The 113,161-nt window shown below is 73.0% G+C and carries 98 protein-coding genes, 1 tRNA gene and 1 pseudogene (1 of these 100 only partly in view); 34 read left to right on the forward strand and 66 right to left on the reverse strand.

Features of this window, described 5'->3' with window-relative positions; all coding sequences use genetic code 11:
- Positions 1-301: 301 nt before the first annotated feature.
- The 5 genes from ACZ45Q_RS08000 to ACZ45Q_RS08020 are packed head-to-tail and all read right to left on the reverse strand — an operon-like array spanning position 302 to position 5,754.
- Positions 302-1,099, reverse strand: a complete 798-nt coding sequence (locus tag ACZ45Q_RS08000; RefSeq protein ID WP_468256604.1) for a type III pantothenate kinase — start codon at positions 1,097-1,099, stop codon at positions 302-304.
- Between the two features lie 11 nt (positions 1,100-1,110).
- Positions 1,111-2,082, reverse strand: a complete 972-nt coding sequence (gene nadC / locus ACZ45Q_RS08005; protein WP_468257510.1) for a carboxylating nicotinate-nucleotide diphosphorylase — start codon at positions 2,080-2,082, stop codon at positions 1,111-1,113.
- 5 nt (positions 2,083-2,087) lie between these two features.
- Positions 2,088-3,812: an L-aspartate oxidase gene (locus ACZ45Q_RS08010; protein ID WP_468256606.1), complete on the reverse strand. Its 1,725-nt coding sequence runs from the start codon at positions 3,810-3,812 to the stop codon at positions 2,088-2,090.
- Positions 3,809-4,801, reverse strand: coding sequence for a pantoate--beta-alanine ligase (panC, locus tag ACZ45Q_RS08015; RefSeq protein WP_468256608.1), 993 nt, complete (start codon positions 4,799-4,801; stop codon positions 3,809-3,811). The genes ACZ45Q_RS08010 and panC overlap by 4 nt, the downstream gene beginning before the upstream one ends.
- Positions 4,798-5,754: a Rossmann-like and DUF2520 domain-containing protein gene (locus ACZ45Q_RS08020; RefSeq protein WP_468256610.1), complete on the reverse strand. Its 957-nt coding sequence runs from the start codon at positions 5,752-5,754 to the stop codon at positions 4,798-4,800. The genes panC and ACZ45Q_RS08020 overlap by 4 nt, the downstream gene beginning before the upstream one ends.
- Before the next feature lie 278 nt (positions 5,755-6,032).
- Between ACZ45Q_RS08020 and ACZ45Q_RS08025 the strand changes: the two genes are divergently transcribed.
- Positions 6,033-7,229, forward strand: a complete 1,197-nt coding sequence (locus ACZ45Q_RS08025) for a threonine aldolase family protein (RefSeq protein ID WP_468256613.1) — start codon at positions 6,033-6,035, stop codon at positions 7,227-7,229.
- Here ACZ45Q_RS08025 and ACZ45Q_RS08030 read toward each other — a convergent pair.
- Complete coding sequence (locus tag ACZ45Q_RS08030; protein WP_468256616.1) at positions 7,219-7,452, reverse strand: hypothetical protein; 234 nt, start codon at positions 7,450-7,452, stop codon at positions 7,219-7,221. The two genes, ACZ45Q_RS08025 and ACZ45Q_RS08030, sit on opposite strands and share 11 nt — an antisense overlap.
- A 265-nt stretch (positions 7,453-7,717) precedes the next feature.
- Between ACZ45Q_RS08030 and ACZ45Q_RS08035 the strand changes: the two genes are divergently transcribed.
- The gene (locus ACZ45Q_RS08035) at positions 7,718-8,824 is read left to right on the forward strand and encodes a DUF5937 family protein (protein ID WP_468256618.1); all 1,107 of its coding nucleotides are present in this window, start codon (positions 7,718-7,720) and stop codon (positions 8,822-8,824) included.
- 55 nt (positions 8,825-8,879) lie between these two features.
- On the opposite strand, the gene ACZ45Q_RS08040 is transcribed toward ACZ45Q_RS08035, so the two are convergent.
- From ACZ45Q_RS08040 to ACZ45Q_RS08050, 3 genes are all read right to left on the reverse strand, one after another.
- Complete coding sequence (locus ACZ45Q_RS08040) at positions 8,880-9,512, reverse strand: AAA family ATPase (RefSeq protein ID WP_468256621.1); 633 nt, start codon at positions 9,510-9,512, stop codon at positions 8,880-8,882.
- Between the two features lie 97 nt (positions 9,513-9,609).
- Complete coding sequence (locus tag ACZ45Q_RS08045; protein ID WP_468256624.1) at positions 9,610-10,281, reverse strand: response regulator transcription factor; 672 nt, start codon at positions 10,279-10,281, stop codon at positions 9,610-9,612.
- 77 nt (positions 10,282-10,358) lie between these two features.
- Positions 10,359-11,561 carry a sensor histidine kinase gene (locus ACZ45Q_RS08050; RefSeq protein ID WP_468256627.1) on the reverse strand — a complete coding sequence of 401 codons (1,203 nt, stop codon included), beginning with the start codon at positions 11,559-11,561 and terminating at the stop codon, positions 10,359-10,361.
- 253 nt (positions 11,562-11,814) lie between these two features.
- Between ACZ45Q_RS08050 and ACZ45Q_RS08055 the strand changes: the two genes are divergently transcribed.
- Positions 11,815-13,065 (forward strand): SAM-dependent methyltransferase, encoded by a 1,251-nt coding sequence (locus ACZ45Q_RS08055; protein WP_468256630.1) that lies wholly within the window; start codon positions 11,815-11,817, stop codon positions 13,063-13,065.
- Here the strand turns inward: ACZ45Q_RS08055 and ACZ45Q_RS08060 are convergent.
- Positions 13,030-14,181 carry an NADH-quinone oxidoreductase subunit D gene (locus tag ACZ45Q_RS08060; RefSeq protein WP_468256632.1) on the reverse strand — a complete coding sequence of 384 codons (1,152 nt, stop codon included), beginning with the start codon at positions 14,179-14,181 and terminating at the stop codon, positions 13,030-13,032. The genes ACZ45Q_RS08055 and ACZ45Q_RS08060 overlap by 36 nt on opposite strands.
- Before the next feature lie 31 nt (positions 14,182-14,212).
- Here ACZ45Q_RS08060 and ACZ45Q_RS08065 point away from each other — a divergent pair, with 31 nt between their 5' ends.
- Positions 14,213-14,833 (forward strand): PH domain-containing protein, encoded by a 621-nt coding sequence (locus tag ACZ45Q_RS08065; RefSeq protein WP_468256635.1) that lies wholly within the window; start codon positions 14,213-14,215, stop codon positions 14,831-14,833.
- A 2-nt stretch (positions 14,834-14,835) separates the two neighbouring features.
- A complete protein-coding gene (locus ACZ45Q_RS08070; RefSeq protein ID WP_468256638.1) occupies positions 14,836-16,170 on the forward strand; it encodes a PH domain-containing protein in 1,335 nt (444 codons plus the stop codon).
- A 154-nt stretch (positions 16,171-16,324) separates the two neighbouring features.
- Here ACZ45Q_RS08070 and ACZ45Q_RS08075 read toward each other — a convergent pair whose 3' ends face one another.
- Positions 16,325-17,884 carry a hypothetical protein gene (locus tag ACZ45Q_RS08075; protein WP_468256641.1) on the reverse strand — a complete coding sequence of 520 codons (1,560 nt, stop codon included), beginning with the start codon at positions 17,882-17,884 and terminating at the stop codon, positions 16,325-16,327.
- Positions 17,885-18,105: 221 nt separating this feature from the next.
- On the reverse strand, positions 18,106-19,242 hold the full coding sequence (locus ACZ45Q_RS08080) for an alpha/beta hydrolase (protein WP_468256644.1): 1,137 nt from the start codon (positions 19,240-19,242) through the stop codon (positions 18,106-18,108).
- A gap of 186 nt (positions 19,243-19,428) precedes the next feature.
- Here ACZ45Q_RS08080 and ACZ45Q_RS08085 point away from each other — a divergent pair, with 186 nt between their 5' ends.
- The 6 genes from ACZ45Q_RS08085 (at position 19,429) to ACZ45Q_RS08110 (ending at position 24,482) form a co-directional block, all read left to right on the forward strand.
- Positions 19,429-21,282, forward strand: a complete 1,854-nt coding sequence (locus tag ACZ45Q_RS08085) for a phosphatidylglycerol lysyltransferase domain-containing protein (RefSeq protein WP_468256646.1) — start codon at positions 19,429-19,431, stop codon at positions 21,280-21,282.
- Positions 21,283-21,333: 51 nt separating this feature from the next.
- Complete coding sequence (gene folP, locus ACZ45Q_RS08090; protein WP_468256649.1) at positions 21,334-22,224, forward strand: dihydropteroate synthase; 891 nt, start codon at positions 21,334-21,336, stop codon at positions 22,222-22,224.
- Positions 22,221-22,724 carry a nuclear transport factor 2 family protein gene (locus ACZ45Q_RS08095; RefSeq protein ID WP_468256652.1) on the forward strand — a complete coding sequence of 168 codons (504 nt, stop codon included), beginning with the start codon at positions 22,221-22,223 and terminating at the stop codon, positions 22,722-22,724. Before folP ends, ACZ45Q_RS08095 begins: the two co-directional genes overlap by 4 nt.
- Positions 22,725-22,982: 258 nt before the next feature.
- Positions 22,983-23,342 carry a dihydroneopterin aldolase gene (folB, locus tag ACZ45Q_RS08100; RefSeq protein WP_468256655.1) on the forward strand — a complete coding sequence of 120 codons (360 nt, stop codon included), beginning with the start codon at positions 22,983-22,985 and terminating at the stop codon, positions 23,340-23,342.
- Positions 23,339-23,947, forward strand: a complete 609-nt coding sequence (gene folK, locus ACZ45Q_RS08105) for a 2-amino-4-hydroxy-6-hydroxymethyldihydropteridine diphosphokinase (RefSeq protein WP_468256657.1) — start codon at positions 23,339-23,341, stop codon at positions 23,945-23,947. Before folB ends, folK begins: the two co-directional genes overlap by 4 nt.
- A 46-nt stretch (positions 23,948-23,993) precedes the next feature.
- On the forward strand, positions 23,994-24,482 hold the full coding sequence (locus ACZ45Q_RS08110) for a DUF3180 domain-containing protein (protein ID WP_468256660.1): 489 nt from the start codon (positions 23,994-23,996) through the stop codon (positions 24,480-24,482).
- A gap of 12 nt (positions 24,483-24,494) precedes the next feature.
- On the opposite strand, the gene folE is transcribed toward ACZ45Q_RS08110, so the two are convergent.
- The 6 genes from folE to dacB all read right to left on the reverse strand — a co-directional run bounded on the left by folE (position 24,495) and on the right by dacB (position 32,411).
- Positions 24,495-25,100 carry a GTP cyclohydrolase I FolE gene (folE, locus tag ACZ45Q_RS08115; RefSeq protein ID WP_468256662.1) on the reverse strand — a complete coding sequence of 202 codons (606 nt, stop codon included), beginning with the start codon at positions 25,098-25,100 and terminating at the stop codon, positions 24,495-24,497.
- Positions 25,101-25,230: 130 nt separating this feature from the next.
- Positions 25,231-27,270 carry an ATP-dependent zinc metalloprotease FtsH gene (gene ftsH, locus ACZ45Q_RS08120; RefSeq protein ID WP_468257513.1) on the reverse strand — a complete coding sequence of 680 codons (2,040 nt, stop codon included), beginning with the start codon at positions 27,268-27,270 and terminating at the stop codon, positions 25,231-25,233.
- A 184-nt stretch (positions 27,271-27,454) separates the two neighbouring features.
- On the reverse strand, positions 27,455-28,015 hold the full coding sequence (hpt, locus tag ACZ45Q_RS08125) for a hypoxanthine phosphoribosyltransferase (protein ID WP_332884572.1): 561 nt from the start codon (positions 28,013-28,015) through the stop codon (positions 27,455-27,457).
- Between the two features lie 78 nt (positions 28,016-28,093).
- On the reverse strand, positions 28,094-29,146 hold the full coding sequence (gene tilS / locus ACZ45Q_RS08130) for a tRNA lysidine(34) synthetase TilS (protein WP_468256665.1): 1,053 nt from the start codon (positions 29,144-29,146) through the stop codon (positions 28,094-28,096).
- Positions 29,147-29,340: 194 nt separating this feature from the next.
- A complete protein-coding gene (locus tag ACZ45Q_RS08135) occupies positions 29,341-30,474 on the reverse strand; it encodes a zinc-dependent metalloprotease (RefSeq protein ID WP_468256667.1) in 1,134 nt (377 codons plus the stop codon).
- A gap of 377 nt (positions 30,475-30,851) precedes the next feature.
- Positions 30,852-32,411, reverse strand: coding sequence for a D-alanyl-D-alanine carboxypeptidase/D-alanyl-D-alanine endopeptidase (dacB, locus tag ACZ45Q_RS08140; RefSeq protein WP_468256668.1), 1,560 nt, complete (start codon positions 32,409-32,411; stop codon positions 30,852-30,854).
- Between the two features lie 79 nt (positions 32,412-32,490).
- Here dacB and ACZ45Q_RS08145 point away from each other — a divergent pair, with 79 nt between their 5' ends.
- Entirely contained in the window at positions 32,491-32,982 is a 492-nt protein-coding gene (locus tag ACZ45Q_RS08145) for an inorganic diphosphatase (RefSeq protein ID WP_468257517.1), read from the forward strand.
- A gap of 120 nt (positions 32,983-33,102) precedes the next feature.
- Positions 33,103-34,812: a threonine/serine exporter family protein gene (locus tag ACZ45Q_RS08150; protein WP_468256670.1), complete on the forward strand. Its 1,710-nt coding sequence runs from the start codon at positions 33,103-33,105 to the stop codon at positions 34,810-34,812.
- Positions 34,813-34,844: 32 nt separating this feature from the next.
- Here ACZ45Q_RS08150 and ACZ45Q_RS08155 read toward each other — a convergent pair whose 3' ends face one another.
- Positions 34,845-35,708: a DedA family protein gene (locus ACZ45Q_RS08155; RefSeq protein WP_468256672.1), complete on the reverse strand. Its 864-nt coding sequence runs from the start codon at positions 35,706-35,708 to the stop codon at positions 34,845-34,847.
- A 134-nt stretch (positions 35,709-35,842) separates the two neighbouring features.
- Between ACZ45Q_RS08155 and ACZ45Q_RS08160 the strand changes: the two genes are divergently transcribed.
- Positions 35,843-36,208 (forward strand): YbjQ family protein, encoded by a 366-nt coding sequence (locus ACZ45Q_RS08160; protein ID WP_468256674.1) that lies wholly within the window; start codon positions 35,843-35,845, stop codon positions 36,206-36,208.
- 16 nt (positions 36,209-36,224) lie between these two features.
- On the opposite strand, the gene ACZ45Q_RS08165 is transcribed toward ACZ45Q_RS08160, so the two are convergent.
- From ACZ45Q_RS08165 to ACZ45Q_RS08195, 7 genes are all read right to left on the reverse strand, one after another.
- On the reverse strand, positions 36,225-36,986 hold the full coding sequence (locus tag ACZ45Q_RS08165; protein WP_468256676.1) for a MerR family transcriptional regulator: 762 nt from the start codon (positions 36,984-36,986) through the stop codon (positions 36,225-36,227).
- Between the two features lie 137 nt (positions 36,987-37,123).
- A complete protein-coding gene (locus ACZ45Q_RS08170; RefSeq protein ID WP_468256678.1) occupies positions 37,124-37,555 on the reverse strand; it encodes a PPOX class F420-dependent oxidoreductase in 432 nt (143 codons plus the stop codon).
- 113 nt (positions 37,556-37,668) lie between these two features.
- Complete coding sequence (locus ACZ45Q_RS08175; RefSeq protein ID WP_468256681.1) at positions 37,669-38,436, reverse strand: ABC transporter permease; 768 nt, start codon at positions 38,434-38,436, stop codon at positions 37,669-37,671.
- Positions 38,433-39,392, reverse strand: a complete 960-nt coding sequence (locus ACZ45Q_RS08180; RefSeq protein WP_468256684.1) for an ATP-binding cassette domain-containing protein — start codon at positions 39,390-39,392, stop codon at positions 38,433-38,435. The genes ACZ45Q_RS08175 and ACZ45Q_RS08180 overlap by 4 nt, the downstream gene beginning before the upstream one ends.
- Positions 39,393-39,527: 135 nt before the next feature.
- Positions 39,528-40,169 (reverse strand): PadR family transcriptional regulator, encoded by a 642-nt coding sequence (locus ACZ45Q_RS08185; protein ID WP_468256688.1) that lies wholly within the window; start codon positions 40,167-40,169, stop codon positions 39,528-39,530.
- A gap of 231 nt (positions 40,170-40,400) precedes the next feature.
- Positions 40,401-41,861 carry an aldehyde dehydrogenase family protein gene (locus tag ACZ45Q_RS08190; RefSeq protein WP_468256691.1) on the reverse strand — a complete coding sequence of 487 codons (1,461 nt, stop codon included), beginning with the start codon at positions 41,859-41,861 and terminating at the stop codon, positions 40,401-40,403.
- Positions 41,862-41,949: 88 nt separating this feature from the next.
- Positions 41,950-42,774 (reverse strand): helix-turn-helix domain-containing protein, encoded by an 825-nt coding sequence (locus tag ACZ45Q_RS08195; RefSeq protein WP_468257520.1) that lies wholly within the window; start codon positions 42,772-42,774, stop codon positions 41,950-41,952.
- Positions 42,775-43,151: 377 nt separating this feature from the next.
- On the opposite strand from ACZ45Q_RS08195, the gene ACZ45Q_RS08200 reads away from it, so the two are divergent.
- Entirely contained in the window at positions 43,152-43,631 is a 480-nt protein-coding gene (locus tag ACZ45Q_RS08200; RefSeq protein WP_468256694.1) for an ATP-binding protein, read from the forward strand.
- A gap of 121 nt (positions 43,632-43,752) precedes the next feature.
- Here the strand turns inward: ACZ45Q_RS08200 and ACZ45Q_RS08205 are convergent, their stop codons facing one another.
- The 5 genes from ACZ45Q_RS08205 to rpmG form a co-directional block, all read right to left on the reverse strand.
- On the reverse strand, positions 43,753-44,022 hold the full coding sequence (locus ACZ45Q_RS08205; RefSeq protein WP_468256697.1) for a DUF397 domain-containing protein: 270 nt from the start codon (positions 44,020-44,022) through the stop codon (positions 43,753-43,755).
- 295 nt (positions 44,023-44,317) lie between these two features.
- A complete protein-coding gene (gene rpsR, locus ACZ45Q_RS08210) occupies positions 44,318-44,551 on the reverse strand; it encodes a 30S ribosomal protein S18 (protein WP_468256700.1) in 234 nt (77 codons plus the stop codon).
- 3 nt (positions 44,552-44,554) lie between these two features.
- On the reverse strand, positions 44,555-45,682 hold the full coding sequence (locus ACZ45Q_RS08215; RefSeq protein ID WP_468256703.1) for a CobW family GTP-binding protein: 1,128 nt from the start codon (positions 45,680-45,682) through the stop codon (positions 44,555-44,557).
- Entirely contained in the window at positions 45,679-45,933 is a 255-nt protein-coding gene (locus tag ACZ45Q_RS08220) for a type B 50S ribosomal protein L31 (protein WP_468256706.1), read from the reverse strand. Before ACZ45Q_RS08220 ends, ACZ45Q_RS08215 begins: the two co-directional genes overlap by 4 nt.
- Positions 45,934-45,941: 8 nt before the next feature.
- The gene (rpmG, locus tag ACZ45Q_RS08225; RefSeq protein WP_033321692.1) at positions 45,942-46,106 is read right to left on the reverse strand and encodes a 50S ribosomal protein L33; all 165 of its coding nucleotides are present in this window, start codon (positions 46,104-46,106) and stop codon (positions 45,942-45,944) included.
- A 61-nt stretch (positions 46,107-46,167) separates the two neighbouring features.
- Here rpmG and rpmB point away from each other — a divergent pair, with 61 nt between their 5' ends.
- The 3 genes from rpmB (at position 46,168) to ACZ45Q_RS08240 (ending at position 47,622) form a co-directional block, all read left to right on the forward strand.
- Positions 46,168-46,404: a 50S ribosomal protein L28 gene (rpmB, locus tag ACZ45Q_RS08230; RefSeq protein WP_468256710.1), complete on the forward strand. Its 237-nt coding sequence runs from the start codon at positions 46,168-46,170 to the stop codon at positions 46,402-46,404.
- A gap of 28 nt (positions 46,405-46,432) precedes the next feature.
- Positions 46,433-46,738, forward strand: a complete 306-nt coding sequence (gene rpsN, locus ACZ45Q_RS08235; protein ID WP_468256713.1) for a 30S ribosomal protein S14 — start codon at positions 46,433-46,435, stop codon at positions 46,736-46,738.
- Between the two features lie 314 nt (positions 46,739-47,052).
- Positions 47,053-47,622: a hypothetical protein gene (locus ACZ45Q_RS08240; protein ID WP_468256716.1), complete on the forward strand. Its 570-nt coding sequence runs from the start codon at positions 47,053-47,055 to the stop codon at positions 47,620-47,622.
- Positions 47,623-47,945: 323 nt separating this feature from the next.
- Here ACZ45Q_RS08240 and ACZ45Q_RS08245 read toward each other — a convergent pair whose 3' ends face one another.
- Positions 47,946-49,058, reverse strand: coding sequence for a DUF2786 domain-containing protein (locus ACZ45Q_RS08245; protein ID WP_468256718.1), 1,113 nt, complete (start codon positions 49,056-49,058; stop codon positions 47,946-47,948).
- 98 nt (positions 49,059-49,156) lie between these two features.
- Between ACZ45Q_RS08245 and ACZ45Q_RS08250 the strand changes: the two genes are divergently transcribed.
- Entirely contained in the window at positions 49,157-49,921 is a 765-nt protein-coding gene (locus ACZ45Q_RS08250) for a Clp protease N-terminal domain-containing protein (RefSeq protein ID WP_468256720.1), read from the forward strand.
- Positions 49,922-50,058: 137 nt separating this feature from the next.
- A complete protein-coding gene (locus ACZ45Q_RS08255) occupies positions 50,059-51,813 on the forward strand; it encodes a bifunctional 3'-5' exonuclease/DNA polymerase (RefSeq protein ID WP_468256722.1) in 1,755 nt (584 codons plus the stop codon).
- Positions 51,814-52,004: 191 nt separating this feature from the next.
- Here the strand turns inward: ACZ45Q_RS08255 and ACZ45Q_RS08260 are convergent, their stop codons facing one another.
- The 4 genes from ACZ45Q_RS08260 to ACZ45Q_RS08275 all read right to left on the reverse strand — a co-directional run bounded on the left by ACZ45Q_RS08260 (position 52,005) and on the right by ACZ45Q_RS08275 (position 58,003).
- Positions 52,005-55,379, reverse strand: a complete 3,375-nt coding sequence (locus tag ACZ45Q_RS08260; RefSeq protein ID WP_468256725.1) for an AfsR/SARP family transcriptional regulator — start codon at positions 55,377-55,379, stop codon at positions 52,005-52,007.
- Between the two features lie 391 nt (positions 55,380-55,770).
- Positions 55,771-56,349 (reverse strand): TetR/AcrR family transcriptional regulator, encoded by a 579-nt coding sequence (locus ACZ45Q_RS08265; protein WP_468256728.1) that lies wholly within the window; start codon positions 56,347-56,349, stop codon positions 55,771-55,773.
- A gap of 9 nt (positions 56,350-56,358) precedes the next feature.
- A complete protein-coding gene (locus ACZ45Q_RS08270) occupies positions 56,359-57,759 on the reverse strand; it encodes an amidase (RefSeq protein WP_468256730.1) in 1,401 nt (466 codons plus the stop codon).
- The gene (locus ACZ45Q_RS08275; protein WP_468256733.1) at positions 57,746-58,003 is read right to left on the reverse strand and encodes a hypothetical protein; all 258 of its coding nucleotides are present in this window, start codon (positions 58,001-58,003) and stop codon (positions 57,746-57,748) included. The genes ACZ45Q_RS08270 and ACZ45Q_RS08275 overlap by 14 nt, the downstream gene beginning before the upstream one ends.
- A 210-nt stretch (positions 58,004-58,213) precedes the next feature.
- On the opposite strand from ACZ45Q_RS08275, the gene ACZ45Q_RS08280 reads away from it, so the two are divergent.
- Entirely contained in the window at positions 58,214-59,137 is a 924-nt protein-coding gene (locus ACZ45Q_RS08280; RefSeq protein ID WP_468256736.1) for an MBL fold metallo-hydrolase, read from the forward strand.
- A 99-nt stretch (positions 59,138-59,236) separates the two neighbouring features.
- Here ACZ45Q_RS08280 and ACZ45Q_RS08285 read toward each other — a convergent pair.
- The 11 genes from ACZ45Q_RS08285 to bldG form a co-directional block, all read right to left on the reverse strand.
- Positions 59,237-59,313: transfer RNA gene (locus ACZ45Q_RS08285), tRNA-Thr, on the reverse strand.
- Positions 59,314-59,432: 119 nt separating this feature from the next.
- Positions 59,433-61,031 carry an alpha/beta hydrolase gene (locus ACZ45Q_RS08290; protein ID WP_468256739.1) on the reverse strand — a complete coding sequence of 533 codons (1,599 nt, stop codon included), beginning with the start codon at positions 61,029-61,031 and terminating at the stop codon, positions 59,433-59,435.
- 129 nt (positions 61,032-61,160) lie between these two features.
- Complete coding sequence (locus ACZ45Q_RS08295; RefSeq protein ID WP_468256742.1) at positions 61,161-62,366, reverse strand: DNA polymerase III subunit delta'; 1,206 nt, start codon at positions 62,364-62,366, stop codon at positions 61,161-61,163.
- 226 nt (positions 62,367-62,592) lie between these two features.
- A complete protein-coding gene (tmk, locus tag ACZ45Q_RS08300; RefSeq protein ID WP_468256745.1) occupies positions 62,593-65,946 on the reverse strand; it encodes a dTMP kinase in 3,354 nt (1,117 codons plus the stop codon).
- Between the two features lie 406 nt (positions 65,947-66,352).
- On the reverse strand, positions 66,353-69,202 hold the full coding sequence (gene topA, locus ACZ45Q_RS08305) for a type I DNA topoisomerase (protein ID WP_468256748.1): 2,850 nt from the start codon (positions 69,200-69,202) through the stop codon (positions 66,353-66,355).
- A 272-nt stretch (positions 69,203-69,474) separates the two neighbouring features.
- A complete protein-coding gene (locus ACZ45Q_RS08310; RefSeq protein ID WP_468256750.1) occupies positions 69,475-69,672 on the reverse strand; it encodes a hypothetical protein in 198 nt (65 codons plus the stop codon).
- 415 nt (positions 69,673-70,087) lie between these two features.
- Positions 70,088-71,608, reverse strand: coding sequence for a DUF7059 domain-containing protein (locus ACZ45Q_RS08315; protein WP_468256753.1), 1,521 nt, complete (start codon positions 71,606-71,608; stop codon positions 70,088-70,090).
- 51 nt (positions 71,609-71,659) lie between these two features.
- Positions 71,660-72,250 carry a small secreted protein gene (locus ACZ45Q_RS08320; RefSeq protein ID WP_468256755.1) on the reverse strand — a complete coding sequence of 197 codons (591 nt, stop codon included), beginning with the start codon at positions 72,248-72,250 and terminating at the stop codon, positions 71,660-71,662.
- 215 nt (positions 72,251-72,465) lie between these two features.
- Entirely contained in the window at positions 72,466-74,883 is a 2,418-nt protein-coding gene (locus ACZ45Q_RS08325; protein WP_468256757.1) for a sodium-translocating pyrophosphatase, read from the reverse strand.
- A gap of 330 nt (positions 74,884-75,213) precedes the next feature.
- Complete coding sequence (locus tag ACZ45Q_RS08330; RefSeq protein WP_468256759.1) at positions 75,214-75,642, reverse strand: ATP-binding protein; 429 nt, start codon at positions 75,640-75,642, stop codon at positions 75,214-75,216.
- Positions 75,643-75,756: 114 nt separating this feature from the next.
- Positions 75,757-76,098: an anti-sigma factor antagonist BldG gene (gene bldG / locus ACZ45Q_RS08335; protein ID WP_003975386.1), complete on the reverse strand. Its 342-nt coding sequence runs from the start codon at positions 76,096-76,098 to the stop codon at positions 75,757-75,759.
- 81 nt (positions 76,099-76,179) lie between these two features.
- On the opposite strand from bldG, the gene ACZ45Q_RS08340 reads away from it, so the two are divergent.
- A complete protein-coding gene (locus ACZ45Q_RS08340; RefSeq protein WP_468256762.1) occupies positions 76,180-78,780 on the forward strand; it encodes a DEAD/DEAH box helicase in 2,601 nt (866 codons plus the stop codon).
- Here the strand turns inward: ACZ45Q_RS08340 and ACZ45Q_RS08345 are convergent.
- From ACZ45Q_RS08345 to ssd, 7 genes and pseudogenes are all read right to left on the reverse strand, one after another.
- A complete protein-coding gene (locus ACZ45Q_RS08345) occupies positions 78,725-79,081 on the reverse strand; it encodes an Rv3654c family TadE-like protein (protein WP_468256765.1) in 357 nt (118 codons plus the stop codon). The two genes, ACZ45Q_RS08340 and ACZ45Q_RS08345, sit on opposite strands and share 56 nt — an antisense overlap.
- 305 nt (positions 79,082-79,386) lie before the next feature.
- A pseudogene (locus tag ACZ45Q_RS08350) lies at positions 79,387-79,746 on the reverse strand (TadE family type IV pilus minor pilin); the annotation flags it as partial.
- Positions 79,733-79,921, reverse strand: a complete 189-nt coding sequence (locus ACZ45Q_RS08355; RefSeq protein ID WP_468256767.1) for a DUF4244 domain-containing protein — start codon at positions 79,919-79,921, stop codon at positions 79,733-79,735. The pseudogene ACZ45Q_RS08350 and the gene ACZ45Q_RS08355, both read right to left, overlap by 14 nt.
- Positions 79,922-80,029: 108 nt before the next feature.
- Positions 80,030-80,839 carry a type II secretion system F family protein gene (locus ACZ45Q_RS08360; protein ID WP_468256769.1) on the reverse strand — a complete coding sequence of 270 codons (810 nt, stop codon included), beginning with the start codon at positions 80,837-80,839 and terminating at the stop codon, positions 80,030-80,032.
- Complete coding sequence (locus ACZ45Q_RS08365) at positions 80,836-81,711, reverse strand: type II secretion system F family protein (protein WP_468256772.1); 876 nt, start codon at positions 81,709-81,711, stop codon at positions 80,836-80,838. The genes ACZ45Q_RS08360 and ACZ45Q_RS08365 overlap by 4 nt, the downstream gene beginning before the upstream one ends.
- A gap of 103 nt (positions 81,712-81,814) precedes the next feature.
- Positions 81,815-82,984 carry a TadA family conjugal transfer-associated ATPase gene (locus ACZ45Q_RS08370; protein WP_468257523.1) on the reverse strand — a complete coding sequence of 390 codons (1,170 nt, stop codon included), beginning with the start codon at positions 82,982-82,984 and terminating at the stop codon, positions 81,815-81,817.
- Positions 82,985-83,142: 158 nt separating this feature from the next.
- On the reverse strand, positions 83,143-84,279 hold the full coding sequence (gene ssd, locus ACZ45Q_RS08375; RefSeq protein WP_468256774.1) for a septum site-determining protein Ssd: 1,137 nt from the start codon (positions 84,277-84,279) through the stop codon (positions 83,143-83,145).
- Positions 84,280-84,882: 603 nt separating this feature from the next.
- Here ssd and ACZ45Q_RS08380 point away from each other — a divergent pair.
- On the forward strand, positions 84,883-85,728 hold the full coding sequence (locus tag ACZ45Q_RS08380) for an HAD family hydrolase (RefSeq protein WP_468256777.1): 846 nt from the start codon (positions 84,883-84,885) through the stop codon (positions 85,726-85,728).
- A 404-nt stretch (positions 85,729-86,132) separates the two neighbouring features.
- Here the strand turns inward: ACZ45Q_RS08380 and ACZ45Q_RS08385 are convergent, their stop codons facing one another.
- The gene (locus tag ACZ45Q_RS08385) at positions 86,133-86,957 is read right to left on the reverse strand and encodes a Fic family protein (protein ID WP_468256780.1); all 825 of its coding nucleotides are present in this window, start codon (positions 86,955-86,957) and stop codon (positions 86,133-86,135) included.
- A gap of 101 nt (positions 86,958-87,058) precedes the next feature.
- Here ACZ45Q_RS08385 and ACZ45Q_RS08390 point away from each other — a divergent pair, with 101 nt between their 5' ends.
- Positions 87,059-88,045 (forward strand): ATP-binding protein, encoded by a 987-nt coding sequence (locus ACZ45Q_RS08390; RefSeq protein WP_468256783.1) that lies wholly within the window; start codon positions 87,059-87,061, stop codon positions 88,043-88,045.
- Position 88,046: 1 nt separating this feature from the next.
- On the opposite strand, the gene ACZ45Q_RS08395 is transcribed toward ACZ45Q_RS08390, so the two are convergent.
- On the reverse strand, positions 88,047-89,315 hold the full coding sequence (locus tag ACZ45Q_RS08395; RefSeq protein WP_468256786.1) for a polysaccharide deacetylase family protein: 1,269 nt from the start codon (positions 89,313-89,315) through the stop codon (positions 88,047-88,049).
- 371 nt (positions 89,316-89,686) lie between these two features.
- Here ACZ45Q_RS08395 and ACZ45Q_RS08400 point away from each other — a divergent pair, with 371 nt between their 5' ends.
- The 6 genes from ACZ45Q_RS08400 (at position 89,687) to ACZ45Q_RS08425 (ending at position 97,800) form a co-directional block, all read left to right on the forward strand.
- The gene (locus ACZ45Q_RS08400; RefSeq protein WP_468256789.1) at positions 89,687-92,098 is read left to right on the forward strand and encodes a SulP family inorganic anion transporter; all 2,412 of its coding nucleotides are present in this window, start codon (positions 89,687-89,689) and stop codon (positions 92,096-92,098) included.
- A gap of 183 nt (positions 92,099-92,281) precedes the next feature.
- Entirely contained in the window at positions 92,282-94,237 is a 1,956-nt protein-coding gene (acs, locus tag ACZ45Q_RS08405; RefSeq protein ID WP_468256792.1) for an acetate--CoA ligase, read from the forward strand.
- A 257-nt stretch (positions 94,238-94,494) separates the two neighbouring features.
- Positions 94,495-95,928 carry a Na+/H+ antiporter NhaA gene (nhaA, locus tag ACZ45Q_RS08410; protein ID WP_468256795.1) on the forward strand — a complete coding sequence of 478 codons (1,434 nt, stop codon included), beginning with the start codon at positions 94,495-94,497 and terminating at the stop codon, positions 95,926-95,928.
- A 101-nt stretch (positions 95,929-96,029) separates the two neighbouring features.
- Positions 96,030-96,527, forward strand: a complete 498-nt coding sequence (locus ACZ45Q_RS08415) for a phage holin family protein (protein WP_468256798.1) — start codon at positions 96,030-96,032, stop codon at positions 96,525-96,527.
- Positions 96,524-97,474: an alpha/beta fold hydrolase gene (locus ACZ45Q_RS08420; protein WP_468256800.1), complete on the forward strand. Its 951-nt coding sequence runs from the start codon at positions 96,524-96,526 to the stop codon at positions 97,472-97,474. The genes ACZ45Q_RS08415 and ACZ45Q_RS08420 overlap by 4 nt, the downstream gene beginning before the upstream one ends.
- 143 nt (positions 97,475-97,617) lie before the next feature.
- Positions 97,618-97,800 carry a hypothetical protein gene (locus ACZ45Q_RS08425; protein WP_468256803.1) on the forward strand — a complete coding sequence of 61 codons (183 nt, stop codon included), beginning with the start codon at positions 97,618-97,620 and terminating at the stop codon, positions 97,798-97,800.
- 66 nt (positions 97,801-97,866) lie between these two features.
- Here ACZ45Q_RS08425 and ACZ45Q_RS08430 read toward each other — a convergent pair whose 3' ends face one another.
- From ACZ45Q_RS08430 to nth, 3 genes are all read right to left on the reverse strand, one after another.
- Positions 97,867-99,066, reverse strand: a complete 1,200-nt coding sequence (locus ACZ45Q_RS08430) for a MarP family serine protease (protein ID WP_468256805.1) — start codon at positions 99,064-99,066, stop codon at positions 97,867-97,869.
- Between the two features lie 93 nt (positions 99,067-99,159).
- Positions 99,160-99,849, reverse strand: a complete 690-nt coding sequence (locus ACZ45Q_RS08435) for an NUDIX hydrolase (protein ID WP_468256808.1) — start codon at positions 99,847-99,849, stop codon at positions 99,160-99,162.
- A gap of 52 nt (positions 99,850-99,901) precedes the next feature.
- A complete protein-coding gene (gene nth / locus ACZ45Q_RS08440) occupies positions 99,902-100,927 on the reverse strand; it encodes an endonuclease III (protein ID WP_468256810.1) in 1,026 nt (341 codons plus the stop codon).
- A gap of 368 nt (positions 100,928-101,295) precedes the next feature.
- Between nth and ACZ45Q_RS08445 the strand changes: the two genes are divergently transcribed.
- Entirely contained in the window at positions 101,296-101,970 is a 675-nt protein-coding gene (locus tag ACZ45Q_RS08445) for a Crp/Fnr family transcriptional regulator (RefSeq protein WP_004985207.1), read from the forward strand.
- A gap of 60 nt (positions 101,971-102,030) precedes the next feature.
- Here the strand turns inward: ACZ45Q_RS08445 and ACZ45Q_RS08450 are convergent, their stop codons facing one another.
- The 6 genes from ACZ45Q_RS08450 to ACZ45Q_RS08475 form a co-directional block, all read right to left on the reverse strand.
- Positions 102,031-102,861, reverse strand: coding sequence for an MBL fold metallo-hydrolase (locus ACZ45Q_RS08450; protein WP_468256813.1), 831 nt, complete (start codon positions 102,859-102,861; stop codon positions 102,031-102,033).
- The gene (locus ACZ45Q_RS08455; RefSeq protein WP_468256815.1) at positions 102,858-103,817 is read right to left on the reverse strand and encodes an NUDIX hydrolase; all 960 of its coding nucleotides are present in this window, start codon (positions 103,815-103,817) and stop codon (positions 102,858-102,860) included. Before ACZ45Q_RS08455 ends, ACZ45Q_RS08450 begins: the two co-directional genes overlap by 4 nt.
- Positions 103,818-103,889: 72 nt before the next feature.
- The gene (locus tag ACZ45Q_RS08460; RefSeq protein ID WP_468256817.1) at positions 103,890-105,884 is read right to left on the reverse strand and encodes a glycosyltransferase family 2 protein; all 1,995 of its coding nucleotides are present in this window, start codon (positions 105,882-105,884) and stop codon (positions 103,890-103,892) included.
- 239 nt (positions 105,885-106,123) lie between these two features.
- Positions 106,124-107,119 (reverse strand): alpha/beta fold hydrolase, encoded by a 996-nt coding sequence (locus ACZ45Q_RS08465; protein WP_468256819.1) that lies wholly within the window; start codon positions 107,117-107,119, stop codon positions 106,124-106,126.
- A 516-nt stretch (positions 107,120-107,635) separates the two neighbouring features.
- The gene (locus ACZ45Q_RS08470; protein WP_468256821.1) at positions 107,636-108,103 is read right to left on the reverse strand and encodes a RidA family protein; all 468 of its coding nucleotides are present in this window, start codon (positions 108,101-108,103) and stop codon (positions 107,636-107,638) included.
- Positions 108,100-108,261 (reverse strand): DUF4177 domain-containing protein, encoded by a 162-nt coding sequence (locus ACZ45Q_RS08475; protein WP_003975360.1) that lies wholly within the window; start codon positions 108,259-108,261, stop codon positions 108,100-108,102. Before ACZ45Q_RS08475 ends, ACZ45Q_RS08470 begins: the two co-directional genes overlap by 4 nt.
- A 72-nt stretch (positions 108,262-108,333) precedes the next feature.
- Between ACZ45Q_RS08475 and bagA the strand changes: the two genes are divergently transcribed.
- Both bagA and bagB read left to right on the forward strand, forming a co-directional pair.
- Positions 108,334-109,311 carry an ATPase BagA gene (gene bagA, locus ACZ45Q_RS08480; protein ID WP_468256823.1) on the forward strand — a complete coding sequence of 326 codons (978 nt, stop codon included), beginning with the start codon at positions 108,334-108,336 and terminating at the stop codon, positions 109,309-109,311.
- Positions 109,308-110,717 carry an ATPase BagB gene (bagB, locus tag ACZ45Q_RS08485; protein ID WP_468256826.1) on the forward strand — a complete coding sequence of 470 codons (1,410 nt, stop codon included), beginning with the start codon at positions 109,308-109,310 and terminating at the stop codon, positions 110,715-110,717. The genes bagA and bagB overlap by 4 nt, the downstream gene beginning before the upstream one ends.
- Positions 110,718-110,893: 176 nt before the next feature.
- Here the strand turns inward: bagB and wblA are convergent, their stop codons facing one another.
- A complete protein-coding gene (wblA, locus tag ACZ45Q_RS08490; RefSeq protein ID WP_468256828.1) occupies positions 110,894-111,232 on the reverse strand; it encodes a transcriptional regulator WblA in 339 nt (112 codons plus the stop codon).
- A 460-nt stretch (positions 111,233-111,692) separates the two neighbouring features.
- Here wblA and ACZ45Q_RS08495 point away from each other — a divergent pair, with 460 nt between their 5' ends.
- A protein-coding gene (locus ACZ45Q_RS08495) for a transglycosylase domain-containing protein (RefSeq protein ID WP_468256830.1) crosses the window boundary here: on the forward strand, positions 111,693-113,161 show its 5' portion. The gene runs 880 nt beyond the window's last position; only the first 1,469 of its 2,349 coding nucleotides appear in the window; it begins with the start codon at positions 111,693-111,695; the stop codon falls past the right edge of the window.

A 113,161-nucleotide genomic window follows, 5' to 3' on the forward strand; every position in this document is an offset into this window, starting at 1 on the left:
GTGGGAAAGTGGGCCGATGGGAAGTTCCCTTGTTTGACGGAAAAACCCTTGCGGGGGGGCCCCCCCCCCCCCCCCCCCCCCCCCCCGACACAACCCCTCCCCGCCGTGCGCGTCTGCGGGTAGCGCTCCGGCCCGTGCCTGGTTGCGCACCGCGGCCGGCTGCCGCAATCCGCGGGCAGTCGTGCCGCTGGGGCGGCACGGGTGGGCGCTGGGGGTGCCCCCTCTGGGGGAGGCACCCCGCTCCGCCGGGCCGCGCAACACCCCCACGCCAGCCACAACGCGGGGGTCAGGGAAGCGCCGGTCAGAGGCGGGACGCGTTGCGTTCGTAGACCAGGCGGAGGCCGATCAGCGTCAGCCACGGTTCGTGTTCGTCGATGACCGAGGACTCGCCCAGCACCATCGGCGCCAGCCCGCCCGTCGCGATGACCGTCACGTCGTCCGGGTCGTCCGCCAGCTCGCGGGCCATGCGGCTCACCACGCCGTCGACCTGGCCGGCGAAACCGTAGACGATGCCCGACTGCATCGCCTCCACCGTGTTCTTGCCGATCACGCTGCGCGGGCGGGCGACCTCGATCTTGCGCAGCTGCGCCGCCTTGACGCCCAGGGCCTCGACCGAGATCTCGATACCGGGGGCGATGACCCCGCCGACGTACTCCCCGCGCGCGCTCACCGCGTCGAACGTCGTCGCCGTGCCGAAGTCGACGACGATCGCCGGGCCGCCGTAGAGCTCGTTCGCCGCCAACGCGTTGATGATGCGGTCGGCGCCGACCTCCTTGGGGTTGTCGAACTGGATCGGGACGCCCGTCTTGACGCCCGGTTCGACGAGGACGGCCGGGACGTCGCCGTAGTAGCGGCGGGTGACCTCGCGCAGCTCGTGCAGGACCGAGGGGACCGTCGCGCAGATGGCGATGCCGTCGATGCCGTCGCCCAGTTCGTCGCCGAGCAGCGGATGCATGCCCATCAGGCCCTGGAGGAGGACGGCCAGCTCGTCGGCCGTGCGGCGCGCGTCCGTGGAGATGCGCCAGTGCTCGACGATGTCGTCGCCGTCGAACAGGCCGAGGACGGTGTGGGTGTTGCCTACGTCGATCGTCAGCAGCATGGGTCGCTTCCCTACTCCGCCGCTCGCAGGTCCAGCCCGATGTCCAGAATGGGCGAGGAATGGGTCAGGGCGCCCACGGCCAGGTAGTCGACGCCCGTCGCGGCGTAGGCCTTGGCGTTGCCGAGGGTGAGGCGGCCGGAGGCCTCCAGGGCCGCGCGGCCGTCGACGAGGGCCACCGCCTCCTCGCACTCGCCCGGTGTGAAGTTGTCCAGCAGGATCAGATCGGCGCCCGCGTCCAGGACCTCGCGGAGCTGGTGCAGGGTGTCGACCTCGACCTCGATGGGCACGTCCGGGAAGCGGTCGCGGACCGCCTGGAAGGCCGCCGCGACACCGCCCGCGGCGACCACGTGGTTGTCCTTGACCAGGGCCGCGTCCGAGAGGGACATGCGGTGGTTGACGCCGCCGCCGCAGCGGACCGCGTACTTCTCCAGGCTGCGCAGGCCGGGCGTGGTCTTGCGGGTGTCGCGGACGCGGGCCCTGGTGCCCTCCAGGGCGTCCGCCCACGCGCGCGTGGCCGTGGCGATGCCCGACAGGCGGCACAGGATGTTCAGGGCGCTGCGCTCGGCGGTGAGGAGGTCGCGGGTGCGGGAGGTCACGGAGAGGAGCCTCTGGCCGGGTTCCACGCGGTCGCCGTCCTCGACGTGGCGTTCGACCTCGAACTCGTCCGTGCAGACCACCGACAGGACCGCCTCGGCGACCCGCAGCCCCGCGACCACGCCGGCCTCGCGGGCCGTGAAGTCGGCCGTGGCCACCGCGTCCTCGGGGATCGTCGCGACCGTCGTCACGTCCACGCCGCCCGCCAGGTCCTCCTGGACGGCGACGTTGGCGAGGTCCTCGACCTCCACGGGGTCGAGGCCGGCCTCCGCCAGGAGCTGGGCGAGCGCGGGGTCGAGGCCGCACTCCAGGTATTCCTCGCCGGCCTCGCAGGCGCAGCCGTCGCCGCAGCCTCCGTCGGAGGCGAGGGGAAGGTCGGGGGTGGTCACGTCGGTCACTGCTCCTGGGGGCTTGGCGTCGGCTGTGCGGTCGGGGGAAATTCTGCGGTTTCCGTGGTGTGCACGGCGAGGGTGCGGTCGGGGTTCAGGCGTACGACGATATGGCGGCGCCAGGCCGTGTCGTCACGGTCCGGGCGGTCCTCGCGCCAGTGGCAGCCGCGGGTCTCGTCGCGGAGCGCGGCGGCGGCGACGAGGACGCGGGCCACGCACAGCAGGTTGGTGGCCTCCCAGGTGTCGACGCCCGGCTCGGCCGTCTTGCCGTTCTCGTCGAGGGCCTCGCGGGCCTGGCTGTGCAGCCGCTGGAGCTGTTCGGCGGCCCGGGCGAGGGAGTCCGCGGAACGGAGGACGCCGGCGCCCTCCGTCATGATCCGCTGGACGGCGAAGCGGGTCTCGGCGGGCAGCAGCGGGTGCCCCGGGGTCTCCGGGTGCGGGGCGGTGTCCGGCACGCGCGCGTGGAGGGTGCCGTCGGCCTTGCCCGCCGCGATGTCGGCGGCGATGCGCTCGGCGTAGACCAGGCCCTCGAGGAGGGAGTTGGAAGCCAGGCGGTTGGCGCCGTGCACGCCCGTGCAGGCGACCTCGCCGCACGCGTACAGGCCGGGCACCGTGGTGCGGCCGCGGGAGTCCGTGCGGACGCCGCCGGAGGCGTAGTGCGCGGCCGGGGCGATCGGGACGGGCTCGGTGACCGGGTCGATGCCGTTGGCCCGGCAGGCGGCGAGGATCGTCGGGAAGCGGTGCTCCCACATGTCGGCGCCGAAGTGCCGGGCGTCGAGGTACATGTGCTCGGCGTCCCGCTCCTGCATGCGCCGCATGATGCCCTTGGCGACGATGTCCCGGGGGGCGAGCTCGGCCAGTTCGTGCCGCCCCTGCATGAAGCGCACGCCGTCGGCGTCCACCAGGTGGGCGCCCTCCCCGCGCACCGCCTCCGAGACCAGGGGCTGCTGGCCCTCCGCGTCGGTGCCGAGGAACAGCACCGTGGGGTGGAACTGGACGAACTCCAGGTCGCTCACCTCGGCACCCGCGCGCAGGGCGAGGGCGACGCCGTCGCCGGTGGAGACGGACGGGTTCGTCGTCGCCGAGAAGACCTGGCCCATGCCGCCGGTCGCCAGGACCACGGCGGGTGCGTGCACGGCCCCCACGCCGTCGTGCTGACCCTCGCCCATGACGTGCAGGCTGACCCCGGCGGTACGGCCCTCGGCGTCGGCGAGCAGATCGAGGACCAGGGCGTTCTCGATGGTCCTGATGCCACGCGCGCGTACCGCCTCGACCAGCGCCCGGGAGATCTCCGCGCCCGTGGCGTCGCCGCCCGCGTGGGCGATGCGGCGGCGGTGGTGGCCGCCCTCGCGGGTCAGTTCGAGGCCGCCCTCGGCCGACTCGTCGAAGTGGGCGCCCGTGGCGATCAGGCGGCGTACGGCGTCGGGGCCCTCGGTGACGAGGATGCGGACCGCGTCCTCGTCGCACAGGCCGGCGCCGGCGACCAGCGTGTCGTCCAGGTGCTGCTCGGGGGTGTCGCCCTCGCCGAGGGCGGCGGCGATGCCGCCCTGAGCCCAGCGGGTGGAGCCGTCGTCCAGGCGGGCCTTGGTGACGACGACGGTGTGCAGCCCGGCGGCCTGGCAGCGCAGGGCGGCGGTGAGGCCGGCGACGCCGGAGCCGACGACGACCACGTCCGCGTCGATGGCCCAGCCGGGCGCGGGGGCGTGCAGTCGTATGCCTGTGCTGGTCACGAGGCGGCTCCGAAGGTGAGGGGGATGTTGTCGATCAGCCGGGTCGAGCCGACGCGGGCCGCGACGGCGAGGACGGCGTCGCCGGTGAAGTCGTCCCCGATCTCGGTGAAGTCGGCGGGGTCCACCAGGGCCAGGTAGTCCAGCTCCAGGGGCGGGCTGAGGCGGGCGGCCTCGTCCAGGACCAGACGGGCGGCGGCGCGGACGGCCGCCGGGCCGCCGGGGACCGCCTTGCTGACGGCGTGCGCGTCGGCCGCGGCGCGGGACTCGCCGAGCGCGCTGAGCGCCTCGGCACGCGCGCGCGTGGCGGGCACTTCGCGGGCCCGGGCCCGCAGCGCCTCCTGTGCGGCGTGCCGGTCGAGGCCCGCGAACAGCGCCTGGGACAGGGCGAGCGCGGTGCGCCGCTCCTCGGGGGAGAGGTACCGGTTGCGGCTGGAGAGGGCCAGGCCGTCGTCCTCGCGGACGGTGGGGACGCCGACGATCTCCACGCCGAAGTTCAGATCGCGCACCATGCGGCGGATGAGCGCGAGCTGCTGGGCGTCCTTCTGGCCGTACAGGGCGACGTCGGGGCGGGTGAGGTGCAGCAGCTTGGCGACGACCGTGAGCATGCCGTCGAAGTGGCCGGGGCGGGATGCGCCCTCCAGGCGCTCCCCCATGGGGCCCGCGGTGATGCGGACCTGGGGTTCGCCGCCCGGGTAGACCTCCTCCACGGAGGGCGCGAAGACGGCGTCCGCGCCGGACTCGGCGGCGATCTTGACGTCGGCGTCCAGGGTGCGCGGGTAGCGGTCGAGGTCCTCGCCCGCGCCGAACTGGAGCGGGTTGACGAAGACGGTGACGACGACCTCGCCGTCGGGGCCGGCGATCGAGCGGGCCGTGCGGACCAGCGTCGCGTGGCCCTCGTGCAGGGCGCCCATCGTCATCACGACGGCCCTGCGGCCGTGCCGCACGCGCGCGTGCAGCTCGTCGGCGGTGCGGAGCAGGGCGATGGTCATCGGACGTCTCCCTCGGTGCCGTCCGTCCCTTCCGGTCCGGCGCTGCCGTCCGTCCCGTCGGCGAGTACCCCGAGCAGGTCCTCGGCGAGTTCCGGCTTGAGCAGGCCGCCGGCGAGCGCCCGGTCGGCGGTCGCGCGGGCCATCGCCAGGTAGCCGGCGACGGTCTGCGGGGCGTGCGCGCGCAGTTCCTCGATGTGCGCGGCGACCGTGCCGGCGTCCCCGCGCGCGACGGGGCCGGTCAGCGCCGCGTCGCCGGAGCGCAGCGCGTTGTCCAGGGCGGCGCCCAGCAGCGGGCCGAGCATCCGGTCGGGGGCCGTCACCCCGGCCGTGCGCAGCAGCTCCATGGACTGGGCGACCAGGGTGACCAGGTGGTTGGCGCCGAGGGCGAGGGCCGCGTGGTACAGCGGGCGCCGGTCCTCGGCGACCCACTCCGGCTCGCCGCCCATCTCGATGACCAGGGCCTCGGCGGCCAGCCGCAGCTCCTCGGGGGCGGTGACGCCGAAGGAGCAGCCGGCCAGCCGCTGCACGTCGACGGGCGTGCCCGTGAACGTCATCGCCGGGTGCAGGGCCAGCGGCAGCGCGCCCGCGCGCAGGGCCGGGTCGAGGACCTTCGCGCCGTACCGCCCGGAGGTGTGCACGAGCAGCTGGCCCGGGCGGACCGCGCCGGTCTCGGCGAGCCCGGCGACCAGGCCCGGCAGGACGTCGTCGGGGACGGTCAGCAGCACCAGCTCGGCGCGCTGGAGGACCTCGGCGGGCGCCACCAGCGGCACGTCGGGGAGCAGCTCCGCGGCCCGGCGCCGGGAGACGTCGGAGACCCCGGAGGCGGCCACCGGGCGGTGCCCGGCGAGCTGGAGAGAGGCGGCCAGCGCCGGCCCGACGCGGCCGGTGCCGACGACACCGACGGTGAGCCGCGCGGGGCGGTCCTGGGGATCCGGCTGTGGGGTTGTGTTCACGCGAGGGCGGCCTTCCCGTTCCAGTCCGCTCGGGGTACCGGACGATTTCTCGTCATGTTAACGCGATTGGTCCGGAGGGCGTCCGGTCGTCCACAGGCTGTGGGCTACCGCACGCGCGCGCACGGAGAAGGTGACGCGCGCGTACGGAGACGGTGACTCGCGCGTCTCGCGCGCACGGAGACGGGCACGTGCGTGTACGGAGACGGCACTGCGCGCGTGCGGGACGGTACGGGGAAAAGCGGGTGTTCTCGCGCGGCGGCGCCCGGCATGATCGTCGCATGACTGACACGGCGGAGCGGGACGGCGTACCGAAGGAGCGAGAGACACAGGCGGAACGGTGGGCACGGCTGCGCGAGCGGCGCGTCGCCGCGGTCCGCGGCGCGCGGCGGGTGCTCAGCCGGTCCGGGGCCCGCGCCACGCTCCGGGAGCGCCTGGCCGTGCTCGACGACGCGGCGGGGCTGTACGACCTGGACGAGGCCGTCGACCTGTACGGCAACGGCGTCGTCGAGGCCCTGGAGGACCGGGTCGCCGCGCTGCTCGGCACCGAGGCCGCCGCCTTCTTCCCGACCGGCACCATGGCCCAGCAGGTCGCCCTGCGCTGCTGGGCGGGCCGCACCGGCAACCCGGTCGTCGCCCTGCACGCCCTGAGCCACCCCGAGGTGCACGAGCGGAACGCGTTCCGCGAGGTCAGCGGCCTGCGACCGGTGCGGGTGACCGATGCGCCACGTCTGCCGACCGCCGCGGAGGTCCGCGACTTCGACGAGCCCTTCGGTGCGCTGATGCTGGAACTGCCGCTCAGGGACGCCGGTTACGTGCTGCCCACCTGGGAGGAGCTCACCGAGGTGGTGGCGGCGGCGCGGGAGCGCGACGCGGTGGTGCACTTCGACGGGGCCCGGCTGTGGGAGACGACCCCGCACTTCGGCCGGCCGCTCGCGGAGATCGCGGGCCTGGCGGACAGCGTCTACGTGTCGTTCTACAAGTCGCTCGACGCGTTCGGCGGCGCCGCACTCGCCGGGCCGCGGACGCTGGTGGAGGAGGCGCGGGCCTGGCGGCACCGCTACGGCGGCCAGGTCTACCAGCAGTTCCCGACGGTCCTGTCCGCGCTGGCGGGGCTGGAGCGGGAGCTGCCCCGGCTGCCCGAGTACGTCGCCCACGCGCGCGTGGTCGCCCGGGCGCTGTCCGAGGGCCTCACGGCGGCCGGGGTGCCGTGGGCGGGAGTGCGGCCGGAGGTCCCGCACACCCACGAGTTCCAGGTCTGGCTGCCGTACGACGAGGACACGCTGACCGAGGTCGCGCTCACGCAGGCCGAGGAGACGGGGACGCTGTTGTTCGCCCGCGCGTGGGACCCCGTCGGCCCCGGGCTCGCGGCCACCGAGGTGACCGTGAGCGCCGCGGGCCTGGAGTGGACGGCCGACGACGTTCGGACGGCGGCCGCCGACTTCGCCTCCCGGCTGGCCGGGGAGGTCAGCAGGTAGGGCGCCGCCGTGCCGGCGGGGGCGCCGACGAGGCCAGCAGGCGGGCGAGCGCCGGGCGCAGCCGTCCGCGGGCCGGGCGGCCGGCGAGGACGGCACGGAAGCGGCGCCGGTCCCGCCACTCGCGCACGACCTGCCGGTCGTGCGTGCCGGGGGCCGGGGGGACGGGCTCGCCGAGCAGGCGGGCGCGGTGGACGGCGAGGATGTACTCCTGGGTGAGGCTCATGGCGGGTCGCCTTTCTCGGGACGTCGAGGGTGGAGGTGGACTCGGCGGCGCGGGGCGAGCGGGCGGGGACGGTTTCGGCGGGCTCGGCCTCCGTCGGGACCGGGTGCTCCTCGTTGCTTCCTCGCTGTTCTCCGTTGCTCGCCGTTGCGCTCCGTTGCGCTCCGTTGCTCCCAGGCTGCGTCGCCGGTCCCGGCCGCGTCGTGCCGATTGACCGCGGTCGTCAATCGACGGCGGCGTTGTCAGTGGCGGGGTGCACCATGAGGGCATGAGCGTGACCATCGACATCGCGGGGCTGCGGCCGGAGAGGGTCGCCTTCGTGCCCTCCCCCCTGGCCGAGCTCGGCATGGCGCTGCACGCGCTGTCCGAACCGGGGCACCATCCTGGACTGCAAGGCTGGGCGACGGGCGTGACGGCCCGGCTCGACTCGCATCTGGCCGACCGGATGTGCGAGGCCGACTTCCTGTGGCGGACGACGTTCTCGGACCTGTTTTTGCCGTTCGCCGGGGTCCCGGGCGGCGGCACCCTGCCGGGCGCCACCCTGGCCGAGGACCTGGACCTGCTCGACAAGCTCTCCGACGAGCAGTTCGTGGACGCCGCCCTGGAGTTCACCTGCGCCCTGCCGTACAGCACCGGCGGGCACTCCGCGCTCACGGACGCCGAGGCGCGCCGGCGCGCCCTGGAGCTGGCCGCGGCGCGCGGACCGCAGCAACTGCGCTTCAGCGAGCGGCTGCTGGCCGATCCGCCGCGTATCCGGGACTGGCTCAGGCAGTTCGCGCAGGACTGCGACGAGGCGTTCTTCGCGGAGGCCTGGTCCCGGCTGCGGCACCAGCTCGCGGCGGACGCCCGGCACAAGACGGAACTGCTGCGCCGCAAAGGCCTGGCGGAGGCGCTGGCCGCGGTGTCCCCGGCGGTGACCCTGGACGCGGACGCCGGGCGGATCACCGTCGACAAGCTGGGCGACGGCCGCTCGGCCACGGGCGACGGCGGCCTGCTGCTGGTGCCGACCAGCCTGGGCTGGCCGCACCTGATGGTCCTGCACCGGTACGGCTGGCAGCCGGTGCTGCACTACCCGGCCGGCTCCCCGGAGCTGTCCTCCCCCGCGTCCGTCGAGCAGCTCGGCCTGCGGATGACCGCGCTGTCCCATCCGGTGCGGATGCGGATCTGCCGTCATCTGGCGCGCAGCGCCTACACCACGAGCGAGCTGGCGCAGGCCCACGGCATGACGGCCCCGGAGATATCGAGGCACCTGGGCGTGCTGAAGAAGGCGGGCCTGATCACCACCCGCCGCCGCGGACGCTACGTCCTGCACCAGCTGGACGTGTCCGTGGTGGCCCGGCTGGGCAGCGACTTCCTGGAGGGCATACTCCGCTAGGCCGCCAGCCCGCAGGCCCGCAGGCCGGTTGCCCGGTAGGCGGTAGGCCGTTGCGTCAGTCGAGGCGGATGTGCTTCAGCCCCACCCGCGCCTGGCGCAGCCGGGTCCGCAGCGCGCCCTCCGTGTTGGGGCGCAGGGTGAGCCCGGCCAGGACGGCGATGCGGTCGGCGGTCTTGGGGACGGTGGTGCGGTCCGTCCACAGGTGCTCGGCGAACTCCGGCTCGCGCAGCCGCTCCAGGCAGTGGTCGAGCTGCCGGACGGCCCACGTGTCCCGGCGTGGACCGGCGTCCCTCCCGGTGACGTACCGCAGCAGCTGTCCGACGCTCCGCTCCCGCAGCCGCCGCAGCACGGTCTCCCGCTCGGCGAGGAGGGTGAAGTGGCGTACGTCGTGGCCCAGTTCGCGCAGCCGCCCGACCGTCTCGGCGAAGCAGCCGGAGTCGGTGACCGTCATGGGGGCGATGACCGGGCCGTCGTGCTTGGTCAGGGCCAGGTCGAGGACCTCCACGACACCCTGCCGCCAGGACACCAGATCCTGGAAGTCGCCGCGCAGGTCGGGGGGCAGCATGCGGCGCAGGCCGAAGCCCGCGTGCTCGGGATCGCAGATGACGCTGCCGGGCAGCCGGCGCTGTATCTCGTGTGCGGTCTGTGTCTTGCCGCCCCCGAAGGGGCCGTTGATCCACAGGAGCATGCGCCGCACCCTACCGACGGCGCGCCGCCCGCGGGGGCCGGTCGAACGAGCCGGTCCGCCCTCGCCCGGCCGAGCGGCGGCCCGGCCGAGCGGCGGCTCAGCCGTGGCCGCCGGCCCGCACCAGCCCCGTCTCGTAGGCCAGCACCACCACCTGCACCCGGTCCCTGAGCCCCAGCTTGGTCAGGATGCGGCCCACGTGCGTCTTCACCGTCGCCTCCGACAGCACCAGCCGCGCCGCGATCTCACCGTTGGACAGTCCCTGCGCGACCAGCACCATCACCTCCCGTTCCCGCTCGGTCAGCCGCTTCAGCTCCTGGTGCTGGGGCTCCTTGCCGCCGCCCGGCAGCATCGGCGCGAAGCGGTCGAGCAGGCGGCGGGTGGTGGAGGGGGCGACCACCGCGTCGCCGCTGTGCACCGAGCGGATGGCGGCGAGCAGCTCAGCGGGCGGCACGTCCTTGAGCATGAAGCCCGAGGCGCCCGCCTTCAGCGCGGAGAAGGCGTACTCGTCCAGGTCGAAGGTGGTCAGGATCAGCACCTTCGGCGCCTGGGGGTCCACGCAGATCCGGCGCGTGGCCTCCACCCCGTCCAGCTTGGGCATGCGCACGTCCATCAGGACCACGTCCACCTTGGTGGTCTCCAGCACCTGGAGCGCCTCGACACCGTCGCCCGCCTCCGCGACGACCTCCATGTCCGGCTGCGCGGCGAGCACCATCCGGAACCCGGTGCGCAGCAGCACCTGGTCGTCGACGAGCATCACGCGGATCGTCATGGGGGTCTCTTCCTTGTCGTTGTCGTAGAGGCGGGGTCGTCAGGGCGTTACAGGTGTCACCGGAGCGCGTACGGGAGTCAGTGCGCGGGTTTGAGCGGCAGCAGCGCGCTGATGCGGAATCCTCCGCCGGGGCGCGGGCCCGCGTCCAGGGTGCCGCCGACCATGCCGACCCGCTCCCGCATACCGATCAGGCCGTGTCCCCGGCCGTCGAGACCGCCCTCCTCGTACAGCTCGTGCGGCGCGCCCTTGCCGTCGTCCTCCACCAGCAGCCCGAGCCCGTCGTCGAAGTAGACCAGCCGCACGCTGGCGCCCGCGTTGGGCCCGCCGTGCTTGCGGGTGTTGGTCAGCGCCTCCTGCACGATGCGGTAGGCGGTCAGCTCCACGCCGCTGGGCAGCGGGCGCGGCGTGCCCTCGACCTTGAAGTCGACCGGCAGCCCGGAGCCCCGGCACTGCTCGACCAGGTCCTCGATCTGCTGGACGTCGGGCTGCGGGACGTACTCCCCGGACTCCTGGTGCTCGCCGGTGCGCAGCACGCCGAGCAGGCGGCGCATCTCGGCGAGGGCCTGGCGGCCGGTGGAGGAGATGGTCTCCAGGGCCTTCTTCGCCTGGTCGGGCGCGGTGTCCAGGACGAACGCGGCGCCGTCGGCCTGCACGACCATCACGGACACGTTGTGCGCGACGACGTCGTGCAGCTCACGCGCGATCCGGGCGCGCTCGGCGGCCACCGCCACCTTGGCCTGGGCCTCGCGTTCCTTCTCCAGCCGGGCGGCGCGCTCCTCCAGCTGCGCGAAGTAGGCGCGGCGGGTGCGGATGGAGTCGCCGAGCACCCAGGCCAGCGCGAACGGCACCGCCTGGAAGATCGTTATGGCGATGTTGCCGCCGACGCCCGTGTTCTCGTTGGGCCAGCGCAGCTGGGCGACGGGGGCCGCGCACAGGCCCATGGTCAGGGCGAGGCGGGAGGACCAGCGTGCGCCGGTCGCGGCCACGGTGTAGACGATCACCAGCAGGGCGAAGTCGGCGGGCATCGTCTGGACGTCCAGCACCAGCTGCCCCAGCCCCAGGGCGATGGCCAGCAGCAGCATCTTCTCCGGCATGCGCCGGCGCAGCGCGATGACCAGGCACAGCAGGACGGTGAACGGGATGAGCAGCGCCGGCGCGTCCGTCCCGGAGGCCTCCTGGGCGGGGCCCACGGAGAGCAGGGAGATCGCGAGCAGGACAAGCGCCCAGAAGGCGTCCACCCCGGTCGGGTGCCTGCGGAGGAAGTCGTAGAGGCGCTGCACGTAACCCAGAGTAGGGAAGCGGGATAGGTGCAGGGGTCAACCGGAGGGCCGATCCCGACCGGCCGCGCGTACTCCGCAAGGTGGAGGCTGCGTTCTTCTGTGCGCTTAGCCTGAGGTGATGCCGCCGAGGAAAGCGATGCCGGAGGGGCTGCCGGGGAAGCCGGGGAGACCGGAGAGTCCGGGGAAGCCGAGCGAACCGGAACGGCCGGGCCGCCCGGCGGAGCCGACGCAGCCGACGGAAGAAACGGGACCGATGGGATCGACGGAGCCGACGCAGCCGGCGGAACCGACGGCCGCGGGCGGTGGCGACGCCGGATGGCGGGGCTGGCGGGCGGCCGCGCAGGACGCCCTGTACGGGCCCGAGGGCTTCTACCGCGGCCCCGAGGGCCCGGCCGGGCACTTCCGTACGTCCGTCCACGCGTCGGCGCTGTTCGCCCGCGCGGTGGCGCGGCTGCTGTGCCGGGTCGACGCGGCCCTCGGGCGGCCCGCCCGGCTGGACTTCGTGGACATGGCGGCCGGACGGGGCGAGCTGGTCACGGGCGTCCTGGACGCGCTGCCCGCCGATGTCGCCGCACGCACCCGCGGCCACGCCGTGGAGGTCGCCGCCCGCCCCGTCGGCCTCGATCACCGGATCGAGTGGCTCGCCGAGCCGCCCCGGGGTGTCACGGGGCTGCTGTTCGCCAACGAGTGGCTGGACAACGTGCCGGTGGAGGTCGCCGAGGTGGACGCCGAGGGCGTCGCGCGGCGGGTGCTGGTGCGGGCGGACGGGACGGAGCGGCTCGGGGAGCCGGTCGGCGGCGCGGAGGCGGACTGGCTGGCGCGGTGGTGGCCGCTGCCGGCCGAGGAGGGGCTGCGCGCCGAGATCGGGCTGCCCCGGGACACCGCCTGGGCGTCCGCCGTGTCGGCGTTGGAGCGGGGGCTCGCCGTGGCCGTCGACTACGCGCATTCCCTGGACACCCGCCCGCTCTTCGGCACGCTGACCGGCTTCCGGGAGGGCAGGGAGACGGCTCCCGTGCCGGACGGTTCCCGGGACATCACCGCCCACGTGGCCCTCGACGCGTGCGCGGAGGCGGGAAGGGCAGCAGGAAGGGCATCGGAAAGGGCGGCAGGCAGGACAGCGGGCAGGACCACCACCGGAGGTTCCGTCGGAGGCCCAGCCGGACGACCCGCCGAAGACCCCACCGAGCGACCCACCGGACGCCCAGCCGACGGAACCACCGACAGGCCCGCGGCAGCGGATGCGCCCGCGTACGAGCCGTCCCGCGCGCTCCTGCTCCCCCAGCGCGACGCACTCCGTGCCCTGGGTCTCTCCGGCGCACGCCCCCCGCTGGCGCTGGCCTCCAGTGACCCCGCCGGATATGTGCGCGCCCTCGCGAGCGCCGGGGAGGCCGCCGAGCTGACCGCGCCCGGCGGACTCGGCGACTTCACCTGGCTGCTCCAGCCCGTCGGGCTGGACACCGGTGCCGGGCTACTTGTCGATGTCTCCGACCACGAAGAACATTGACCCGAGGATCGCCACCATGTCGGCGACCAGCGTCCCGGGCAGCAGCTCGGTCAGCGCCTGGATGTTGTTGTACGACGCCGAGCGCAGCTTCAGCCGGTACGGCGTCTTCTCCCCCTTGCTGACCAGGTAGTAGCCGTTGATGCCGAGGGGGTTCTCGGTCCAGGCGTAGGTGTGGCCCTCGGGCGCCTTGAGGACCTTCGGCAGGCGCTGGTTGATCGGCCCCGGCGGCAGCTCGGCGATACGGTCCAGGCAGGCGTCCGCCAGGTCGAGGGCGACGTGCGTCTGCTCCAGGAGGCACTCGAACCGGGCCAGGCAGTCGCCCTCGGACCGGGTGACGACCCTCAGGGTGTCCTGGAGCTCGGGGTACGCCAGGTAGGGCTCGTCCCGGCGCAGGTCGAAGTCGACGCCCGAGCCGCGGGCGATCGGGCCGCTGACGCCGTACGCGTGCATGGCCTGCGGCGTGAGGGTCCCCACGCCACGGGTGCGTCCCCGGAAGATCTCGTTGCCGAGCACCAGGTCGTCGAAGACGTCCATGCGCGAACGCACGGCCGAGACGGCCTCACGCGCGCGTGCCGTCCAGCCGGCCGGCAGGTCCTCCTTGAGGCCGCCGACGCGGTTGAACATGTAGTGCATACGTCCGCCGGAGACCTCCTCCATGACGTTCTGGAGCACCTCGCGCTCCCGGAACGCGTAGAAGACCGGCGTGATGCCGCCCAGCTCCAGCGGGTACGACCCCAGGAACATCAGGTGGTTGAGCACCCGGTTCAGCTCCGCCAGCAGCGTCCTCGTCCACACCGCGCGGGCGGGCACCTCCATGCCGAGCATGCGCTCGACGGCGAGGACCACACCCAGCTCGTTGGAGAACGCCGACAGCCAGTCGTGGCGGTTGGCCAGCACGATGATCTGGCGGTAGTCGCGCGCCTCGAAGAGTTTCTCCGCGCCCCGGTGCATATAACCGATCACGGGCTCCGCGCGCGTGATGCGCTCGCCGTCCAGGAGCAGCTTGAGCCGCAGCACGCCGTGCGTCGACGGGTGCTGGGGCCCGATGTTGAGCACCATGTCGGTGCTCTCCGCCGCGCCGCCGATACCGACCATGGTCTCCGTCGTAGGAGTCATGGACCCAGTCTCCCCTACGTACGCTGGCGTCATGGAGACGGGGAGCCCGGACGACCCGGGGACACGGACGGGGACGAACCCGGGGACGCCCGAGGGGACGCCCGAGGGGACGCACGCCGACGCGACAGCCACGACGGCCGCACCGGATGCGGCGGATGCAACGTATACGCCGGACGCGGCGAACGCGGGCGAGCCCGTGTGGACGGGACTGCCGCCAGGGCTGCTGCGGATGCGGCGGCTGTTGCTCGTGGTGTGGCTGGGGCTGCTCACGCTCGCCGTCGGACTGCCGCTCGGGCTGCTGGCCGGCCCCGCCTGGGCGGCGTTCGCCGTGCTGCCGCTCGCCCTGCTGGTCTGGGGCTGGGCGATGCTGGAGCGCAACTGGCGTTCCTGGCGGTACGCCGAGCGCTCCGACGACCTGCTGATCAGCCGCGGTGTGCTGTGGCGGCAGGAGACGGTGGTGCCGTACGGGCGCATGCAGCTGGTCGAGGTGACGTCGGGACCGGTCGAGCGGCACTTCGGGCTGGCCAGCGTGCAGCTGCACACGGCCGCCGCCGCGACCGACGCGACCATCCCCGGCCTGGACCCGGCCGAGGCGGAACGGCTGCGGGACCGGCTCACCGCGCTGGGCGAGGCCCGATCGGCGGGGCTGTGACCATGCCCGACGCCACGCCCCGCACCCCGCGGACGGACGCCGGGGTGACCGAGCGGCGGCTGCACCCGGTCACCCCCTTCCGCAGGGCGTGGGCGCCGATCGCCGTGGTGGTCGGCTGGGCCGTGCACGACCCCGACCAGGCGCACCGCCAGCTGACCAACCTGACCACCACCACCCTGCTGATCGGGCTGGCCGTGATCGTTCCGGCCGCCGCCCTGTACGGCTTCCTGACCTGGTGGTTCACCCACTTCGCGGTGACCGAGTCGGAGCTGCGCATCCGCACCGGCCTGCTGTTCCGGCGCACCGCGCACATCCGGCTCGAACGCCTCCAGGCCATCGACGTCACCCAGCCGCTGCTGGCGCGGGTGGCGGGGGTGGCCAAGCTGAGGCTCGACGTCATAGGCACCGACAAGAAGGACGAACTGGCCTTCCTCGGTGCCGACGAGGCACGGGCGCTGCGCGCGGAGCTGCTGGCGCGGGCGGCCGGTTTCGCGCCGGAGACCGCCCACGAGGTGGGCGAGGCGCCGGCCACGCGGCTGCTGCGGGTGCCGCCGGGGGTCCTCGCCGTCTCGCTGCTGCTGACCGGCGCGACCTGGGGCACGCTGGCCGGCGCCGTCGTCGTACCCACCGTGCTGTGGCTGGTCACCCACAACCTGTGGACGGTGCTCGCCACCGCCGTACCCCTGCTGGGCGCGGCGGGCGCCAGCAGCGTGGGACGGTTCGTCGGCGAGTACGACTGGACCGTGGCCGAGTCCGCGGACGGGCTGCGCGTCGACCACGGGCTGCTGGACCGGGCGCACGAGACCGTACCGCCTGGGCGGGTGCAGACCGTGCGGATCGTGGAGCCGCTGCTGTGGCGCCGGCGCGGCTGGGTCCGGGTCGAGCTGGACGTGGCCGGCTCGTCGAACTCCGTGCTGCTGCCCGTCGCACCGCGCGAGATGGCCGAGTCCGTCGTCGCGCGCGTGCTGCCCGGGGTGACCGTGCCGCCGCGCTCCGCGCTGTCCCTGCCGCCGCGCCGGGCCGCCCGGTGCACGCCGCTGTGGTGGCGCGGCTACGGGTTCGCGGTCACCGACGCGGTGTTCGCCGCCGGGTACGGGCTGCTCAAGCGGCGCCTGGCACTGGTGCCGCACGCCAAGGTGCAGAGCGTCCGGCTGGCCCAGGGGCCGTGGCAGCGGGCCAACCGGGTCGCCGACGTGCATGTGGACACGGGCGCCAACAAGACCGTGACGGCACGGCAGCGGGACCTCGGCGAGGCCACCCGGCTGCTGCGCGACCAGGCGGAACGGTCCCGCACGGGCCGCCGCGACGCCCGCCCGGACCGGTGGATGACGTCCTGACGGGCGGAGCCGGGCCCGGACGACGAAGCCGCAGGAACGGACCCGAGGGGCCCCGGACGACGAAGCCGCAGGAACGGGCCACAGGGGCCCCGGACGACGAAGCCGCGGGCACGGGTACGTCCGTGTCCGCGGCTCGGTGCCTGCGCCGGCCCCCTCAGGAAGCCGCGCTGCGCAGCCCCTCGACGTCGATCTGCTCCGTCTCGTCGTGGGCGGTCAGGTCGATCACCTGGCCCACCGCCCGGGACTCCTCGGAGGCCGGCTTGAACCCGGCCTCCGTCTCGGCCTTGTGCAGGGCGAGGGCCTCCTGGCCGACCACGTCGGCGAGGTCCTCGTTCTGGACGGCCTCCAGCGCGCTGCCGGACGCCCCGGGCTCGGCGGCGGGCGCCGGCTTGCTGTTGCCGAAGAAGTCGAAGCCCCCCTCGGTCACCGGCCGCCGGGGCGGCGCCGTGGGCGGTACGACGGCCACCGCCGTCGGCACGGTGAAGTGCCCGGAGGTCTGGCGGGTGGGCTCGGCGGGCCGCGGCGCGGTGGAGGCGGCGGCCGGCTGCCCGTGACCGTCGGCCGCCCGGTCCTGCCCCTGCGCCTCGTCCTCCCGCGCCGGCTCGGCCGCCGCCTCGGCGTCCTCACGGCGACCGCCGCCACCGCCGTCACCGTCGTCCCCGCCGTCACCGTCACCGCGCACCTCGGAACCGGCGTCCGAGTCACCGTGGACCTCGGCTCCGGCGTCCGAGTCGCCGCGGACCTCCGAACCGGCGCCGGCGTCACCACGGGCCTCGGCACGAGCCTCCGCCTCGCGGGCCTCGGCACCCACGCCACGGGCCTCGGCACCTGCCTCGCCGCCGACGCGTGCCTCGGAACCGCCCTCACCGTCACCGGCGGCCTCCGCACCGGCGTCCGCGTCCCCGGGCACCGCCCGGTCCAGGTCGAGCCGCGCGAGGGCCGTGCCGGCGCGCAGGAACAGCCGCGAGCCCTCGGGCGAGAACACCGCGGGCACCTCCGGCCGCTCCTCGGCGCCGTCCACGCCGTCGGTGCCGTCCACGTCGTCCACGTCGTCGGCGGCTTCCGCCCTCCCGGTGTCCGCCGCGCTCTTCTCGTCCGCCGCGGCCTTCGCCGCCCCGACGCCCTGCGGGCCCACGACGTCCCCGGCCGCCACGGCACCCGCTGGGGCCTGCGCGGCACCCGACGCGACCCGCGACGCATCCGCCGCCGTCTCCTCCACCGGCGCCGGCCGGCCCGAAGGCAGGGCCGGTGCCGGGGCCGTGGCCTCTATCTCCAGCAACCGGCGGCCCTCCAGGGCGCTCGCCCGTTCCGCCTCCGCCGTGGCGTACCGGCGCAGCAGGGCCGCGTGTTCGTTGCGCAGGCCCGCCAGTTCCGCCCGCTTGGCGCGCAGCCGCTGCTCCAGCTTCTTGCGCAGCTCGCGCGACTCCTCCAGGTCGGACTCCAGTTCGGCGACCCGCTCCTCGTACCGCCACTCGTCGCTCGCACGCGCGCGCGTGAGGTCGGCGACGCGCTTGCCCGCCTGGATGTCCCAGCGGCGCATGACGACCGCGCCGGCGACCGCGGTCACCGCCGCGGCGGCGGCCAGCGCGCGCAGCACCGCCGCCTCGCTGAACACCCAGGGGCCGAGGGCGCAGACGGCCGACACGCCAGCGATCGCCGACGGAGGAAGCAACCGGTGCAGAGGAGGGGAATGGCGATGACGTCCACGTGGCATGGCCAGAAACTTACCGCGCGTAGGCGTTTCTTGGCTCCCCGCCCCCGTAAAAACACAGCCATCCAGGAAGTGTTCACGAGCCATCAGCGAACGCCGGATGAATTGCCCCTTCGGATACTGCCGGACGCCCCCAGCGCATACCGCCGGACACTCCCGCGGATACCCGGCAGAGGCGCCTGGACACCCCACACAGCCCGGATACCGGGGTTACCCGGATCAGCTCAAGATCGTTTTCCCGGATCGCGGAGACGCCCGCCGAGCCACTCCAGCGCCGCCGGAATCTCCCGGCGCCAGGTATTGAAGTTGTGGCCGCCGCTTTCCAGAATGATCGACGAGATTCGGGTGCGTCCGGTTGCCTTCACCCGCTCGATGAACCGCAGCGTGTCCCGGTAGTTCGACTCGCCCGACCTGCTGCTGGTGACGAGCAGCGAAGTGTCCGGCGCGGGCTCGCGCTCGAGAGACGACCACAGGTCGGCGCGCTCGCGCAGTTCCGCGTCACCGTGAAAGAGATCCCCGGTGGTCGCGTCGATCGGCGCGTCGTAGTAGGCGGACAGGCCCGCACCGGCGGCGTACACCTCGGGATGGTGCAGGGCGAGCTTGAGTGCGCAGTAACCGCCCGTCGAATTGCCGATGACGCCCCAGCTGCCCGGCCCCCGCCCGACCCGGTAGTGACCGCTCACCGCCTCCGGCAGATCCTTGGCGAAGAACGACTCCGTCCGCGGCCCGCCCGGAACGTCCACGCACTCCGTGTCACGCGGCGGCGCGACCGTCGGCCGCAGCATCACCAGGATCGTCGGCGGCATCCGCCCGTCCCTCGCCAGCTCCAGCGCGGTGCGCGGATAGCGGAGCTTGTCCACCAGCGCGGCGGCCGTGCCGGGATACCCGGTCAGGACGACCGCCGCCGGGAACGCACGGGTGCGGTGGCGCGGCTGGAAGTACTCCGGCGGCAGGTAGACGAAGGCCGGCGTGGCGATGCGCGTCGAACGGCCCACCAGCTCGATCTCCTCGATCCGGCCGACGGACTCGGGACGGCCCCCGCCCGCGGCCGGCACCCGCCGGGCGTCCACCACCCGCAGCGGGCCCCGCGCACCGCCCGCCGCGTGGTCGACGACCACACCCCGGCCGGCCTCCCGGCCGAACAGGTCCGCCCAGCTCGCGTAGAACCCGAAGGACTGGTTCGCGGCCAGCCCCACCGCCGCGAAGAGCGCCGCCTGCGTGGCGAGCAACAGGCCGACGCGCCCGCCGACGGCCCGCCAGGACCGCCGGGCCAGCCGCGGCCACAGCCACACCGTGCCGATGAACAGCAGCACGGCGGACAGCACCGCCAGCGCCAGCACCTTGTTGCTCGTCAGACCCATCTCCCGCTTCCTGCCGCGCTTTCCGCCGCCATGACGAAGGGAGCCGTGGCGACGTGACCTTGACGAAGTGACCTTGCCGAAGGGGAGTGAACCTCTCCCTCCGAGACACCGTCCTAGAGGGCGCAATGTCGCCGGATGCCCGAATCGGCACCGGAACCACGATCTGACGCACAACCATGGGATGCGATGTCTGCCAGGACAGATGAGGAAATATCGGGTGGGGTTCCGAGGCCGGCGAGCCCGGGCGGCCGGAGCGGTGCGCCACGCCGCCTGCTGCGCGGCCCGCGCCCTCAGGCCGTACCCGCCCTCGTCGGCAGAGCCTGCGCCCTGGTCGGCCTGCTGGACATCGCCGCAGGCGTCTTCCCGCGCTTCCGGCACAGCCGGATGCACGCCCTCGCCGAGGTGCTGCCCGGTGCGCTCGGCCCCTTCGCCGCCGCCCTCTCGCTCAGCGCCGGCGTGCTGTTGCTGCTCCTCGCCCACGGCCTCAAACGCGGCAAGCGGCGGGCCTGGCGGGCCGGCGTGGCGCTGCTGCCGGCCGGCGCCGTGGCCCAGTTCGCCTACCGGCACTCCGTCGTCGGCGTCGTGATCTCCCTGGCGCTGCTGTGGGCGCTGCTGCGCCACCGCGACCAGTTCGCCGCGCTGCCCGACCCGCGCAGCCGCTGGCGGGCACTGGCCAACTTCGTCCTCATGGGCGCCGGTTCCCTGCTGCTCGGGCTGCTGGTCGTCAGCGCCCACCCGGACCGCATGATCGGCGACCCGAGCCTGGCCGACCGCCTCACCCACGTCCTGTACGGCCTGTTCGGCGTGGAGGGCCCGGTCGGCTACCGCGGTACGACCTCCTGGACGGTCGCCTTCTCCCTCGGCGCCCTCGGTCTGATCACCGCCGTCACCACCGTCTACCTGGCCTTCCGCCCCGAGCACCCGGCCGCCCGGCTGACCGAGGAGGACGAGGCACGGCTGCGCGCGCTGCTGGCCAGGCACGGCGGCCGCGACTCCCTCGGCCACTTCGCGCTGCGCCGCGACAAGGCCGTGGTCTTCTCCCCCAGCGGCAAGGCCGCCGTCACCTACCGCGTCGTCTCCGGGGTGATGCTGGCCAGCGGCGACCCGATCGGTGACGTCGAGGCCTGGCCCGGCGCCATCGAACGGTTCATGGACGTCGCCCGCGCGCACTCCTGGACCCCCGCCGTCATGGGCTGCTCCGAGACCGGCGGCGAGGTCTGGACCCGCGAGACCGGCCTCGACGCCCTCGAACTCGGCGACGAGGCGGTGGTGGACGTCGCGGATTTCTCCCTCACCGGCCGCCCGATGCGCAACGTGCGCCAGATGGTCAAGCGCATCGAGCGCGCCGGTTACCGCACCCGCGTACGACGCGTGGCTGACCTGGGACGGACCGAGCTGGACCGCATCCGCCGCGCCGCCGACGACTGGCGCGGCACCGACACCGAGCGCGGCTTCTCCATGGCGCTCGGCCGCATCGGCGACCCGGCCGACGGCGACTGCCTGGTCGCCACCGCCCACAAGCCCGACGCCGAGCCCGGCGAGCACGGCGATCTGAAGGCGGTCCTGCACTTCGTGCCGTGGGGCACCGACGGCGTCTCCCTCGACCTGATGCGCCGCGACCGGTCCGCCGACCCCGGCATGAACGAACTCCTGATCGTCGCGGCCCTCCAGGCGGCGCCGGCCCTCGGCATCGAGCGGGTCTCGCTGAACTTCGCCATGTTCCGCTCGGCCCTCGCGCGCGGAGAGAAGATCGGCGCCGGACCGGTGCTGCGGGCCTGGCGCGGGCTGCTGGTCTTCCTCTCCCGCTGGTTCCAGATCGAGTCCCTGTACAGGTTCAACGCCAAGTTCCGGCCCCGCTGGGAACCCCGCTTCGTCGTCTACCGCGCCTCCGCCGACCTGCCGCGCATCGGCCTGGCCGCCATGCAGGCCGAGGGCTTCCTCACCCTCTCCCCGCCGCTGCCGCGCTTCCTGCGCCGCCGGGCCGCCGGGCCGCGGCCCTGCCCGCACCGGGTGGCCGAGGGCGGCGTACGGGCCGCCTGAACCGAACGCCCGCGCGGGAGGGCGGCGGCCGGCTGGGCCTAGGCTGAACACATGAGCAAGCAGACCGGCCGCCGCCACGTGGCGGGACTCACCGCATGGGACCGCTGCGCGGTCATGGGGGTCGTCAACGTCACCCCCGACTCCTTCTCCGACGGCGGCCGCTGGTTCGACACGACGGCCGCGATCAAGCACGGCCTCGACCTGGTCGCCCAGGGCGCGGACCTGGTCGACGTCGGCGGCGAGTCCACCCGCCCCGGCGCGACCCGCGTCGACGAGGACGAGGAGCTGCGCCGCGTCGTCCCCGTCGTGCGCGGCCTGGCCTCGGAGGGCGCCACGATCTCCGTGGACACCATGCGCGCCACCGTCGCCGAGCAGGCCCTCGCCGCGGGCGCCGCCCTGGTCAACGACGTCAGCGGCGGCCTCGCCGACCCGCGCATGCTGCCGGTCGTCGCCGACGCCGGCGCGCCCTTCGTCGTCATGCACTGGCGCGGCTTCCTCGAGGGCGGCAACGTCAGGGGCGTCTACGACGACGTGGTCACCGAGGTCGTCGACGAGCTGCACGCGCGCGTGGAGGCCGTTCTGGAGGCCGGCGTCGCCGCCGACCGGATCGTGGTCGACCCCGGCCTGGGCTTCTCCAAGGACGCCGAGCACGACCTCGATCTGCTCGCCCGCCTCGACCGGCTCCTCGGCCTCGGCCACCCCCTGCTCGTCGCCGCCTCCCGCAAGCGGTTCCTCGGCCGCGTCCTGGCCGGACCACAGGGCGCCCCGCCGCCCGCACGCGAGCGCGACGCGGCCACCGCCGCCGTCTCCGCGCTCGCCGCGCAGGCCGGCGCCTGGGCGGTCCGGGTGCACGAGGTGCGCGCGACGGCGGACGCGGTGCGCGTGGTCAGCGCGATCGAGGGGGCGCGTGCGGCGGGCCGGGACGCGGAAGCAGCGCGGTGAGCGCCCCCCACACGGACGTCGAGGAGGTCGAGGCGGCCAACACCGCCTTCTACGAAGCGGTCGAGCAGGGCGATTTCGAGGCCCTCTCCGCGCTCTGGCTGACCCCCTCCGACCTGGGCGTCGACGAGACGTACCACGACCCGGCCGACACCGGCGTGATCTCCTGCGTGCACCCGGGCTGGCCGGTCCTCACCGGCCGCGGCGAGGTTCTCAGGTCGTACGCCCTGATCATGGCGAACACCGACTACATCCAGTTCTTCCTGACCGACGTGCACGTCTCCGTCACCGGCGACACCGCGCTGGTGACCTGCACCGAGAACATCCTCAGCGGCGGCCCCGCGCCCGCCGACGGCGACGAGCTGGGGCCGCTCGTCGGGCAGCTCGTGGTCGCCACCAACGTGTTCCGGCGCACGCCCTCCGGCTGGAAACTCTGGGCGCACCACGGTTCGCCCGTCCTGACCGAAGAAGAGGACCAGGAGAGCGAGGAACCACCGGCCTGACGGGGTAGGCGACGCTCAGGACCCCCGCAGGACCGGGACGTGGCGGGAATCACGGACCGACGGGCCGGGGGCGGCCACCGCCCGTGAGCCGGCGGGTTCGCCAGGGCAAACACAGGGTGAAACCTCGCGGCGCCCACCGGGTCCGGCGCCCCCTCGGCCCGGCGCTGTCGGTGCCCGCGGGTAGATTCGACCACGGGCCGGTGTGCCGCCCGCACGCGGTGCACCCGGCCGAGACCGACGACTGCAGGAGTGATTCGCGTGGATCGTGTCGCGCTGCGCGGCCTGAGGGCCCGCGGGCACCACGGTGTGTTCCCCAAGGAGCGCGAGGAGGGCCAGACCTTCCTCGTGGACCTCGTCCTTGGCCTGGACACCCGGCCGGCCGCGGCCGACGACGACCTGGCGAAGACCGTGCACTACGGCATCGTGGCGGAGGAGGTGGTGGCCGTCGTCCAGGGCGAGCCCGTCAACCTCGTCGAGACACTGGCCGAGCGCATCGCCCAGGTGTGTCTGAAGCACGAGGGGGTCCAGGAGGTCGAGGTGTGCGTCCACAAGCCCGACGCGCCGATCACCGTTCCCTTCGACGACGTGACCGTCACCATCACCCGGAGCCGCGTATGACTGCCTTCGCCAAGGGTCCCACCGACCCGACCGTACAGCCGGTACCCGCCTCCGTCGTCGAGAAGGTCGACGCCGCCGACACCACGCTGTCCAATCCCAAACGCGCGGTGCTCTCCCTCGGCTCCAACCTGGGCAACCGCCTGGAGACCCTCCAGGGCGCCATCGACGCCCTCGAGGACACCCCCGGCGTCCGCGTCAAGGGCGTCTCCCCGGTCTACGAGACGGAGCCCTGGGGCGTCGAGCCCGGCACCCAGCCGTCGTACTTCAACGCGGTCGTCGTCCTGAAGACCACCCTCCCCCCGTCCTCCCTGCTGGAGCGGGCGCACGCGGTCGAGGAGGCCTTCCACCGCGTCCGGGACGAGCGCTGGGGCGCCCGCACCCTCGACGTCGACATCGTCTCCTACGCCGACGTCGTCTCCGACGACCCGCAGCTCACCCTCCCCCACCCGCGCGCCCACGAACGCGCCTTCGTCCTCGCCCCCTGGCACGACGTGGAGCCCGACGCCCAGCTGCCCGGCCGGGGCGCGGTCGCCGATCTCCTGGGCGCCGTCACCCGCGAGGGCGTGGCGGCCCGCGGCGACCTGGAACTCCGGCTGCCCGAGTAGCCGTTAAGGTCGAGACGACCGATCCGGGGTAAGGCGAAGGGACACCGTGAAAGAGCTGCGCATCAGGGTGCTGGCCGGCGTCTTCGTCGTGGCCGGAATCCTGTCCTGGGCGGGCGCCCGCCTGTGGAACTCGATCGGGACCCTGCCCAGCGTCCCCCTGGCCGCCCCCATCGTGCTGGCCGTGATCGCCGTGATCCTGCTGGCCACGGCGCTCTCCCTGCGCGCCCGCCTGATCGCCCAGCGGGAGCGACGCCCCGAGGCCAAGGGCGTCGACCCGCTGATGGCCGCCCGCGCGGTCGTCTTCGGCCAGGCCAGCGCCCTGGTCGCCGCCCTCGTCAGCGGCATGTACGGCGGCACGGGCGTCTTCCTGCTGGAGTCCCTGGAGATCCCGGCCCGCCGCGACCAGGCCATCTATGCGGGGCTTTCGGTCCTGGCGGGCATCGGCGTCATAGCGGCCGCCCTCTTCCTGGAGCGCGTCTGCAAGCTCCCGGACGACGAGGACGACGACCACCCGGGCGCGGCGTCGGCGGCGTGACGTCCGGCGGCGTCAGCGCGCCATGATGAGGCTCATCGCCTCGTTGCGGGTCGCGACGTCCCGCAGCTGGCCGCGCACCGCCGAGGTCAGCGTCTTGGCGCCGGGCTTGCGGATGCCGCGCATCGACATGCACATGTGCTCGCACTCCACGACGACGATCACACCGCGCGGCTCCAGGATCTCCATCAGGGAGTCGGCTATCTGCGTGGTGAGACGTTCCTGCACCTGCGGCCGGCGGGCGTAGACGTCGACCAGCCGGGCGAGCTTGGACAGGCCGGTGATCTTGCCGGTGGTGGACGGGATGTAGCCGACGTGGGCGACCCCCCGGAACGGCACCAGATGGTGTTCGCAGGTCGAGTACACCTCGATGTCCTTCACCAGGACCATCTCGTCGTGCCCCAGGTCGAACGTCGTCGTCAGCACGTCCTCGGGCTGCTGCCACAGCCCCGAGAAGATCTCCTTGTACGCCCGCGCCACCCGCGCCGGCGTCTCGCGCAGGCCCTCGCGGTCCGGGTCCTCGCCGACCGCGATCAGCAGTTCCCGCACGGCGTTCTCGGCCCGCTTCTCGTCGAACTCGCCGATCTGGCCCTCGCCGTCCAGCGTCACGGGGTCGGTCATGTGGTGCCTCGTTCCTGTCACTGTCGTGCCTGTGGGCACACGGCACAACGGAAATGCCGTGCCCCCCAGGCTAGAACCAAGGGGGGCACGGCATACATTCCGGTCCGGCAGGGACCGACGCGGGAGCGGATCAGCTCTCGGGACGGTCCTCCGGGGCCCGCTCCGGAGCCGGGGCCGGCTCCGCGGTGGTGCTCTTGGCGGTGGAGATGGCCGCCGTCGCGCCGTTCGCTCCGTTCGTCAGTGCCAGCTCCTTCGGGGAGAGCACCGGCGGCCGGGTCGACGGCGTGCGCCGCGAGGAACCGGTCCAGGCGGGCCGCGGCGGGCGCTTGACGATCGGGGCGAAGATCTCGGCGATCTCCTCCTTGCCCAGGGTCTCCTTCTCCAGGAGGGCCAGGACCAGGTTGTCGAGGACGTCGCGGTTCTCGACCAGGATCTCCCACGCCTCGTTGTGCGCGGTCTCGATGAGCTTCTTGACCTCTTCGTCGACCAGCGCGGCGACCTCTTCCGAGTAGTCGCGCTGGTGAGCCATCTCACGGCCGAGGAACGGCTCGCTGTTGTCGCCACCGAACTTGATCGCGCCGAGCCGCTCGGTCATGCCGTACTGCGTGACCATCGCACGGGCCAGGTTGGTGGCCTTCTCGATGTCGTTGGCCGCGCCCGTGGTCGGGTCGTGGAAGACCAGTTCCTCGGCCGCCCGGCCGCCCAGCATGTAGGCGAGCTGGTCGAGCATCTCGTTGCGCGTGGTCGAGTACTTGTCCTCGTCCGGGAGCACCATCGTGTAGCCGAGGGCCCGGCCTCTGGACAGGATCGTGATCTTGTGGACGGGATCGGAGTTCGGTGAGGCCGCCGCGACCAGGGCGTGTCCGCCCTCGTGGTACGCGGTGATCTTCTTCTCCTTGTCCGACATGATCCGGGTCCGCTTCTGCGGGCCCGCCACGACGCGGTCGATGGCCTCGTCGAGCATCTTGTTGTCGATCAGCTTCTGGTCGCTGCGGGCCGTCAGCAGGGCGGCCTCGTTCAGCACGTTGGCCAGGTCGGCACCCGTCATGCCCGGCGTGCGGCGGGCGACGGCGCCCAGGTCGACGTCGGGCGCGACCGGCTTGCCCTTCTGGTGGACCTTGAGGATCTCCAGACGGCCCTGCATGTCCGGGCGGTCGACGGCGATCTGCCGGTCGAAGCGGCCGGGGCGCAGCAGCGCCGGGTCGAGGATGTCGGGCCGGTTCGTCGCGGCGATGAGGATCACGCCGCCCTTGACGTCGAAGCCGTCCATCTCGACGAGCAGCTGGTTCAGGGTCTGCTCGCGCTCGTCGTGACCGCCGCCGAGGCCGGCGCCGCGGTGGCGGCCGACCGCGTCGATCTCGTCGACGAAGACGATCGCCGGGGCGTTCGCCTTGGCCTGCTCGAACAGGTCACGGACCCGGGAGGCACCGACACCGACGAACATCTCGACGAAGTCGGAACCGGAGATCGAGTAGAACGGGACGCCCGCCTCGCCCGCGACGGCGCGCGCGAGCAGGGTCTTGCCGGTGCCGGGAGGCCCGTAGAGCAGGACGCCCTTGGGGATCTTGGCGCCGACGGCCTGGAACTTCGCCGGTTCCTGCAGGAACTCCTTGATCTCGTGGAGTTCCTCGACGGCCTCGTCCGACCCGGCGACGTCGGTGAACGTCGTCTTGGGGGTGTCCTTGGTGATGAGCTTGGCCTTGGACTTGCCGAAGTTCATCACCCGGCTGCCGCCGCCCTGCATCTGATTCATCAGGAACAGGAAGACGACCACGATCAGGACGAAGGGCAGCAGGGAGAGCAGGATGCCCACGAACGGGTTCTGCTTGGACGGCGAGACCGTATAGCCGTCCGGGATCTGCTTGTCCTGGTACTTGTTCTGCAGCGTGTTGGCGATGTCCACGCCCTGGTCGCCGATGTAGCTCGCTTGGATCTTCGAGCTGCCCTCGACCTTTTCGCCGTCCTTGAGCTGGACCTTGATGGTCTGCTCGTCACCGGTGGTCAGTTTGGCCGACTCGACCTGGTTCTGGTTGATCGCCTGGACGACCTGGCCCGTGTCCACCGTCTTGTAGCCGCCGGACGAGCCGACGACCTGCATCAACACGACCACGGCAAGGACGGCCAGCACGATCCACATGACCGGCCCACGGAAGTATCGCTTCACGTCCATCCACACGGAGCGGTGCCGCCCCGTCCCTCCTGCCATAGTGAGTTTGATAAGACAGTTCTTCCGACGGTACCCCAGCCTGGTCGCTCGAAGCCGCACAGGAGGACTAGCAATCCCGTCTGCATGCTCCAACGGCGCGAAGCCCGCCGGGGTTCCCGATCATCGTCCTCGGCCGCCGGGGCGGCGCTCAGCCGCCGTACACGTGGGGCGCGAGCGTACCGACGAACGGGAGGTTGCGGTACTTCTCGGCGTAGTCGAGGCCGTAGCCGACGACGAACTCGTTGGGGATGTCGAAGCCGACCCACTCCACGTCGATGGCCACCTTCGCGGCGTCGGGCTTGCGCAGCAGCGTGCACACCTTCAGGGAGGCGGGCTCGCGCGAGCCGAGGTTGGACAGCAGCCAGGACAGGGTCAGGCCGGAGTCGATGATGTCCTCGACGATCAGGACGTGCTTGCCCTTGATGTCGGTGTCGAGGTCCTTCAGGATCCGCACGACGCCGGAGGACTGGGTGCCCGCGCCGTAGGAGGACACGGCCATCCAGTCCATCGTGACCGGGGTGGACAGCGCCCGGGCGAGGTCCGCCATGACCATCACCGCGCCCTTGAGGACACCGACGATGAGCAGGTCCTTGCCCGCGTACTCCGCGTCGATCTTCGCGGCCAGCTCGGCCAGCTTGGCGTCGATCTCTTCCTTGGTGATGAGCACCTGCTGAAGGTCGGCACCCATGTCTTTCGCGTCCACCCGCATCACTTTCGCATCGTCCCGCTCTTCGGCCCGTATCCACACCGTCCACGGCCCGCGCCGGCGGGCCGGTGGGGGTGGGATTCAGCCTTGCCGAATCACCAGTCTGCCACCCTGCCGCCGGACGACGACCTTGCCGGGGAGGTTGATGGCCTTCTGGCCGCGCCAGCCGGTGATCAGCCGGTCGACCTCCTCGACGTGGCGGGCGAACAGCGAACCGGCCGGGGCACCGGCCTCGATGGCGGCGCGGCGCAGGATCCGGCGGCGCACGGCCGGGGGGAGGGCGTAGAGCTTGCTGCACTCCAGGCCGCCCGCGGCGTCGCGGACGCCCGCCTCGGCCTGGCGGGCCCAGGTGTCGAGGGCGTCGGCGTCGTCCCGGGAGAGCTGGGCCGTCCGGGCGAGGGCCTCGACGACGCCTTTGCCGAGGGCCTTCTCCAGGGCGGGCAGGCCCTCGTGGCGCAGCCGGGAGCGGGTGTAGGCCGGGTCGGCGTTGTGCGGGTCGTCCCAGACGGGCAGGGACTGGACCATGCAGGCCTTGCGGGCGGTCTGCCGGTCGAGCTGGAGGAACGGGCGCCGGTAACGGCCGCCGGCCCCCGAGACCGCGGCCATGCCCGACAGGGAGCGGATGCCGGAACCGCGGGCGAGCCCCAGCAGGACGGTCTCGGCCTGGTCGTCGCGGGTGTGGCCGAGCAGGACGGCGGCGGCGCCGTGGCGTTCGGCGGCGGCGTCCAGGGCGGCGTAGCGGGCGTCGCGGGCGGCGGCCTCGGGGCCGGCGCCGCGGCCGACGGTCACGGCGGTGGACTCGACGGGGTCGAGGCCCATCTCGCGCAGCCGCAGGACGACCTCCTCGGCGCGCAGGTCGGAGCCGGGCTGGAGGCCGTGGTCGACGGTGATGCCGCCGGCCCGGACGCCGAGCCGGGGGGCTTCGAAGGCGAGGGCGGAGGCGAGTGCCATGGAGTCGGCGCCGCCGGAGCAGGCGACGAGGACGAGCGGCGCCGGCGGACGTGCGAGCGCGCCGTCGGGGGCCGGCCGCCCGGCGGGGGCGCTGAGCGCCGGGGTGTTCAGTTCGGTGAGGATGTCGTGGAGGACGCGGCGGACCGCCAGGCGTATCGCCGCGACCGCAGGATGGGGACCCATGTCCGGTGCCCTTCATGAAGTTTTCGGGGGGTGAACCCCGTTATCGGTCACGCAGAGTGTGTAGATGGTGACAGAAACGGGGCGTGCCCCGAGCATTGCACGCCTGCCGGGGGCTCACGGTCCCTCGGACGGGTGATTGGAGGGGCGTTCGCCTGCCGTCTGCCGGAACCGGTTCACGCCCCGCCCGCTCCGGTTCAGCCCTCGGGCCTGCGGTGCACCCGTGCGATCCAGTCCGCCGGTTTGGCGATCTCCGTCTTGGTGGGGAGGGTGTTCGGGGAGGTCCACACGCGGTTGAAGCCGTCCATGCCGACCTGGTCGACGACCGCCCGGACGAACCGCTCGCCGTCCCGGTACTGCCGGAGCTTGGCGTCCAGGCCGAGCAGCTTGCGCAGGGCGAGGTCGAGCCGGGAGGCGCCCTTGGCCCGGCGCTGCTGGAACTTCTCGCGGATCTCCCCCACGGTCGGTACGACCTCGGGTCCGACGCCGTCCATGACGAAGTCGGCGTGGCCCTCCAGCAGCGACATCACGGCGGTGAGGCGGCCGAGGATCTCCCGCTGGGCGGGGCTCTGCACCAGTTCGACCAGGGACCGGCCGCCGTCGTCCTCCTCGCCCTCGGGCCGGCCGCCGGCCAGCGCCTGGGCGGCCTCCCGGACGCGTTCGAGGACGGTCATCGGGTCGACGTCGGTCTCCGCGAGGAACGACTGGATCTCGCCCTCGAGGTGGTCGCGCAGCCAGGGCACCGCGGTGAACTGGGTGCGGTGCGTCTCCTCGTGCAGGCACACCCACAGGCGGAAGTCGTGCGGCTCGACGTCGAGTTCGCGCTCGACGTGGACGATGTTGGGGGCGACGAGCAGGAGCCGGCCGCCGCCGTTCTCGCCGGCCGGGAGGTCGCGGGTGGCCGGGGCGAAGGTCTCGTACTGGCCGAGGACCCGGGACGACAGGAACGACAGCAGCATGCCCAGTTCGACGCCGGTGACCTTGCCGCCGACGGCGCTCATGACCGCGCCGCCGGGGGTGCCGCCGCGGCGCTGCTGCATCTTGTCGAGCAGCGGTTTGAGCAGTTCGCGGAAGCCGGCGACGTTGGCCCGGACCCAGCCGGGGCGGTCGACGACGAGGACGGGGGTGTCGTCCGCCTCGTCGGAGACCATACGAGTGAAGCCCCGGACGTGTTCCTCCGAGGCCTGGGCATGCCGGCGAAGTTCCGCGACGACGGCGCGGGCCTCGTCGCGGCTCACCTCGGGGCCCGGCCGTACCAGGCGGGTCGCGGTCGCGACCGCGAGGTTCCAGTCGACCATCCCGGAAGATGCAGCACCACCGATGCTCGTCATGTGTCAACCGTACGTGAGCGCTGCCGCTGGGGGCAGGCTGTGCGGGGCCCGTCCCGGGGGCCCTGGTACGTCGGCGAGGTGGGCGTCGGTCGAGCGGTCGCCCGGCATCGGCCCGCCGTGCCCATCCGTTCCGCCCTGCGGAACGACTGCCGGCGGCGTGGGCCGAGCGGGGCCATGACGGGGGCGGTGCGTGGGCGCCCCAGGGCGCGGGGAGCTGCGCGACCGGCCACGACGCGCCCGCAGACGGCCTGCACGGCCCCGGGGCAGATCCTGCGGAGCCCGGGCGCGCCCGCCGGACGCCCCACGGCCGGGCGCGGGTACGGCCGAGCCAGGCGCGCGCGTCGCGGACCGGGGGGCTGAGCCGCGCGGGAGGTCGGTCAGCCGGAGGCGGTCAGGGCTGTTGCCAGGTCGTCCAGCGTCGACTGGGCCGCGCCCGCGTTCGTCGTGCCGGAGGCCAGGAAGGCGAAGGCCAGGGGGCGGCCGTCCCGGGTGACCACCGTGCCGGCCAGGGTGTTGACCCCGGTCAGGGTGCCGGTCTTGGCGCGGACCAGGCCGGCCGCGCCGTCGGCGTACCGGCCGCTCAGGGTGCCGGTGAAGCCGGCGACCGGGAGGCCGGTGAGGGCGGGCCGGAGCTCGGGGCGGGCCGGGTCGGCGGCCTCGACCAGCAGGGCGGTGAGCGCGTCGGCGGTGAGCCGGCCGGTGCGGTCCAGGCCGCTTCCGTCGCGGACCTCGACGCCGGTGAGGGGGATGCCCAGCTGCTTCAGGCGGGCCTCGATCGCGGCGGAGGCGCCGGCGAAGTCGGCGCGTTCGCCGGTCGCCAGGGCGGTGTGCCGGGCGAGGGCCTCGGCGATGTCGTTGTCGCTGTTGGTGAGCATCCGCTCGACCAGGGCGGACAGCGGCGGTGAGGACACGGTGGCGAGGGTGTCGGCGCGGTTGGTCGCCTTGGAGGGGCCGGGGGGCGTGGCCTCGATCCCGTGCTCGGCCAGGAGGCCGGCGAAGGTGCGCGCGGCGTCTGCGGCCGGATCGGGGACGCGCGTGACCGGGCCGCGGGTGGAGTCGTCGGGGCGGGCCTCGTCGGCCATGAGGGCGGTGACCTCGGCGAGGTTGCCGTTGACACCGATCGGGTGCTTTTCGTCGCCGGCGTACAGGGTCGTGTCGTAGGACAGGGTCACCTCGCGCACGTCGCGCTTCTTCAGGGCGCGCGCGGTGCGCTCGGCGAGGGCGCGCAGGCTCGCCAGGCCCTTCGCGTCGGCGCGCGCGGTGAGGGTGGGGTCGCCGCCGCCGACGAGGACCAGCTCGCCGGTGTCGGGCTCCAGGGCGGTGCGGGTGCTGAGGCGGTGGTCGGGACCGAGGGCGGAGAGGGCGGCGACGGCGGTGGCGATCTTCGTGGTGGACGCGGGGGTGAGGGGGACGCCGACGCCCGTGCCGAACAGGCGCCGGCCCGTGCGGAGGTCCACGACGGACGCCGCGTGCCGGGTGCCGAGGGCCGGGTCCCGCATCAGGCCGCTCAGGGCGTCCGCGAGGGCCGCCGCGTCCGGTGCCCGCCCCCCGCCGCCGGTGCCGGTGTCGGCGAGGCCGGTCAGGACGGACGCGGCGCTGGGGGCGGGGCGGGGCGCCCCCGACGTCGTACCGGAGCTGCCCGTTCCGTGGCCGTGATCTGCGCCACCCGTGCCCTCCAGGGCGACGGCGCGGTCCCGCTCGGCCGTACGCTGACCCGTGGCGTCCCAGGGGCCCGCGGCGGTCACCGCACCGGCGGCCAGCGCGAGTCCGGCGGTGGCGGCACCCGCGGTGTACTGCCAGGTCCGCGGCTTCGTGATCCGGGCGAGCCGCGGTGTCGTGGCCCGTGCCAACCGCGCGAACCGCGGACGGACGGCGCCCGCGGCCCGCACCACATGCGGCCTCGCGGCCCGCCAAGGCCTCAGCTTGGGCACGACCACCAGCCCCTTTCGCGATCACACACCGGCGTGAGGGACACTTAATCACCAGAACGATGTGCTGATCATGGAGGAGCCACCGGTGGAGTTCGACGTCACGATCGAGATCCCGAAGGGTTCGCGGAACAAGTACGAGGTGGACCACGAGACGGGTCGGATCCGCCTGGACCGTCGACTCTTCACCTCGACCGCCTACCCGACCGACTACGGCTTCGTCGAGAACACCCTCGGCGAGGACGGCGACCCGCTGGACGCGCTGGTCATCCTGGACGAGCCGACGTTCCCGGGCTGCCTGATCCGCTGCCGCGCGATCGGGATGTTCCGCATGACCGACGAGGCCGGCGGCGACGACAAGCTGCTGTGCGTCCCGGCGACGGACCCGCGTGTGGAGCACCTGCGTGACATCCACCACGTCTCGGAGTTCGACCGCCTGGAGATCCAGCACTTCTTCGAGGTCTACAAGGACCTGGAGCCCGGCAAGTCCGTCGAGGGCGCCAACTGGGTGGGCCGGGTGGACGCCGAAGAGGAGATCGAGCGGTCCTACAAGCGCTTCAAGGAGCAGGGCGGTCACTGACACCCCACCCGCACCGCTTCGCCTGACGGGCCGCACGCGCACGCGTGCGGCCCGTCCGTGTTTGGGTGCGCATACTGAGGGCTACAGGAGGGTGTGTTCGAAGCAGGGAGCGCAACGCACGTGACGGACGCGGAGGACCGCAAGCCGCAGTCGGACGAGGCCAGGAGCGCCTTCCGGCAGCCGACCGGTACCGCGGCGCCGGTCGACGGCGAGTCGCAGACGACGTCCGAGTTCGCCATCCCGCAGGGACTGGCCGTGCCCCGTACGGACAGCGAACCGGAGATCACCTCCGAGTTCGCGCTGCCGGAAGGGCTCGACGCGCCGCAGGCGCCGCACGCCGAGCCCGAGGGGTCGGCGTTCAGCACGCCGAAGACCTACAGCGCCCGCAACGCCCCGCCGGCGTTCACGCCGCCGGGCGGTGTACCGGCGGTGCGGCTGACCAAGGACGCGCCCTGGCAGGACCGGATGCGGGCGATGCTGCGCATGCCGGTCGCCGACCGTCCCGCGCCGGAGAAGGAGCACCGGCACGAGGACGAGACGGGCCCCGCGGTGCCGCGTGTGCTCGACCTGACGCTGCGTATCGGGGAGCTGCTGCTGGCGGGCGGTGAGGGCGCCGAGGACGTGGAGGCGGCGATGTTCGCCGTCTGCCGCTCCTACGGACTGGACCGGTGCGAGCCGAACGTCACCTTCACCCTGCTGTCGATCTCGCACCAGCCGTCGCTGGTGGAGGACCCGGTGACGGCGTCGCGGACGGTACGCCGCCGGGGCACCGACTACACCCGGCTGGCGGCCGTGTACCGGCTGGTGGACGACCTCAGCGACCCGGAGAACCACATCTCCCTGGAGGAGGCCTACCGGCGGCTGGCGGAGATCCGCCGGAACCGGCACCCGTATCCGACGTGGGTGCTGACGGCGGCGACCGGGCTGCTCGCGGGTTCGGCGTCGGTGCTGGTCGGCGGTGGTCCGACGGTGTTCCTCGCGGCGATGATCGGCGCGATGCTCGGCGACCGGCTGGCGTGGCTGTGCGCGGGCCGGGGGCTGCCGGAGTTCTACCAGTTCGCGGTGGCGGCGATGCCTCCGGCCGCGGTCGGGGTCGCGCTGACGCTGGCGCACGTCGACGTCAAGGCGTCCGCGGTGATCACCGGTGGGCTGTTCGCGCTGCTGCCCGGGCGGGCGCTGGTGGCGGGGGTGCAGGACGGCCTGACCGGCTTCTACATCACCGCGTCGGCCCGGTTGCTGGAGGTCATGTACTTCTTCGTCAGCATCGTGGCCGGGGTCCTGGTGATGCTGTACTTCGGCGTCCAGATGGGGGCGAAGCTCAATCCGGACGACCAGCTGGGCACGGGCGACGAGCCGGTGGTGCAGATCTGCGCCGCCATGATGCTGTCGCTGTCCTTCGCCGTACTGCTCCAGCAGGAGCGGTCCACCGTGCTGGCGGTGACCCTGAACGGCGGCGTGGCGTGGAGCGTGTTCGGCGCGATGCACCTGGCGGGAGACATCTCGCCGGTGGCGTCGACGGCCGCGGCGGCGGGGCTGGTGGGGCTGTTCGGGCAGCTGATGTCCCGGTACCGGTTCGCGTCGGCGCTGCCGTACACGACCGCGGCGATCGGACCGCTGCTGCCCGGTTCGGCGACGTACTTCGGTCTGCTGGGGATCGCGCAGAACGAGATCGACGGGGGGCTCGTCTCGCTGTCCAAGGCGGTGGCGCTGGCCATGGCCATCGCCATCGGGGTGAACCTCGGGTCGGAGATCTCCCGGCTGTTCCTGAAGGTGCCGGGTGCGGCGAGCGCGCCGGGGCGCCGTGCGGCGAAGCGGACGCGGGGTTTCTGACGCCGGGCGGCTCCCCGCGTCCCCGAGCCGGTTCAGTAACCCTGGTCGTACGGGTACTGGCCGTCCTGCCGGCCGCCGTAGCCCTGCGGGTACTGCTGGGCGTAGGGCTGGTGGTGGCCCTGGTTCCCCTGGGTGCCGTAGCCCTGGCCGTACTGCTGCTGGGGCGGGTCGATGCGGCGCAGCTGGGTCGTCGCGTCGTCCATCGGCGGGTACTGCGGCTGGGGCTGGGGCTGCTGGTACTGCTGCGGGGCCGCCGGGGGCCGGGTCACCGCGGCGCGCTTCTTCTTGCCGCGCTCGCGGAGGTACTCGACGACGATCGGCACCACGGAGAGGAGGACGATCAGGATGAGGATCGACTCGACGTTGGTGCGGATGAACTCGATCTGGCCGAGCCAGTAACCGGCGACGGTGACGCCCGTGCCCCAGGCGATGCCGCCGATGATGTTGTACGTCAGGAACGTGCGGTACTTCATGCGGCCGGCGCCCGCCACGATGGGGGCGAAGGTGCGCACGATCGGGACGAAGCGGGCCAGGACGATCGCCTTGGGACCGTACTTCTCCATGAACTCGTGGGCCTTCTCCAGGTTCTCCTGCTTGAAGAGCCGGGAGTTCGGGCGGTTGAAGATCCGCGGTCCGAAGAACTTGCCGATGGTGTAGCCCACCTGGTCGCCGATGACGGCGGCCAGCACGATCAGCAGGCAGACCAGCCACAGCGGCTGGCTGATGTACTCGCCCTGGGCGACGAACAGCCCCGCGGTGAACAGCAGCGAGTCGCCGGGCAGGAAGGCGAAGAGCCCCGACTCGGCGAAGACGATCAACAGGATGCCGGGCAGGCTGAAGGTCGAGATCAGGTAGTCCGGGCTGAGCCACTCGGGGCCGAGCGCAAGCGTGGTCACGGGAATGTGGCTCCTGCTGCTGGGAGGCGGACGGGACTGACTGGCTGCCCAAAAGTATCAACGCAGCCGGGGTGGTCCCGGTTCCCCGGGCGTCCGGCGTGCAGCGCGGTCGCACAGGGGGAAACCTGGGAACCATGGGCATCGAAGAATACGGCGGTGGACAGGGCCCCGAGCCCGATGTGCTCGTCGTGACCACGAACGACGTTCCCGGCCACCGGGTGCAGGAGGTGCTCGGCGAGGTCTTCGGACTGACCGTGCGCTCCCGGCACCTGGGGAGCCAGATCGGCGCCGGGCTGAAGTCCCTGGTCGGGGGTGAGCTGCGCGGTCTGACCAAGACGCTGGTCGAGACCCGCAACCAGGCGATGGAGCGGCTCGTCGAGCAGGCACGCGCGCGTGGCGCCAACGCGGTGCTGGCCTTCCGGTTCGATGTGACGGAGGCCGCGGACGTCGGCACCGAGGTGTGCGCCTACGGGACGGCGGTGGTCGTGGCCCGGGAGTGACCCGGGCCACGGCCGGTCAGGAGGTGTGCCGGGCGGCGTTGGCGGTGATCGCGTCCCGCATGTAGGCGGCCAGACCGGGCTTGGCCTGGTCGATGTTGCGGGTGAACCGCTCGTCCGAGACGTACATCTCGCCCAGGCAGGTGTGCATCTCGTGGCCGCAGTCGTAGTGGTTGCGGGAGATCTGCCGGCGGTGGTCCTCGGCGGCGTCCATGGCCGCCTCGGAGTCCGCCGGCTCACCGGCCTCCATCAGCGCGACGAACCGACGGGTCAGTTCGTCGGCCTCGCGCTGGATGCGCTGCCAGTCCTCCTTGGTGTAGGACGCGGTGCGCTCGCGGGACTGCCGGTAGGCGTCGGTGTCGCCCCAGCGTTCGCGCACCTCGTCCTCGTACTGGTCCGGGTCGAAGTCCCCGAACACCTCGAACTTCTCCTCGGGCGTGAGGTTGATGCCCATCTTCCGTGCCTCCATGGCGTGCTCCACGGCCTCCGCCATCTTCTGCAGCTTCTCGATCCGGGCGGTCAGCAGCTCGTGCTGGCGGCGCAGGTGCGCGCGCGGGTCCGCGTCCGGGTCGTCGAGCAGGGCGGCGACCTCGTCGAGCGGGAAGCCCAGCTCCCGGTAGAACAGGATCTGCTGCAACCGGTCGAGATCGGCGTCGCTGTAGCGCCGGTGGCCCGCGTGGCTGCGCTCGCTCGGCACGAGCAGGCCGATGTCGTCGTAGTGGTGCAGGGTGCGCACCGTGACGCCGGCGAAGCCGGCCACCTGTCCCACGGGGTAGCTCACTTCCGCTCCTTCCTCTTACGCGCTCCACGCTGCCGCCTCACGCGACGTGAGGTGCAAGCCCGGCGCAGGCGGCCGGGGCCGCCGGGCCGGTGAGCGCGGCCGGCGGCGGGGGGAGCGGCCACGGAGCGGGCCCTGGGTCAGCGGATTCTGGCGCCGTAGACGTGGTCGACCGTCATCGTCATGAGCACGCGGCGGTCGGAGACCATCACCGAGCGGTACTCGTCCCAGTCGGGGTGCTCGCCGGCGGCGAGGCGGTAGTAGCGCACCAGGGCCTCGACCTCCGGGCCGTGGGGGTCGGTGCCGGGTCCGGTGAGGGTCGCCGTGCCCTCGGCGGTCGCCCAGGAGCCGCCGTCCGGGCTGGTGACCTCCAGGGTGGCGCGGGGGTCCCGGCGGAGGTTGGCCGTCTTGGCGCGTCCCTCGGTCATGGAGACGTGGATGACGTTGTCGGCCGGGTCGTAGAAGGGCATCACGGGGGACATCTGCGGACGACCGTCCGCCTTGATCGTGGCCAGGACGCCGAGCCGGCTCTCCGCCAGCAGGGCGCGGGGGTCGAAGGGGGCGGTGGTCATGGGCGCACTCCGGGCGGCTCGCCGAACACGTCGATCACCGCAGCGTAGCCGCCGCCGCGCCTCTCGGCGACGGCCACGCGCGGCCGGGCGCCCCCTGCGGAGGCGCCGCCCCGCTACCGGTCCAGCCTCGCGAACCTCCGGACCGCCAGCGGGAAGAAGACGGCCAGCAGGGCCAGCGGCCAGATGATCGCCGGCCACACGTGCCCGGCCTCGCCGCCGGGGCCGCCGAACAGGTCCCGCACGGCCGTCGCGGTGTGGGACATCGGGTTCCACTGGACGACCGTGCCCAGCCAGTCGGGCATGGATGCGGGCGTGGCGAAGGCGTTGGACAGGAAGCCCACGGGCCACACCAGGATCTGCACCGCCTGCACCATCTCCGGTTTCCCGGCGACCAGCGCCAGGTGGATGCCGATCCAGAGCATCGCGAAGCGGAGCAGGAGCAGCAGGCCGATGGCGCCGAGGAAGGCGCCCGCGCCGCCGTGGACGCGCCAGCCGAGGGCCAGGCCGGTGCCCATCAGCACCAGCAGGGCGATCGCCGACTGGAGCATGTCGGCGGCGGAACGGCCCACCAGGACCGCGCCGTTGGCCATGGGCATGGCCCGGAAGCGGTCGACGACGCCCTTGTTGAGGTCCTGGGTGACGGCGATCATCGTGCCCTCCAGGCCGAAGGCCATGGTGAGCGCGAACATGCCGGGGACCAGGTAGTCGATGTAGTCCCCGCTCACTCCCCGGCCGCCGCCGATGAGGTAGCCGAACATCAGCAGGAGCATGACCGGGAAGATCACGTTGACGACGACCGCGACCGGCTGCCGTCCCCAGCGGGCCAGCTCCCGGCGGGTCATGGTCCAGGAGTCGGTGAGGGCATAGGTGACGGTGCTCATGCGGCCTCCTCGGTGCGGTCGGTGAGGTGCAGGAACACCTCGTCCAGCGTCGGACGGCGCAGGGCGACGTCATCGGCCTCGATCCCGGCCTCCTCCAGGGCCCGTACGACCCGGGAGAGCGACGCCATCCGGTCGCTGACCGGTGCGCTGAGCAGCCGGCGGTCGGCGTCGACGGTGACGCCGGCGAGCGGCAGCAGGGCGGCCGCGGCGTCGAGGCGCCCGGCGTCGCGCAGGACCACGTCGATGCGGTCGCCGCCGGTGGCGGCCTTCAGCTCGTCGGCGGTGCCGTCGGCGATGACGCGGCCGGCGGCGACGACCGAGATGCGGTCGGCCAGCTGGTCGGCCTCCTCCAGGTACTGGGTGGTCAGCAGGACCGTCGTCCCGCCGCCGACCAGGGAGCGGACCGCCTCCCACACCTCGGCGCGGCCCCGGGGGTCGAGGCCCGTCGTCGGCTCGTCCAGGAAGAGCACCTCCGGTTCGGTGATCAGGGACGCGGCCAGGTCCAGCCGGCGCCGCATGCCGCCGCTGTAGGACTTGACCGGCTTGTGTCCGGTGTCGGTGAGGTCGAAGCGCGCCAGCAGTTCGTCGGCACGCGCGCGTGCCCTCCGGGCGCCCAGGTGGTGGAGGCGGCCGAACATCTCCAGGTTCTGCCGGCCGCCCAGTTCCTCGTCGAGGGCCGCGTGCTGACCGAGCAGGCCGATGCGCATGCGCACCTCGTACGCCTGGCGGACCACGTCGTGGCCGGCCACCTCGATCCGGCCGGCGTCGGGTCGCAGCAGCGTGGAAAGGACGCGGACCAGGGTGGTCTTGCCCGCGCCGTTGGGTCCGAGAACTCCGTGGACCGTGCCTCGCGCGACCGTCAGGTCGAGCCCGTCGAGCGCGTGCTTTCCGTCCTTGCCGTTCCTGCCCCCGTACGTCTTGCGTGCCTCTCGGACGGTGATCGCCGCGTCGGCCACTGAGCCTCCTCGCTCGCTAGTCAAGCTTGACTACTTGATCGAAGGTATCCCCCGGAACCTGATTAGTCAAACTTGATTAACGAGGACGGCCGGAAAGCGACCCTCCGGTCCCCGGAACCGTCGGAGCCTTGGGGATCAGTGTCCCTTCCCGGGATGCCGCTCCCCGGTCGCGAACGGGTTCTCCTCGCCCTCCCGCAGCACCCCGACGAACGGCTCCCCCTCGCCGGCGAAGGTGTACGCCCCGCCGCGGATGCGTTCGATGAGCCCGCGCGTCCACTCGGCGCCGGCGTCGGCGGAGTGGATCCACAGGTGCATGATCTCGCCGATGTGGCCGAGCTGTCCGGGGCCGTCCTCGGGCACGTAGTACTCCGTGACGCCCTTGCGCCACTCCTGGATGGCGCGGACCCGCTCCTGAAGCAGCGCCAGCACCTCCTCGCGGCCCAGGTCGACCATCAGGCCGACCCCGGCGGAGAGGACGTCCGGCTTCTGGTTGTAGGCGGTCAGGGACTCCCGCAGCAGCGCGAAGTACTCCTCGGTGCCCTTGTCGGTGATCTCGTACTCGGTGCGCGGCGGACCGCCGGCGGTCGACGGGGCGGTCTCGTGCTCGTGCAGCAGGCCCTGCTTCGCCATCTGCTTCAGAGCGTGGTAGATCGAGCCCGGCTTGGCGTTGGACCACTCGTGCGCGCCCCAGTACTCCAGGTCGTTGCGCACCTGGTAGCCGTGGGCCCGCCCGTGCTGGCGGACCGCGCCGAGCACCAGGAGACGGATCACTGACATGCGGTCCAGAGTAGGCCGCGAACGGTCACCGCCAGGCGCTGCCCTGCTCCTTCGCGACCAGGTCCCAAGCGGTGGGGCCGTCCGGCGACTCCCGGAGAGCGACCAGGACCGGCCGTCCTTCGCCGTCGTTCCGCAATCGGATGCTGCCTGCTGACACCGACGAAGCCATGGGCCCCTGCGGTCGGCTTCCGTCCGCAAGGGCCCGTCGGGTGAAGGGCGTGTCCGTTCGGCTCAGAACGGGAAGCCGCTGCGGCCGTGCTGGACGGAGATCCACTTCTGGGTGGTGAACGCCTCCAGCATCGACTCGCCGTTCAGCCGGCCGACACCCGAGTGCTTCTCGCCGCCGAAGGGCACGATCGGCTCGTCGTGCACCGTGCCGTCGTTCACGTGGAACATGCCGGTGTCGATCTGCTTGGCGAACCGCACGCCCCGCTCGACGTCCGCCGTGTGCACGGCGCCGCTCAGGCCGTACGGGGTGTCGTTGACCAGGCGTACGGCCTCCTCCTCGCCGTCGAACGGGACGAGGAAGGCGACCGGACCGAACAGCTCCTGCCGCAGCAGGGGGGAGTCGGCGGGCAGGCCGGTCAGCACGGACGGCTCGACCAGGTTGTCCGTGCGTCCGCCGCGCACCAGGGCCGTGGCGCCCTCGGCGAGCGCCTGCTCGACCGCGCCCGTGATCGCGTCCGCCTGCGAGGAGTTGATCACCGGGCCGATGATCGTCTGCGGGTCGCTCGGGTCGCCGGCCTTCAGCGAGCCGACCTTGGCGACGAACTTCTCGGTGAACTCGTCGGCGATCGACCGGTCGACCAGGACGCGGTTGGCGGCCATGCAGACCTGGCCCTGGTGGACGTACCGGCTGAAGACCGCGGCGTCGACCGCGTAGTCGACGTCGGCGTCGTCCAGCACGACCAGGGCGCTGTTGCCGCCCAGTTCGAGCACCGCGCGCTTGAAGTTCGCGGCGCAGACGGTGGCCACGTGGCGGCCGACCTGGTCGGAGCCGGTGAAGGAGATGACCTTCGGGACCGGGTGCTCGATGAAGGCGTCGCCGATCTCGGCGATGTCGGTGACGACCACGTTCAGCAGGCCGCCGGGCAGCCCGGCGTCCTCGAAGAGCTTCGCGACGAGGGTGCCGCCGACGATCGGGGTGTTCTGGTGCGGCTTGAGGACCACGCCGTTGCCCAGGGCGAGGGCGGGGGCGACCGACTTCAGGGAGAGCAGGAACGGGAAGTTGAAGGGGCTGATGACGCCCACCACGCCGACGGGGACGCGGTAGACGCGGTTTTCCTTGCCGTCCACCGGGGACGGGATGATCCGGCCCTCGGGGCTCAGCGCCAGGTGGACCGCCTCGCGCAGGAACTCCTTGGCCAGGTGCAGTTCGAACGCGGCCTTCAGGCGCGTGCCGCCCAGCTCGGCGATGATCGCCTCGGTGATCTCCTGCTCGCGCTCCTCGACGAGGCGCAGCGCCTTCTCGAACACCGCACGGCGGGCGTAGGGGTTGGTCTGCGCCCACTGCCTCTGCGCCCGCTCGGCCGCCCGGTAGGCGGCGTCGACCTCGTCGGCCGTGGCTATCGTGATCGAGGCCAGCTTCTCGTCGTCGTACGGGTTGAAGTCGATGATGTCCCAGGAGCCGGAGCCCGGGCGCCACTCACCGTCGATGTACTGCAGAGCCAGGTCGGTGAAGTACGACGACATGTGATCCCTCAATCCCTTGCCGCCACGGCAGGCGACATCGACAACCGGTCACCCTCGGGGTCTGATCACGCGTCATCGTACTTGTGTTTCAAGAGAGTTGGAGGAGTCCCCGCAGAAGGTCCCGGCTCTCGTCCGGACCCGGGCTGTCCTGCTGGAGTTCCTTCAGCGCCTTCTCGTACTGGGCGACGTCCTCGCGCTTGTCCAGGTACAGGGCGCTGGTGAGCTGCTCCAGGTAGACCACGTCCGAGAGGTCGGACTCGGGGAAGCTGAGGATCGTGAACGCGCCACTCTCGCCGGAGTGCCCGCCGAAGCCGAAGGGCATCACCTGGAGCCGTACGTTGGGGCGTTCGGACATCTCGATCAGGTGCTGGAGCTGGCCGCGCATCACCGCGCGGTCGCCGTACGGCCGGCGCAGCGCGGCCTCGTCCAGCACGATGTGGAACTCGGGCGCGTTCTCCGCGACGAGGTACTTCTGCCGCTCCAGGCGCAGCGCCACCCGCCGCTCGACGTCGGCTTCACCCGCGCCCGCCATGCCGCGCCGGACGACCGCGCGGGCGTACTCGGGGGTCTGGAGCAGGCCGTGCACGAACTGCACCTCGTAGACCCGGATCAGGGAGGCCGCGCCCTCCAGGCCCACATAGGTCGGGAACCAGCTGGGCAGGACGTCGGAGTAACTGTGCCACCATCCCGCGACGTTGGCCTCCTTGGCGAGGGCCAGCAGGGAGGAACGCTCCTGCTCGTCGGTGATGCCGTACAGCGTCAGCAGGTCCTCGACGTCCCTCGTCTTGAAGCTCACCCGGCCCAGCTCCATCCGGCTGATCTTCGACTCGGAGGCGCGGATCGAGTAGCCCGCCGCCTCGCGCGTGATCCCCCGTGCCTCACGCAGCCGCCTGAGTTGTGATCCGAGCAGCATGCGCCGCACCACCGATCCGGGCTCTCCCACGCTCACGTTCGCCAGCCTCCCCAACCGCCTACAGGGCCCGAAGTCTGCCACTAAAACACTTCGAGCAGTACTCGTGCGGTTACGGAAACGGAATCGGGCCAAAGAAAGCGTGCAGGCTCGGGCACGGAGCGTCGACAAAGCGGTCGACGGGCGACCACGAGGAGGCGCGAAGATGACGGAAAAATTGACCAAGAAGCGGTACGGGCATGGCCATTTCGGTCACGTGCACGTGCATCTGCCCTTGCATCTGCGGTACGCATCCGAAACCATGGTCCCGCACCACCGCGCCGCATCGCTACGACCGCGAATTCCCGGGAGTGCCTCGCATGGGGACGAATGGATCGACCATGCTCGAGCCGTTACGGCAGGGCCTTCCGCCGCTGGACCCCGCGGCCGTGTCCAATGCCGCCTCCTGCGCCCTGCCCGCCCGCTACGAAGCGGTGCGCGAGGCGCGGCGCTTCACCCGTCGCACCCTCGACGGCTGGGACATCGGGGAGCGGTTCGACGACGTGTGCCTGGTCGTCTCGGAGCTGGTCACCAACGCCCTGCGGCACGCGCTGCCCGCCTGCGCCCCGCATCCGGCGGACCAGCCCCCCGTCCGGCTGCACCTGCTGCGCTGGACCGAGCGGCTGGTGTGCGCGGTGCGCGACCCCAGCCAGGACAGCCCGGTGGCCCGGGAGACGGACGACTTCTCCGCCGAGTCGGGCCGGGGCCTGTTCCTCGTCGACTCCTTCAGCGACGGCTGGGGCTGGCACCCGATGGCCGGCCCGCTGAGCGGCAAGGTCGTCTGGGCGCTCTTCCGGCTTCCGCGACCGGCCGGCGACTGACGGACGCGGCGCTTCACCGCGCCGCGTTTCTACGCGCGTCACCCCGGGTGAGCGGGGCCGCACACCGCGCTACGGCGGGGCTTTTCCGCTCCGGGACTCCGCTCCGGGGCCGGCCCGGCGCTCAGCCCGCGACCAAGTGATCGAACTCGCCGTCCTTGACGCCCAGCAGCATCGCCTCGATCTCGGCGCGCGTGTAGACGAGCGCCGGACCGTCCGGGAAGCGGGAGTTGCGCACGGCCACGTCTCCGCCCGGCAGGCGCGCGAACTCCACGCAGGAGCCCTGCGAGTTGCTGTGCCGGCTCTTCTGCCAGGCCGCTCCGTGCAGCCTGGTGGCCGCGATGCCGTTGTACACGCCGGACGCGTCGTCAACGTCGTACACGTCGTGGTTCACAGGTCGCTCCCCGGTGCCGGTGTGCACTGACTGGTGTGGCCATTGATGCAGTGGTCAACTGAACCGGATCATAACCCCGTTCATGTGCAGACGCATGAGCAGATGCACGTGCACGAGGGGTGGTCCCCCGGTTACAGCTTCGGCGTCCGCTCCACCGAGGGCCTCGCCCTCTTTGACGCCCCCGTCAGTGAAGTCGTTCCAGCCGTCTGCCCACCGGTGCCCCGACCATGCGACGACGGCAGGGGCCCGCCGACGGACGGCGGGCCCCTGCCGGGACGAACGACGGACGCGGCCGTCAGCGGGAGGCGTAGGGCAGCAGCGCCATCTCCCGGGCGTTCTTGATCGCCCGGGCCAGCTGCCGCTGCTGCTGGGACGTCACGCGGGTGACGCGCCGGCTGCGGATCTTGCCTCGGTCGGAGATGAACTTCCGCAGCAGATCGGTGTCCTTGTAGTCGATGTACGTCACCCCCGCCTGGTCCAGCGGATTGGGGCGCTGCCTGGCGGGCTTGCGGTCGTGCTTGCGGGGCATGGATCAGACCTCCAGAAGGGTGTCGAAGGCGGACGGCAGCCGCTGCCAGGCGTCCCGCCCGGCGGCGTACTCGGCGTCGGTGAGCAGGCAGGACTCCAGCAGCCGCTGAAGTCCGTCGCGGTCGAGGCCGGGGGACGTGAAGACCAGGTGCTGGCAGCGGTCGCCGTGCTCGGGGTGCCACTCCAGCGCCGCCGCGGCCCGGCGCACCGGCGGGACCATCTCCCAGGCGGCGTCGGGCAGTGCGGCCAGCCAGGGCCCCGCGCCCTCCACGCACAGGGCACCGCCGGCCGCGTCCCAGTGCAGCAGCGTGTCCGGCTTGTCGGCGAGCCAGAACCGGCCCCGGCTGCGGGCGGCGGCGCAGGTGAGGTCCTCCAGCGCCGCGTAGAGCCGCTCCGGGTGGAAGGGGCGGCGCCGGCGCCAGACCAGGGTGGTCACGCCGTGCGCGTCGGCCTCGGCGGGCAGCAGGGCGCACGCCGGGTGCTGGGCCGCGGCGGCGGCCTCGACGTCGAAGCCGGCGCGGGCGGCGCCGGCCAGGTCGCCGTCCGCGATCGGGACGCGGCGGGCCGTCGGGTGGAGCTGGGCCAGCAGCTCGTGGTCCTCGTCGTCGGCCTCCGGGGAGTCGGCCACGGCGAGGACGGGGGCGTACTCCAGCTGCCGGGCGAAGGTGTCGGCGACGGTGCGCTGGTCGGTGGCCGCGGCGGCCAGGCCGCCCTCGGCGAGGTCGTCGCCGTTGCCGAGGTAGGGCAGCACCAGCGCCGGGTCGACGGCGGTGATCACACCGGTGACGGGGAAGCCGCCCGCGGTCACCACCTCGGCCATCGCCTTGGGCTCGACGGAGTCCCACAGCTCGACGACGGCGAGCGGGGTGGTCCCGGCGTCCGCGAGCCGCTCCAGCTCCGGTACGAGGTCCTCGCGCAGGGCGCAGCAGGCGCAGTCGTTGACGAGGGGCGCCTCCCCGGCGGACAGCACGCCGGTGGCGTCCCGGACGGTCCGCACGACCGTGCCCGCGGCGGCCGTCTCCAGGTCGTGGTGGAGGACGACGCTGCCGGGCACGTCGGCCAGCAGCCGGGCGACGGCCGCGCGGCGGGCGTCGGCGTGCAGCCCGCCGACGATCACCACCGGCAGGCTCATGCCGGGCCCCGCTTCCCGTACCTGCGCTCGAAGCGCTCGACGCGTCCGGCGGTGTCCAGCACGCGGGCGGTGCCGGTGTAGAAGGGGTGGCTGACGTTCGAGATCTCGACGTCGACCACCGGGTAGGTGTTGCCGTCCTCCCACTCGATCGTCTTCTCGCTCGTCATGGTGGAGCGGGTCAGGAAGGCGTGGTTCGCGGCCCGGTCGCGGAAGACGACGGGTCCGTACTCCGGGTGGATTCCCTTGCGCATCGCGGGGTTCAGCGCTCCTCTCGGAAGTCGACGTGGCGCCCGACGACCGGGTCGTACTTGCGCAGGGTCAGCCGGTCCGGGTCGTTGCGGCGGTTCTTGCGGGTCACGTAGGTGAAACCGGTCCCGGCGGTGGACCGGAGCTTGATGACCGGGCGGAGTTCGTTGCGTGCCATGCTGGTATCTTACTGAAAATGAATTCCATTAACACCAGCGACTGAGGAGAGGTACGTCACCGTGTCCGCCCACTGCATGCTGACCGGCGCACAGCCCGGCTTCGGCAACCGCATCTCCCACTCCCACCGGCGCACCTCCCGCCGGTTCGACCCGAACATCCAGACCAAGCGCTACTGGCTGCCGAGCGAGGGCCGGTACGTCCGGCTGCGGCTGAGCGCCAGGGCGGTGAAGACCGTCGACGTGATCGGCGTCGAGGCGGCCGTGGCGCGCATCCGCGCGCGCGGGGTGAAGGTCTGAGAGGCGAAGGTCCGAGAGGGGACGTCCCATGGCGAAGAAGAGCAAGATCGCGAAGAACGAGCAGCGACGGGAGACCGTCGCCCGGTACGCCGCCCGGCGGGCCGAGCTGAAGGAGATCGTCCGCCGGCCGTCCAGCACGGAGGCCGAGCGGCTCGCCGCCCAGCGGGAACTGCGCAGGCAGCCGCGTGACGCGAGCGCCACGCGCGTGCGCAACCGCGACCAGGTCGACGGGCGCCCGCGCGGGTACTTCCGCACGTTCGGGCTCTCGCGCGTGAGCCTGCGCGAGCAGGCACATGCCGGGCATCTTCCGGGGGTGCGGAAGGCGTCCTGGTAGCTTGCGCTGTCATGGGCGGGGCTGGGCGGCGACGGGCCGTGGGCGGTGGGGGGCGGTGGCGATCGTTCGGGCGTGCGCCGTTCGGTCGTCCGCCGTTCGGTCGTCCGCCGTTCGGTCGTCCGCCTCTTCGGGCGGTCTCGCGTCCGCGCGTACTCAGGTTCTCGTGTCCGGGCGGAGGGCGGGGCGGTGCCGATCGTCCGGCGTCCGCCCGTCCGGGCGGTCTCGCGTCCACGCGTACTCGCGTTCTTCGGTCGCGGGTGTGCGCGCGTTCGGCTGCATGCGGCTACGGGCTATGGCTGGGGGTTCCGGTGACGATGGTGACTGCGGCAGACGAGGCGCGTGGCGCCCGGGCCGGTGTGAGCGGTGACGGGCGGCGGTCCGGACGGGTGCGGGCGCTGGCCGTGGCCGCCGGGGTGGTGAGCGCCCTCGCGCTCGCCGGGTGCGGCGGCGGGTCCGACTCCGACGGCGACTCCGACGACCGGGCCTCGGCCACGCCCAGCGCGACCGCGAGCGCGGACACGGGCGGCGGTAGCGGTGGCGGTACCGGTGGTTCGCCGTCCGCGCCCTCCGGCGAGCTGGAGGGGAGCTGGCTCGCCACCACCGACGGCAAGGCGGTGGCCCTGGTCGTCAACGGCACCCAGGCCGGCCTCTTCGCCACGGGCGGCACGGTGTGCAGCGGCAGCGCCGGCGAGGACAGCGGCACCCGCACGATCCGCCTCACCTGCACCGACGGCAGCGACGACCGGACGGCCGGGACCGTCGAGTCGGTCGACGGCACGACGATGAAGGTGCGGTGGGCGGGCGGCCTCGGGACGGAGACGTACACCAAGGCCGAGGGCGGCTCGCTGCCACCGGGGCTGCCGACGGCGAGCCTGGGGTCCTGAACGGGGCGAGCCCTTCGGCACGCCGGCTCCGTCCGGGGCTGGGCCAGCGGCAGCGGCTGCAGCGGCGGCAGCCACCGGTTACAGGCGGCAGATGCGGGCGGCGGAGACCCCGCGGCAGGTGACGGGCGTCCCACGGCAGGCGGCAGGCGGCGCCCCTCGGCAGCTGACGGGCGTCCCACGGCAGGCGGCTCGCGGCAGGCGGGGGTCGGCGGGCGGCTGGCGGGGGTCGGCGGGCTGGCGGGCTGGCGCTCGCGGGGGTCGGCGGGCTGCCGCTCGCGGGCCGGCGGGCTGGCGCTGGCCGGGGGCCCGTGGGCGGCCGGGGGCTAAGGCAACCGGCGGCGGGGGGTGACCTGGGCGCGGTCCGCCGCGTCGGCGCCCGCCGTCCAGCCCTCCGCGTCGGTGACGCCGCGCAGGCGCGTGGTGGTCGTCTCCGGGAACATCCGCTCCAGTCGGTCGGTGACCGCGACCTCGCGGGTGGCGAGTACGGGCAGCAGGTCCTCGCTGACCGGAGCCGCCGCGGCGGCGTGCAGCCGAGCGCCGACCCGGTGCGCGTAGGCCGCGAGGAACGACTGCCGGAAGGTCTTGGTCCGTTTCCGTCCGCCCGCTCTCTGCTCCGCCTCCGCCTTGGTCATCGCCGCCTCCGCCTGCACCAGCAGTGAGGTGTACAGCAGCTCGACCGCCGTGAGGTCGGCCTCGAAACCGACGACGGTGGAGAAGCCGAACGGCTCGTTCCACACGGCGCGGCAGTGGTTGGCGTCGGCCACCGCGTCCAGCAGCACGGCCTTGGCCTGCTCGTAGGGCGGCTCCACGCCGATCCGGCAGGCGCCGGGCGCGTCGGGCGCGGGCGCGTGGGCCGACAGCAGGGCCTCGTCGACGCTGTGCCGGGCCATCAGCTCCTGCGCCTTGGCGCTGAGGGCCTCGGCCTCCTCGGGATAGCCGGTCGCCTCCGCCTTGGCGAGCAGGGCGCGGATCCGGGCGAGGGTCCGGGACTCGGCACCGTGCCGCCGCCGGGGCGCTTCGTCCTCCAGGGGCTCCAGCGCGGGCAGGCGCACGAGCAGCCGGTACAGCTCCAGTACGGCGGTGGCGTGCGAGAAGCGGTCTCCGCGCGCCGGGCGCGATGCCCCGGCGGGCAGGTCCTCCAGCTGGGCCGCCCAGCGCGGGCCGCGCGGACGGTCGTCCGGTGCCTGCGCCCGGATCAGCTCCGCCACCAGGTGCAGGTGCGCCTCACCCAGCTCGCGCCGCACGAGGCGTACGACGTCGGCGGGCTGCCAGCCGCGCGCCCACGCACCGGCCAGGAACTCCCCGCCCCGGCGCGCCAGTCCGGCGTCGGAGTCGGGGTCGGCCGCGAGCAGGGACGCGGCGGTGTCGAGGGAGGCGTCGGTGGTGTCGTACAGGGCGGTGCGCAGGGCGCGGTCGACGGTGCTGGGCGTACTCACCCCGCGATGGTGCCACGCGCTCGGAGGCTCCCTCTCGCCGCGCGTCGCACTGTCAACCGTCGGTTGACACCCTCGGGGGTGCAACCTACGGTTGACACATGACGACGAACCCGAGCACCACGTCATCCGTCTCCCTACGTCTCGACGACCTGATCGCGGCCATCAAGAAGGCCCACGCCGAACCGCTCGAGCAGCTCCAGGACGCGGTGATCGCCGGGGAGCACCTGGGCGAGGTGGCCGACCACCTGATCGGCCACTTCGTGGACCAGGCCCGGCGTTCGGGCGCCTCCTGGACGGACATCGGCAGGCGGATGGGCGTCACGCGGCAGGCGGCGCAGAAGCGGTTCGTGCCGAAGGAGTCCGGCGACCTCGACCCCGGCCAGGGCTTCAGCCGGTACACGCCCCGCGCCCGCAACGTGGTGATGGCCGCCCACAACGAGGCCAGGTCCACGGGGGCCGGCGAGGGCGTGCCCGAGCACCTCGTCCTCGGCCTGCTGCACGAGCCGGAGGGCCTCGCGGTCAAGGCCGTCGCCGCCCAGGGGGTCTCCCCCGACGCGGTCCGCGAGGCGGCGCTCGGCGCGCTGCCGCCGGCCGTCGAGCAGGTCCCGGAGCTGGTGCCGTACGGCCCGGCGGCCAAGAAGGTGCTGGAGCTGACCTTCCGGGAGGCCCTGCGCCTCGGCCACAACTACATCGGCACCGAGCACATCCTGCTCGCCCTGCTGGAGCACGAGAACGGCGAGGGCACCCTGAGCGGGCTCGGTCTCACCAAGGAGCGGACCGAGGCGTACGTCACCGAGGTGCTGGCGGAGTTCCTGGAGACGACCGAGGCCGCGGGCGGCGGGAAGTCCGACGGCTCCGAGTAGCCCGGCCGACGGCGGCGGAGGGGTCGGCCGAGGGACCGGCGGAGGAGTCGGCCGAGGGACCGGCGGAGGAGTCGGCCGAGGGACCGGCGGAGGGTCGGCGGAGGGGCGTTGTCAGACCCTGCTGCGAGACTCGCAGCGTGGCCGACCGGTGGGCGCTCGCCGTGGCCGAGGACGGTGGTGTGGAGATCGCCGCCCTCGGCCCCGACGGGCTGCCCGCCGGGCCGGTGCGGCGGGAGGCCGATCCCGTCGAGGCCGTGCGGAGCCGCCCGGACGTCGCCCGGTGGGTGTGGCGGTCCACCGCCGAGGTCTACCCGCGCCTGCTCGCCGCGGGGGTCCGAGTGGAGCGGTGCTACGACATCGAGGACGCCGAGATCCTCCTCCTCGGCCACGAGGGGCGGTACGGCGAGCCCCGGTCGGCCGCCGCCGCCCTGGCCCGGCTGCGCGGCGGCCCGGTACCGCCCGACCCGCCCCAGCGGACGGCCGAACCGGGCGCGCAGTCCTCGCTCTTCGAGCCGGCGGGCACCGCGCTCCCGCTGGCCGACCTCCTCGCCGTCTACGCCGAGCAGCAGCGCCGGCACGACCGCACCGCGCGCCCCGACCGGATGCGGCTGCTGACGGCGGCCGAGTCGGCGGGGATGCTGGTGGCCGCCGAGATGAACCACGCGGGGCTGCCGTGGCGCGCCGACCTGCACCGCGCGGTCCTGCACGACCTGCTGGGCGAGCGGTACGCGGGCGGTGGCGAGCCGCGCCGCCTGGCCGAGCTGGCGGACGAGGTCTCCGCGGCCTTCGGGCGCCGGGTGCGGCCCGATCTGCCGGCCGACGTGATCAAGGCGTTCGCCCAGGCCGGGATCAAGGTCCGCTCCACACGCCGGTGGGAGATCGAGTCCGTCGACCACCCGGCCGTGAAGCCGCTCCTCGAGTACAAGAAGCTGTACCGCATCTGGGTCGCCCACGGCTGGTCCTGGCTCCAGGACTGGGTGCGCGACGGCCGCTTCCGCCCCGAGTTCCTCGCGGGCGGCACCGTCACCGGGCGCTGGGTGACCAACGGCGGGGGCGGGTTGCAGATCCCCAAGGTGATCCGTCGCGCGGTCGTCGCCGATCCGGGCTGGCGCCTGGTCGTGGCCGACGCCGACCAGATGGAGCCGCGGGTGCTCGCGGCGATCTCCCGTGACCCCGGCCTGATGGAGGTGGCCGGCCGGGAGACCGACCTGTACCAGTCCGTGTCCGACCGGGCCTTCTCCGGCGACCGCGCCCAGGCCAAGCTCGCCGTGCTCGGCGCGGTGTACGGCCAGACCTCCGGCGACGGACTGAAGAACCTCGCCCTGCTCAGACGCCGGTTCCCCAGGGCGGTGGCGTACGTGGACGAGGCGGCCCGCGCGGGCGAGGAGGGCCGGCTGGTCCGCACCTGGCTGGGGCGCACCTGCCCGCCGGCGGCCGGGGCGGGCGAGGAGACGACCGGGGAGGCGGGGATCCCGGTCGCCGGGGACGACGCCGACGAGGGGCGGGGCGACCGTCTCGCCGTGGACGGCGACCAGCAGGGCGGGCGCCGGGGCCACGGGCAGGAGGACCGGCAGTGGGTGCCCGGTTACGCCTCCTCCGACGCCCGCGCCCGCGGCCGGTTCGCCCGCAACTTCGTCGTCCAGGGCAGCGCCGCCGACTGGGCCCTGCTGCTGCTCGCCGCGCTGCGCCGGACCTGTGCGGGCATGGCGGCCGAGCTGGTCTTCTTCCAGCACGACGAGGTGATCGTGCACTGCCCCGCCGAGGAGGCCGACGCGGTCGTGGCCGCGATCCGGGAGGCCGCCGACCTGGCGGGGCGGCTGACGTTCGGCGAGACACCGGTGCGCTTTCCGTTCACCACGGCGGTGGTGGAGTGCTACGCGGACGCCAAGTAGGGCGACACGGAGGCCAAGTAGGGCGACGCGGAGCCAAGTAGGGCGACGCGGACGTCAAGCGGTGCTACGCGGGTGGCAAGTAGCTGCGACGCGGACGCCAGGTGAGGTGCGGCGGCGGGCGGCCGGCGGCGCCGGCACCGTGTCCGTCAACGGCCGGCGGCCGGCGGCCGGCGGCTCGGGCACCGTGTCCGTCAGCGGTCCGCGGCGGCGCCCAGCAGTTCCCGCAGCTCGCGCACCACGGCCTCGGCGTCCGTCCCGTCGAGCGCGGCGAGCGCCGCCCGCCACTGCCCGTACGCCTCCTGGTCACGGCCGTGCCGCCGCAGCAGCAGCCCGTACTGGTGCCGGCCCAGCCCGCCGGTGTAGCGGTCGGCACGGGCGTCGGCGCGGCGGAGCAGCTCCGTGCACTCGCGGACGGCCCGCTCGGTCCGGCCGAGCAGACGCAGGGCCCGGACGAGGCCGAGCCGGGTCTGCGACTCGCCGTGCCAGTCGCCGTGGCCTCCGAGGATGCGCAGGCTCTCCTCGAAGTGGCCCGCGGCGGCGGACGGTTCACCGAGGGCGAGATGGGCGTAGCCGATGTTGCAGTGGGCGGTGTGCCGCACGATCACGTGTCCGATCGCGTCGCCGATGGCGAGGGAGCGCCGGTGCTCCTCGATGGCGGCCCGCGGGTCGGTGTGCTCGTAGAGGTTGCCGAGATGGCTGTGGGTGATCGCCTCGCCGTACGGGTCGTGCAGGCGCCGTGAGTACGCCAGGCTCTGGTGCAGGGCCTGCGCCGACTCGGCGTGCCGGCCGAGCCCTTCGAGGAGCAGCCCGCGGTTGTTGAGGCAGCGGCGGATCCGGGAGGCGCTGCCGAGCCGCCGCCACAGCTGAAGCGAACGGTCGTTGAGGGCGAGCGCGTCGTTGTGCCGGCCGGTCAGGAAGTGGACGTTGGCGAGGTCGCCCAGGGCATAGGCCTCGGCGGGCTCGTCACCGAGCCGGCGGGCCAGTTCCAGCCCGGCCCGGGCGAGCACCTCCATCTCGGCGACCCGGCCGCTGCGCTGGGCGTACGGGAAGACCAGCCGGACCAGGGCGGAGAGCCGACCGGCCCGGTGGTCGTCGGACCGGTCGCCGCCGTACCGCTCCACCAGGGCGACGACGTTCGCCAGCTCCCGGTCGCCCCAGGCGAAGGCCTCCCCGGGGCCGGCGAACGGCGGCACCGAGGCGACGTCGGCGGCGTGCTCCGGCGGCTGGGCCGCGGTGGGACGGCGCCGGTCGTCCTGGTCGAGACCCGGTTCGACGATCGCGGTGAGGGCGTGTTCGGCGACGGCGGCGTACCAGCACAGGGCGATCCCCGCGGCATCGGTGCCGTCGTCGGCGTCCCGCGCCACCTCCCGGGCGAACTCGCGCACCAGGTCGTGCGGGGCGTAGCGGCCGTAGGCGGTCTCCTCCAGCAGGGCGACGTCGACGAGCCGGTCGAGGGCGGCCTCGGCGCGCCGCTCGTCGGTGCCGGTGAGGCGGGCCAGCAGGGGAACACCGTAGTCGGGCAGGTGGAGGGCGCCGATGCGGCGCAGGGCGAGGGCCGCGTCGCGGTCGGACTCACGGTCGGAGGCGGCGAGCGCGTCGTGCGCGACGGCCAGCGAACGGCGCACGCTCAGGTCGTCGTACTCCAGGTGGTGCAACCGGCCCTCGGTGGCGGTCAGTTGTCCGGCCAGCGCGTCGGGGGTGAGGGCGCGCCGTGCGGCGAGCCGGGCGGCGACGACACGCAGGGCGAGCGGGAGGCGGCCGGTGAGTTCGACGAGGGGGTGATCCGCGCGCAGCCCGTCGAGGTCCTCGCGCCCGCCCCGGCCGTCCCGCCCGGAGACCGCGCGCAGCAGGGCGGCGCTCTCCTCGCCGGTGAGCGGGCCGAGCGGGAAGCGGCGGACGCCGTCGAGCGCGGTGAGCGGGGAGCGGCTCGTGACGAGCACGGCGCAGCCCGGGCCGCCCGGCAGCAAGGGCCGTACCTGGGCCGCACTGGCGGCATCGTCCAGGACGAGGAGCGTGCGGCCGGGGGCGAGCAGGGAACGCAGCAGCGCGGCTGCGGCGTCGGGGTCCTCCGGGATGGCGCAGGGGTCGGCGCCCATGTCGCGCAGGAGCGCGGTGAGCGCCTGACCGGGCGTCAGCGGGGACACGCCCGGGGTGGCGCCGTGCAGGTTGATGTAGAGCTGACCATCGGGGAAACGTTCCTTCAGCGCATGGGCCACATGCAGCGCGAGGGCGCTCTTGCCGACGCCCGCCATACCGCTGATGACGGCGACCCGGGGATGCGGCCCGGGCGCGAGGGCGCGCCGCAGGTCGTCGCACGGGGTGACGCGTCCGGTGAAATGGGCGGGCGGCGGGGGGAGTTGCGCGGGGCGGGGCGGGGTGGTGGGTGGGGGTGCGGGCTGGGGGTGGGTGAGGCCCTGGGGAGGGGGTGGGGGTTGGGGGTGGACGAGGTCCTGGGCAGGGGGTGGGGACGAAGGCGCGGTGACGGGCTCGGGGCCGCCGGCGGGGAAGGTTGCCGGTGTCGCTGGGACGGACGTGGCGGCAGAGCGGTGGGCCGGGGTCTTCGGGGCCGTCACGTCCGGCGAGCCTTCCGGCACGGTCAGGAGGGGCGAGGCGGTCGGGTCTGCCGCGGCACCGGACCCCGCCCCTGCGGCGGACTCGCCGGAACGGGGCCGCCCGGCCCCCCGCAGCACCTCCAGGTGCGCCGCCCGGACCGCCGCCCCCGGCTCGACGCCGAGTTCCTCGACGAGGCGGGCGCGCAGGTCGCGGTGGACGGCGAGGGCCTCGGCCTGCCGGCCGGTACGGTGCAGGGCCAGCATCAGCTGCCGGTGGTACGCCTCCCGCAGCGGGTACTCCGCGACGAGCGCCGCCAACTCCGGTACGGCATGCGGCAGTCGCGCGCCCCCGAGGGCGAGCTCGGCGTCGTACCGCCACTCCAGGAGCAGCAGCCGCGTCTCCTGGAGCCGCTGGGCGAACGCGTGACCGCGCAGCTCGGCCGGCAGCCCGGCGAGCGGCGCACCCCGCCACAGCGACAGCGCGGCCGTGGCCTGCGACACCACGCGCGCCCACTCACCACGGGCGTGCGCGGCGCGCGCCCCGGCGGCCAGGGACTCGAAGACCTGGACGTCGAGTTCTCCCTCCTCGACCCGGAGGAGGTATCCGGTCGGCACGGTCCGCAGCCGTTCCGGCTCGTCGAGCAGCCGCCGCAGCCGGGTCACGTGGTTGTGCAGGGAGGCATGGGCCGACGGCGGCGGCGCCCCGCCCCACAGGGCGTCCTTGAGGGACTCGACGGAGACGGCCCGGCCGGCCTCCAGCAGCAGCGCGGCCAGCAGCGCCCGCGACTTGGGCCCGGCGACGTCGCGCACCGGGACCTCCGGGACCTCCGGGACCTTCGGGGCCTTCGGGGCCTCCAGGACCTCCGAGGCTTCTGTGACTTCCGGGTCCTCCCGGGCCTCGTCACCGGCACTCTCGCCGCGAACGCCGTCCCGACTCCCGGAGAGAACGCCGCCCCGGCCCCCGTAGAGAACCGGCGGCCCCAGCAGTCCGAACCGCAGCCGGTACCGCTCCACGCCGTCCCACAGCCTTCCTCACAGCGGTGCTCCGCCGCCTTCGCCACGGCCCTCGACGGCCATCTTCCGCTCGCCCAACGGAGAACCGTTGGCCATATGTTAGCGATCTGTTGGCAAGGCCTGATGTGATCACATCATCGGAGCCCGGCCCGGGGGTGCGCGCGTACGACGCGTTGCTCGGGGGAGTGTCGCCGCCGCGGCCGGCTTCCGTGGACACACGAGGACCCCGGACGGCAGAGGTGACCGACCGGGGCCCTCGTCCTGCCTCGGCGGCAGAGCGCGGCAGCGTGAACAGGGATCGGGACGAGGACCGGGGCGAGGCCCGGGCCGGAGATCAGGGCGGAGACCAGAGCGGGCACCGAGGAGGAGCCCCCGACGACCGGCCAGTCGGTCACCGGCCGCCGGACCCGCCGCGCGGGGCGAGGAGTTCGGCCACGAGCCGGCGCGCGTAGGCGGCGTCGAGCCCGGCCGGGCGGAAGAGGATGCGGTACATCAGGGGCGCGACGACACGGTCCATGACCGTCTCGACATCGGGCGTGTCCTCCTCGCGCCGCGCCGCACGGGCGAGGACGACGTCGATCTGTTCGGCGGCGTAGGCCGAGCACTGGCCGGCGTTGCTGCCGTGCGGGTCGCCGAGCAGGGCGTCGCGGATGTAGGCACGGCCCGTGCGGGACGCCATCTCGTCCAGGAACTCCTCGGCCCAGGCCGTCAGGTCGGACAGCAGGTCACCGTGGTCCTCGGGCGCCCCTTCGGGGCGAAGGCGCTCGACTGCCACGTCCGAGAGCAGTTCCGTGAGGGAGCCCCAGCGGCGGTAGATGGTCGACGGGGTGACCCCCGCGCGCTCGGCGACCATCGGCACCGACAGGGCGTCCCGGCCGAGCTCGGCTTCGAGTTCCTGCACCGCGGTGTGCACCGACGCCTGGACCCGGGCACTGCGGCCACCGGGGCGCACCATCTTGTTGCGAGGCATCCCCCCAGCTTAAAGCAACGAAATTGCTTCTAGCGGGGCGCGCGGCGAGCGGTGCTGCTCGTAGGCGTGACCGGCCCGCAGCAGGGTGGCCTCCCCGAAGGGCCGTCCGAGCAGCTGCATGCCGATCGGCATTCCCGCGCGGTCGCGGCCGACCGGCACGGTGAGCGACGGTACGCCGGTGATGTTGGCCGGGGCCGACAGACGTACGTAGGCGTCGGAGACGTCCTCCACGGTGCCGTCGGGCCAGGTGACCGTCTGCTGCCCGGCCGGCACCGCCGTGGCCGGAACCGTCGGCGCCGCGACGACGTCGACCTCCTCCAGCAGACGCGCCCACTCACGGCGCATCAGGGTCCGGGCGCGCTGGGCGCGCAAGTAGTCACCGGCGGGCATCAGTTCACCGGCCTCGAGAAGGACGCGCACGTCCGCCTGGTAGAGGTCGGGGATCGCACGCAGGGTCCGCTCGTGGTACGCGGTGGCCTCGGGGACCATCAGGCCCCACTGCGTCGCCCGCACGTAGCGGGTCATGGGGATCTCGACCTCGACGAGCCGTGCGCCGAGGCTCTCCAACTGGTCGATGGCGTGCCGGACGGCGGCTTCCACCTCCGGGTCGACGTGGTCGAAGTAGTAGGTGCGGGGCACGCCGACGCGCAGCCCGGCCAGGTCCGTACCGGCGTCCGGCCGGTAGTCCGTCGCGGGGGTGGCCGACGACGCGGGGTCGCGCGGGTCGTGTCCCGCCAGGACGGACAGGACCAGCGCGGCGTCCTCGACGGTGCGGGTGAGGGTGCCCACGTGGTCCAGCGACCAGGACAGCGAGGTCACGCCGTGGCGGGGGACGAGGCCGTAGGTGGGCTTGAGACCGACGACCCCGTTGAGCGCGGCGGGCACGCGGACCGATCCGCCGGTGTCGGTGCCCAGCGCGAAGGTCGCGGTCCCGGCCGCCACGGCGACGGCCGACCCGCCGCTCGATCCTCCGGCGACCCGTCCGGCGTCCCGGGCGTTGCGGGTCTGCGGCGTGGTCAGACCGTAGGCGAACTCGTGGGTGTGGGTCTTGCCGACCAGCACCGCGCCGCCCGCCGCCAGCCGCGCGGCGACGGTGCTGTCCGCCTCCGCGCGGTGACCGGCCCGCACCCGGGAGCTCGCGGTGGTGGCCACGCCGGCCACGTCGATCAGGTCCTTCAGCCCCATGGGGATCCCGTGCAGCGGGCCCCGGAAGCGGCCCAAGGCGGCTTCGCGCTCGGCTTCGAGGGCCGCCTGCCGCGCCCGGTCGGCCGTCACCGTGGCGTAGGCGCCCAGTCGGAGGTCAAGCCGCTCGATGCGGTCGAGTACGGAGTCCACCAGTTCGACGGGCGACAGCCGGCGGGCCCGGATGGCGTCCGCGGCGGCGGCGACAGTCAGGTCAGTCGGTTGCATCCCGCCGCTCCTCTCGCGTACGGCAGGAGGGGGCGGGCGCCGGCCTGTAGGCGGGTGCGGGCGGGGTGTCGCCGAAGTCCAGTTCCCGCAGGACCGAGACGACGGAGTGGATGTGCCGGGCGGTGGCGGCGACCTCGGCGTGGCGGGCGTCCTCCAGCGGCAGTCCCGCGCGAGCGGCCGAGCGGGCGGCTTCTTGCGGTGTGAGGGCGTCGGTTTCCCGTGGTGTGAGTTCCCTGGCGGACATGGCGTTCGTCCTCCCTGGTCGGGCCGGAGCGACGGGGCGGCTCCGAACACAAAAGCTAAGAGTTTGCTTTAACCGACCGTAGGACCTACGGTCCCTTAAAGCAAACTCATTGCTTTTACGAGAGCCCTGTCGGCTCCTGCGGGCATCCAGGCCTCCACGGACCCAAGAGACCGAGACAGCCGAGACAACAGAGACAAAGGAACCGGCGCCATGGCACCGAACTCCCCCTCCCACTCCCCCACCACCCCGGCCCCCTCCTGGACCGTGGGCGACGTCACCGTCCACCGCATCGACGAAACCCCGCTGCCGCCCGCGACCGGCCCATGGCTGCTGCCGGACGCCACCCCCGAGGTGGTGACCGCCCAGGACTGGCTGCACCCCCACTTCGCCGACCGCGAGGGCGTCCTGCACATCGACAGCCACAGCTTCGCGTTCACCGCCGGCGGGCTGCGCGTCCTCGTCGACACCGGCATCGGCAACGGCAAGGAGCGGTCCAACCCGGCCTGGCACGACCTGCGGACCGACTACCTGGAGCGTCTGACCGCCGCCGGTTTCCCCCCGGACTCCGTGGACTTGGTGATCCTCACCCACCTCCACGCCGACCACGTCGGCTGGAACACGCGCAAGGTGAACGGCGCCTGGGTCCCCACCTTCCCCCACGCCCGCCACCTCACCTCCCGTGCCGAGCGGGAGTTCTGGGCGGCGTACGACATGGAGGCGGCGCGCGCGCAGATGTTCCGCGACTCCGTGATCCCCCTGGAGGAGGCGGGGCTGCTCGACCTCGTCGACGTCCCGCCCGAAGGCATCGAACCCGCCCCCGGTCTGCGCCTGCTGCCCACGCCCGGCCACACCCCGGGCCACGTCGCCGTCGAGCTGACCAGCCGGGGCGAGACGGCGCTGATCACCGGCGACTGTATCCACCACCCGGTCCAGCTCGCCCACCCCGCCATCGGCGCCTGCGTCGACATCGACCCACAGCAGTCCCAGGCCTCACGCCGCGCACTGCTCGACCGCCTCGCCGACACCGACACCCTCGTCCTCGGCACCCACTTCGCCCCACCCACCGCCGGCCACGTGATCACCCACGGCGCCACCTACCGCCTGCTGCCCGCGCCGGCTGATCGGAGCGCGTGAGCCTCGACGCGGCGCAGGGGTGAGTTCTTCGCACCGCCGCCGTCGCACCAACTGAACGACGAAGGACCAGATAGGAACGTTCCTACCTGGTCCTTCGAATGGAGCCGCCTTCGGGATTCGAACCCGAGACCTACGCATTACGAGTGCGTTGCTCTGGCCATCTGAGCTAAGGCGGCGCGCCGTGCGCACCATGGTGCGATCAGCAACGTCGGTAAGTCTACACAGTTTCCAAGGGTGCTTCGTACCGGCCCCGGAGGGCGGGCCTGCGGGGCCGGTGGGTGCGGCGGCAGCCGGGCTACGAGCAGCGCTTTCCGTCCTCCGGTGCGGTGCCCCGCAGGAGGTAGGCGTTGATCGTGGAGTCGATGCAGTCGCTGCCCCGGCCGTAGGCGGTGTGGCCGTCGCCGTCGTAGGTGAGCAGCCGACCGGAGGCGAGCTGGCCGGCCAGGGCCTCGGCCCAGCGGTAGGGGGTCGCCGGGTCGCGGGTGGTGCCGACCACGACGATCGGGGTCGCCCCCTCCGCCGTGATGCGGTGCGGCTCGCCCGTGGCCCGCACCGGCCAGTACGCGCAGTTCAGCGAGGCCCACGCGAGGCCCTCGCCGAAGACCGGGGACGCCTTCTCGAACTCGGGCAGCGCCTTGCGCACCTCGTCCGGCGAGGAGAAGGCGGCGGGCAGGTCGAGGCAGTTCACGGCGGCGTTGGCGAACATCAGGTTGCTGTAGCCGCCGTCGGCGTCCCGCTCGTAGTAGCTGTCGGACAGCACCAGCAGGCCCGCGCCGTCCTTCTCCTTCATGGCCGCCGTCAGCGCCTCGCGCAGCTGCTGCCAGGCCGCCTCGTCGTACATCGCCGCGATCACGCCGGTCGTGGCCAGGGACTCGGTGAGCCTGCGGCCACCGGCGTCACCGGCCGGGAGCGGGGCGGCGTCCAGCCGGTCGAAGAACGCCTTCAGGTTCTCGCCCGCCTCGGCGGGCGTCGTGCCGCGGCCGCCCAGCGGGCAGCCGGCCTGCCGCACGCAGTCCTTCGCGAAGGACTGGAACGCCGTCTCGAAGCCGGCCGTCTGCTCCAGGTTCAGCCGGCGCGCCGGCAGCGACGGGTCCATCGCGCCGTCCAGCACGAGCCGGCCGGCCCGCTGGGGGAACAGTCCGGCGTACGTCGCCCCGAGGAACGTCCCGTACGACGCGCCCACGTACGTCAGCTTCTCGTCGCCCAGGACCGCCCGCAGGATGTCCATGTCCCGGGCCGCCTCGACCGTGGAGACATGGCTCAGCAGCCGTGGCGCGTCGTCCTCGCAGCCCTCGGCGAACCGCTTGTAGGCGGTGACGAGCGCGTCGGCCTCCCCGGCGTCGTCCGGTGTCGTGTCCGTCTGCGTGTACGCGTCCATCTCACGGCCGTCGAGGCACTCCACCGGCTCGCTGCGGGCCACACCGCGCGGGTCGACCGCCACCATGTCGTAGCGGGCGCGCACCTCCTCCGGGTAGCCGATGCCCGCGTACTGCTGGAGGTAGCCGATCGCCGAGCCGCCCGGTCCGCCCGGGTTCACCAGCAGCGAGCCCAGGCGCTCGCCCGGGCCGGTGGCCTTCTTGCGGGCCACGGCGAGCCGGACGTCCCCGTCGGCCGGCTTCGCGTAGTCGAGCGGCGCCTCGATGGTGGCGCACTGGAAGCCGGGGACACCGCAGTCGCGCCAGCTCAGCTCCTGCTCGTAGTACGGCGTCAGGGCCGCCGGCGTGGAGCGCGGCAGCGCGGCGAGGGCGCCGCCCTCCGGCGAGGAGGCCGCCGAGGTCGACGCGCCCCCGGAGGAGCAGGCGCCGACCAGCAGCGCGGCGGAGAGCAGGGCGAGGCCGGTACGGAGTGTGCGGAGGGCGGGGCGGAGAGTGCGGGGGGTGCGCCGTGTGTGCATTCAGCGAGCGTAACGCTCCGCGATGTACTGAATGCGCTGCGTGCCCTATGTGCCTCGTACGAGTTACCGCGTCGCCTCGGTGGCGCCGGTGCTCGTTCCGGCCGGGGAGGGCGGCGGGGCGCCCCCGGCTCAGCCCGCTCTCAGTGCCATCGTCATCGCCTCCACCGCCAGCAGTGGCGCCACGTTGCGGTCGAGGGCGTCCCGGCAGGCGGCGATCGCCTCGATGCGGCGCAGGGTGGCCTCCGGGGTGCTGCCGCGCGCGAGGCGGTCCAGCGCCTCCTGGGCGTCGGCGTTGGCGATGGCGACGCGGGAACCGAGCTGGAGGGCCAGGACGTCGCGGTAGAAGGCGGTGAGGTCGGTGAGGGCCAGGTCGAGGCTGTCGCGCTGGGTCCGCGTCCTGCGGCGCTTCTGCCGGTCCTCCAGCTCCTTGACCACGCCTGCCGTGCCGCGCGGCAGCCGGCCGCCCTGGGCCGCGCCCAGCGCCGCCTTCAGCTCCTCGGTCTCCTTGGCGTCCATCTCCTCGCCGAGCTGCTTGGCGTCCTCCGTCGCCGCGTCGACCAGTTCCTGGGCCGCCTTGAGGGCTCCGCCGATCTCCTCGACGCGGAGCGGCAGCCTGAGCACGGCCTCCCGGCGCCGGCGGGCGGCCGGGTCGGTGGCCAGCCGGCGGGCCCGGTCCACGTGTCCCTGTGTCGCGCGGGCCGCCGCGGCGGCGGCGTCCGGCTCGATGCCCTCGCGGCGGACGAGCATGTCGGCGACGGCCTCGACCGACGGCGTCCGCAGGTTCAGGTGGCGGCAGCGGGAGCGGATCGTGGGCAGCACGTCCTCGATCGAGGGGGCGCACAGCAGCCACACCGTGCGCGGGGCCGGCTCCTCGACGGCCTTGAGGACGGCGTTGGCGGACTTCTCGTTCAGCCGCTCGGCGTCCTCGACCAGGATGATCTGCCAGCGGCCGGTGGCGGGCGAGGTGAAGGACTTGCGGACGGTGTCCCGCATGTCGTCCGCGAGGATCTGCGTGCCGACCGCGACGACCGTCGTGACGTCCGCGTGGGTGCCGACCAGCGCCGTGTGGCAGCCGTCGCAGAAGCCGCAGCCGGGGGCGCCGCCGAGCGCCCGGTCGGGGCTCACACACTGCAACGCGGCGGCGAAGGCCCGCGCCGTCTGTGTCACTCCCGCGCCCGGCGGTCCGGTGAACAGCCAGGCGTGCGTCATCTTCGACGCCTCGGGCGGCGGGGCGTCCGCCGAGGCGGCCGTGACGAGGGCGTCGGCGTCCCGGGCAGCGGCGGCGAGCTGATCGCTCACCTTCTCCTGCCCGACCAGGTCGTCCCACACGGTCATGGGTCACGCCGTCCTTCCGTCACACTGCGTCGCGGCCTCCATTGTGCGGGCCGCCACTGACAACGAGCTCCGGCACCCGCGGGACGACACCGGAAGCGCCGCCCCGCTGAGGGGGCAGCGCCGGGAGCGCACGGGCCGTGGCGCCCGCCGGTCTGCAACGACCGGTCCACGACGACCGACCCGCGACAACCGGCCCGCAACGACCGGAAGCCCTCGGCAGTGCGGGTCAGCGGCTCCCGCCGCGGCCTCCTCGGCCACCCCGGCCGCCCCGGCCCCGGCGGCCCTCGTCGTCGCCGTCAGCGCCGTCGGCACCGTCGGTGACGCCGTCGCCGTCGGCGCCCTCGTCGTGCGGTCCCAGCAGTTCGTCCGCGAGCGTCGGCAGATCGTCCAGCGGCGTCTCCTCGGCCCAGTCCGACCGGCGCCGGCGGCGCGCCGTCCGCCCGGCGCCGCCCTCGGCCTCCTCCTGCGGGTCCACCTGGGGCAGCTCGCGGGTGCGGTCGTCCTCTTCCCGGAAGTATCCCGGCGGCACCCGGCCGGCGGGGTCGTCACCGCGGACGGGCGGCAGCACGGCCGTCTCCTCGGCCGGGCCCGGCGCCACGGGCGGCAGTACCGCCGTCTCGTCGGCCGCGCCCGGAGGCACCGGCGGCAGCACGGCCGTCTCGTCCGCCGCGCCCGGCACCGGCGGCTTCGGCAGCTCGGCGGTCACCTCGGCCTCGGACGGCCCCGGGCGCTCCCCGGCCGCCGCCGTGTCCGCCTCCGTGTCCGCCGCCGAGGGCTCGTCCCGCACCGGCCGCAGCACCGCCGTGTCCTCCACCGGGCCGCCCGAGGCGTTCGTCGGCGTGACCACGGGCGTCGGCACGGTCGCCGCGTCCGGCGGCGTCGCCGGCCGGGACGGCCGGGACGACCGGGACGACGGGGACGGCCTGGGGGCGTCCGCCGCGGGAGGAGCCGACTGCTTCGGGCCCGCCTCGGCCGCTGCCGCCGCCTGCTCCGCCGCCCGGCGTGCCTCCTCGGCACGCAGCAGGGCCTCCTCGGCCTTCCGCTGCTTCTCCAGCCGCAGCGCCTCGGCCTCGGCCCGCAGCCGCGCCTCCTCCTCGGCCTGCTTGCGGCGCCGCTCCTCCTCCGCCTTGCGCCGGGCCTCCTCCTCGGCGCGGGCCTTCTCCTCGGCGAGCAGCCGCTGCCGCTCCTCCTCCGCCTTCCGGCGTGCTTCCTCGGCCCGCCGCCTGGCCTCCTCGGCCTGCCGCTCGGCCTCGCGCCGCTGCGCCTCCTCCAGCTCGCGCCGCTTGCGCTCCTCCTCCTCGGCGCGCAGCCGCTCCAGCTGCTCCTGGCGCTCGCGCTCCAGGCGCTCCTCCTCGGCCTTGCGGGCGGCCTCTTCCTCCGCCTTGCGCCGGGCCTCCTCCTCGGCCTTGCGGCGCGCCTCCTCCCGGGCCTCGATCTCGGCCCGGGACAGCGGCAGCACCTGGTCGAGCCGGTGCCGTACGGCCGTGGTGACGGCCTCGGGCTCCTGGCCGGCGTCGACCACCAGATAGCGCCCGGGGTCGGCCGCGGCCAGCGTGAGGAATCCGGCCCGCACGCGCGCGTGGAACTCGGCGGGCTCCGACTCCAGCCGGTCCGGCGCCTCGGTGAACCGCTCGCGGGCGGTCTCCGGCGACACGTCCAGCAGGACGGTCAGATGGGGGACGAGCCCGTTCGTCGCCCAGCGGTTGATGCGGGCGATCTCGGTGGGCGACAGGTCGCGGCCGGCGCCCTGATAGGCCACCGAGGAGTCGATGTAGCGGTCGGAGATGACCACCGCGCCGCGCTCCAGCGCGGGCCGGACCACCGTGTCGACGTGCTCCGCGCGGTCGGCGGCGTACAGCAGGGCCTCCGCGCGGTGCGACAGGCCGGCGCTCGACACGTCCAGGAGGATCGACCGCAGGCGCTTGCCGACCGGCGTCGCGCCGGGCTCGCGCGTCAGCACGACCTCGTGGCCCTTGGCCCGGATCCACTCCGCGAGGGCCTCCGCCTGGGTGGACTTCCCGGCGCCGTCGCCACCCTCCAGGGCGATGAAGAAACCGTTCGACGCGGGGGCCGGCACCGGGTCGTCCCCGCCGAGCAGCGCGTCCCGCAGGTCGTGGCGCAGCGGCACCCCGGAGCGGTCGTCGACCTTGGCCAGCACCAGCGCCGCCACCGGCAGCAGCAGCGCGCCGATCAGCATGAGCGTGAACGCGGCGCCGCCGTGCGCGAAGACGAACTTGCCGTTCTCCAGCCGGTGCGGCCCGATGCCCGCGGCCACCAGGGGGGCGATCACCACACCGAGCGCCACGCAGACCCGCACGCACGCGTGCAGATGGTCCGTGGTCCGCGCCCGGCGGTGGTCCTCGGTCTCCAGGTCGAGCAGGGTGTGCCCGGTGTTGGCGGCGACGCCCGCGCCGACGCCGGCCAGGGCCAGGATCAGCAGCACGCTGGTGTCGTCCGGCACCAGACCGGCGGCCAGCAGGGCGAGGCCCGCGAAGGCGATCGCCAGGGCAAGCAGCCTGCGGCGGGACAGGGACGGCAGCAGGGCGGGGGCCGTACGGATACCGACGACGACACCGCCGGTCAGCGCGCCTGCCATCAGCCCGAACAGCACCGGGCCGCCGCCCAGGTCCTTGGCGTGCAGCACCGCCACCGCGACCGCGGCCGACACCGCGCAGGCGACGGACGCGCCGGCGAGCACCAGCAGCGTCATCGCTCCGGTGCGGCCCTTCTCGGCGCCGGCGGCGGTCTTCGGACGGCGCAGCCCTTCCAGGGGGGACCGGGGGCGCGGGGTGCGCGTCGCGGGCAGCTCCAGGAAGGTCACCACGGACAGGGACGCGGCGAACAGTCCGGCCGCGACATAGGACGCGAGGGCCGCCTGGTGCTCCGCGAACCAGTCGATGCCCGCGCCCAGCAGGTTGTTCAGCAGCCCGGCGGCGACGAGCGTGACCGCCGCGAGCGGGACGGCCACGAAGGCCGTCCGCAGCGACAGGCGGCGCAGCGCGTCCATGTGGTCCGGCAGCGGGCGCACGCTCGCGCCCTCCGGGGGCGGGGCGGGCAGCAGCGCGGGGGCGGCGCCTTCCCGGCAGACGGTCCAGAAGCGCTCGGCGACGCCGGTGACGAAGACGGTCACCAGCAGGACGGCGAGGGCGTCGTCCGGCGTCCAGTCGATCCACAGGGGGGCCACGATCAGCAGCGCGGCCCGCAGCCCGTCCGCGCCGACCATGGTCCAGCGGCGGTCCAGGGGGCCGTCCTGTGAGGTGAGTGAGGTGAGCGGGCCGAGGAGGACGGCGCCGAAGAGCAGCGTCGCCAGGATGCGTACGCCGAAAACGGTCGCCACTGCGAACGCCGCGCCGCGGTAGCCCCCGCCGAACGAGCCGGCCGCGATGGCGGCCTGAAGGGACAGGACGACCAGGACCAGGAGGGCGAGCGTGTCGCCGATGCCGCCCACGAGTTGCGCGCTCCACAGCCGTTTCAGCTGGGGCTGGCGCAGCAGGGCGCGGACGGCGCGCTCGCGGGAGTCCGCGACCAGGGCGTCGTCAGGGGCCGGGTGAGGGGCCGTTGGCTGCTCGGCTCGCGTCATGCGTTCAGCCTATCGGGACGCGCCGACACTCCCGCCTGGATGCCCGAACGTACGCGCGCCCCGGCACCGGATCGGTGCCGGGGCGTTCGCTGTGCGAACAACGGCGCCCGCGCGGCGGTACCTGAGCCGGGCTCAGCCCTCGGTCAGCCACCGCTCGTACCGCGCACGAGCGGGCGCCCGTCCGGCCACCGATACGCCCTCGCCCGGCCGTCCGGCCGTCCGGCCACCACGCGCTCACCGCTCAGCGGTCGCGCACTCACGGCTCAGCCACCGCCCGGTGAGCAGCCGGCTCCCCGGTCGGCCGCCGGCGCGGCGACCAGCTCGCTCACCGCTCAGCCACCGCCCGGCGGCCAGCCGCTCACCTCAGCCACCGCCGGGTGAGCCGCTCGCCCCCGGCCGGTCCCGCTCAGTCCTCCGACGCCGTCTTCGACGCGGTGGCCTTCTTCGCGGCGGCCGTGGTCTTGGCCGTCGTCTTCTTGGCGGCCGTCTTCTTCGTGGCCGTCGTCTTCTTCGCCGCGGTGGTCTTCTTGGCCGCGGCCTTCTTCGCCGGGGCCTTCTTCGCGGTCTTCTTGGCGGCCGACTTCTTCGCCGTCTTCTTGGCGGGCCCCTTGGCCCGCTTCTCCGCGAGCAGCTCGAAGCCGCGCTCCGGCGTGATCGTCTCGACGCTGTCGCCCGAGCGCAGGGTCGCGTTGGTCTCGCCGTCGGTGACGTACGGGCCGAAGCGGCCGTCCTTGACCACGACCGGCTTCTCGCTGACCGGGTCCGTGCCCAGTTCCTTCAGCGGCGGCTTGGCCGCGGCCCGACCGCGCTGCTTGGGCTGGGCGTAGATCGCCAGCGCCTCCTCCAGCGTGATCGTGAAGATCTGCTCCTCGGACTGGAGGGACCGCGAGTCCGTGCCCTTCTTCAGGTACGGGCCGTAGCGGCCGTTCTGCGCGGTGATCTCGACGCCCTCGGGGTCGGTGCCGACGACGCGCGGCAGCGACATCAGCCGCAGGGCGTCCTCCAGCGTCACCGTGTCCAGCGCCATCGACTTGAACAGCGAGGCCGTCCGCGGCTTCACGGCGTTCTTGCCGGTCTTGGGGGTGCCCTCGGGGAGCACCTCGGTGACGTACGGGCCGTAGCGGCCGTCCTTGGCGACGATCGTGTGGCCGGTGGCCGGATCGGTGCCCAGCTCGAAGTCGCCGCTCGGCTTGGCGAGCAGTTCCTCGGCCAGCTCGACGGTCAGCTCGTCGGGCGCGAGGTCGTCCGGGATGTCCGCGCGCTGGTGCTGCTCGGTGTCCTTCTCGCCGCGCTCGATGTACGGGCCGTAGCGGCCGACGCGGAGCACGATGTCGTTGCCGACGGGGAAGGAGGAGACCTCGCGGGCGTCGATCGCGCCCAGGTCGGTCACCAGTTCCTTGAGGCCGCCGAGGTGGTCGCCGTCGCCGTTGCCGGCGTCGGCCGCGTCGCCGTTGCTCGTGCCCTCGCCGAAGTAGAACCGCTTCAGCCACGGCACGGCCTGTGCCTCGCCGCGCGCGATACGGTCGAGGTCGTCCTCCATCTTGGCGGTGAAGTCGTAGTCGACGAGCCGGCCGAAGTGCTTCTCCAGGAGGTTGACCACGGCGAAGGACAGGAAGGACGGGACGAGCGCGGTGCCCTTCTTGAAGACGTAGCCGCGGTCGAGGATCGTGCCGATGATCGACGCGTACGTCGACGGGCGGCCGATCTCGCGCTCCTCCAGCTCCTTGACCAGCGACGCCTCGGTGTAGCGGGCCGGGGGCTTGGTGGCGTGGCCGTCCACCGAGATCTCCTCGGCGGTGAGCCCGTCGCCCTCGGCGACCTGCGGCAGCCGGCGCTCGCGGTCGTCCAGCTCGGCGTTCGGGTCGTCGGCGCCCTCGACGTATGCCTTGAGGAAGCCGTGGAAGGTGATGGTCTTGCCGGACGCGCTGAACTCGACGTCCCGGCCGTCGGACGCCGTGCCGCCGATCTTGACGGTGACGCTGTTGCCGGTCGCGTCCTTCATCTGGGAGGCGACGGTCCGCTTCCAGATCAGCTCGTACAGCTTGAACTGGTCGCCGGTCAGACCGGTCTCCGCCGGGGTGCGGAAGCGGTCGCCGGAGGGGCGGATCGCCTCGTGCGCCTCCTGGGCGTTCTTGACCTTTCCGGCGTACGTCCGCGGCTGGGCCGGCAGGTAGTCGGCGCCGTACAGCTGCGTGACCTGGGCGCGGGCGGCGGCCACGGCCGTGTCGCTCAGCGTCGTGGAGTCCGTACGCATGTACGTGATGTAGCCGTTCTCGTACAGCTTCTGGGCGATCTGCATGGTCGCCTTCGCGCCGAAGCCCAGCTTCCGCGACGCCTCCTGCTGGAGCGTCGTCGTGCGGAAGGGGGCGTACGGAGAGCGGCGGTACGGCTTGGACTCGACGGAGCGGACGGCGAACCGCGTGTTCTCCAGGGCGGCGGCGAGCGCGCGGGCGTTCGCCTCGTCGAGGTGGAGCGTGTTCGCGCTCTTCAGCTGCCCCAGGGAGTCGAAGTCACGGCCCTGCGCGACACGCCGGCCGTCGACCGTCTGGAGACGGGCGACCAGCGAGGACGGGTCGGAGGTGTCGCCGGCGCGGCCGGTGGCGAAGGTGCCGGTCAGGTCCCAGTACTCGGCGGAGCGGAACGCCATGCGCTCGCGCTCCCGCTCCACCACGAGCCGGGTGGCGACGGACTGGACGCGGCCGGCCGACAGGCGCGGCATGACCTTCTTCCACAGGACCGGCGAGACCTCGTAGCCGTAGAGGCGGTCGAGGATGCGGCGGGTCTCCTGCGCGTCGACGAGCTTCTGGTTGAGCTGGCGCGGGTTGGCGACGGCCTCGCGGATCGCGTCCTTGGTGATCTCGTGGAACACCATCCGCTTGACCGGGATCTTCGGCTTGAGGACCTCCTGGAGATGCCAGGCGATCGCCTCGCCCTCCCGGTCCTCATCGGTGGCCAGGAAGAGTTCGTCGGACTCCTTCAGCAGGTCCTTGAGCTTCTTGACCTGGGCCTTCTTGTCGGCGTTGACCACATAGATCGGCTGGAAGTCGTGTTCGACGTCCACACCGAGGCGGCGCACCTCGCCGGTGTACTTCTCGGGCACCTCGGCGGCGCCGTTGGGGAGGTCGCGGATGTGCCCGACGCTCGCCTCGACGACGTATCCGGGGCCGAGGTAGCCCTTGATCGTCTTCGCCTTGGCAGGCGACTCGACGATGACGAGTCGGCGGCCGCCCTTCGCGGTCTCGCTGGTCGGGGACAACTTCGCTCTTCTCTCCGGTCGACGCTGGCGCCTGACCCAGGCGTGGGTCCCGGGGTCGGGTCTGCTTCCTTGTTCGCTCGTGACGCTGCGGAGTGTGACGGTACCTCCCGCCCCCGTGTCAAACGGGAAAAGTCCGCAAGGGCCACTCGAACGGTAACCCGACGAACCCGGTTCCTGCCGCCCGGAGTGCCCAGCGGCTTGTTCGACCGTATCCGGAGCACGAGCCCCCGGTTACCCGGTCCAGGGCTCGGCGGGCGTCCGGAAGGCGCCTCTCAGACGCGGGTCAGACACCAGGCGCCGAGGGCGAGGGCGGCCACGCCGGCGACGCTCGCGAAGGTCGCCGATGCGACCTGGTTCACACCCTGGGCGACCGGTCGGCGGTGGCGCACCCGGGCCGCGGTCCACACCAGCAGACCCGCTCCGAACAGGGCGAACACCATTCCCGCGAAGATCGCCGGTCCGCGCTCCATGGTTTCGGGTGCTCCTCTTCTCCGCCCCTGTGTGCCCAGCCTCCGGAGACTGGCACACGCGGGCGGCGACGAGGCGAATCCCGGGTGAACGGCGAGCCGCCGGTACCTGGCGTGACTCGTTCACCCGGGGTGGTGTGGCGCGTTTCGCATGGTGGCATGGCCGCTCATCCCGTGGGCCCCGCTTACCCCGTGGACCCCGCTCACCCCAGTGACCCCGCTCACCCCGTGGGCCGGGCCGCCGGCCCGGGGAGTGAGGTGGCCCGCTCCCCGGGTCCGGGCCGCGTCCCTGTGATCCGTAACGCACCCGACTCGCCCGAGGGCTCGCTCATCGGCTCACCACGGGCCGCCACCGCGCGCTCACCGCAGCCCGGCCACCGCCCGCTCACCGCAGCCCGGCCACCGCCCGCTCATCGGCTCACCGCGCCGGTTCGAGGAACCCCTGCTCGACCAGCAGGCGGATCTGCGCGGGCGTGCGGTCGCGCAGCAGGACCGGGTCCTCGCCGACCAGCTGGGCGATGGCGTCCAGGATGCGGCCGGCGGTCATGGTGCCGTCGCAGACACCCGCGAAGCCCGCGCCGATCGTGTCGACCTTGGTGGCCCGGCGCATGCCGCGGTTCTGCCGCAGGACGACGTGCTGCGGGTCCTCGGCGCCGGGCAGCCCGACCTGCTCCTGGACCACCTCGTCGGCCAGCGTGAAACGGGCTTCGAGCAGCGCGGCGTCGTCATGGGCGCGCAGGTAGTCGAGCCGGTCGAAGTGGGCGCGGACGGTCTCGCCGAGCGGCTGCTCGACCGGGTGCGGCCACTCCTCGACCGTGAGGGAGGGCTCGGCGGCGTCCGTGCGGCGCAGCGTGATCCAGCCGAAGCCGACCGCCTTGACCTTGCGGGCCTCGAACTCCTCCAGCCACGCGTCGTACCGCGCCTGGTAGCGCGCCGCGTCGTCCCGGTGGTCCCCGGCGTCCCGCAGCCACAGCTCGGCGTACTGCGTGACGTCCTGCATCTCGCGCTGGACGATCCACGCGTCGCAGCCGCGCGGCACCCAGGAGCGGAGCCGGTCCGTCCATTCCTCCCCCTCCACGTGCTGCCAGTTGGCGAGGAACTGTGCGAACCCGCCCTCGGTCAGCCGGTCCCCCGCCTGCTGAACGAGCGTGCGGCACAGATCGTCCCCGCCCATCCCGCCGTCCCGGTAGGTCAGGCGGGCGCCGGGGGAGATCACGAACGGCGGGTTGGAGACGATCAGGTCGTACCGCTCGTCCTCGCGGACCGGCGTGAACAGCGATCCCTCGCGCAGGTCGGCGGCCGGAGCCCCGGACAGCGCGAGGGTGAGCGCGGTGATGCTCAGCGCGCGCGGATTGACGTCGGTGGCCGTCACGCGCGTGGCGTGCGTCGCGGCGTGCAGGGCCTGGATGCCGGAGCCGGTGCCGAGGTCGAGGGCGGCGGAGACGGGCGTACGGACGGTGATGCCGGCGAGGGTGGTGGAGGCGCCGCCGACGCCGAGGACGACGCCCTCGGCGCGGTTGCCGATGCCTCCCGCGCCGCCCACCGCGCAGCCCAGGTCGGAGACGATGAACCAGTCCTCGCCGCTGGGCCCGCCGTACGGCCGTACGTCCACGGTGGCGGCCACCTCGCCGTCCCCGGTGGTCACCAGCCACCCGCTCTCCAGGCACTCCTGGACGGGCAGTACGTCCGCCACGCGCGCGTGGGGCACCGGTTGCTGGAGCAGGAAGAGCCGGACGAGCAGCTCCAGCGGCGTGTCGCCGCGGGTGGCGCGGAGCGCGGGCACGGTCTCGCTGCGGGACAGTGCCGCGTAGGCGGGAGCGCCGAGCAGCTCCAGCAGGCCGTCGGCGGTGAAGGAGGCCCCGAGCAGGGCGTCGCGCAGCCGTGCGGCGACGTCGGGGCGGTCGGTGGCGGGCAGGGCGGAGAAGCCGGCGTTACTCACGTCCCCATTGTGACCCCGCGCCCCGCCCGGGGGCTCACGTCGGTCGGCGCGTCAGCTCGTCGTGGCCGACGCCGAGGAGGTGGCCGACTTGCAGGCGGGCTGCTTGGCCATCGCCTGGCCGACCTCGCCCTCCTCCAGGGTCTTCAGGGCGTTGTTGCCGGTCCTGCCGAGCTTGTCCAGCTCGGTGGCGATGTCCTTCAGGCCGTCGGCGAACTTCGCCTGGTCCTTGGTCTCCAGGGCCTCCACCTGCTTCTTCAGGTCGGCGTAGGAGGCGGACAGGCCGTTGAGCTCCGCGACCGCGTCCTTCTGCTTCTTCTCGCCGTTCTCGACGTCGGGGGCCCCGGCCTTCTGCACGGCGGCGCCCATCGCCTTGTAGGCGTCGGACATGTCCTGGAAGGCCTTGGCATCGGTCTTCTGGACCTCCTCGGGCGTGCTGTTGTCCGAGGTCTCCTTCTGGATCGCGGCGTTGGCGGAGGCGATCTTCCGCGCCTGCGGCTGCACCGAGTCGCACACGTCCTTGGCCCAGGAGTTCAGCTTTTCGCTGCTGTCGTCGCTGCCGCATCCCGTCAGCGCCAGTACCAGTACCGCACCGCCGGACAGTGCGGCCGCGAGCTTCTTGTTCACCGGTTTGGTCCCTTCCATGGCTTCCGGCCCCGGAACATACACGCCATCTGGGCGACAACCGTGTGACGAGCGCCCTTTATGACCGTAATTGCAGCCATTTGCACCAAGCGGAGGGGACGAGAGAAGGCTCACGGCACCGGCGCGCACCCGCACGACACGGGCGGGCGGCACGCCAATGCGCGCCGCCCGCCCGCGCCTTGGGCCGCGCCCCGCGGCCCCGCACGGTGCCCGGGCTACGAAACCACCGCCGCGTCGGGGGACTTGGGGTCCCGGTCCCCGTCGTCCTCGTCGCCCACGGCGATGCCGCGCCGCTTGGAGACGTAGACCGCGCCGATGATGACCGCGGCCGCGAGGACCGCGATCAGGACCCGTACGCCGACGCTCCGGTCCGCGCCGTAGGAGAACTGGATCACGGCGGGGGCGATGAGCAGCGCCACCAGGTTCATCACCTTCAGCAGCGGGTTGATCGCCGGGCCCGCGGTGTCCTTGAACGGGTCGCCGACCGTGTCGCCGATGACCGTGGCGGCATGGGCCTCGCTGCCCTTGCCGCCGTGGTGGCCGTCCTCGACGAGCTTCTTGGCGTTGTCCCAGGCACCACCGGAGTTGGCCAGGAACACCGCCATCAGCGTGCCCGCGCCGATCGCGCCCGCCAGGAACGCCCCGAGGGGGCCCACGCCGAGCGTGAACCCGATGAAGATGGGCGCCATCACGGCCAGCAGACCGGGCGTGGCGAGTTCGCGCAGGGCGTCCCTGGTGCAGATGTCGACGACCTTGCCGTACTCCGGTTTCTCGCTGTAGTCCATGATCCCGGGCCGTTCCCGGAACTGCCGACGCACCTCGAAGACCACCGAGCCCGCCGACCGCGACACGGCGTTGATCGCCAGCCCGGAGAAGAGGAAGACGACCGCCGCGCCGGCGACGAGCCCGACGAGGTTGTTGGGCTGCGAGATGTCCATCATCAGGCTCAGCGGCGCGCCCTCGCCGCTGAGCGCCTCACCGACGTCTCTGGCGCCGGTGGCGATGGCGTCGCGGTACGACCCGAACAGCGCCGCCGCAGCGAGCACGGCCGTGGCGATGGCGATGCCCTTGGTGATGGCCTTGGTGGTGTTGCCGACGGCGTCCAGGTCGGTGAGGACCTGCGCGCCCTCGCCCTCGACGTCGCCGGACATCTCGGCGATGCCCTGGGCGTTGTCGGAGACGGGCCCGAAGGTGTCCATCGCGACGATCACGCCGACCGTGGTGAGCAGGCCGGTGCCGGCCAGCGCCACCGCGAACAGCGCCAGCATGATCGACGTACCGCCGAGCAGGAACGCGCCGTAGACGCCGAGGCCGATCAGCAGGGCGGTGTAGACGGCCGACTCCAGGCCGATGGAGATGCCGGCCAGGACGACGGTGGCGGGACCGGTGAGCGAGGTCCTGCCGATGTCCCTGACGGGCCGCCGGGTGGTCTCGGTGAAGTAGCCGGTGAGCTGCTGGATCAGGGCGGCCAGCACGATGCCGATGGCCACCGCGACCAGCGCCAGGATCCGCGGGTCGCCGCTCTTGCCCACGATCGCCGCGTCCGTGACGCCGTCGAGCTCGGAGTACTTCCCCGGCAGATAGGCGAACACGGCCGCCGCCACCAGCACCAGCGAGATCACCGCGGAGATGAAGAACCCGCGGTTGATCGCGCTCATGCCGCTGCGGTCGGCGCGCCGCGGGGCCACGGCGAAGATCCCGATCATGGCCGTGACCACGCCGATGGCGGGCACGAGCAGCGGGAACGCCAGTCCCGAGTCGCCGAAGGCCACCTTGCCGAGGATCAGCGCGGCGACCAGCGTCACGGCGTAGGACTCGAAGAGGTCGGCGGCCATGCCCGCGCAGTCGCCGACGTTGTCGCCCACGTTGTCGGCGATGGTCGCGGCATTGCGCGGATCGTCCTCCGGAATGCCCTGCTCGACCTTGCCGACCAGGTCGGCGCCGACGTCGGCGGCCTTGGTGAAGATGCCGCCGCCCACCCTCATGAACATCGCGATCAGCGCCGCGCCGAGGCCGAAGCCCTCCAGGACCTTCGGCGCGTCGGCCGCGTACACCAGCACCACGCAGGAGGCGCCCAGCAGGCCCAGTCCCACCGTGAACATGCCGACGACGCCGCCCGTGCGAAACGCGATCTTCATCGCTTTGTGCGAGACGAGAGTGAGATCCTTTTTCGGTTCTCCGGGCGCCGGGGTCGCTTCCCGCGCCGCCGCGGCCACGCGCACATTGCTGCGCACGGCGAGCCACATGCCGATATAGCCGGTGGCCGCCGAGAACGCGGCGCCGATCAGGAAGAACACCGATCGCCCGGCCCGCTGATTCCAGTCGTCCGCGGGCAGCAGCATGAGCAGGAAGAACACGACGACGGCGAATACGCCGAGCGTGCGCAACTGCCGGGCCAGATAGGCGTTGGCGCCTTCCTGGACGGCTGCCGCGATCTTCTTCATGCTGTCGGTTCCCTCGCCCGCCGCGAGCACCTGGCGCACCAGGATGCCCGCGACCACCAGCGCGGCCAGTGCCACGGCGGCGATGACCGCCACCATGGCGCGGTTGCCGTCGGTCAGCACGGCGGCCGCGAGGACCGAGGGGTCGCCCAACTGATGAGGGTCCAACTGAGAGGTGGAAAGCTCCGCCATTCGTCCTCCTTGACGCTTGGGCTGAGCTCAAGATGTGGACGGATTGTAGGTAACCGGAACCTGATCAAAACAGTGCGCGACAAATGGAATTGGCCTGCCAATCGGAAAGAGGTAATGCCCTAAAAGCATTGAGGGCGCATTGCGGATGATCGGCGATGCGATCGGGCAGCCGTGATCCAATTGTCGTGCGGATCGGTCGTGAATTCATTCACTTATCGTGCACACGCACCCACTGTATGCGTGAGCTGCGGTTTCCGCACATGACAAAGGGCCCTACGAGGTAGGGCCCTGGGTGTGCCGTGGGTGGGGACGGGCGACGGGGCCCGGGTGTCAGGCCATGGGAACGATCGGAGGCGTGGTCGGCCAGGTCATACGGATCAGGCCGCCGTCCTCCCCGGCCGTGACCTCCACGTCGTCGACGAGTCCGCTGATGACCGCGAGGCCCATCTCGTCCTCCTCGGCCTCCACGTCGTCGCCGGCGCCGGGGGTGCCGCCCCCGGGGGCCGCGTGCGGCGCCTCGTCGCCGACCTCGATGGAGAACTGCTTCTCCTCCTCGATCAGCGCCACCTTCACCGGCGCCGTGATGCCCACGCTCTGATGCAGTCCGACGGCCCTGGAGCAGGCCTCACCGACGGCGAGCCTGACCTCGTCGAGAACGGCCTCGTCCACTCCCGCCCTGCGTGCCACGGCAGCAGCCACCAGACGGGCGGTCCGCACATGCTCGGGCAGCGCGCTGAAGCGGAGTTCGACGGTGGCCATGCATCCCCCTCTGAGCTACGGGCGTGCTGTCGGGGGGCCAGGCCGCCGACAGCCCGGCCCCCCGGTTCGACTCGGCGTCCCGTGCCCCTCGGGGCCCGGGACCGGTGCCGGTCGTCAGTCGGTGGCCGCCACCGCTTCCTCGACCGAGGTGTGGATCGGGAACACCTTGGTGAGGCCGGTGATGCGGAAGATCTTGAGAATGCGCTCCTGGTTGCAGACCAGGCGCAGCGAGCCCTCGTGGGCGCGCACCCGCTTCAGTCCGCCGACCAGCACGCCGAGCCCGGTGGAGTCGAGGAAGTCCACGCCCTCCATGTCGACGACGAGGTGGAAACTCCCGTCGTTCACCAGCTCGACCAGCTGCTCGCGCAGCTTGGGCGCGGTGTATACGTCAATTTCGCCACCGACCTCGACGACCGTACGATCGCCGACGGTACGGGTCGACAGGGACAGGTCCACGGATCCTCCAGCACCTTGCTATCGAGCGGTCGTCCCTCGGGACATTCGGCTTGGGAGCCCCCAGGACGGTTGCCAGCCGCGATGGCATTCAATCACTTACCGGCAGGCGTGCACGACGCCTTCCTCCCATTGTCCGTCACGCCGGTGACACACTCGATGCCGATGGCCAAGAATCACCGACCCGATCAGCCGCCGACGGACCCGCCGGGCCCCGTGTCCCGGCCGGAACCGCGCACGGTACTGGACCGGCTGGCCGCGGGACCGAGCCGGTCGTCGCGCATCACTCATACGGAGCACTTGCCCCCGCGGGCGGGTCGGCATGCCGTCTGGCCGGACCGGATTCGCCCGGAGGTCGTCGCGGCCGTGCGGGCGGCGGGCATCGAGCACCCCTGGGCCCACCAGGCACGCGCCGCCGAGCACGCGCTGGACGGCGAGTCGGTGGTCGTGGCCACCGGCACCGCCTCCGGCAAGTCCCTGGCCTATCTGGTGCCGGTGCTGTCCACGCTGCTGGACGGCTCCGAGGCGCCGAACGGGCGCGGGGCCACCGCCCTGTACCTGGCCCCGACGAAGGCGCTCGCCGCCGACCAGTGCCGTTCGGTGAAGGAGCTCTCCCAGCCGCTCGGCGCGTCGGTGCGCACCGCGGTGTACGACGGCGACACTCCGTTCGAGGAACGCGAGTGGATCCGCCAGTACGCGACCTACGTCCTCACCAACCCGGACATGCTGCACCGCGGCATCCTGCCCTCCCATCCCCGCTGGTCCTCCTTCCTGAAGGCGCTGAAGTACGTCGTCATCGACGAGTGCCACACCTATCGCGGGGTCTTCGGCTCCCATGTCGCGCAGGTGCTGCGCCGGCTGCGCCGGCTCTGTGCCCGCTACGGCGCCTCCCCGGTGTTCCTGCTGGCCTCCGCCACCGCGGCCGAGCCCGCCGTGGCCGCACGCCGGCTCACCGGGCTGCCGGTGGTGGAGATCGCCGACGACGCCTCACCACGCGGTGAACTGGTGTTCGCCCTCTGGGAGCCGCCGCTGACCGAGCTGGAGGGCGAGAAGGGCGCACCCGTCCGCCGTACGGCCACCGCCGAGGCCGCCGACCTGCTCACCGACCTCACCGTGCAGGGCATGCGGTCGATCACCTTCGTCCGCTCCCGGCGCGGCGCCGAGCTGATCTCCGTCATCGCCCAGGAGCGCCTGGCGGAGGTGGACCGGTCGCTGGCCGGGCGGGTCGCGGCCTACCGCGGCGGCTATCTCCCCGAGGAACGCCGCGCCCTGGAGCGCGCGCTCCATTCGGGTGAACTCCTCGGCCTGGCGGCCACCAACGCCCTCGAACTCGGCCTCGACATCTCCGGGCTGGACGCCGTCGTGATCGCCGGCTATCCGGGCACGCGGGCCTCGTTGTGGCAGCAGGCGGGGCGGGCGGGCCGCTCCGGGCAGGGCGCGCTGGCGGTGCTGGTCGCCCGGGACGACCCGCTGGACACCTTCCTCGTCCATCATCCCGAGGCCCTGTTCGCCCAGCCGGTGGAGTCCACGGTCCTCGACCCCGACAACCCCTACGTCCTCGCGCCGCACCTGTGCGCCGCGGCGGCCGAGCTGCCGCTGACCGACGAGGACCTGAAGCTGTTCGGCCCGGCCTGCGAGGACCTGCTGCCCCAACTGGAGGCGGCCAAGCTGCTGCGCCGCCGGACCCGGGCCTGGCACTGGACCCGCCGGGAACGGGCCGCCGACCTCACCGACATCCGCGGCGAGGGCGGGCGGCCGGTCCAGGTCGTCGAGGCCGGCACCGGCCGGCTGCTGGGCACGGTCGACGCCGGTGCCGCCCACAGCACGGTCCACGAGGGCGCCGTCCACCTGCACCAGGGCCGCACCTACCTGGTGCGCTCCCTCGACCTGGACGACGCGGTCGCCCTGGTCGAGCAGGCCGGCCCGCCGTACTCGACGGTCGCCCGCGACACCACCTCCATCTCCGTCCTGGAGACGGAGACCGAGATCCCCTGGGGCGACGGCCGTCTGTGCTTCGGCTCCGTCGAGGTCACCAACCAGGTGGTCTCCTTCCTGCGCCGGCGCCTGATCACCGGCGAGGTGCTCGGCGAGACGAAACTCGACCTCCCTCCTCGTACGCTGCGCACCCGCGCCGTGTGGTGGACGGTCACCGAGGACCAGCTCGACGCCGCCCGGATCAACCCGGAGATCCTCGGCGGCGCCCTGCACGCCGCCGAGCACGCCTCGATCGGCATGCTGCCGCTGTTCGCGACCTGCGACCGCTGGGACATCGGCGGCGTCTCCGTCCCGCTCCACCCCGACACCCTGCTGCCGACGGTCTTCGTCTACGACGGGCACCCCGGCGGCGCGGGGTTCGCGGAGCGCGCCTTCCACACGGCCCGTGAGTGGCTCACGGCCACCCGCGAGGCCATCGCGTCCTGCGAGTGCGACGCCGGCTGCCCGTCCTGCATCCAGTCCCCCAAGTGCGGCAACGGCAACGATCCTCTGCACAAGAGAGGCGCGGTGCGGCTGCTCACGGTGCTGCTACGGGGGGCTGCGGAAGCGGCGGAAGAGGCGGAAGAGTCAGAAGTGGCCGAAACGGCGGGGAGTGCGGGCGGGGTGGAGCCGGGTGCGCCTGGCCGGACGTCGGCTACGGGTGCCGGGGCGGTGGAGGAACCGCCTCCGCCGGGCCCGCCCGGGCCCTGACCTCCGCTGCGAACGGGCCGTGCCCCGACGCCGCCGTGACGTCGGAGACGCGGCCGGTGAGCACGCACCGTACGAGCCGCGTGCCCTGCGCCCGCGCGATCCGGTCGGCCCGGGCGCAGGCGGCCGTACCGCCCTCCGCCCAGTGGCCCGCCGCCGCGAGCGCGGCGAGATCGGCACCGCCGGCCGCGCGGTGCCGGGCCACGACGGCCTGCCCCAGGGCCAGAACGACGCCGAACACCAGGCACAGCACGGCGACGGCACCGACGCTCCAGACGGTGGCCGAACCGCGGTCCGACGCCACCCGGCGTCGGCGCCGGGCTTCCGACCGGACCGGGTGGCAGGGCTCCGCCCCGACCGGGTGGCAGAGCTCTGCCCCGACCGGGTGGCAGGGCTCCGCCCCGACCGGGTGGCAGGGCTCCGCCCCGACCGGGTGGCAGGACCCCGTCCGGTCCGGACGGCAGGCACCCGACTGGTGCCTTCGGCGGGGCTCCGACCCGTCTCCGCCGGGCGTCATGAGCCCGCCTCCTTCGGGCCTGAGGAGCCGACTTCCGCGGGACCCGGCGAACCGGACTCCGCCGGACCCCCTGGATAGGCCGCCGACGGGCCCTCCACCGACGCCACGGCCTCCTCCCGTACCTCGAACGGCAGCCCGCTCAGCACCGGCGGCGCGGCCGCCACGACCACCCGGACCCGGTCCGCCTCCCGGCTGACGGTGATCCGCGCGCCGCGCGGCGCCGCCTCCCTGGCGGCCGCCACGACCTCGCCGGTGCCGTCCTGCCGGGCCGCCGCGCGGGCGCCCGTCCTGGCCGCGTCCACGCACTGGATCTGCGCGGCCACCACGAGCAGGCACCCCACCAGCGCCATCGCGAAGAGCACCAGCACCGGCAGCACCACGGCCGTCTCCGCCGTCACGAACCCCTCGTCGGCGGGCCGTACCCGCAGCCGCCTCCGCTCACATCCGCGCATCGAGCGCCTGCTTCACGATGCTCTGGAGTTCCGCGCTGACCGCTCCGCTCGTCAGCACCTTGTAGAGGACCACGGCGAACGCCACCGCCGCGACGATGCCCATCGCGTACTCCGACGTGACCATCCCGGTGTCCCGCCGCGCCGCGCGCAGCCTCGCCCGTACCACCTGTCGCATGACAACCCCCGTGAGGATCGGTTCTCTTGATCGCCTGATTGCTTGCTCGCTTGCTTGCTCGTCTGTTCGGTGGCTGTTCATCAGCCCGTCCGGCCGTCCGGCCTGCCGTCATCGACCGCCCCCGCCCAGCACCCCGCCCGCCAGGGCGATGACCACCGGCAGTACGCCCACCGCGATGAACGCGGGCAGGAAGCACATCCCCACCGGTGCGGTGACCACGACGGCCGCTCTGCGCGCCCTGGCCGTGGTGGCCCGAGCCCAGTCGGCGCGGGCCTGTGCGGCGAGCCGCGCGACCGGGCCGGCCGCGGGCAGCCCGGACACATCGGCCCGCTCCAGCAGGCGTGCCAGGGCTCCCGCGCCCGGCAGTTCGGCCAGGGGCCGCCAGGCACCGCCCGGCTCACCGCCCAGCCGCACCTCCGCGGCACCCCGCGCCAGCGCCTTGCCGACCGGTCCGCCGAGGGCGTCGCCCACGGCCCGGGCGGCGGCCACCGGAGTGGCACCCGCCGTGATGCAGGCCGCCAGGAGGTCCGCGGCCAGCGGCAGTTGCCGGGCCGCGGCGGCGCCGTCGCCACCGGGGGTCGCCGAGACAGAGGCCTTGCCGCCGGCCCGCTGCCGACGCCACCACCACAGCCCGGCGGCGACAGCCGCCCCCACGACGACGCCGGTGACGCCCCCGACCAGCAGCCACCCGGCACACACCACGCCCGGCAGCGGCAGCCACGCCTGTGCGGTGCCGCGCACCCGGGCGTGCGGGCCGGTGCGCGTCCGGGCCGTGCCCAACGCCAGGGCGAGCCGCCGCCGTACCCGTCGCCCCCGGCGGCCCTCACCCAGCCGGCTCACGAGCCCGCCGCAGACCAGTACCGTCGCCAGGGCGGCACCCGCGACCGCCCCCAGCCTGTGGAAAAGTTCGCCGTTCATCCAGCCGTCTCCGCTCCCCGCACGATCCGCATCGCCCACCACAGCCCCAGTGCCTCCAGCACTCCGCCGACGAGCAGACAGCCCAGTCCCGCCCCCGTGTGCAGCAGCACGCGCAGCGGGTCGGCGCCCATGGCGTAGCCGAGGAGAAGCCCCAGAACCGGGAGGCCCGCGAGCATCACCGCCGTGGCGCGGGCGCCCGCCAACTGGGCCCGCAGGTCCAGCCGCTGGTCCCGTTCGGCGCGCAGGGCGCCCTCCAGCCGGTCCAGGCCGTCGGCCAGCCCCGCGCCCTGGTCGACCGCCACCCGCCAGCAGGCGGCCAGTCCCCGCAGGCCCTCGGCGCCGGGCTCCCGGGCCGCCGCCGCGAGGGCGCCGGGAACGTCACCGCCGAACCGGGCCGCCGCCAGCACCGGGCCCGTCAGGCCCCCGAGCCCGCCGGACTCCCGCGCGGCCCACAGCAGCGCCTCCCCGGGCTGCCGCCCCGCCCGCACCTCTCCGGCCAGCACCGCGCACAGCGCGATCACCGCCTCCTGCCTGCGGTCCCGCAGACGCCGGGCGGCGGCGGCCAGCCGGACCCTGCGCAGCACCGGCACCCCGGCGGCCCCGGCCAGCACCGGCACCGGCGAAGCCGTCGCCAGCGCCAGTGCCAGACCGGCCACCAGCGACCACCACTCGGTCCGCAGCCGCCCACGGAGCTCGCGCAGCGCGTCCACCGCCCGGCGGACGACCGGCGGTCCGGTCCCGACCGCCCCGCCGCCCGCAAGCAGCAACCTCGCCCGCCGCGCCCCGGAGTACCAATCTCCCGTCAGCCACGCCAGCGCCCCCAGACACGCCACGGCCGCGCCCATCGACAACTCACCCACCAGCTCGCTCATCCCGGTCATCAACGCCCCCGCCGATCGCCCTCAACACCCGTACTCATCGCCGCGCACCGCTTCCCGTCGCCGTCGCCGTCTCCCCCCCCAACCGCCAGCCCCGTCACCTCCACTCGGAGCCGTCCTCGCCCCGCCCCGCGCAACCACTGCTCAGCAGCTCCCGCAGCCGCTCCCAGCCCCGCTCGCGCACGAACGCCTCCGTGCCCCAGCGCAGCGCCGGAACCGTCCGCACCAGCCCCGACGGGTCCCGCTCCAGCACATGCACCTCGGCGATCCGTCGCCGCCCCGTGCGGTCCCGCACCAGGTGCAGCACCACCGACAGCGCCGCCGCCAACTGGCTGTGCAGGGCGGCCCGATCGAGCCCCGCGGCGGTGCCGAGCGCCTCCAGCCGGGCCGGTACGTCAGCGGCGGCGTTGGCATGCACCGTCCCGCAACCGCCCTCGTGACCGGTGTTGAGCGCCGCGAGCAGGTGCACCACCTCGGGACCGCGCACCTCTCCGACGACCAGCCGGTCCGGCCTCATGCGCAGTGCCTGCCGCACCAGGTCCTCGAGGGTCACCAGCCCCGCGCCCTCCTGGTTCGCGGGTCTGGCCTCCAGCCGCACCACATGCGGATGGTCGGGCCGCAGCTCGGCGGAGTCCTCGGCGAGCACGATCCGCTCCCCCGGTCGGGCGAGGCCCAGCAGTGCGCTCAGCAGCGTCGTCTTGCCACTGCCCGTCCCGCCGCTGACGAGGAAGGACAGCCGCGCCCGCACCAGGGCCCGCAGCACCCGGTCGCCGTCCGGCGGCACCGTGCCGGCCGCGACCAGCTCGTCCAGCGTGAACGCGCGCGGCCGTACCACCCTCAGCGACAGACAGGTGCAGCCGACGGCGACGGGCGGCAGCACCGCGTGCAGCCGGGTGCCGTCCGGCAGCCGGGCGTCCGCCCACGGCCGTGCGTCGTCCAGTCGCCGTCCGGCCACGGCGGCCAGCCGCTGCGCCAGTCGCCGTACCGCACCGGCGTCCGGGAAGGACACGTCCGTCAGTTCCAGGCCGCCGCCCCGGTCCACCCAGACCCGGTCAGGCGCGGACACCAGGACGTCGGTCACCGACGGGTCGCTCAGCAGCGGCTCCAGCGGGCCGCTGCCCACCAGCTCGGAGCGCAGTTGCCGGGCCGCACCGAGGATCTCGGCGTCGCCCAGCACCCGGCCCTGTTCCCGCAGTGCCTGGGCCACGCGCGCGGGTGTCGGCTCCGACCCGCTCTCGGCGAGCCACCGCCGCACCCCGTCGAGCATCCCGGCGTCGAACACGGCCCCCTCCGCCACGTCCACCGCGGCGCCGGCCACCCTCGACTCGGCAGCCCCCGAATCCGGCCCCGTCGACTCCCGTGCCGCCCTCCTCACACCGGCGCCCATCCCCGCACCGCCGAACACCCCCGCACCGGCCCCCACACTCACCGCGCCTCCCTCCCCGTCCCCGTAACCCCTGTCCCCGCCCCTGTCTCCGCCAGCGCCCGTTCCCAGAACTGCCGGCAGAAGCGGGCCAGTGGGCCCCGGCCGGTCGCGGCCGGCGGCTGCCTGGCCTCGGTCGCACGGAGCAGACCCGCCTCGGCGGGCACCTCACCGACCAGGGGCAGCCCGAGCAGCCGGGCGACCTCGCGGTCGTCGAGCCCCGGCGCGTACGGACCGCGTACCGCGAGCCGCAGGTCCCGCAGGACCATGCCGACGGCGGACGCCACCCGTCCGGCCGCCGCGACGGCGCGCAGTTCGGCGGGGACGACGAGGAGCCCGAGATCGAGCTGGGCGAGGACCTCCGCGACCCCGTCGTCGATCCGGCGGGGAAGGTCCACGACGACCGTGCCGCCCCGCCGGCGGGCGGCGGCGAGCACCGCGCGGACGGCCTGTGGCGGAACGGCGACACACTCGCCGCGGTCCCAGCTGAGCACCCGCAACGAGTGCAGCTCGGGCAGCGACTCCTCCAGGGCGCCGCCCCCGACCCGCCCGCGCGAGGCGGCGAACGCCGGCCAGCGCAGCCCCTCGGTGGTCTCGCCGCCGAGGAGCACGTCGAGCCCGCCGCCCAGCGGATCGGCGTCCACCAGGAGCGTGCGCAGCCCCTCCCGCGCGGAGGTGACGGCGAGGGCGCAGGCCAGGGTGGAGGCACCGGCGCCGCCCCGGCCGCCGATGACCCCCACGGTGAGGGCGGGCCGGCCGACGCCCTCGGTGACGTCGGCGATGCGGTCGACCAGCCACTGCTCGCCGTCCGGCAGCATCAGGACGTGGTCGGCGCCGATCTCGACCGCCCGCTGCCAGACGCCGGGGTCGTCCTGGTCGCGGCCGACCAGCACCACCCCTCGTCTGCGGGCGGGCCCGCGCCCGCGCCGTGCGGCGTCGTCGCCGACCAGGACGAGCGGCGCCGCCTCCCAGCCTGCGCCGCGCTCGGGCACCGTGGGGCGGACCTCGGGCGTGGCACCGGCCGCCGCGCACAGGCGCAGCAGGTCGTCCAGGAGATCGGCGTCCTCGGTGACGATCAGCGGTGCGGCCGGGTTTCCTCCGGCGGAGTGCGGTGGGTCATGTGTGACGGTTCCGGACATGGACTGCTTCTCCCTCTGACGGCGTCTCGTGCACCCCGTACGGCATCCCGTGCGCGCCGTACGGCATCTCGTGTGAAGAACGGGCAGCCGCTCTCCATATGAGCGACCGGTGAAAACCGGCCATACGCGTCGGACAAACGGAACCGCCCGAAGAACTCGGCGCGGCCGGGACACGTGGGAATCACGGTGCAGCGATCCGGGAAAACGTGTGGATCTTGGTGGATAACCGTGGACGACTCGACGGTTGTGAATATCGCCGTCACCCAAACCGGTGAGCTCCGGGCAGGCTCCGAGCCGCCCCTGCGCGTCTTCCGCAGAGCCAACCAGCGGCTACGCAGCGTCATGCATCATGGACATGCCAAGCAGCTCGGCGCCGGCAGCCCGGCACAGCACCACGCGGCGCACAAACCCAGGAAAACCCGCCCGGACATGCGACGACCCCCGCCGGGGGGGAGAGCGGGGGTCGTCTCCACGGCCGACTCGGGGGGGGAGGAGTCGGACCGGGTTAGCACGGTCGCGAACGATCCGTGACTTCCATGGTGTACCCGAGAGCCCTCTCAGGCAAACCCACGCGCCCCACCTTACGCCGAATGGGCTGCGCCTATGCTCGGGGTCGTGGAAAACCACTCGTCGCCCCACTCCATGCCCCGCGCAGCCGCCTTCTTCGACCTGGACAAGACGGTCATTGCGAAGTCGAGCACGCTGACGTTCAGCAAGTCCTTCTACCAAGGCGGACTGATCAACCGCAGGGCCGTCTTGCGTACCGCATACGCCCAGTTCGTCTTCCTGGCGGGCGGCGCCGACCACGACCAGATGGAGCGGATGCGCAGGTACCTGTCCGCGCTGTGCCGCGGCTGGAACGTCCAGCAGGTCAAGGAGCTGGTCGCCGAGACGCTGCACGACCTGATCGACCCGATCATCTACGACGAGGCCGCGTCCCTCATCGAGGAGCACCACACCGCCGGCCGGGACGTGGTGATCGTATCCACGTCGGGCGCGGAGGTCGTGGAGCCGATCGGTGAGCTGCTCGGCGCGGACCGCGTGGTGGCGACCCGCATGGTGGTGGGCGACGACGGCTGCTTCACCGGAGAGGTGGAGTACTACGCGTACGGCCCGACGAAGGCCGAGGCGATCCGGGAGCTGGCCGCCTCGGAGGGGTACGACCTCTCCCGGTGCTACGCCTACAGCGACTCGGCCACCGACCTGCCGATGCTGGAGTCCGTCGGCCACCCGCACGCCGTGAACCCGGACCGGACGCTGCGCCGCGAGGCGCTCGCGCGCGAGTGGCCCATCCTCGACTTCCACCGACCTGTCCGGCTCAAGCAGCGGATCCCCGGGTTCTCCGTGCCGCCGCGCCCGGCGCTCGTCGCCGCCGCCGCGATAGGCGCCGCCGCGGCCACCGCGGGTCTCGTCTGGTACGCGAGCCGGCGACGGACAGCGGTGGCCTGACCGGCGCGCGTCCGGTTTGAACCCAAAAGTAAATTTGAACCCAAAAGTAAAGAAGTGCGGTCAGGGGTTCCGCTCACCCAGGTGCTGGAGTACAAAGGAGTCAACGGCCCGCGAGACCAAGGACATCCGAGAGGATCACCTTAAGAACGCAATTGGCCCCACGGACCGAGCATGAACACCGGGCACCCACGCGACGTCGACCCGTCGATTACGGGCCAGCCGCACCAGGTGACGGGCAGAAGTTCCCGACCTGATGGGCATATATCGAGGACGCTTGGTACCCCGGTGTGCATGCCAGCGGCGGTACGAGGACTCGTACCGCCGCATCTTCGCGCCACGGACCGCAAGCCCCGGGGGCTCGCTCGGGCCGCACCGCTCAGGCCGCGCCGATCGAACCGGACCGCTCAGGCCGCGCCGCGCTGCAACGCCTCGCACACCGCCGTCGACTCCCGCGCGCCCAGCCCGACCGCCTTGCCGCAGTGGGCGATCCACGCGGCCATGCCCTGCGGCGTACCGGAGACATAGCCCTCCAGGGCCGCCAGGTAGGCCGCCCGCCCCAGCTCCGCGTGGCCGACCTCCGCGGGGCACACCGACTTGGGGTCCAGACCGCTGCCGATCAGCACGATCCGCTCCGCCGCGCGCGCGACCAAGCCGTTGTGGGAGACGAAGGGGCGCAGCGCCAGCAGCTCGCCATGCACCACCGCGGCGGTCACGAGGGCCGGCGCGGAACTGCCCGCGACGATCAGCTCGGCCAGTCCCTCCAGCCTGCCGTGCGTCTCCTCGGCGCTCGGCAGCGGCAGCTCGACCAGCGGCTCGTCCACCGGTTCGCCCGCCTGCCGGGGCCGCCCCACCGCCTCACCCTGATCGGCCGCCGCCACCAGGTGCAGCCGGGCCAGCACCCGCAGCGGCGACTGCCGCCAGATGGAGAGCAGTTGCCCCGCCTCGGCGGTCAGCCGGAGTGCCGCACCCATGGTGCGCGCCTCGTCGTCGGTGCTGAAGTCGGTACGCCGGCGCACCTCCTCCAGGGCCCAGTCCGCACCGGACAGCGCCGCCGAGCCGCGCGCGCCGCGCAGCGCCGCCTCGGAGGTGATCTCGTTGCTGCGGCGCCGCATGATCCGGTGGCCGTAGACCCGGTCCACGGACGTGCGCACGGATTCCACGGACTCGGCCACACCGGGCAGCGCGCCCAGGGCCGCGAGCGGATCGGCGTTCGCGCCTGTCGTACTCATGGGTACGACCCTACGCACCCATGGGGCCCACCCCACGATGGAGTGGTCTTCTTCACGACCGTCCACCACGCACCGGCATCGCGGCACTACGCTTGGTGAACATGAAAATTGCTTTCGTCGGGAAGGGCGGCAGCGGCAAGACCACCCTGTCCTCCCTGTTCATCCGCCACCTCGCCGCCACCGGCGCGCCCGTCGTCGCCATCGACGCCGACATCAACCAGCACCTGGGTGCCGCGCTCGGCCTCGACGAGGCGGAGGCGGCCGGACTGCCCGCGATGGGCGACCACCTCCGGCTGATCAAGGACTACCTGCGCGGTGACAACCCGCGCATCGCGTCCACCGAGACGATGATCAAGACGACTCCGCCCGGCGAGGGCTCCCGGCTGCTGCGGGTGCGCGAGGACAACCCGGTGTACGACGCCTGCGCGCGCCCGGTGGAACTCGACGGGGACACGGTCCGTTTGATGGTCACCGGGCCCTTCACGGACGCCGACCTGGGAGTCGCCTGCTACCACTCCAAGACCGGAGCGGTGGAGCTGTGCCTCAACCACCTGGTCGACGGCCGTGACGAGTACGTCGTGGTCGACATGACGGCCGGCTCGGACTCGTTCGCCTCCGGCATGTTCACCCGCTTCGACATCACGTTCCTCGTCGCCGAGCCGACCCGGAAGGGGGTCTCCGTCTATCGCCAGTACAAGGAGTACGCCCGGGACTACGGCGTCACCCTCCAGGTGATCGGCAACAAGGTGCAGGGCCCGGACGACCTCGACTTCCTGCGCGCCGAGGTCGGGGACGACCTGCTCGTCACGGTCGGGCACTCGGACTGGGTGCGTGCCATGGAGAAGGGCCGGCCGCCCCGGTTCGCCCTGCTGGAGGACGCCAACCGCCGCGCGCTGCGCCTGCTCCAGACGGCCGTCGACGTGACGTACGGACAGCGGGACTGGGCGCGCTACACGGAGCAGATGGTGCACTTCCATCTGAAGAACGCCCGCAGCTGGGGCGACGAGCGCACCGGCGCCGACCTGGCGGCCCAGGTCGACCCCGGCTTCGTGCTCGGCGAGAAGGTCACCACCGCGACGCCCGCCTGAGCTACTCCTTGGCCGCCGGCGCCCCGGGTACGCCCTTCGGCGCCGGGGCCGGGTCGGCCGACAGGAAGGACGCCCAGCCCTGCTCGGGGGCCTCGCCGACCTTCAGGGTGCGCAGCTTCTCCAGCACCTTGGGGTCCTGGGCGTCCAGCCAGTCCACGAGCTGCCGGAAGGAGACGCAGCGCACGTCCTCCTTGGTGCACACCTCCTCGATGACCTCCTCGACGGCCCGCATGTAGGTGCCGCCGTTCCAGGACTCGAAGTGGTTGCCGATGATCAGCGGGGCGCGGTTGCCGTCGTAGGCGCGGTAGAAGCCCTGGAGCAGGCCGTCGCGCATCTGGTCGCCCCACAGCTCGTGCTTGGCAGGGTCGCCCTGGGTGGTGGTGCCCGACTGGTTGACCATGAAGTTGTAGTCCATGGTGAGCTGCTCGAAGGTGTGCCCGGGGAACGGCACGAGCTGCATGGACACGTCCCACAGGCCGTGCTTCTTGTCGGGCCAGACCTGGTTCCTGACGCCGCTGGTGTCGTAGCGGAATCCGAGGTCGGCGGCGGCCTTCATGAAGTTCTCCTGGCCCTCCAGGCACGGAGTGCGGGCGCCGATCAGCTCCTTGTCGTAGTCGAAGGGCAGCGGTGCCGCGTTCTTCATGCCGGTGTTGGTCTTCCAGGTCTTCACGAACCGCTTGGCCTGGGCGATCTCGTCCTTCCAGTCCTCCACCGACCACTCGCCGACCCCGCGGCCCTCGCCGCAGAAGTGGCCGTTGAAGTGGGTGCCGATCTCGTTGCCCTCGAGCCAGGCCAGGCGCAGCTGCTCGACGGTGTCGGCGATGCCCTCCGCGTCGTTGAAGCCGATGTCGGAACTGCCGGGGGAGTGCTGGGGCGGCCGGTACTGGTCCCGCTTCTCCTCCGGCAGCATGTACACGCCGCTCAGGAAGTAGGTCATCGTCGCGTTGTTCTCTTTGGCCACCTTGCGGAAGTGGGAGAACAGCTTCTGGCTGTCCTCCCCCGCGCCGTCCCAGGAGAACACCACGAACTGCGGGGGCTTCCGGCCGGGCTTGAGACGTTCGGGCTTCGGCAGGTGCGGCTGTGCTCCGGTGTACGCCGTGGAGCCGTCACCGATCAGCCGGATGGCGCTCTTGGGCGCGGGGGCCTGCTTCTCCTTCTGCGGGCCGTGCGCCCCTTCCCCGGAATCCGTGCCGGTTCCGCAGCCGGCGAGCGATGCGGCGCAGACCGCTGCGATCGCGGTGCCCGCGGCGATCCTGTGGGTGGCGGCCATGTTCCGCCCACCTTCTTCCTTCTCTCGGGCCAACGCTGATGAGAGCGATGTCGGGTGCTGTGCCGGGAGGTGCCGTCAGCGCGGCCAAGGTCGCACGGGACCGAGAAGGAATTAGTACGACAAGCCGATCAAATAGCTGATTCACTCATCTGAGCAGGGCATTAGGCCATTTGCGTGGAATATCTATGCTCGCCTTTTACTCTGCATTACGATCCATTTACTGAGCGTATTCACGAATCGCCCTCATGTGCGACTCGTCATGCGCTCCTGCATCCCGCCGCTGTACGCCGTGACCCACGGCCGCGACACCCCCGCACCGCGGGGGTCCCCCACGAACCGCGACCGCGCAGCCCCGGAGGAGACGGGAGAACATGTCCGCCTGCGTCCCCACTCGTGCCGACGACTCGGCCCGGACCGATCGTGTCCACCCACCCCACAGTCCGCCGCACCGCCGCCGGTTCCGCATCGCCGGCGCCGACGTGTCGGCCTCGATCGCGGTCTTCCTGATCGCCCTCCCCCTGTCCCTGGGCATCGCCCTCGCCACCGGCGCACCCCTCCAGGCCGGCCTCGTCGCCGCCGCCGTGGGCGGGATCGTCGTCGGCCGGCTCGGCGGCTGCCCGCTCCAGGTCAGCGGGCCCGCCGCCGGCCTCACGGTGGTCACCGCCGACCTCATCCAGCAGTACGGATGGCGCGCGACCTGTGCGATCACCGTCCTCGCGGGCATCTCCCAGCTCGGCCTGGGCTGCCTTCGCGTGGCGCGCACCGCGCTGGCCGTCAGCCCCGCCATCGTGCACGGCATGCTCGCCGGCATCGGGGTCACCATCGCCGTCGCCCAGCTGCACATCGTCCTCGGCGGCACCCCGCAGAGCTCCGTGCCCGACAACCTGCGGGCACTGCCCGCCCAGTTGGCCGCCCTGCACCCGGCCGCCCTGTCCGTGAGCGCACTGACCCTGGCCCTGCTGCTGCTCTGGCCACGGCTGCCCGGCCGGTTCGGGGCCGCGCTCCGCAAGGTCCCGGCCGCGCTCGTCGCCGTCGCCGGGTCCACCGCGGTCGCGGCCGTGGCCGGGCTGCGCCTGCCCAAGGTCGACCTGCCGTCCTGGAACAGCCACGCCCTGGCCGCGCTGCCCGACGGCCCCGTGCTGGGCCTCGTCGCCGCCGTCCTGACCATCACGCTGGTGTGCAGCGTCCAGTCGCTGCTCGGCGCGGTCGCCGTGGACAAGCTGGTGGCCGCCCGGCCGGACCTGTCCGGGCGGGTCACCCGCTCCGACCTCGACCGCGAACTGCTGGGCCAGGGCGCCGCCAACATCGTCTCCGGCTCCCTGGGCGGACTGCCCATCGCCGGCGTCGCCGTGCGCAGCACCGCGAACGTGAACGCGGGCGCCGTCAGCCGGAACTCCACGATGCTGCACGGCGTTCTCGTAGTGATCGCCACGCTGTTGATGGTCCCGGCCCTGGAGCTCATCCCCCTCGCCTCGCTCGCCGCCCTGGTCATGTCCATCGGCATCACGATGGTGTCCCTGCACCACATCCGTACGGTGACCCGCCACCGCGAGGTGCTGGTGTACGTGGCCACCACGGGCGGCGTGGTGACCTTCGGCGTCCTGGAGGGCGTCGCCCTGGGCATCGCCGTGGCCGTCGGCGTCGCCCTGCACCGCCTGACCCGCACCCGCATCACGCACGACGAGAGGGAAGGAGTCCATCACGTACACGTACGAGGCCAGTTGACGTTCCTGGCGGTGCCCCGGCTGAGCCGGGCCCTGCACCTCGTGCCCCACGGCGCGGACGTCGTCGTGGAATTGGACGGGTCCTTCATGGACCACGCCGCGTACGAGACGTTGCAGGACTGGCAGAAGACGCACACCGCGCAGGGCGGCTCGGTCGACATCACCGGGCGCCGCCCCGGCACGCGCATCTCCGAGCCCGACGAGTCCGGCAAGTGCCGCTGCCGCCCCTGGACGGCCTGGCGCAACCACCAGTGCGAGCCCGCCCAGTCCACCACGCCGTCCGGTCCGGGCCGCAGCGGAGCCGGTGAAACCGGCGGACAGGAACTGGCGCGCGGCATCAGCGCCTTCCAGCGCAACACCGCCCCGCTGGTGCGCGACGAACTGTCCCGGCTGGCACGCGAAGGACAGCGGCCCTCGCAGCTGTTCCTGACGTGCGCCGACTCCCGGCTGGTCACCTCGATGATCACTTCCAGTGGTCCCGGCGACCTGTTCGTGGTGCGCAACGTCGGCAACCTCGTGCCGCTGCCCGGGGAGGAGAGCGGCGACGACTCGGTGGCCGCCGCGATCGAGTACGCGGTGGACGTGCTGAAGATCCGGTCCATCACCGTGTGCGGACACTCCGGCTGCGGTGCCATGCAGGCGCTGCTCAACGCCGACCCCTCGGGCGCGCAGACCCCGCTCAAGCGGTGGCTGCGGCACGCCCTGCCGAGCCTGGAGCGCCTGACCGGCGACGACGGCTCCTGGGCCCGGCTGGCCGGACGCCGGCCCGCCGACGCCGTCGAGCAGCTGTGCCTGACCAACGTGGTGCAGCAACTGGAGCACCTGCGCGCCCACGACGCGGTGGCCCGGGCCCTGCGGGAGGGTGAGCTGAAGCTGCACGGCATGTACTTCCACGTGGGAGAGGCGCAGGCGTACCTCCTGACGGAGAAGGAGGGCGACGGAGTGTTCACCCTGGTCCGGGAGACCGAGGGGACGGAGAAGACCGAAGCGACGGAGAAGACCGCCGGACGGAGCGACCTGTCGGCGGTCGGGACGGACCGACCCGTCGGCAGCGGGTAAGGAGTGAACTCCAAGCGCCCGGCGTCCGTGGGTACGGATGAACCCGCGACGCCGGGCGCCGTCGCAGACGAGCCTGGCAGCAACAGGTCTACACCAATTTCCGGTCGGCCCTTGTCACCGGACCGTCCGGTCTGATGAGCTGTGGCCTGGGACACAACGGACACCCTGAGAAAGGGAGATGTCGTGAGCAACGAAAGCCTGGCCAACCTGCTCCGCGAAGAGCGCAGGTTCGCGCCGCCCGCTGACCTGGCCGCGAACGCCAACGTCACGGCAGAGGCGTATGAACAGGCCAAGGCTGACAGGCTCGGCTTCTGGGCCGAGCAGGCCCGCCGGCTGACCTGGGCGAAGGAACCGACCGAGACGCTCGACTGGTCCAACCCGCCGTTCGCCAAGTGGTTCCAGGACGGCGAGCTCAACGTCGCGTACAACTGCGTGGACCGGCATGTCGAGGCCGGTCACGGCGACCGCGTCGCCATCCACTTCGAGGGCGAGCCCGGCGACAGCCGTGCGATCACTTACGCCCAGCTCAAGGACGAGGTCAGCAAGGCCGCCAACGCCCTGCTGGAGCTGGGCGTGCGCAAGGGCGACCGGGTCGCGGTCTACATGCCGATGATCCCGGAGACGGCGGTCGCCATGCTGGCCTGCGCCCGGATCGGCGCCGCCCACTCGGTGGTCTTCGGCGGCTTCTCCTCCGACGCGCTCGCGACCCGTATCCAGGACGCCGACGCTCGGGTCGTGATCACCGCCGACGGCGGTTACCGGCGCGGCAAGCCGTCCGCGCTCAAGCCGGCCGTCGACGAGGCGGTCGAGCGCGCGGGCAGCGTCGAGCACGTGCTCGTCGTCCGCCGCACCGGGCAGGACGTCGCCTGGAACGACACGCGCGACCAGTGGTGGCACGAGCTCGTGGACCGCCAGCCGGCCGAGCACACGCCGGAGGCGTTCGAGGCCGAGCACCCGCTGTTCATCCTGTACACGTCCGGTACGACGGGGAAGCCGAAGGGCATCCTGCACACCTCCGGCGGCTACCTGACGCAGACGTCGTATACCCACTGGGCGGTCTTCGACCTCAAGCCGGAGACCGACGTGTACTGGTGCACCGCCGACGTCGGCTGGGTCACCGGGCACTCGTACATCGTCTACGGCCCGCTGGCCAACGGCGCCACACAGGTCATGTACGAGGGCACGCCCGACACCCCGCACCAGGGCCGGTTCTGGGAGATCGTGCAGAAGTACAAGGTCTCCATCCTCTACACCGCGCCCACGGCGATCCGGACGTTCATGAAGTGGGGCGACGACATCCCCGCCAAGTACGACCTGAGCAGCCTGCGGGTGCTCGGCTCGGTGGGCGAGCCGATCAACCCCGAGGCCTGGGTCTGGTACCGCAAGAACATCGGCGCGGACACCACCCCGGTCGTCGACACCTGGTGGCAGACCGAGACCGGCGCCATGATGATCACGCCGCTGCCGGGGGTGACCGAGGCCAAGCCCGGCTCCGCGCAGCGTCCGCTGCCCGGCATCTCCGCGACCGTCGTCGACGACGAGGCCAACGAGGTGCCGAACGGCGGCGGTGGCTACCTGGTCCTCACCGAGCCGTGGCCGTCGATGCTGCGCACCATCTGGGGTGACGACCAGCGCTTCATCGACACCTACTGGTCGCGTTTCGAAGGCAAGTATTTCGCGGGTGACGGCGCCAAGAAGGACGAGGACGGGGACATCTGGCTGCTCGGCCGGGTGGACGACGTGATGCTGGTCTCCGGACACAACATCTCCACCACGGAGGTGGAGTCCGCGCTGGTCTCCCACCCGTCGGTCGCCGAGGCCGCCGTGGTCGGCGCCGCCGACGAGACGACCGGGCAGGCCATCGTGGCCTTCGTGATCCTGCGCGGTACGGCTGCGGAGACCGAGGACCTGGTGGCGGAGCTGCGCAACCACGTCGGCGCCACGCTCGGCCCGATCGCCAAGCCCAAGCGCGTCCTGCCGGTGGCGGAGCTGCCGAAGACCCGCTCGGGCAAGATCATGCGCCGGCTGCTGCGGGACGTGGCGGAAAACCGCCAGCTCGGTGACGTCACCACGCTGACCGACTCCACCGTCATGGACCTGATCCAGTCCAAGCTCCCGGCGGCGCCCAGCGAGGACTGAGCAGGGCCCGGGCGGAATGAGAGCCCGGACCGCAGGGCACGTCAGGACTGAACTGCCTGCTCACGGGGCACTCGGCGAGAACACGCCGGGTGCCCCGCGCCACGTGCGGATCATAGGCAGAAGAGATCATCCGACCGCCGGCCCGCACATTAGGTAAGCTAAGGACCGCGTTAAAAGAGACAACAAGAACCTCATGGTGCGCCGGGAAGTCTGGTCGGCATGTGTCCCGTGCTGCCCACCCACCGGAGGTTTACCTCGTGACCGCGCCCCGCCCCACTCCCCGCAAGGTCTTCGGACGGCTCTCCCTTCCCGAGCGCAACTTCGTCGCGGAAGCCCTGCGCACCGAGACCGTCGGCGGGGTACTGCTGCTGGTCGCCGCGGTCGCCGCCCTGGTCTGGGCGAACATACCGGCGATCCAGGACAGCTACGAGAGCGTCAGCCACTTCCACTTCGGCCCCGCCTCCCTCGGCCTGGACCTGTCGGTCGCGCACTGGGCCGCCGACGGACTCCTCGCGATCTTCTTCTTCGTCGCCGGTATCGAGCTCAAGCGCGAACTGGTCGCCGGTGACCTGCGCGACCCGAAGGCCGCCGCGCTGCCCGTGGTGGCGGCGCTGTGCGGAATGGCCGTACCGGCCCTCGTCTACACCTTCACCGCCGCCAGTGGCGGGGGCTCGCTGGCCGGCTGGGCCGTGCCCACCGCCACCGACATCGCCTTCGCGCTGGCCGTGCTGGCGGTCATCGGCACGTCCCTGCCGAGCGCGCTGCGCGCCTTCCTGCTGACGCTCGCCGTGGTCGACGACCTCTTCGCGATCATGATCATCGCGGTCTTCTTCACCGACTCGCTGAACTTCGCCGCGCTCGGCGGCGCCGTCGCCGGCCTGCTGGTCTTCTGGCTGCTGCTGCGCAAGGGCGTGCGCGGCTGGTACATCTACATCCCGCTGGCCGTGGTCATCTGGGCACTGGTGTACAACAGCGGCATCCACGCCACGATCGCGGGTGTCGCCATGGGCCTGATGCTGCGCTGCCACCGCCGCGAGGGCGAGGAGCACTCCCTCGGCGAGCACATCGAGCACCTCGTGCGCCCCGTCTCGGCGGGGCTGGCCGTGCCGCTGTTCGCGCTGTTCAGCGCGGGTGTCTCGGTCTCCGGCGGAGCCCTCGGCGACGTGTTCACCAAGCCGGAGACGCTCGGTGTGGTCCTCGGACTGGTCCTCGGCAAGACGTTCGGCATCTTCGGCGGCACCTGGCTGACCGCCCGGTTCACCAAGGCCTCGCTGAGCGACGACCTGGCCTGGGCCGACGTGTTCGCGGTGGCCGCGCTGGCCGGCATCGGCTTCACGGTGTCGCTGCTGATCGGCGAGCTGGCCTTCGAGGGCGACGCGGTGATGACCGAGGAGATCAAGGCGGCCGTCCTGTGCGGTTCGCTGATCGCGGCGGTCCTCGCGACGGTGCTGCTGAAGATACGCAACGCCAAGTACCGGAAGATGATCCAGGAGGAGGAGCGCGACGACGACCTCAGCGGCATCCCGGACGTGTACGAGGAGGACGACCCGGCGTACCACCTGCGGATGGCCGAGATCCACGAGCGCAAGGCCGCCGAGCACCGCAGGATCGCCCAGGAGAAGACACAGGAGGGGCACGGGCTTGCCGAAGTGGGCGGCGGGGCAGGCGATGAGGGCGACGGTCCGGCATGATCTGACCAGACGGTACACATGACGGAGTGCTCCGCCGTCCGGCGGGACGACGGCCGTCGCGGACCGTACGCCAGACAAGCCAGCAGAAGAGGGAGACCGCGATGAGCGCACCCGACGGCAGCCCGGTCGGCACCGAACGCAGCATCGGCCAGCTGTTCGCCTCGGCGACCACCGAATTGTCGGCGCTGGTGCACGACGAGATCGCCCTGGCGAAGGCGCAGCTCAGGCAGGACGTCAAGCGCGGTGCGACCAGCGGTGGCGCGTTCTCGCTGGCGGGCGCCGTCCTGGTGTTCTCGCTGCCCATGCTGAACTTCGCCCTCGCCTACGGCATCCGCACCTGGAGCGGCTGGAACCTCGCCCTGTGCTTCCTGCTGTCCTTCCTGGCGAACGTGCTGATCGCGGGCCTGCTCGCGCTGATCGGCGTCGTCTTCGCCAAGAAGGCCAAGAAGGGCCGCGGCCCGCAGAAGGTCGCCGCCTCCGTCAAGCAGTCGGCGGGCGTGCTCCAGAAGGCCAAGCCGCACCCGCGGCCCGAGCGCCCGGAGCTGGTGCAGGACCGCGCCCCCGAGGCCATCGAGGCTGTGGCACGCTCATCCTCATGACGGAACCCGCCACTCCTTCGGGGCGACCCGCCTCGGTCGTACGGCTCGATGTCCCCGGCGGACGCGAGGTGATCCACCGGGACGTCGCCGCCAACGGCGCCCGCTTCCACATCGCCGAGCTGGGCGACGGGCCGCTGGTACTGCTGCTGCACGGTTTCCCGCAGTTCTGGTGGACCTGGCGGCACCAGCTGGTCGCGCTCGCCGACGCGGGCTTCCGCGCGGTCGCCATGGACCTGCGCGGCGTCGGCGGCAGCGACCGGACCCCGCGCGGCTACGACCCGGCGGGCCTCGCCCTCGACGTCACCGGCGTGATCCGCTCCCTGGGCGAGCCGGACGCCGCGCTGGTCGGCCACGACCTGGGCGGCTATCTGGCGTGGACGGCCGCCGCGATGCGCCCCAAGCTCGTACGGCGGCTCGCGGTGGTGTCGATGCCGCACCCGCGGCGCTGGCGCTCGGCGATGCTCTCCGACGTCCGGCAGACCCGGGCGGGCTCCCACATCTGGGGGTTCCAGCGGCCGTGGATCCCGGAGCGCCGGCTGACCGCGGACGACGGCGCGCTCGTGGGCGAGCTGATCCGCGAGTGGTCGGGGCCGCGTCCGCTGGAGGACGAGGCGGTGGAGGCGTACCGGCGGGCCATGTGCATCCCGTCCACGGCGCACTGCTCGGTCGAGCCGTACCGGTGGCTGGTGCGCTCCCTCGCGCGTCCCGACGGTGTCCAGTTCTACCGCCGGATGAAGCGGCCGGTCCGGGTGCCGACGCTGCATCTGCACGGCTCGCTCGACCCGGTGCTGCGGACCCGCAGCGCGGCCGGGTCCGGGGAATACGTCGAAGCGCCCTACCGCTGGCGGCTGTTCGACGGACTCGGGCACTTCCCGCACGAGGAGGACCCGGTGGCGTTCTCCGCCGAACTCATCAACTGGCTCAAGGACCCCGAGCCCGATCGCTGAGCCCGTCCCACGCTCCGTCCCGCACTGCGTCCCACGCCCCGACCGGAGTGCTTGTCCTATGAACTGCCAATTGCCTGACGCATAGGCCAATTGGCCGCGCCGGAAGCGGTTATCGACCTTGGGGCGGGGGCACACGTCGGGGTATGGGCTGGACGCACGACTACAACGACGTAGTACGCAATCGCCGCGCTGCGAGCGGCATGAGCTCCCCTCAGCAGGCCACGACCCCGCAACTGGCGGGCACGGACCTCCGAGTGGGCATCCCGCGCATCCTGCGCCGCCGCGCCCGCTGGGTCTCCGTACGCCTGCGTCACCCGCGGGGCTGACCCCCGCCCGGCCTACGCTCCCCCGCCCGGACCGCATCCGGGCCGGCTTCCGGACCGCCGTCGCGCCTACAGCGCGCAGCTGTCGCTGTCCACCTGCCGGTTGGCGGTGCGGCCCTTGGCGATGTCCTCCTGGATCTCGTCGGCGGTGAGCGCGTAGCCCGTCTCGGCGTCGTCGAGGGACTTGGCGAACACCACGCCGTAGACCTCGCCCTCGGGTGTGAGCAGCGGGCCGCCGGAGTTGCCCTGGCGGACCGTCGCGTACAGCGAGTAGACGTCGCGGCGGACGGTGCCGCGGTGGTAGATGTCCGGGCCGTTGGCCGTTATGCGGCCGCGCACGCGCGCCGAGCGGACGTCGTACGCGCCGTTCTCCGGGAAGCCGGCGACGATCGCGCTGTCGCCGCTGCCGGCGTCCTCGGTGGTGAACTTCAGCGCGGGCGCCGACAGGTCGGGCACGTCGAGAACGGCGATGTCGCGCTCCCAGTCGTAGAGCACGACCGTCGCGTCGTACTTGCGGCCCTCACCGCCTATCTGCACCGTGGGCTCGTCCACGCCGCCCACGACGTGCGCGTTGGTCATCACGCGCCGCTCGGCGAAGACGAAGCCGGTGCCCTCCAGGACCTTGCCGCAACTGGGTGCCGTGCCCATGACCTTGACGATGGAGCGCTGGGCGCGGACGGCGACCGGGCTGCCCGCCAGCGCCGGGTCCGGGGGCTGCACCTCGGTGATGGGCTCGTCGGAGAACGGGCTGAAGACCTGGGGGAAGCCGTTCTGCGCGAGGACGGAGGAAAAGTCCGCGAACCAGGTGTCGGCCTGCGCGGGCAGTGCCCGGGAGACGCCCAGCAGCACCTTGGAGCTGCGCACCTCCTTGCCGAGTGTGGGCAGCGTGGTGCCGGCGATGGCCGAGCCGATCAGCCAGGCGACCAGCAGCATGGCGACCACGTTGACCAGGGCGCCGCCGGTGGCGTCCAGGGCGCGGGCCGGGGACCAGGTGATGTACCGGCGCAGCTTGTTGCCGAGGTGGGTGGTCAGGGCCTGGCCGACGGATGCGCAGACTATGACGACGACCACCGCGACGACCGCGGCGGTGGTGCTCACCTCGGCGTTGTCCGTCAGGGCGTCCCAGATGACGGGCAGGACGTAGACGGCGATCAGGCCACCGCCCAGGAAGCCGATCACCGACAGGATGCCGACGACGAAGCCCTGGCGATAGCCGACGATCGCGAACCAGACGGCGGCGACCAGCAACAGGATGTCCAGCACGTTCACCGCTTCTAGCCTCGCCTCGTCATTCCGCTCGCTTCAGCCGTGCCGGAGCCCCGGGGGTCGCTCCCCGGTCGGCAGGGCACCGCGCCCACCTTGTCATGCGTGCCAGTCCAGCGGGACCTGCCTGTCCCGGTCCCAGGGCCGCTCCCAGCCCGCGAAGTGCAGCAACCGGTCGATGACCCCGGCCGTGAAGCCCCACACCAGGGCCGATTCGACCAGGAATGCCGGTCCCCGGTGGCCTCGGGGATGGACGGCCGTCGCCCGGTTGGCGGGGTCCGTGAGATCCGCCACGGGGACCGTGAAGACCCGGGCGGTCTCGTTCGGGTCGACGACGCCGACCGGGCTGGGCTCGCGCCACCAGGCCAGGACAGGGGTGACGACGAAGCCGCTGACCGGGATGTACAGCTTCGGCAGGACCCCGAAGAGCTGCACGCCCGCCGGGTCGAGGCCGGTCTCCTCCTCCGCCTCGCGCAGGGCGGCCCGCAACGGGCCCTCGCCCAGCGGGTCGCCGTCCTCCGGGTCGAGGGCGCCGCCGGGGAAGGACGGCTGGCCGGCGTGCGAGCGCAGGGAGCCGGCCCGCTCCATGAGCAGCAGCTCCGGGCCTCTTCTCCCCTCGCCGAACAGGATCAGCACGGCGGACTGGCGCCCCGCGCCGTCGGCCGGCGGCAGGAAGCGGCTGAGCTGGCCGGGCTGCACCGACTCGGCGGCGCGCACGACGGGCTCCAGCCAGCCCGGCAGGCCCTCCTTGTCGAGCGCCACGCCTTCCCTGTTGCTCGCGCGCGTCATCGCCACCCCCGTTCTGCCGTGTCCAACGCCCGGCGCCCCCGAGATCGTTCCGTCATCCGGCCCCCAGCGGCGGCGCCGGCCGCCCGCCCGCGTCCAGATAGGCCTGCGGCGGCTTCAGGCGCTGGCCGGGCAGCCCGCCCTTCTCGTACTTCAGCAGCTTCTTCGCCTTCTCCGGGTCCGTCTCGCCCTCGCCGTAGGCCGGGCAGAGCGGGGCGATGGGGCAGGCGCCGCAGGCGGGCTTGCGGGCGTGGCAGATGCGGCGGCCGTGCCAGATGACGTGGTGGGAGAGGTCCGTCCAGTCGGACTTGGGGAAGAGCCCGCCCACGGCCGCCTCGATCCGGTCCGGGTCGGTCTCCTCGGTCCACCGCCAGCGCCGCACCAGGCGCTGGAAGTGCGTGTCCACGGTGATGCCGGGGCGGCCGAAGGCGTTGCCGAGCACCACGAAGGCGGTCTTGCGGCCGACGCCGGGCAGTTTGACGAGGTCCTCCAGGCGGCCGGGGACCTCGCCGCCGAAGTCCTCCGTCAGGGCTCGGGAGAGCCCTGTCACCGACTTGGTCTTGGCCCGGAAGAAACCGCAGGGCCGGAGGATCTCCTCGACCTCCTCGGGGTTGGCGGCGGCCAGGTCCTCGGGGGTGGGGTACTTCGCGAAGAGGGCGGGCGTCGTCTGGTTGACGCGCAGGTCGGTGGTCTGCGCGGACAGGACCGTGGCCACCAGGAGCTGGAACGGGTTGTCGAAGTCCAGTTCGGGGTGGGCGTACGGGTAGACCTCGGCGAGCTCGCGGTTGATGCGGCGGGCGCGGCGGACCAGGGCCGTACGGGACTCGCCGGGCGGCGGCTCGGCGGCGGCCTCCTTGGCGGGCGCGACGCCCCGGACGGCCGCGGTGGCCTTCTTGGGCACGACGGCGGGCTTCTTGGCGCGGGCGGCCTTCCGCACGGGCGGGGCCTTCTTGGCGGCCACGGCCTTCTTGGAGGACGCGGCCTTCTTGGCGGCCACGGCCTTCTTGGACGACGTGGCCTTCTTGGCGGACTGCGCCTTCTTCGCGGGTGCCGCCGTCTCGGCGGATGCCGCGTTCTTCACCGGCGCGGCCCTCTTCGCGCCAGCCGTACCTTTCGTCTCTTCCGCCGCCTTCTTCGCAGTTTTCTTACCGCCATCGGGGCTCTGTTCGCCCACGGCGGAATCGCGACGTGCAACCACCCGTCCAGCCCCCTCGGCCTGCGCTCTCACCGGCGATTTGGACACCCGGCCAGCCTACGGCCCGGCACCGACATCCGCCCCGGACCCCGAAGATCGGCGCCCAATTGGACCCCTGCCGCGTACCCCGGGACACGTGTGCGGCATCCTTGTGACAGATCACACTGTTTGGACCGTCCGGCAAAATGGGCACCACGGTGCCCTGGTACACGGGGGGAGCACATCCCCTGAGCAGGTCGACAAGGAGAGAACTCGTGGACGACGTTCTGCGGCGCAACCCGCTCTTCGCGGCGCTCGACGACGAGCAGGCCGCGGAGCTCCGCGCCTCCATGAGTGAGGTGACCCTCGCCCGCGGAGACTCGCTGTTCCACGAGGGGGACCCGGGTGACCGCCTCTACGTGGTGACCGAGGGCAAGGTCAAGCTTCACCGCACGTCCCCCGACGGACGCGAGAACATGCTGGCGGTCGTCGGCCCCGGCGAGCTGATCGGCGAGCTGTCGCTGTTCGACCCGGGCCCGCGCACGGCCACGGCCACGGCGCTGACCGAGGTCAAGCTGCTCGGGCTCGGCCACGGCGACCTCCAGCCCTGGCTCAGCGCCCGGCCCGAGGTGGCCACGGCGCTGCTGCGCGCCGTCGCGCGCCGCCTGCGCAAGACCAACGACGCCATGTCCGACCTGGTCTTCTCGGACGTCCCGGGCCGCGTCGCACGCGCCCTGCTGGACCTCTCGCGCCGCTTCGGCGTGCAGTCCGAGGAAGGCATCCACGTCGTCCACGACCTGACGCAGGAGGAGCTGGCCCAGCTGGTCGGCGCGTCCCGCGAGACGGTCAACAAGGCGCTGGCCGACTTCGCCCAGCGCGGCTGGCTGCGGCTCGAGGCCCGCGCGGTGATCCTGCTGGACGTGGAGCGGCTGGCCAAGCGCTCGCGCTGACGCGCCGGTTCCGGGGCCGCTGAGCTGGAGCTGACGCGCCGGGCGGTTCCGGGGCGCGGGCTAGATGAGCCCGTGCTCCTCCAGGTACTCCAGCTGCGCGCGCACCGACAGCTCCGCCGCCGGCCACAGGGAGCGGTCGACGTCCGCGTAGACGTGCGCGACGACCTCGCCCGGCGTGCGGTAGCCGTCCTCCACGGCCGTCTCCACCTGGGCGAGGCGGTTGGCGCGGTGGGCGAGGTAGTACTCGACGGCGCCCTGGGCGTCCTCCAGGACGGGTCCGTGCCCCGGCAGGACCGTGTGCACGCCGTCGTCGACCGTGAGCGACCTGAGCCGCCGCAGGGAGTCCAGATAGTCGCCGAGACGGCCGTCGGGGTGCGCCACGACGGTGGTGCCCCGGCCCAGGATCGTGTCGCCGGTCAGCACGGCCCGGTCGGCGGGCAGGTGGAAGCAGAGCGAGTCGGCGGTGTGGCCGGGCGTGGGAACGACCCTCAGCTCCAGCCCCCCGACGGTGACCACGTCTCCGGCGGCCAGCCCTTCGTCGCCCAGCCGCAGCGCCGGGTCCAGCGCGCGGACGGCGGTGCGCGTCAGCTCGGCGAAGCGGGCGGCGCCCTCGGCGTGGTCCGGGTGACCGTGCGTCAGCAGGGTCAGGGCGACGCGCCGGCCCGCCCGTTCGGCGGTGTCGACGACGTTCCGCAGGTGTGCCTCGTCCAGCGGACCCGGGTCGACCACGACGGCCAGGTCGGAGCCGGGTTCGGACAGGATCCAGGTGTTCGTGCCGTCCAGGGTCATCGCCGACGGGTTGGGCGCCAGGACGTTGACGGCCCGCGCGGTGGCCGGGCCCGAGAGGACTGCGCCGCGCGGCTGGCCGGGCAGGGTGCTTGCGTCCGTCATGCGGGTGCTCCCCCGGTCGGGTCGGTATGTGCCGGGCCGGTCGGTGCCGGGAGGGTCGTGGCCGGGTCGGTCGGTGCCGGGCCGGTCGTGCCCGGGGCCGGGGTGGTCGGCACGTGCTTGGTGAACTCGTCGTGCCCCGGCCAGGTCAGGACGATCTCGCCCTCCTCCAGCCGGGCCTCGGCGAGGACGGGCGTCAGGTCCCGCCCGGCCGCCCCGGCCAGTGCCGCCGCCGCCGAGCCGTACTCCGCCAGCGCGCGCAGGGTCGCGATGGTCGGCGGCATCATCAGCAGCTCGCCCCGGTCGTAACCGGCCGCCGCCTCGGCGGGCGTGGTCCACACCGTGCGGTCGGCCTCGGTGGAGGCGTTGCGGGTGCGCTGCCCTTCGGGGAGCACGGCCACGAAGAACCAGGTGTCGTAGCGGCGGGCCTCGAACTCCGGCGTGATCCAGCGTGCCCAGGCGCCCAGCAGGTCGGACCGGAGGACCAGGCCCCGGCGGTCCAGGAACTCGGCGAAGGACAGCTCGCGGGCGACCAGGGCGGCCCGGTCGGCCTCCCAGTCGGCGCCCGTGGTGTCGCCGACCACCGAGTCGGCGGTCGGACCGGCGAGGAGGACGCCCGCCTCCTCGTAGGTCTCCCGTACGGCGGCGCAGACGATCGCCTGGGCACCGCGCGCGTCGACGCCGAGCCGCTCGGCCCACCACGCGCGCGTGGGGCCCGCCCAGCCGATGTCGCGGTCGTCGTCGCGCGGGTCGACGCCGCCGCCCGGATAGGCGTAGGCGCCCGCGGCGAACGCCATGGAGGTGCGGCGGCGCAGCATGTGGACGGCGGGTCCGGAGCCGGTGTCCTTCAGCAGCATGACGGTGGCCGCCCGCTTGGGGGCGACCGGTGTCAAGGTGCCGGCCGCCAGCGCGCGGATGCGGTCCGGCCACTCCGGGGGGTACCACTGCCCTTTCGCCATGGCCGGAGGCTATCTGGTGACGGGCGGTTGTTCGAGTGCCCCCTGTGCCGTCCGGACCCGTACGGAAACCCGCTACCCCCGCACTCTCCGTACGGCCCTCCGCAGCCTCCGCCGTACCGCGCCCGGCACGTCCACCGGACGGATCTCCACCACCAGGGTGGTCTCCGACGCCTCCTTCACCGGGTGGGCGGCGCAGGGGCGGCCCCGGTGGAACCAGCGGGTGCGGCCCAGGCCGGCGGTGTGGGGGACGGCGGCGACGGTGCGGGGGCCGGACAGGGCCACGGTCACCGTCCAGCGGCCCGGGGCCAGGCCCTTGACCGGCAGCTCCGCCGTGAACCCGCCGTCGGCCCGGCTGAGCGACGCGGCGGCCTCGCGGCGGTCGCCCGTGCCGTTCTCCGCCCGCAGGTGGAGCGCCCGGACGTCGCGCGCGCCCTCGCCGGCGAGCCTGCCGGTCACCACCAGCGTGCCCGTACGCGACCCGTGCCACGAGGTCCCGGTCACCTGGCAGGGCGTGTCCTCGCGCGGCACCTCCTGGCCGACGTCCAGGGAGAGGTTGCCCCATTTCGTCACGTACGGAGTGACGACCGTGGGTCTGCCCGGGCCGGTCGTCACGATCGCCTGCGCCGGTGTCCGCCCGGCCTCGGGGCTCTTCATCCGGACCGTCCGGCCGACCCCTTGCGCCCGTACGTCGAGGAAGAGGTTCCACCGGCCGCGCCCCAGCGGAGCGCCGGACGCCGCCGTGGCCGGGGAGACGTCCGCGACGAAGCCCGCCTCCGCGTAGCGGTCGTCGTCCGGGAGCCCGGGGACCGCGTGCACGCGCGTGGGGACGCGCACCTCCGGATGACCGGCGTCGTAGCAGCGCAGCACCAGCTCGGTGGCCGGCTCCAGGGAGGCGACGCCCTCCAGGTAGGCGTGGCCGGTCAGCCGCAGCGTCCCGTCCTCCCGCCAGTGCGCCGACTCGATCCGGTGACGCACCGGCAGCCGGTCGGTGACGTCGAACGCGCTGTCCGGCACCCCCACCGCGCGGTCGCGGAAGAGCGGATGCGCCCAGTAGACCCGGCCGTCGTCGACGACGTGACCGCGGGCGGCGTCCTCGTCGGCGTTGCGGATGACCGTCATCATCTGCTCGAACCGGTCGGCCCGCAGCAGGTGCAGCAGCAGCCGGTCCCTCGGTTCGAGCTTCTCGATGATCGCGTCGGTGACCCAGTTCTCCACCCAGTCGCGGATCTCCGGGTAGATCCACCCGCGGATGTCCTCCTCGCTCTCCCGCAGCAGCAGCCACCACAGCGGGCCGCACAGCTCCCACTCGACGTGCCGGCGCATGATCTGGTCGCGCCGCGGCCCGGGCTCCAGATGGCGGGCGACCGTCTCGAAGCACATCCGGGTGCCCTGCATCCGGTGGCTCAGGTTCTGCGCGGTGAGGGTGAGGTTGTTCCCGTTCGACCGGTTGCGGTGGTAGTAGCAGTCGTAGTCCGCGACGACGGAGATGCCGTTGGCGTTGAGGTACGCGGTGGCGGTGAACGGCTTGTCCTCGGTGTTCCGGAAGGGCGGGAAGCGCAGGTTCAGCCGTTCCAGCAGCGAGCGGCGGAAGAGCTTCCAGCACCCGAGGGTCCGGTAGGCGGCCGAGGAGAAGATGTCCGTGCGCGGCTGCGTGCTCTTGAAGACCGCGGTCGGCACGGCACGGCCGCCCACGGAGACCATCTTGCCGAGCACGATGTCGGTGTCGTTCTCGTCGGCCATGGCCACCATGCGGCGCAGCGCGTCGGGGCCCAGGTAGTCGTCGGAGTCCAGGAAGAAGACGTAGTCTCCGCGGGCGACGTCCAGGGCGACGTTGCGCGGGACGGCCGCGGTGCCCGAGTTCTCCTGGTGGATGACGCGCAGCGAGGGACACGTCGCGGCGAGCCGGTCCAGCTCCTTGCCGGTGCCGTCGGTCGACCCGTCGTTCACCGCGATGATCTCCAGCCGGTCCACGCCGATGGTCTGCTCCATGGCCGAGGTGATGCAGTCGGTCAGTTCGGGCATGGCGTTGTAGGCGGGGACGATCACGCTCACTCGGGGCTGGGGCATCGTTTTCCTCGGTACTCGGCGGCAATGGCGTGTACTCACTCCCACCCGGCCGGCGGCGCGTTCGGGTACCCGGTTTCCCGTGGGGCCGGGCCGCGAACGCGGCCGCTTCCAGGTGACGGAATCGAAGAGATTCGGTGCGTACGTGAGGTTTGATGCCACAGAGCGTCAGAAGGTTGCCCAATCCCTCCTTACGACCGGTTTCCGGCCATGTGCTCCCCTGGTCCCGGCCAGGCCGGTGACTACGCCGGCAGGGCGGTGAGCCACTCGGTGAGGAGCCGGTTCGTCTCGTCGGGGCGTTCCTGCTGGAGCCAGTGGCCGCAGCCGTCCAGGAGGTGCGAGGCGGTCAGGCCGGGCAGGGTGGCCGGGTAGGCGGCGATGGCGTCGGACAGCCAGGTGGTGGAGGCGTCCAGGGCGCCGCCGAGGAACAGCGACGGCTGGGTGACGGGGGCGCCGTGGTGCTCCGCCAGGTCCTCCCAGTCCCGGTCCATGTTCCGGTAGCGGTTCAGGGCCCCGGTCAGTCCGGTGCGCTCGAACTCCCCCGCGTAGACGTCCAGGTCGCGCTCGCCGAGCCAGAACGGGAGCCGGCCGGCGGGGAACCGGTCGCGCAGCGTGCCGCCCCGGGAGACGAAGTGGGGGTCGGGCGCGCCGGGCGGGGGCATGGTGTCGCCGGACAGGGCGGCGTAGAAACCCGCGAGCCAGCCGCGCACGTCGGGTTCGATCTCCGCTTCGGCCCGGCCGGGCTCCTGGAAGTAGGAGACGTAGAACTCCTGCTCGGCGGCGGGGCCGCCCATCCCCGCGAACACCTCGCTCGGCTTCGGCCCGCCCGGCGGCGTGTACGGCACGCTCAGCATGCCGACCGCGCGGAACACGTCGGGGCGCAGCAGCGCACAGTGGGCGGCGATGGTGGCGCCCCAGTCGTGCCCGACGATCACGGCGGAGCGCTCGCCCAGGGCCTCCACGACGGCGACGTGGTCCGCGACCAGGTCCAGCATCCGGTACGCCGACACCGCCTCAGGCCGGGAGGAGCGCCCGTAGCCGCGCACGTCGACCGCGGCGACGCGGAAGCCGGCGGCGGCCAGCGCCGGCAGCTGGCGGCGCCAGGAGTACCAGGACTCGGGGAAGCCGTGGACGTGGAGGACCAGGGGGCCGGTGCCCTGCTCGACCAGATGGATCCGGCCGGCGGGTGCCGGGACGAGTCGGTGGACGGGGCCGGACGCGGACGTGTGCTGCGGCATGGTTCCTCCCGGTGGCCAGGGTCGGCCGGTGCCCGGAAGGACACGGCCGGGTGCCACCGGAGACGGTCGTCGGCGTACGCGGCCGGACGGTCGTCGGCGTATCCGGTCCGGAAGCGGTCGCCGACGCACCAGGTCGGACGCGTCGCCGAGCGCCTCCGCCGGCGGATGCGGCGCCGTCCGCCCCCGGGGGCTCCGCTCATGATCCTGCGGCGCGCGGGGCCGCTCGGGGGAGGCTTGTTGCCGGTTCGGCAAAAAGGAGGGAGGGGGGCCGGGCCGGGGACCTCCCCCTGCGGACGCGCTCACGCACGCACGCGTGGGTGGAGCCGACACGGCACGGGAGAGCTGTCCCCGAACGCCGCCGCGCGCGTGGGTCGAGCGAGGGCACGCGCGCGCGTGGGTCGAGCGAAGGCACGCGCGCGTGCGTGGGTGGAGCGGAGGCACGCGCGCGTGCGTGGCGGAAGGTGTGCGGGCGGGCGGGTGCGCTCAGGCCGCCTGTGGCCTCGGGGCGGCGCCGCCTCAGGCCTGGGTGAGCTCCACCTGGACCTCGACCTCGACCGGCGCGTCCAGCGGCAGCACGGCGACGCCGACCGCGCTGCGGGCGTGCACGCCCTTGTCGCCGAGCACCTCGCCCAGCAGCTCGCTGGCGCCGTTGAGCACACCGGGCTGGCCGGTGAAGTCGGAGGCGGACGCGACGAAGCCGACGACCTTCACCACGCGTGCGACGCGGTCCAGGTCACCGGCGACGGACTTCACCGCGGCCAGGGCGTTCAGCGCGCAGGTGCGGGCCAGCTCCTTGGCCTCCTCCGCCGTGACCTCGGCACCCACCTTGCCGGTGACCTCCAGCTTGCCGTTCACCATGGGCAGCTGGCCGGCGGTGTAGACGTACGGCCCGCTCTGCACGGCCGGCTGGTACGCGGCCAGCGGCGGGACGACCTCCGGGAGGGTCAGACCGAGTTCGGCCAGCTTGGCCTCGACGGCGCTCACGCCTGCTTCTCCCGCTTCAGGTAGGCCACGAGCTGCTCGGGGTTGTTCGGCCCGGGAACGACCTGGACGAGCTCCCAGCCGTCCTCGCCCCAGGTGTCCAGAATCTGCTTCGTGGCGTGGACGAGCAGCGGCACGGTTGCGTATTCCCACTTGGTCATGCGGCCGACTGTATCCGCTGTTGTCCACAGCCTCCCGCGTAGCCCGGGCCCGGACTGGTTACGCTCGAAGACGTGAGCAGGCTCCAGGTCGTCAGCGGCAAGGGCGGAACCGGTAAGACGACGGTGGCCGCCGCCCTCGCGCTGGCCCTGGCCACCGAGGGGAAGCGGACGCTTCTCGTCGAGGTCGAGGGCCGGCAGGGCATCGCGCAGCTCTTCGAGACAGAGGCGCTGCCCTATGAGGAGCGGAAGATCGCCGTCGCTCCCGGTGGCGGGGAGGTGTACGCCCTCGCCATCGACGCCGAACGCGCCCTTCTGGACTACCTCCAGATGTTCTACAAGCTCGGCAGCGCCGGCCGGGCCCTGAAGAAGCTCGGCGCCATCGACTTCGCGACCACCATCGCCCCGGGGGTCAGGGACGTCCTGCTGACCGGCAAGGCGTGTGAGGCGGTGCGCAGAAAGCAGCCGAGCGGGCGGTTCGTCTACGACTACGTCGTCATGGACGCGCCCCCGACCGGGCGCATCACCCGCTTCCTCAACGTCAACGACGAGGTGGCCGGGCTCGCCAAGATCGGCCCGATACACAATCAGGCGCAGGCGGTGATGCGGGTGCTCAAGTCCCGCGAGACGGCCGTGCACCTGGTGACGCTGCTGGAGGAGATGCCCGTCCAGGAGACGGTGGACGGCATCGCCGAGCTGCGCTCCGCCCGGCTGCCGGTGGGGCGGGTCATCGTGAACATGGTCCGGCCCCAGGTGCTGGACGCCGCCGAGCTGGAACTCGTACGGCGGTTGCCGCGTTCCTCCCTCGCCCGGTCGCTGTCGGCCGCGGGGCTGGGCGGGGCGCGCCGGGGCGGGCACGCCGAGCGGCTGGTGGACCCGCTGCTGGCCCAGGCCGAGGAGTACGCGGAGCGGCACGCGCTGGAGCAGGAGCAGCGCACCGTCCTCGGCGGCCTCGACCTGCCGCTGCACGAACTGCCGCTGCTCGCCGAGGGCATGGACCTGGCGGGACTGTACGAACTGGCCACCGAGCTGCGGAAGCAGGGGATCGCATGACTCCGGACCCGGCCCACGCGCACGAGAGCGCCCGGCACCTGTCCCCCGCGCGGGCGCTCGCCGTCGATCCGCTGCTCGAGGATCCGGGGACCCGCATCGTCGTGTGCTGCGGCGCCGGCGGGGTCGGCAAGACGACGACCGCGGCGGCGCTGGGCCTGCGCGCGGCGGAGCGGGGCCGCAAGGTGGTCGTCCTCACCATCGACCCGGCCCGGCGGCTCGCCCAGTCCATGGGCATCGACTCGCTCGACAACACGCCGCGCCGGGTGAAGGGCATCGACGACTCCGCGGGCGGCGAGCTGCACGCGATGATGCTCGACATGAAGCGCACCTTCGACGAGATCGTCGAGGCGCACGCGGACCCCGAGCGGGCCGCCGCCATCCTGGGCAACCCCTTCTACCAGTCGCTCTCCGCGGGCTTCGCCGGCACGCAGGAGTACATGGCGATGGAGAAGCTGGGCCAGCTGCGGTCGAAGGACGAGTGGGACCTGATCGTCGTCGACACGCCCCCGTCCCGTTCGGCGCTGGACTTCCTGGACGCGCCCAAGCGCCTGGGGTCCTTCCTGGACGGCAAGCTGATCCGCGTCCTGCTGGCGCCCGCGAAGGTCGGCGGCCGGGCGGGCATGAAGTTCCTGAACGTCGGGATGTCCATGATGACGGGCGTCCTGGGGAAGGTGCTCGGCGGGCAGTTCCTGAAGGACGTGCAGACGTTCGTGGCCGCCATGGACTCGATGTTCGGCGGGTTCCGCACCCGCGCGGACGCCACGTACAAGCTGCTCCAGGCGCCGGGGACGGCGTTCCTGGTGGTCGCGGCCCCGGAGCGGGACGCGCTGCGCGAGGCCGCGTACTTCGTGGAGCGGCTGGCGGAGGAGCGCATGCCGCTGGCCGGCCTGGTGCTGAACCGGGTGCACGGCAGCGGCGCCGACCGGCTGTCGGCCGAACGCGCACTCGCCGCCGCGGAGAGCCTGGCCGGGGAGAGCCTGGCCGCGGAGAACAACGACGGCTCCGGGGAGAACGCCGACGGTGCCGGCGAGGAGAAACCGGGGGATCCGGCCGCGGAAAATCTTGAAGATCCCCGCATTGTGGATCAGAACGGCGGGAAAGCTGGACTTCGTAACTCTCCCGAACCGTACGGCAGTTCAGACTCTCCCGATTCCGACGCACCGGCCGGCACGGCGGAGCCGCCCGTCGACCGGCTGACCGCGGGCCTGCTGCGGCTGCACGCGGACCGGATGCACCTGCTCTCCCGCGAGCAGCGCACGCGGGACCGCTTCACCGCACTCCACCCCGAGGTCGCGGTGACCGAGGTGGCCGCCCTGCCCGGCGACGTGCACGACCTCGCGGGGCTGCGGGACATCGGTGACCGCCTCGCCACGGGCAGACCGGAACTGCCCGACACACGCGCGTGACGGGTCCCACCGGACGCGCCAGGACGCACGACACGTGGCCTACGGCCGACACGTGGCCTACGGCGACGTAGCGCGGCCGGCCTCCGGCGACGTAGCGCGGCCCGGAGGGCGCGGGGGCCGGCCCGCGTCGGCGGTGACCGCCGCTGTGAGCGGTGCCGTGCCGACGTCGGCCGGTGTCAGCCCACGGCCGCGTAGTTCTCGTAGACCTCGTCGTCGTTGAGGGGTACGACCCCCGTCCCGCGCTCGTACTCCGTGCGCGCCGTCTCCAGCAGCCGGCGCCAGGAGGTCACGGTCGGCCGCCTGCGCAGCAGTGCGCGGCGCTCCCGCTCCGTCATTCCTCCCCACACGCCGAACTCGACGCGGTTGTCCAGCGCGTCGGCCAGGCACTCGGTCCGCACCGGACATCCGGTGCACACCGCCTTGGCCCTGTTCTGCGCTGCTCCCTGAACGAACAGTTCGTCCGGATCGGTAGTGCGGCAGGCGGCCTGCGCACTCCAGTCGGTTACCCAGCCCATACCGGCGCCGTCCTCTCCCGAATCGAGGCTCCCCCACGGCGGCAGCGGCATATTCACCGCCGCCAGTTGAGGACGTTACGGAAGGTGGGCACAGCGCAACACCCCCTTCGGGCCCAATCTTGGATGGCCCGAACGGACTATGGGTAAGCGGCAGATCACCCGCGGGAGTGAGCTGACGACATGCGCGACGAACCCGACATTCGGGTCTTTTTTATTGCGTCACAACGGACACCGAATGACACACGAGGCGGATTCGGACGCGCATTACCCACGCTCCGACGCGCGCCCCCGCACACCAACACGCCCCGCCCGCGACCGGCATGAAAAAAATCTGAGCAGATCCGGAACGATTCGACGCCACCGGACGTATTGATACGTGGCCTCACCGCTGTGACAGTTGAGAGCAGCTTAGGCCAAGGCATATACGCGTGTCCGGCGAATGAGAACGTAGGCTGCCCTCATGGCAAAGAAGCGCTCGGGCGGTGGTCTGTCACCCACGCAGCAGGCCGCCAAGTTCCTCGGTGTCAGCGTGCTCGCGGGAGCCGTCCTGGCCGGCATCGCGCTGCCCGCCGTGGGCGCGCTGGGCCTGGCGGCGAAGGGCTCGGTCGAAAGCTTCGACGAGCTTCCGGCCAATCTGAAGACGCCGCCGCTCAGCCAGCGCACCACGATCCTCGACACCGAGGGCGACCTGATCGCCACGGTCTACTCGCGCGACCGCACGGTGGTCTCCCTCAAGGACATCTCGCCGTACATGCAGAAGGCGATCGTCGCGATCGAGGACTCGCGCTTCTACCAGCACGGCGCGGTCGACCTGAAGGGCGTGCTGCGCGCCCTGAACAAGAACGCGCGCAGCGGCGAGGTCTCCGAGGGCGCGTCCACGCTCACGCAGCAGTACGTGAAGAACGTCTTCGTCGAGGAGGCCGGTGACGACCCGACCAAGGTCGCCCAGGCCACCCAGCAGACCATCGGCCGCAAGATCCGCGAACTGAAGTACGCGATCCAGGTCGAGGAGGAGCTGGGCAAGAAGAAGATCCTCGAGAACTACCTGAACATCACGTTCTTCGGCCAGCAGGCCTACGGTGTCGAGGCCGCCGCCCAACGCTACTTCTCCAAGCACGCCAAGGACCTCGAACTCCAGGAGGCCGCCCTCCTGGCCGGCATCGTCCAGTCGCCGAGCCGGTACGACCCGGTCAACGACGAGGCGGAGGCCAAGAAGCGGCGCAACGTGGTGCTCCAGCGCATGGCCGAGGTCGGCGACATCTCCCAGGCGGAGGCCGACAAGGCCAAGAAGACCCCGCTCGGCCTGGACGTGAGCCGCCCCAAGAACGGCTGCATCACGGCGGTCAAGGGCGCCAGCTTCTTCTGCAAGTACGTGGAGAAGGTCTTCCTCAGCGACCCGGTCTTCGGCAAGACCCGCAAGGAGCGGGCGAAGATCTGGAACCAGGGCGGCCTGACCATCCGTACGACGCTGGACCCGCAGGCGCAGGAGTCGGTGCAGCAGTCGCTCAAGGACCACGTCAACAAGTCGGACTCGGTCGCCGCGGCCTCCACCCTGGTGGAGCCCGGCACCGGCAGGATCGTCGCGATGGGCCAGTCGAAGCCGTTCGGCTACGGCAAGAACGAGACCGAGTACAACTACTCGGTCGACGCGGCCTACGGCGGCTCCAACTTCGGCTTCCCGACCGGTTCGACGTTCAAGCCGTTCGTCGCGGCGGCGGCGCTGGAGAAGGGCGTACCGCCGACGAAGGAGTACTCGTCGCCGTACGAGATGGAGTACCCGAGTCCGGTCCAGACCTGCGACGGCAAGCCGTGGGTCAACACGCGCGGCGAGACCGTGGAGAACGAGAACGAGTCGGAGGTCGGCCCGTACCGCATGAAGGAGGCGATGGCCAAGTCGGTCAACACCTACTTCGTGCAGATGATCTCCGA

The organism is Streptomyces sp. NPDC031049, from assembly GCF_055571015.1.

Coding starts and splice junctions, on each gene's coding strand:
- ACZ45Q_RS08295 (WP_468256742.1), bottom strand. CDS start 62,366: ATGACCGTGTGGGACGACCTGGTCGGGCAGGAGAAGGTGAGCGATCAG.
- ACZ45Q_RS08395 (WP_468256786.1), bottom strand. CDS start 89,315: ATGGCCGCCACCCACAGGATCGCCGCGGGCACCGCGATCGCAGCGGTC.
- ACZ45Q_RS08200 (WP_468256694.1), top strand. CDS start 43,152: ATGCTCGAGCCGTTACGGCAGGGCCTTCCGCCGCTGGACCCCGCGGCC.
- tilS (WP_468256665.1), bottom strand. CDS start 29,146: ATGGGTCCCCATCCTGCGGTCGCGGCGATACGCCTGGCGGTCCGCCGC.
- ACZ45Q_RS08220 (WP_468256706.1), bottom strand. CDS start 45,933: ATGCGCAAGGGAATCCACCCGGAGTACGGACCCGTCGTCTTCCGCGAC.
- rpsN (WP_468256713.1), top strand. CDS start 46,433: ATGGCGAAGAAGAGCAAGATCGCGAAGAACGAGCAGCGACGGGAGACC.
- ACZ45Q_RS08215 (WP_468256703.1), bottom strand. CDS start 45,682: ATGAGCCTGCCGGTGGTGATCGTCGGCGGGCTGCACGCCGACGCCCGC.
- rpmG (WP_033321692.1), bottom strand. CDS start 46,106: ATGGCACGCAACGAACTCCGCCCGGTCATCAAGCTCCGGTCCACCGCC.
- ACZ45Q_RS08160 (WP_468256674.1), top strand. CDS start 35,843: ATGGGCATCGAAGAATACGGCGGTGGACAGGGCCCCGAGCCCGATGTG.
- ACZ45Q_RS08415 (WP_468256798.1), top strand. CDS start 96,030: ATGAGCGCACCCGACGGCAGCCCGGTCGGCACCGAACGCAGCATCGGC.
- ACZ45Q_RS08185 (WP_468256688.1), bottom strand. CDS start 40,169: ATGTCAGTGATCCGTCTCCTGGTGCTCGGCGCGGTCCGCCAGCACGGG.
- ACZ45Q_RS08055 (WP_468256630.1), top strand. CDS start 11,815: ATGGGATCGACGGAGCCGACGCAGCCGGCGGAACCGACGGCCGCGGGC.
- ACZ45Q_RS08250 (WP_468256720.1), top strand. CDS start 49,157: ATGACGACGAACCCGAGCACCACGTCATCCGTCTCCCTACGTCTCGAC.
- ACZ45Q_RS08420 (WP_468256800.1), top strand. CDS start 96,524: ATGACGGAACCCGCCACTCCTTCGGGGCGACCCGCCTCGGTCGTACGG.
- ACZ45Q_RS08340 (WP_468256762.1), top strand. CDS start 76,180: ATGGCATTCAATCACTTACCGGCAGGCGTGCACGACGCCTTCCTCCCA.
- ACZ45Q_RS08310 (WP_468256750.1), bottom strand. CDS start 69,672: ATGGAGCGCGGACCGGCGATCTTCGCGGGAATGGTGTTCGCCCTGTTC.
- ACZ45Q_RS08190 (WP_468256691.1), bottom strand. CDS start 41,861: ATGTCGTCGTACTTCACCGACCTGGCTCTGCAGTACATCGACGGTGAG.
- folP (WP_468256649.1), top strand. CDS start 21,334: ATGAGCAAGCAGACCGGCCGCCGCCACGTGGCGGGACTCACCGCATGG.
- panC (WP_468256608.1), bottom strand. CDS start 4,801: ATGACCATCGCCCTGCTCCGCACCGCCGACGAGCTGCACGCGCGCGTG.
- ACZ45Q_RS08390 (WP_468256783.1), top strand. CDS start 87,059: ATGAAAATTGCTTTCGTCGGGAAGGGCGGCAGCGGCAAGACCACCCTG.
- ACZ45Q_RS08060 (WP_468256632.1), bottom strand. CDS start 14,181: ATGACTCCTACGACGGAGACCATGGTCGGTATCGGCGGCGCGGCGGAG.
- ACZ45Q_RS08425 (WP_468256803.1), top strand. CDS start 97,618: ATGGGCTGGACGCACGACTACAACGACGTAGTACGCAATCGCCGCGCT.
- ftsH (WP_468257513.1), bottom strand. CDS start 27,270: ATGGACGTGAAGCGATACTTCCGTGGGCCGGTCATGTGGATCGTGCTG.
- ACZ45Q_RS08455 (WP_468256815.1), bottom strand. CDS start 103,817: ATGGCGAAAGGGCAGTGGTACCCCCCGGAGTGGCCGGACCGCATCCGC.
- ACZ45Q_RS08000 (WP_468256604.1), bottom strand. CDS start 1,099: ATGCTGCTGACGATCGACGTAGGCAACACCCACACCGTCCTCGGCCTG.
- ACZ45Q_RS08325 (WP_468256757.1), bottom strand. CDS start 74,883: ATGGCGGAGCTTTCCACCTCTCAGTTGGACCCTCATCAGTTGGGCGAC.
- ACZ45Q_RS08030 (WP_468256616.1), bottom strand. CDS start 7,452: ATGAGCCTCACCCAGGAGTACATCCTCGCCGTCCACCGCGCCCGCCTG.
- ACZ45Q_RS08290 (WP_468256739.1), bottom strand. CDS start 61,031: ATGCACACACGGCGCACCCCCCGCACTCTCCGCCCCGCCCTCCGCACA.
- bagB (WP_468256826.1), top strand. CDS start 109,308: ATGACTCCGGACCCGGCCCACGCGCACGAGAGCGCCCGGCACCTGTCC.
- ACZ45Q_RS08320 (WP_468256755.1), bottom strand. CDS start 72,250: ATGGAAGGGACCAAACCGGTGAACAAGAAGCTCGCGGCCGCACTGTCC.
- ACZ45Q_RS08170 (WP_468256678.1), bottom strand. CDS start 37,555: ATGACCACCGCCCCCTTCGACCCCCGCGCCCTGCTGGCGGAGAGCCGG.
- ACZ45Q_RS08070 (WP_468256638.1), top strand. CDS start 14,836: ATGCCCGACGCCACGCCCCGCACCCCGCGGACGGACGCCGGGGTGACC.
- ACZ45Q_RS08035 (WP_468256618.1), top strand. CDS start 7,718: ATGAGCGTGACCATCGACATCGCGGGGCTGCGGCCGGAGAGGGTCGCC.
- ACZ45Q_RS08475 (WP_003975360.1), bottom strand. CDS start 108,261: ATGACCAAGTGGGAATACGCAACCGTGCCGCTGCTCGTCCACGCCACG.
- ACZ45Q_RS08275 (WP_468256733.1), bottom strand. CDS start 58,003: ATGTCCGCCAGGGAACTCACACCACGGGAAACCGACGCCCTCACACCG.
- ACZ45Q_RS08025 (WP_468256613.1), top strand. CDS start 6,033: ATGACTGACACGGCGGAGCGGGACGGCGTACCGAAGGAGCGAGAGACA.
- wblA (WP_468256828.1), bottom strand. CDS start 111,232: ATGGGCTGGGTAACCGACTGGAGTGCGCAGGCCGCCTGCCGCACTACC.
- ACZ45Q_RS08360 (WP_468256769.1), bottom strand. CDS start 80,839: ATGAACGGCGAACTTTTCCACAGGCTGGGGGCGGTCGCGGGTGCCGCC.
- ACZ45Q_RS08265 (WP_468256728.1), bottom strand. CDS start 56,349: ATGCCTCGCAACAAGATGGTGCGCCCCGGTGGCCGCAGTGCCCGGGTC.
- ACZ45Q_RS08400 (WP_468256789.1), top strand. CDS start 89,687: ATGTCCGCCTGCGTCCCCACTCGTGCCGACGACTCGGCCCGGACCGAT.
- ACZ45Q_RS08045 (WP_468256624.1), bottom strand. CDS start 10,281: ATGACGATCCGCGTGATGCTCGTCGACGACCAGGTGCTGCTGCGCACC.
- ACZ45Q_RS08330 (WP_468256759.1), bottom strand. CDS start 75,642: ATGGCCACCGTCGAACTCCGCTTCAGCGCGCTGCCCGAGCATGTGCGG.
- ACZ45Q_RS08465 (WP_468256819.1), bottom strand. CDS start 107,119: ATGCCGCAGCACACGTCCGCGTCCGGCCCCGTCCACCGACTCGTCCCG.
- ACZ45Q_RS08195 (WP_468257520.1), bottom strand. CDS start 42,774: ATGCTGCTCGGATCACAACTCAGGCGGCTGCGTGAGGCACGGGGGATC.
- ACZ45Q_RS08365 (WP_468256772.1), bottom strand. CDS start 81,711: ATGAGCGAGCTGGTGGGTGAGTTGTCGATGGGCGCGGCCGTGGCGTGT.
- ACZ45Q_RS08435 (WP_468256808.1), bottom strand. CDS start 99,849: ATGACGCGCGCGAGCAACAGGGAAGGCGTGGCGCTCGACAAGGAGGGC.
- ACZ45Q_RS08065 (WP_468256635.1), top strand. CDS start 14,213: ATGGAGACGGGGAGCCCGGACGACCCGGGGACACGGACGGGGACGAAC.
- ACZ45Q_RS08135 (WP_468256667.1), bottom strand. CDS start 30,474: ATGACGAGCATCGGTGGTGCTGCATCTTCCGGGATGGTCGACTGGAAC.
- ACZ45Q_RS08240 (WP_468256716.1), top strand. CDS start 47,053: ATGGTGACTGCGGCAGACGAGGCGCGTGGCGCCCGGGCCGGTGTGAGC.
- ACZ45Q_RS08280 (WP_468256736.1), top strand. CDS start 58,214: ATGGCACCGAACTCCCCCTCCCACTCCCCCACCACCCCGGCCCCCTCC.
- ACZ45Q_RS08040 (WP_468256621.1), bottom strand. CDS start 9,512: ATGCTCCTGTGGATCAACGGCCCCTTCGGGGGCGGCAAGACACAGACC.
- rpsR (WP_468256700.1), bottom strand. CDS start 44,551: ATGCCCCGCAAGCACGACCGCAAGCCCGCCAGGCAGCGCCCCAATCCG.
- ACZ45Q_RS08460 (WP_468256817.1), bottom strand. CDS start 105,884: ATGCCCCAGCCCCGAGTGAGCGTGATCGTCCCCGCCTACAACGCCATG.
- folK (WP_468256657.1), top strand. CDS start 23,339: ATGACTGCCTTCGCCAAGGGTCCCACCGACCCGACCGTACAGCCGGTA.
- ACZ45Q_RS08450 (WP_468256813.1), bottom strand. CDS start 102,861: ATGACGGACGCAAGCACCCTGCCCGGCCAGCCGCGCGGCGCAGTCCTC.
- ACZ45Q_RS08385 (WP_468256780.1), bottom strand. CDS start 86,957: ATGAGTACGACAGGCGCGAACGCCGATCCGCTCGCGGCCCTGGGCGCG.
- ACZ45Q_RS08370 (WP_468257523.1), bottom strand. CDS start 82,984: ATGCTCGACGGGGTGCGGCGGTGGCTCGCCGAGAGCGGGTCGGAGCCG.
- ACZ45Q_RS08355 (WP_468256767.1), bottom strand. CDS start 79,921: ATGCGACAGGTGGTACGGGCGAGGCTGCGCGCGGCGCGGCGGGACACC.
- folE (WP_468256662.1), bottom strand. CDS start 25,100: ATGACCGACCCCGTGACGCTGGACGGCGAGGGCCAGATCGGCGAGTTC.
- tmk (WP_468256745.1), bottom strand. CDS start 65,946: ATGACGCGAGCCGAGCAGCCAACGGCCCCTCACCCGGCCCCTGACGAC.
- ACZ45Q_RS08380 (WP_468256777.1), top strand. CDS start 84,883: ATGCTCGGGGTCGTGGAAAACCACTCGTCGCCCCACTCCATGCCCCGC.
- ACZ45Q_RS08080 (WP_468256644.1), bottom strand. CDS start 19,242: ATGGGTCTGACGAGCAACAAGGTGCTGGCGCTGGCGGTGCTGTCCGCC.
- ACZ45Q_RS08075 (WP_468256641.1), bottom strand. CDS start 17,884: ATGCCACGTGGACGTCATCGCCATTCCCCTCCTCTGCACCGGTTGCTT.
- ACZ45Q_RS08085 (WP_468256646.1), top strand. CDS start 19,429: ATGTCTGCCAGGACAGATGAGGAAATATCGGGTGGGGTTCCGAGGCCG.
- ssd (WP_468256774.1), bottom strand. CDS start 84,279: ATGTCCGGAACCGTCACACATGACCCACCGCACTCCGCCGGAGGAAAC.
- hpt (WP_332884572.1), bottom strand. CDS start 28,015: ATGCGGGTGGACGCGAAAGACATGGGTGCCGACCTTCAGCAGGTGCTC.
- ACZ45Q_RS08175 (WP_468256681.1), bottom strand. CDS start 38,436: ATGAGCACCGTCACCTATGCCCTCACCGACTCCTGGACCATGACCCGC.
- ACZ45Q_RS08270 (WP_468256730.1), bottom strand. CDS start 57,759: ATGCAACCGACTGACCTGACTGTCGCCGCCGCCGCGGACGCCATCCGG.